105 protein-coding genes, 1 tRNA gene and 1 pseudogene (1 of these 107 only partly in view) are annotated in these 112,746 nt (G+C 63.6%); 55 read left to right on the forward strand and 52 right to left on the reverse strand.

The annotated features are described in order from the left end of the window. The first annotated feature begins 204 nt into the window (after window positions 1-204). Window positions 205-1,098: a sugar phosphate isomerase/epimerase family protein gene (locus tag NKI97_RS04205; protein WP_352681919.1), complete on the forward strand. Its 894-nt coding sequence runs from the start codon at window positions 205-207 to the stop codon at window positions 1,096-1,098. A 40-nt stretch (window positions 1,099-1,138) separates the two neighbouring features. On the opposite strand, the gene NKI97_RS04210 is transcribed toward NKI97_RS04205, so the two are convergent. Then, entirely contained in the window at window positions 1,139-1,594 is a 456-nt protein-coding gene (locus tag NKI97_RS04210) for a Crp/Fnr family transcriptional regulator (RefSeq protein ID WP_023680480.1), read from the reverse strand. A gap of 125 nt (window positions 1,595-1,719) precedes the next feature. Then, window positions 1,720-2,403 (reverse strand): response regulator transcription factor, encoded by a 684-nt coding sequence (locus tag NKI97_RS04215; RefSeq protein ID WP_023680479.1) that lies wholly within the window; start codon window positions 2,401-2,403, stop codon window positions 1,720-1,722. A 144-nt stretch (window positions 2,404-2,547) separates the two neighbouring features. On the opposite strand from NKI97_RS04215, the gene NKI97_RS04220 reads away from it, so the two are divergent. Next, window positions 2,548-3,084: a L,D-transpeptidase family protein gene (locus tag NKI97_RS04220; RefSeq protein ID WP_245274862.1), complete on the forward strand. Its 537-nt coding sequence runs from the start codon at window positions 2,548-2,550 to the stop codon at window positions 3,082-3,084. Window positions 3,085-3,200: 116 nt separating this feature from the next. Here the strand turns inward: NKI97_RS04220 and NKI97_RS04225 are convergent, their stop codons facing one another. Then, window positions 3,201-3,446: a hypothetical protein gene (locus NKI97_RS04225; RefSeq protein WP_352832823.1), complete on the reverse strand. Its 246-nt coding sequence runs from the start codon at window positions 3,444-3,446 to the stop codon at window positions 3,201-3,203. A gap of 174 nt (window positions 3,447-3,620) precedes the next feature. Here NKI97_RS04225 and gcvA point away from each other — a divergent pair, with 174 nt between their 5' ends. Beyond that, window positions 3,621-4,541, forward strand: coding sequence for a transcriptional regulator GcvA (gene gcvA, locus NKI97_RS04230; protein ID WP_352832825.1), 921 nt, complete (start codon window positions 3,621-3,623; stop codon window positions 4,539-4,541). 3 nt (window positions 4,542-4,544) lie between these two features. On the opposite strand, the gene NKI97_RS04235 is transcribed toward gcvA, so the two are convergent. The 6 genes from NKI97_RS04235 to tsaD all read right to left on the reverse strand — a co-directional run bounded on the left by NKI97_RS04235 (window position 4,545) and on the right by tsaD (window position 8,685). Further along, entirely contained in the window at window positions 4,545-4,961 is a 417-nt protein-coding gene (locus NKI97_RS04235; RefSeq protein ID WP_352509119.1) for a DUF1761 domain-containing protein, read from the reverse strand. 48 nt (window positions 4,962-5,009) lie between these two features. Further along, a complete protein-coding gene (locus NKI97_RS04240; RefSeq protein WP_352832828.1) occupies window positions 5,010-5,666 on the reverse strand; it encodes a class I SAM-dependent methyltransferase in 657 nt (218 codons plus the stop codon). Beyond that, window positions 5,663-6,088: an EVE domain-containing protein gene (locus NKI97_RS04245; protein WP_352456302.1), complete on the reverse strand. Its 426-nt coding sequence runs from the start codon at window positions 6,086-6,088 to the stop codon at window positions 5,663-5,665. The genes NKI97_RS04240 and NKI97_RS04245 overlap by 4 nt, the downstream gene beginning before the upstream one ends. 181 nt (window positions 6,089-6,269) lie before the next feature. After that, window positions 6,270-6,566, reverse strand: coding sequence for a YciI-like protein (locus NKI97_RS04250; protein WP_352750314.1), 297 nt, complete (start codon window positions 6,564-6,566; stop codon window positions 6,270-6,272). Between the two features lie 26 nt (window positions 6,567-6,592). Beyond that, complete coding sequence (locus NKI97_RS04255) at window positions 6,593-7,603, reverse strand: NAD(P)H-dependent glycerol-3-phosphate dehydrogenase (protein ID WP_352832831.1); 1,011 nt, start codon at window positions 7,601-7,603, stop codon at window positions 6,593-6,595. Next, window positions 7,600-8,685 (reverse strand): tRNA (adenosine(37)-N6)-threonylcarbamoyltransferase complex transferase subunit TsaD, encoded by a 1,086-nt coding sequence (gene tsaD, locus NKI97_RS04260; RefSeq protein WP_352451325.1) that lies wholly within the window; start codon window positions 8,683-8,685, stop codon window positions 7,600-7,602. The genes NKI97_RS04255 and tsaD overlap by 4 nt, the downstream gene beginning before the upstream one ends. Before the next feature lie 101 nt (window positions 8,686-8,786). Here tsaD and hemC point away from each other — a divergent pair, with 101 nt between their 5' ends. The 6 genes from hemC to NKI97_RS04290 all read left to right on the forward strand — a co-directional run bounded on the left by hemC (window position 8,787) and on the right by NKI97_RS04290 (window position 15,113). Continuing rightward, window positions 8,787-9,713 (forward strand): hydroxymethylbilane synthase, encoded by a 927-nt coding sequence (gene hemC, locus NKI97_RS04265; RefSeq protein WP_352832833.1) that lies wholly within the window; start codon window positions 8,787-8,789, stop codon window positions 9,711-9,713. Window position 9,714: 1 nt separating this feature from the next. Further along, window positions 9,715-10,428 carry a uroporphyrinogen-III synthase gene (locus NKI97_RS04270; RefSeq protein WP_352832836.1) on the forward strand — a complete coding sequence of 238 codons (714 nt, stop codon included), beginning with the start codon at window positions 9,715-9,717 and terminating at the stop codon, window positions 10,426-10,428. Window positions 10,429-10,752: 324 nt separating this feature from the next. Further along, a complete protein-coding gene (locus NKI97_RS04275; RefSeq protein WP_352832839.1) occupies window positions 10,753-12,243 on the forward strand; it encodes a COG4223 family protein in 1,491 nt (496 codons plus the stop codon). Between the two features lie 8 nt (window positions 12,244-12,251). Beyond that, a complete protein-coding gene (locus NKI97_RS04280) occupies window positions 12,252-13,859 on the forward strand; it encodes a heme biosynthesis protein HemY (protein ID WP_352832842.1) in 1,608 nt (535 codons plus the stop codon). 39 nt (window positions 13,860-13,898) lie between these two features. After that, window positions 13,899-14,378, forward strand: coding sequence for a tellurite resistance TerB family protein (locus NKI97_RS04285; protein WP_352470762.1), 480 nt, complete (start codon window positions 13,899-13,901; stop codon window positions 14,376-14,378). 18 nt (window positions 14,379-14,396) lie between these two features. Continuing rightward, entirely contained in the window at window positions 14,397-15,113 is a 717-nt protein-coding gene (locus tag NKI97_RS04290) for a glutamine amidotransferase (protein WP_292657163.1), read from the forward strand. Here the strand turns inward: NKI97_RS04290 and NKI97_RS04295 are convergent, their stop codons facing one another. The 6 genes from NKI97_RS04295 to NKI97_RS04320 all read right to left on the reverse strand — a co-directional run bounded on the left by NKI97_RS04295 (window position 15,114) and on the right by NKI97_RS04320 (window position 23,158). Next, window positions 15,114-16,355 carry an MFS transporter gene (locus NKI97_RS04295; protein WP_352451312.1) on the reverse strand — a complete coding sequence of 414 codons (1,242 nt, stop codon included), beginning with the start codon at window positions 16,353-16,355 and terminating at the stop codon, window positions 15,114-15,116. Between the two features lie 522 nt (window positions 16,356-16,877). After that, a complete protein-coding gene (locus NKI97_RS04300) occupies window positions 16,878-17,342 on the reverse strand; it encodes a Ros/MucR family transcriptional regulator (RefSeq protein ID WP_352451311.1) in 465 nt (154 codons plus the stop codon). A 164-nt stretch (window positions 17,343-17,506) separates the two neighbouring features. After that, window positions 17,507-18,211 carry an ROK family protein gene (locus tag NKI97_RS04305; protein WP_352451310.1) on the reverse strand — a complete coding sequence of 235 codons (705 nt, stop codon included), beginning with the start codon at window positions 18,209-18,211 and terminating at the stop codon, window positions 17,507-17,509. 19 nt (window positions 18,212-18,230) lie between these two features. Further along, window positions 18,231-19,607, reverse strand: coding sequence for a glucose-6-phosphate dehydrogenase (zwf, locus tag NKI97_RS04310; RefSeq protein ID WP_352832845.1), 1,377 nt, complete (start codon window positions 19,605-19,607; stop codon window positions 18,231-18,233). A 22-nt stretch (window positions 19,608-19,629) separates the two neighbouring features. Continuing rightward, window positions 19,630-20,646, reverse strand: coding sequence for a phosphogluconate dehydrogenase (NAD(+)-dependent, decarboxylating) (gene gnd / locus NKI97_RS04315; RefSeq protein WP_023678194.1), 1,017 nt, complete (start codon window positions 20,644-20,646; stop codon window positions 19,630-19,632). A 100-nt stretch (window positions 20,647-20,746) separates the two neighbouring features. After that, window positions 20,747-23,158: a glucan 1,4-alpha-glucosidase gene (locus NKI97_RS04320; protein WP_352832847.1), complete on the reverse strand. Its 2,412-nt coding sequence runs from the start codon at window positions 23,156-23,158 to the stop codon at window positions 20,747-20,749. 218 nt (window positions 23,159-23,376) lie between these two features. Between NKI97_RS04320 and NKI97_RS04325 the strand changes: the two genes are divergently transcribed. The 5 genes from NKI97_RS04325 (at window position 23,377) to NKI97_RS04345 (ending at window position 30,075) form a co-directional block, all read left to right on the forward strand. Further along, window positions 23,377-24,390: an ABC transporter substrate-binding protein gene (locus NKI97_RS04325; RefSeq protein ID WP_352481006.1), complete on the forward strand. Its 1,014-nt coding sequence runs from the start codon at window positions 23,377-23,379 to the stop codon at window positions 24,388-24,390. Between the two features lie 47 nt (window positions 24,391-24,437). Next, the gene (locus NKI97_RS04330; protein ID WP_352540863.1) at window positions 24,438-25,958 is read left to right on the forward strand and encodes a sugar ABC transporter ATP-binding protein; all 1,521 of its coding nucleotides are present in this window, start codon (window positions 24,438-24,440) and stop codon (window positions 25,956-25,958) included. A 1-nt stretch (window position 25,959) separates the two neighbouring features. Further along, the gene (locus NKI97_RS04335; RefSeq protein ID WP_352832850.1) at window positions 25,960-26,934 is read left to right on the forward strand and encodes an ABC transporter permease; all 975 of its coding nucleotides are present in this window, start codon (window positions 25,960-25,962) and stop codon (window positions 26,932-26,934) included. 2 nt (window positions 26,935-26,936) lie between these two features. After that, window positions 26,937-27,884, forward strand: a complete 948-nt coding sequence (locus NKI97_RS04340) for an ABC transporter permease (protein WP_352832853.1) — start codon at window positions 26,937-26,939, stop codon at window positions 27,882-27,884. Window positions 27,885-28,005: 121 nt separating this feature from the next. Then, on the forward strand, window positions 28,006-30,075 hold the full coding sequence (locus tag NKI97_RS04345) for a 3-hydroxyacyl-CoA dehydrogenase NAD-binding domain-containing protein (RefSeq protein WP_352832856.1): 2,070 nt from the start codon (window positions 28,006-28,008) through the stop codon (window positions 30,073-30,075). A gap of 8 nt (window positions 30,076-30,083) precedes the next feature. Here the strand turns inward: NKI97_RS04345 and NKI97_RS04350 are convergent, their stop codons facing one another. Next, window positions 30,084-30,896 carry a helix-turn-helix domain-containing protein gene (locus NKI97_RS04350; RefSeq protein WP_352451302.1) on the reverse strand — a complete coding sequence of 271 codons (813 nt, stop codon included), beginning with the start codon at window positions 30,894-30,896 and terminating at the stop codon, window positions 30,084-30,086. A gap of 114 nt (window positions 30,897-31,010) precedes the next feature. On the opposite strand from NKI97_RS04350, the gene NKI97_RS04355 reads away from it, so the two are divergent. The 10 genes from NKI97_RS04355 to NKI97_RS04400 all read left to right on the forward strand — a co-directional run bounded on the left by NKI97_RS04355 (window position 31,011) and on the right by NKI97_RS04400 (window position 42,045). Then, window positions 31,011-32,141, forward strand: coding sequence for an ABC transporter ATP-binding protein (locus tag NKI97_RS04355; protein WP_023678187.1), 1,131 nt, complete (start codon window positions 31,011-31,013; stop codon window positions 32,139-32,141). After that, entirely contained in the window at window positions 32,122-33,285 is a 1,164-nt protein-coding gene (locus tag NKI97_RS04360) for an ABC transporter substrate-binding protein (RefSeq protein ID WP_352451301.1), read from the forward strand. The genes NKI97_RS04355 and NKI97_RS04360 overlap by 20 nt, the downstream gene beginning before the upstream one ends. A 78-nt stretch (window positions 33,286-33,363) precedes the next feature. Further along, window positions 33,364-34,227 (forward strand): ABC transporter permease, encoded by an 864-nt coding sequence (locus NKI97_RS04365; protein ID WP_352451300.1) that lies wholly within the window; start codon window positions 33,364-33,366, stop codon window positions 34,225-34,227. Further along, a complete protein-coding gene (locus NKI97_RS04370; RefSeq protein ID WP_352451299.1) occupies window positions 34,227-35,039 on the forward strand; it encodes an ABC transporter permease in 813 nt (270 codons plus the stop codon). The genes NKI97_RS04365 and NKI97_RS04370 overlap by 1 nt, the downstream gene beginning before the upstream one ends. 13 nt (window positions 35,040-35,052) lie before the next feature. Further along, complete coding sequence (locus NKI97_RS04375; RefSeq protein WP_023678183.1) at window positions 35,053-35,814, forward strand: SDR family NAD(P)-dependent oxidoreductase; 762 nt, start codon at window positions 35,053-35,055, stop codon at window positions 35,812-35,814. Window positions 35,815-35,956: 142 nt separating this feature from the next. Beyond that, entirely contained in the window at window positions 35,957-37,162 is a 1,206-nt protein-coding gene (gene pcaF, locus NKI97_RS04380; RefSeq protein ID WP_352832860.1) for a 3-oxoadipyl-CoA thiolase, read from the forward strand. 152 nt (window positions 37,163-37,314) lie between these two features. Next, entirely contained in the window at window positions 37,315-38,346 is a 1,032-nt protein-coding gene (locus tag NKI97_RS04385) for a BMP family protein (protein WP_352451297.1), read from the forward strand. Between the two features lie 212 nt (window positions 38,347-38,558). After that, window positions 38,559-40,049, forward strand: a complete 1,491-nt coding sequence (locus NKI97_RS04390; protein ID WP_502901491.1) for an ABC transporter ATP-binding protein — start codon at window positions 38,559-38,561, stop codon at window positions 40,047-40,049. Beyond that, window positions 40,049-41,104, forward strand: coding sequence for an ABC transporter permease (locus NKI97_RS04395; protein ID WP_352456283.1), 1,056 nt, complete (start codon window positions 40,049-40,051; stop codon window positions 41,102-41,104). Before NKI97_RS04390 ends, NKI97_RS04395 begins: the two co-directional genes overlap by 1 nt. Then, window positions 41,101-42,045 (forward strand): ABC transporter permease, encoded by a 945-nt coding sequence (locus tag NKI97_RS04400; protein WP_352832863.1) that lies wholly within the window; start codon window positions 41,101-41,103, stop codon window positions 42,043-42,045. The genes NKI97_RS04395 and NKI97_RS04400 overlap by 4 nt, the downstream gene beginning before the upstream one ends. A 14-nt stretch (window positions 42,046-42,059) precedes the next feature. On the opposite strand, the gene NKI97_RS04405 is transcribed toward NKI97_RS04400, so the two are convergent. Next, entirely contained in the window at window positions 42,060-42,827 is a 768-nt protein-coding gene (locus tag NKI97_RS04405; protein WP_352451294.1) for an SDR family NAD(P)-dependent oxidoreductase, read from the reverse strand. Window positions 42,828-43,091: 264 nt separating this feature from the next. Between NKI97_RS04405 and NKI97_RS04410 the strand changes: the two genes are divergently transcribed. Together NKI97_RS04410 and NKI97_RS04415 are read left to right on the forward strand one after the other, a co-directional pair. Then, on the forward strand, window positions 43,092-43,247 hold the full coding sequence (locus tag NKI97_RS04410) for a hypothetical protein (protein ID WP_023678176.1): 156 nt from the start codon (window positions 43,092-43,094) through the stop codon (window positions 43,245-43,247). 130 nt (window positions 43,248-43,377) lie between these two features. Next, window positions 43,378-44,322: an LLM class flavin-dependent oxidoreductase gene (locus NKI97_RS04415; protein WP_352451293.1), complete on the forward strand. Its 945-nt coding sequence runs from the start codon at window positions 43,378-43,380 to the stop codon at window positions 44,320-44,322. Between the two features lie 8 nt (window positions 44,323-44,330). Here NKI97_RS04415 and NKI97_RS04420 read toward each other — a convergent pair whose 3' ends face one another. From NKI97_RS04420 to NKI97_RS04470, 11 genes are all read right to left on the reverse strand, one after another. Further along, window positions 44,331-44,669, reverse strand: coding sequence for a GYD domain-containing protein (locus tag NKI97_RS04420; protein WP_352451292.1), 339 nt, complete (start codon window positions 44,667-44,669; stop codon window positions 44,331-44,333). A gap of 1 nt (window position 44,670) precedes the next feature. After that, window positions 44,671-45,345: a cysteine hydrolase family protein gene (locus tag NKI97_RS04425; protein ID WP_352451291.1), complete on the reverse strand. Its 675-nt coding sequence runs from the start codon at window positions 45,343-45,345 to the stop codon at window positions 44,671-44,673. Between the two features lie 17 nt (window positions 45,346-45,362). Further along, window positions 45,363-46,442, reverse strand: coding sequence for an ABC transporter ATP-binding protein (locus NKI97_RS04430; protein WP_352451290.1), 1,080 nt, complete (start codon window positions 46,440-46,442; stop codon window positions 45,363-45,365). 49 nt (window positions 46,443-46,491) lie between these two features. Further along, window positions 46,492-47,487 (reverse strand): dimethylarginine dimethylaminohydrolase family protein, encoded by a 996-nt coding sequence (locus NKI97_RS04435; protein WP_352832868.1) that lies wholly within the window; start codon window positions 47,485-47,487, stop codon window positions 46,492-46,494. 58 nt (window positions 47,488-47,545) lie between these two features. After that, window positions 47,546-48,343 (reverse strand): ABC transporter permease, encoded by a 798-nt coding sequence (locus NKI97_RS04440; RefSeq protein WP_352451288.1) that lies wholly within the window; start codon window positions 48,341-48,343, stop codon window positions 47,546-47,548. Then, window positions 48,340-49,182 (reverse strand): ABC transporter permease, encoded by an 843-nt coding sequence (locus tag NKI97_RS04445; RefSeq protein WP_352451287.1) that lies wholly within the window; start codon window positions 49,180-49,182, stop codon window positions 48,340-48,342. The genes NKI97_RS04440 and NKI97_RS04445 overlap by 4 nt, the downstream gene beginning before the upstream one ends. Before the next feature lie 71 nt (window positions 49,183-49,253). Continuing rightward, window positions 49,254-50,360 (reverse strand): ABC transporter substrate-binding protein, encoded by a 1,107-nt coding sequence (locus NKI97_RS04450; protein WP_352451286.1) that lies wholly within the window; start codon window positions 50,358-50,360, stop codon window positions 49,254-49,256. Window positions 50,361-50,496: 136 nt separating this feature from the next. Beyond that, entirely contained in the window at window positions 50,497-51,576 is a 1,080-nt protein-coding gene (locus NKI97_RS04455) for a LacI family DNA-binding transcriptional regulator (RefSeq protein WP_352451285.1), read from the reverse strand. 98 nt (window positions 51,577-51,674) lie between these two features. Then, window positions 51,675-52,625 (reverse strand): dihydrodipicolinate synthase family protein, encoded by a 951-nt coding sequence (locus NKI97_RS04460; RefSeq protein ID WP_352749679.1) that lies wholly within the window; start codon window positions 52,623-52,625, stop codon window positions 51,675-51,677. Then, window positions 52,615-53,610: a Gfo/Idh/MocA family protein gene (locus NKI97_RS04465; protein WP_352832873.1), complete on the reverse strand. Its 996-nt coding sequence runs from the start codon at window positions 53,608-53,610 to the stop codon at window positions 52,615-52,617. The genes NKI97_RS04460 and NKI97_RS04465 overlap by 11 nt, the downstream gene beginning before the upstream one ends. After that, window positions 53,607-54,578 carry a Gfo/Idh/MocA family protein gene (locus NKI97_RS04470; protein ID WP_352832876.1) on the reverse strand — a complete coding sequence of 324 codons (972 nt, stop codon included), beginning with the start codon at window positions 54,576-54,578 and terminating at the stop codon, window positions 53,607-53,609. The genes NKI97_RS04465 and NKI97_RS04470 overlap by 4 nt, the downstream gene beginning before the upstream one ends. Window positions 54,579-54,675: 97 nt before the next feature. Between NKI97_RS04470 and NKI97_RS04475 the strand changes: the two genes are divergently transcribed. The 7 genes from NKI97_RS04475 (at window position 54,676) to NKI97_RS04505 (ending at window position 61,829) form a co-directional block, all read left to right on the forward strand. Then, entirely contained in the window at window positions 54,676-55,389 is a 714-nt protein-coding gene (locus tag NKI97_RS04475; RefSeq protein ID WP_031212077.1) for a FadR/GntR family transcriptional regulator, read from the forward strand. 32 nt (window positions 55,390-55,421) lie between these two features. Beyond that, window positions 55,422-57,002 carry an ABC transporter substrate-binding protein gene (locus tag NKI97_RS04480; protein WP_352749672.1) on the forward strand — a complete coding sequence of 527 codons (1,581 nt, stop codon included), beginning with the start codon at window positions 55,422-55,424 and terminating at the stop codon, window positions 57,000-57,002. 66 nt (window positions 57,003-57,068) lie between these two features. Beyond that, a complete protein-coding gene (locus NKI97_RS04485) occupies window positions 57,069-58,028 on the forward strand; it encodes an ABC transporter permease (RefSeq protein WP_023678169.1) in 960 nt (319 codons plus the stop codon). After that, a complete protein-coding gene (locus NKI97_RS04490; RefSeq protein ID WP_352749669.1) occupies window positions 58,028-58,918 on the forward strand; it encodes an ABC transporter permease in 891 nt (296 codons plus the stop codon). The genes NKI97_RS04485 and NKI97_RS04490 overlap by 1 nt, the downstream gene beginning before the upstream one ends. Window positions 58,919-58,936: 18 nt before the next feature. Then, complete coding sequence (locus tag NKI97_RS04495; RefSeq protein ID WP_352749666.1) at window positions 58,937-59,854, forward strand: dihydrodipicolinate synthase family protein; 918 nt, start codon at window positions 58,937-58,939, stop codon at window positions 59,852-59,854. Then, on the forward strand, window positions 59,851-60,861 hold the full coding sequence (locus NKI97_RS04500) for an ABC transporter ATP-binding protein (RefSeq protein WP_352749726.1): 1,011 nt from the start codon (window positions 59,851-59,853) through the stop codon (window positions 60,859-60,861). The genes NKI97_RS04495 and NKI97_RS04500 overlap by 4 nt, the downstream gene beginning before the upstream one ends. After that, a complete protein-coding gene (locus tag NKI97_RS04505) occupies window positions 60,861-61,829 on the forward strand; it encodes an ABC transporter ATP-binding protein (protein WP_352749663.1) in 969 nt (322 codons plus the stop codon). The genes NKI97_RS04500 and NKI97_RS04505 overlap by 1 nt, the downstream gene beginning before the upstream one ends. 16 nt (window positions 61,830-61,845) lie before the next feature. Here NKI97_RS04505 and NKI97_RS04510 read toward each other — a convergent pair whose 3' ends face one another. The 3 genes and pseudogenes from NKI97_RS04510 to NKI97_RS04520 form a co-directional block, all read right to left on the reverse strand. Next, window positions 61,846-62,559, reverse strand: a complete 714-nt coding sequence (locus NKI97_RS04510; RefSeq protein ID WP_352749660.1) for a haloacid dehalogenase type II — start codon at window positions 62,557-62,559, stop codon at window positions 61,846-61,848. Between the two features lie 319 nt (window positions 62,560-62,878). Continuing rightward, window positions 62,879-63,169, reverse strand: a pseudogene (locus tag NKI97_RS04515) (DUF167 family protein); the annotation flags it as partial. Between the two features lie 8 nt (window positions 63,170-63,177). Continuing rightward, window positions 63,178-63,468 carry a YggT family protein gene (locus tag NKI97_RS04520; RefSeq protein WP_023678162.1) on the reverse strand — a complete coding sequence of 97 codons (291 nt, stop codon included), beginning with the start codon at window positions 63,466-63,468 and terminating at the stop codon, window positions 63,178-63,180. Between the two features lie 164 nt (window positions 63,469-63,632). On the opposite strand from NKI97_RS04520, the gene NKI97_RS04525 reads away from it, so the two are divergent. From NKI97_RS04525 to NKI97_RS04540, 4 genes are all read left to right on the forward strand, one after another. Beyond that, window positions 63,633-63,708, forward strand: a tRNA-Ala gene (locus NKI97_RS04525). A gap of 239 nt (window positions 63,709-63,947) precedes the next feature. Continuing rightward, window positions 63,948-64,406 (forward strand): hypothetical protein, encoded by a 459-nt coding sequence (locus NKI97_RS04530; RefSeq protein WP_352742840.1) that lies wholly within the window; start codon window positions 63,948-63,950, stop codon window positions 64,404-64,406. A 120-nt stretch (window positions 64,407-64,526) separates the two neighbouring features. Then, the gene (locus tag NKI97_RS04535) at window positions 64,527-67,739 is read left to right on the forward strand and encodes an AfsR/SARP family transcriptional regulator (RefSeq protein ID WP_352832880.1); all 3,213 of its coding nucleotides are present in this window, start codon (window positions 64,527-64,529) and stop codon (window positions 67,737-67,739) included. A gap of 224 nt (window positions 67,740-67,963) precedes the next feature. Next, window positions 67,964-69,301, forward strand: a complete 1,338-nt coding sequence (locus tag NKI97_RS04540; protein ID WP_352451262.1) for an LGFP repeat-containing protein — start codon at window positions 67,964-67,966, stop codon at window positions 69,299-69,301. A 383-nt stretch (window positions 69,302-69,684) separates the two neighbouring features. On the opposite strand, the gene NKI97_RS04545 is transcribed toward NKI97_RS04540, so the two are convergent. The 4 genes from NKI97_RS04545 to NKI97_RS04560 all read right to left on the reverse strand — a co-directional run bounded on the left by NKI97_RS04545 (window position 69,685) and on the right by NKI97_RS04560 (window position 73,622). Then, the gene (locus tag NKI97_RS04545; protein WP_352749723.1) at window positions 69,685-71,739 is read right to left on the reverse strand and encodes a M3 family metallopeptidase; all 2,055 of its coding nucleotides are present in this window, start codon (window positions 71,737-71,739) and stop codon (window positions 69,685-69,687) included. 90 nt (window positions 71,740-71,829) lie between these two features. Further along, window positions 71,830-72,237, reverse strand: a complete 408-nt coding sequence (locus tag NKI97_RS04550) for a nuclear transport factor 2 family protein (protein ID WP_352451322.1) — start codon at window positions 72,235-72,237, stop codon at window positions 71,830-71,832. 13 nt (window positions 72,238-72,250) lie between these two features. Then, on the reverse strand, window positions 72,251-72,895 hold the full coding sequence (locus NKI97_RS04555) for a carbonic anhydrase (RefSeq protein WP_352451260.1): 645 nt from the start codon (window positions 72,893-72,895) through the stop codon (window positions 72,251-72,253). 190 nt (window positions 72,896-73,085) lie between these two features. Further along, window positions 73,086-73,622 (reverse strand): TetR/AcrR family transcriptional regulator, encoded by a 537-nt coding sequence (locus NKI97_RS04560; protein WP_352451259.1) that lies wholly within the window; start codon window positions 73,620-73,622, stop codon window positions 73,086-73,088. Window positions 73,623-73,771: 149 nt separating this feature from the next. On the opposite strand from NKI97_RS04560, the gene NKI97_RS04565 reads away from it, so the two are divergent. Together NKI97_RS04565 and NKI97_RS04570 are read left to right on the forward strand one after the other, a co-directional pair. Beyond that, window positions 73,772-75,049: an efflux RND transporter periplasmic adaptor subunit gene (locus tag NKI97_RS04565; protein WP_502894784.1), complete on the forward strand. Its 1,278-nt coding sequence runs from the start codon at window positions 73,772-73,774 to the stop codon at window positions 75,047-75,049. Then, window positions 75,046-78,129, forward strand: coding sequence for an efflux RND transporter permease subunit (locus tag NKI97_RS04570; protein WP_352451257.1), 3,084 nt, complete (start codon window positions 75,046-75,048; stop codon window positions 78,127-78,129). Before NKI97_RS04565 ends, NKI97_RS04570 begins: the two co-directional genes overlap by 4 nt. Before the next feature lie 71 nt (window positions 78,130-78,200). On the opposite strand, the gene NKI97_RS04575 is transcribed toward NKI97_RS04570, so the two are convergent. Then, window positions 78,201-78,662, reverse strand: coding sequence for a L,D-transpeptidase (locus NKI97_RS04575; protein ID WP_352681846.1), 462 nt, complete (start codon window positions 78,660-78,662; stop codon window positions 78,201-78,203). Between the two features lie 600 nt (window positions 78,663-79,262). On the opposite strand from NKI97_RS04575, the gene NKI97_RS04580 reads away from it, so the two are divergent. Next, entirely contained in the window at window positions 79,263-79,430 is a 168-nt protein-coding gene (locus NKI97_RS04580) for a hypothetical protein (protein WP_352832883.1), read from the forward strand. 76 nt (window positions 79,431-79,506) lie between these two features. Here the strand turns inward: NKI97_RS04580 and NKI97_RS04585 are convergent, their stop codons facing one another. Continuing rightward, on the reverse strand, window positions 79,507-80,193 hold the full coding sequence (locus tag NKI97_RS04585) for a response regulator transcription factor (RefSeq protein ID WP_292663715.1): 687 nt from the start codon (window positions 80,191-80,193) through the stop codon (window positions 79,507-79,509). Between the two features lie 46 nt (window positions 80,194-80,239). Between NKI97_RS04585 and NKI97_RS04590 the strand changes: the two genes are divergently transcribed. Together NKI97_RS04590 and NKI97_RS04595 are read left to right on the forward strand one after the other, a co-directional pair. Beyond that, complete coding sequence (locus tag NKI97_RS04590; RefSeq protein ID WP_198023578.1) at window positions 80,240-81,019, forward strand: response regulator; 780 nt, start codon at window positions 80,240-80,242, stop codon at window positions 81,017-81,019. A gap of 46 nt (window positions 81,020-81,065) precedes the next feature. Continuing rightward, window positions 81,066-83,153: a PAS domain S-box protein gene (locus tag NKI97_RS04595; RefSeq protein ID WP_352832886.1), complete on the forward strand. Its 2,088-nt coding sequence runs from the start codon at window positions 81,066-81,068 to the stop codon at window positions 83,151-83,153. A 90-nt stretch (window positions 83,154-83,243) separates the two neighbouring features. Here the strand turns inward: NKI97_RS04595 and NKI97_RS04600 are convergent, their stop codons facing one another. Continuing rightward, window positions 83,244-83,648, reverse strand: coding sequence for a hypothetical protein (locus NKI97_RS04600; protein ID WP_352451253.1), 405 nt, complete (start codon window positions 83,646-83,648; stop codon window positions 83,244-83,246). A 420-nt stretch (window positions 83,649-84,068) separates the two neighbouring features. On the opposite strand from NKI97_RS04600, the gene NKI97_RS04605 reads away from it, so the two are divergent. After that, a complete protein-coding gene (locus tag NKI97_RS04605) occupies window positions 84,069-85,271 on the forward strand; it encodes an aromatic ring-hydroxylating oxygenase subunit alpha (RefSeq protein WP_352832889.1) in 1,203 nt (400 codons plus the stop codon). Between the two features lie 12 nt (window positions 85,272-85,283). Here NKI97_RS04605 and NKI97_RS04610 read toward each other — a convergent pair whose 3' ends face one another. Genes NKI97_RS04610 through NKI97_RS04620 form a run of 3 tightly spaced genes read right to left on the reverse strand, consistent with a single transcriptional unit; the run spans window position 85,284 to window position 87,228 of the window. Further along, the gene (locus NKI97_RS04610) at window positions 85,284-86,087 is read right to left on the reverse strand and encodes a DUF429 domain-containing protein (protein WP_352451251.1); all 804 of its coding nucleotides are present in this window, start codon (window positions 86,085-86,087) and stop codon (window positions 85,284-85,286) included. Beyond that, window positions 86,084-86,968, reverse strand: coding sequence for a pyridoxal kinase PdxY (pdxY, locus tag NKI97_RS04615; RefSeq protein ID WP_352451250.1), 885 nt, complete (start codon window positions 86,966-86,968; stop codon window positions 86,084-86,086). The genes NKI97_RS04610 and pdxY overlap by 4 nt, the downstream gene beginning before the upstream one ends. 8 nt (window positions 86,969-86,976) lie before the next feature. Further along, the gene (locus tag NKI97_RS04620) at window positions 86,977-87,228 is read right to left on the reverse strand and encodes a hypothetical protein (protein WP_023678142.1); all 252 of its coding nucleotides are present in this window, start codon (window positions 87,226-87,228) and stop codon (window positions 86,977-86,979) included. Between the two features lie 161 nt (window positions 87,229-87,389). Here NKI97_RS04620 and NKI97_RS04625 point away from each other — a divergent pair, with 161 nt between their 5' ends. From NKI97_RS04625 to ppa, 5 genes are all read left to right on the forward strand, one after another. Beyond that, a complete protein-coding gene (locus NKI97_RS04625; protein WP_352451249.1) occupies window positions 87,390-88,034 on the forward strand; it encodes a LemA family protein in 645 nt (214 codons plus the stop codon). 167 nt (window positions 88,035-88,201) lie between these two features. Next, window positions 88,202-89,044 carry a TPM domain-containing protein gene (locus NKI97_RS04630; protein WP_352451248.1) on the forward strand — a complete coding sequence of 281 codons (843 nt, stop codon included), beginning with the start codon at window positions 88,202-88,204 and terminating at the stop codon, window positions 89,042-89,044. 10 nt (window positions 89,045-89,054) lie between these two features. After that, window positions 89,055-89,693 carry a TPM domain-containing protein gene (locus NKI97_RS04635; RefSeq protein WP_352451246.1) on the forward strand — a complete coding sequence of 213 codons (639 nt, stop codon included), beginning with the start codon at window positions 89,055-89,057 and terminating at the stop codon, window positions 89,691-89,693. A gap of 117 nt (window positions 89,694-89,810) precedes the next feature. Beyond that, a complete protein-coding gene (locus NKI97_RS04640) occupies window positions 89,811-90,317 on the forward strand; it encodes a GNAT family N-acetyltransferase (protein WP_023678138.1) in 507 nt (168 codons plus the stop codon). A gap of 116 nt (window positions 90,318-90,433) precedes the next feature. Further along, complete coding sequence (gene ppa, locus NKI97_RS04645) at window positions 90,434-90,964, forward strand: inorganic diphosphatase (protein ID WP_352451245.1); 531 nt, start codon at window positions 90,434-90,436, stop codon at window positions 90,962-90,964. Between the two features lie 17 nt (window positions 90,965-90,981). Here ppa and NKI97_RS04650 read toward each other — a convergent pair whose 3' ends face one another. Further along, on the reverse strand, window positions 90,982-91,572 hold the full coding sequence (locus tag NKI97_RS04650) for a hypothetical protein (RefSeq protein WP_352451244.1): 591 nt from the start codon (window positions 91,570-91,572) through the stop codon (window positions 90,982-90,984). Between the two features lie 98 nt (window positions 91,573-91,670). Further along, complete coding sequence (locus NKI97_RS04655; RefSeq protein WP_292664336.1) at window positions 91,671-92,276, reverse strand: TetR/AcrR family transcriptional regulator; 606 nt, start codon at window positions 92,274-92,276, stop codon at window positions 91,671-91,673. Between the two features lie 82 nt (window positions 92,277-92,358). Between NKI97_RS04655 and NKI97_RS04660 the strand changes: the two genes are divergently transcribed. Both NKI97_RS04660 and NKI97_RS04665 read left to right on the forward strand, forming a co-directional pair. Then, window positions 92,359-93,642, forward strand: coding sequence for an MFS transporter (locus NKI97_RS04660; protein WP_352832894.1), 1,284 nt, complete (start codon window positions 92,359-92,361; stop codon window positions 93,640-93,642). 280 nt (window positions 93,643-93,922) lie between these two features. Continuing rightward, window positions 93,923-95,497: an alkaline phosphatase D family protein gene (locus NKI97_RS04665; protein ID WP_352832896.1), complete on the forward strand. Its 1,575-nt coding sequence runs from the start codon at window positions 93,923-93,925 to the stop codon at window positions 95,495-95,497. Window positions 95,498-95,543: 46 nt separating this feature from the next. On the opposite strand, the gene NKI97_RS04670 is transcribed toward NKI97_RS04665, so the two are convergent. Beyond that, a complete protein-coding gene (locus tag NKI97_RS04670; RefSeq protein ID WP_352451242.1) occupies window positions 95,544-95,825 on the reverse strand; it encodes a hypothetical protein in 282 nt (93 codons plus the stop codon). A gap of 198 nt (window positions 95,826-96,023) precedes the next feature. Here NKI97_RS04670 and typA point away from each other — a divergent pair, with 198 nt between their 5' ends. Beyond that, the gene (gene typA / locus NKI97_RS04675; protein ID WP_352451241.1) at window positions 96,024-97,853 is read left to right on the forward strand and encodes a translational GTPase TypA; all 1,830 of its coding nucleotides are present in this window, start codon (window positions 96,024-96,026) and stop codon (window positions 97,851-97,853) included. A 16-nt stretch (window positions 97,854-97,869) separates the two neighbouring features. After that, window positions 97,870-98,079, forward strand: a complete 210-nt coding sequence (locus NKI97_RS04680) for a hypothetical protein (RefSeq protein ID WP_352451240.1) — start codon at window positions 97,870-97,872, stop codon at window positions 98,077-98,079. 46 nt (window positions 98,080-98,125) lie between these two features. Here the strand turns inward: NKI97_RS04680 and NKI97_RS04685 are convergent, their stop codons facing one another. Further along, the gene (locus NKI97_RS04685) at window positions 98,126-98,752 is read right to left on the reverse strand and encodes a DUF1062 domain-containing protein (RefSeq protein WP_352451239.1); all 627 of its coding nucleotides are present in this window, start codon (window positions 98,750-98,752) and stop codon (window positions 98,126-98,128) included. Between the two features lie 393 nt (window positions 98,753-99,145). On the opposite strand from NKI97_RS04685, the gene NKI97_RS04690 reads away from it, so the two are divergent. Further along, complete coding sequence (locus tag NKI97_RS04690; protein WP_352451238.1) at window positions 99,146-99,760, forward strand: LysE family translocator; 615 nt, start codon at window positions 99,146-99,148, stop codon at window positions 99,758-99,760. A gap of 9 nt (window positions 99,761-99,769) precedes the next feature. Here the strand turns inward: NKI97_RS04690 and NKI97_RS04695 are convergent, their stop codons facing one another. Then, window positions 99,770-100,093: a YciI family protein gene (locus NKI97_RS04695; RefSeq protein ID WP_023678126.1), complete on the reverse strand. Its 324-nt coding sequence runs from the start codon at window positions 100,091-100,093 to the stop codon at window positions 99,770-99,772. Window positions 100,094-100,230: 137 nt separating this feature from the next. Next, window positions 100,231-100,794: a peroxidase-related enzyme gene (locus NKI97_RS04700; protein WP_352681815.1), complete on the reverse strand. Its 564-nt coding sequence runs from the start codon at window positions 100,792-100,794 to the stop codon at window positions 100,231-100,233. 130 nt (window positions 100,795-100,924) lie between these two features. Here NKI97_RS04700 and NKI97_RS04705 point away from each other — a divergent pair, with 130 nt between their 5' ends. Both NKI97_RS04705 and NKI97_RS04710 read left to right on the forward strand, forming a co-directional pair. Continuing rightward, on the forward strand, window positions 100,925-105,745 hold the full coding sequence (locus NKI97_RS04705) for an NAD-glutamate dehydrogenase (protein WP_352832899.1): 4,821 nt from the start codon (window positions 100,925-100,927) through the stop codon (window positions 105,743-105,745). Between the two features lie 189 nt (window positions 105,746-105,934). Beyond that, complete coding sequence (locus NKI97_RS04710) at window positions 105,935-107,311, forward strand: MFS transporter (protein WP_352465602.1); 1,377 nt, start codon at window positions 105,935-105,937, stop codon at window positions 107,309-107,311. Window positions 107,312-107,350: 39 nt separating this feature from the next. On the opposite strand, the gene purH is transcribed toward NKI97_RS04710, so the two are convergent. From purH to htpX, 5 genes are all read right to left on the reverse strand, one after another. Then, the gene (gene purH / locus NKI97_RS04715) at window positions 107,351-108,967 is read right to left on the reverse strand and encodes a bifunctional phosphoribosylaminoimidazolecarboxamide formyltransferase/IMP cyclohydrolase (protein ID WP_352749384.1); all 1,617 of its coding nucleotides are present in this window, start codon (window positions 108,965-108,967) and stop codon (window positions 107,351-107,353) included. An 84-nt stretch (window positions 108,968-109,051) separates the two neighbouring features. Continuing rightward, window positions 109,052-110,800, reverse strand: coding sequence for a heparinase II/III family protein (locus NKI97_RS04720; RefSeq protein ID WP_352451233.1), 1,749 nt, complete (start codon window positions 110,798-110,800; stop codon window positions 109,052-109,054). Window positions 110,801-110,946: 146 nt separating this feature from the next. Further along, entirely contained in the window at window positions 110,947-112,293 is a 1,347-nt protein-coding gene (locus tag NKI97_RS04725) for an RsmB/NOP family class I SAM-dependent RNA methyltransferase (RefSeq protein ID WP_352683673.1), read from the reverse strand. Next, window positions 112,290-112,616, reverse strand: a complete 327-nt coding sequence (locus NKI97_RS04730) for a hypothetical protein (protein ID WP_352832902.1) — start codon at window positions 112,614-112,616, stop codon at window positions 112,290-112,292. The genes NKI97_RS04725 and NKI97_RS04730 overlap by 4 nt, the downstream gene beginning before the upstream one ends. Continuing rightward, window positions 112,613-112,746, reverse strand: the final stretch of a protein-coding gene (gene htpX, locus NKI97_RS04735) for a zinc metalloprotease HtpX (RefSeq protein WP_352832905.1). The gene runs 883 nt beyond the window's last position; 134 of the gene's 1,017 nt are visible here — the last part of the coding sequence; the start codon falls outside the window, past its right edge; the stop codon is at window positions 112,613-112,615. The genes NKI97_RS04730 and htpX overlap by 4 nt, the downstream gene beginning before the upstream one ends.

Genomic DNA, 112,746 nt, shown 5'->3' on the forward strand with positions numbered 1-112,746 from the left:
CCCCCCCCCCCCCCCCCCCCCCCCCCCCATTTTTTTTTTAACAACCCCCCCCCCCCCCCCGACCTCGCGGGCGGGCGGGGGGGGTGTGTTTTGTATATACCCCCGGGGGGGGGGCGGGGCCGCCCGCCCCCACCTTTTTGTCCGAGCATTGGATTGCCAAAACCGCTTTGGACTTGGGTCAGCTGGAAATAACCGGAGACGATCATGTCGCGCATCGGAATCCACTCATTCGTCTGGTCGGCGAGCTCGGCGCAGGGCGACCTCGAGCGGACGCTGGCGAACACCAGGGAAGCCGGCTTCGACCTGATCGAATTCTCCTATCTCGACCCCGCCAATGTCGACATTGACGGCTTGGCCAAGCGGATCGCCGATCTCGGCCTCGGCGTTGCGATCAGCATTGGACTGCCGGCCGACGGCGATATTTCGAGCGCCGACAAAACGATTGCCGCGCACGGCGTCGAAATCCTGGAACGTACGATCGCGCTGACCCGCGATCTCGGCGGCCAGAAGGTTGCCGGCATCCTCAGCACCAGCCACGGCTTGCAGAGCGAGGCGCCGACGCGTGACCAGTGGGACCGCAGCGCCGGCACGCTGGCCAAGGTGGCGGACACGGCAAAATCAGCCGGCGTCACCCTCAACCTCGAAATCGTCAACCGCTTCGAAAGCAATCTGCTCAACACCGCCGCGCAAGGCATGGCCTTCATCGCGGACAGTGGCTCCGACAATATCTTCCTGCATCTCGACAGCTTCCACATGAACATCGAGGAGGCCGATGTCGGCTTGGCCATTCGCAATGCGGTCGGGAAGATCGGCTATGTCCATATCGGCGAGAGCCATCGCGGTTTCCTCGGCACCGGCAATATCGATTTTGCCGCGATATTCGATGCGCTGACCGCCATCGGCTACAGCGACGACCTCAGCTTCGAGTCCTTCTCCTCGGAAATCGTCGACGAGAACCTGTCGCGGAAAACCGCGATCTGGCGCAATCTGTGGACCGACAATATGGAGCTGGCCAAACATGCGCGCCGCTTCATTGCGCTGGGACTGGAGACGGCACGGCGCAAGGCCGAGCTTGTTTCCGCAATGCACCGGCCCTGAGCCCTCGCAGTTCCAATCTGGCTAGGCCAAAGGCGCTACATTAGCCGGCAAAACGCGGCCCAAGTTCCTCGATGCGGCGGATCATCGCCTGGAAATCCTCCAAAATGCGCTGGTGCAAGTGAACCGCCAGTTCCGGGTATTCCTCGAGGATGCGGCGGAACATCTTGCGGCTGAGCCGCAGCACTTCCGAATCGATTTCGGCGGAGGCGCTGGTCAGCCGGTTGGTGTCGGCGATCAGCGCCAGTTCGCTGAGTATGGTGCCGGGGCCGGCGGTGCCGATCGGGATGCGCTCGCCGTCGTGCTCGCGGTAGAGCACGATGCGGCCGCTGACGACGATGTAGGCTGAATCGGCCTCGTCGTCCTCGCGGTAAAGCTTGTGGTCGGCTTTCAACATGGTGGTTTCGGCGCCGAAGGCGAGCAGACGCAGCTGTTCCTGCGTAAAGCCCTCGAAGAGCCTCACGGTGGACAGGATGCGGATGTCGTCATCCAGCGCCATCTAGCTATGTCCCCGAACCGTTAGTCCGACTCCTCCCCTACGAGGCCGATCCAAAACCACCTCCAGCCTCAGGACCGTACCCGAAAAGCGCCCCGCCCGGATCGCTTATTTGAATAATGAAATGTTTAAGGAACCAGCTTGTAGCCGCCGCTTTCTGTCACGAGAATTTCCGCGTTGGAAGGATCGCGCTCGATCTTCTGGCGCAGCCGGTAGACGTGAGTTTCGAGCGTATGCGTGGTGACGCCGGAATTGTAGCCCCAGACTTCCTCCAGCAGCACGTCGCGGGTCACCACCTTCTGGTCGGCACGGTAGAGATATTTGATGATCGAGGCTTCCTTTTCGGTCAGCCGCACCTTGGCGCCGCGCGGGTCGATCAGAAGCTTCTGGCTGGGCTTGAACGTGTAGGGGCCGACCGAGAAAGTGGCGTCCTCGCTCTGTTCGTGCTGGCGCAACTGCGCGCGGATGCGGGCCAGCAGCACGGCAAAACGGAACGGCTTCGTCACATAGTCGTTGGCGCCGGCCTCGAGGCCAAGGATGGTGTCGGAATCGGTATCATGGCCGGTCAGCATGATGATCGGCGCCTTGTAGCCGCCCTTGCGCAATATCTTTACCGCCTCGCGGCCATCCATGTCGGGCAGGCCGACATCCATGATGAGCAGGTCGATGAGCCCGCCACGCGCCGTGGCGACGCCTTTGGCGGCGGTCGCTTCCTGCAGGACATCGAATTCCTCATAAAGCGACAATTGCTCGACAAGGGTGCCGCGCAGGTCGTCATCGTCGTCGACGATCAGAATGGTGCGTGAAGTCATGGATCAATCCGTTGTTTTGAAAAGAGATTTCAGTTGACCGCTGCCTGTTTATGCGGAAGCTGACCGGCACAACAGCCGTTCACAGTGATTTGTTCCGTGGCACGATCATACAAGAAAAAACACGATCGCAATGCAGTCGGCGCAATTTTGCCTAAAGGGCTCACCGTGCTCACCGTGCGCGCGCGCCCCGGCCAACCCAGCCAGGGCTTTCTGCAGGCCGGCAAACTGGTGTTTCCATGTGCGCTGGGGCATGGCGGCATCTCGGCCGGCAAGCGCGAGGGCGATGGCGCCACGCCGCTTGCCTCGATGCGGATATTGTCGGGATATTTTCGCGGCGACCGTTTTGCCGGCGGCCGCCGGACGCGGCTGGCGATGACGCCGATCGGCCGCGACCTCGGCTGGTGCGAAGTGCCTGGGGACCGCAACTACAACCGCCCGGTCAAAATCCCCTATGGCGCCAGCCATGAGCGGATGCTGCGCACCGACGATCTCTATGACGCCTGCCTGGTGCTGGACTGGAACATTGTGCCGCGCCGGCGCGGGCGCGGCAGCGCCATCTTCTTCCACCTGGCGCGCCCCGGCTTCACGCCGACGCAAGGCTGCGTCGCGGTAACGGCCCGCACCATGGCACGGCTGCTGCCGCTGCTGTCGGAGCGGACGGTGGTAAGGGTGGTAAGGTAAGGGAGTAGGGGAATAAGGGAATAGGGGAATAGGGGAGTAGGGGAGTAGGGGAATAGGGCAGTAAGAGTAGAGACAGGGGCGGGCGCGCCGCTTAGCTTTCCTACTCCCCTACTCCCCTACTCCCCTACTCCCCTACTCCCTTGCCACCCTATGTCGAGAAGGCCGAGCCGGCCGAGTTCGCGGTCCATGGCGCGTGCGATGTCCTTGCGTTCGCCGCCGATGTCGCGAAGCTGGCGATCGGAGAGATCCTCGACATTTTGGTAGGGAAGATTGACCGCGATTTTTGCGTGCCGAAGCCAGTCAAGCACGGCGCGCAGCCAGGCCGGGCGGAGGGTTACCGAGCGCAAGGCGATGTCAGACATGGTGCAATCCGCTTCTCCGGACATCAAATCCGGTTTGATGTTTCTTCGATGCTCAGAGCATGGCGGATTGAAATTCAAACGGGAAACGAGTAGTTTTTTCTGCATCTTCAAGTTCTATTTGATGATTGGAATGCTCGACCGAACCCTCGACCGAACCCTCCTCGTCTGGCACTGATGGCGCGCCTGCTGCCTGGAACCCGTGCGCTGCGGACGCTGGAGGCAGCGGCGCGGCACCTCAATTTCACCCGCGCCGCCGACGAGCTCGGCCTGACGCCGGCAGCGGTCAGCCATCAGATCAAGGAAATCGAGGATCAGCTCGGCATCGTGCTGTTCACACGCACCAGCCGCACGATCCGGCTGACCGAGGCGGGCGCGGTGCTGTTCGAAGCTTCGACCGATGCGCTCGACCTGCTTGGCCGGGCCGTCTCACGGGCGCAGAAGACGGCGCGCGGATCGGCGCTGCTGAAGGTCACCCTCGATGCGCAATTCGCGACGAAGTGGCTGATGCGGCGCGTCGACGATTTTCGCAAGCAGCATCCGGCAATCGAGCTGCGTTTCGACATCAGTTACGAGGTGCGCGACTTCGATCGCGACGACGTCGATCTCGGCATCCGTTTCGGCACCGGCAAATATCCGGGGCTTCGCTCGCACCGGCTGTTCGAAAACGTCATCATCCCCGTCTGCAGCCCGGCCTTGCTGCGGTCAGGGCCGCCGCTCAAGGAGCCGCGCGACCTGTTCCATCATACGCTGGCCCATATCGAGTGGTCGCGCCAGGGCGTCACCTGGCCCAACTGGAGCATGTGGATGGCGGCGGCGGGCGTCGACGATTTCGACGACAGCCGGACCATCGTGTTCGGCAATTCGACGGATGCCGTCCAGGCCGCGCTCGACGGCAACGCGGTCGCGCTCGCCGATTTCGCCATGGTGGCAAACGATCTTTCGGAAGGCAGGCTGATCCGGCCGTTCGAACTCGGCATCAAGGTCGCGCCTGAATTCGCCTATTTCCTGGTCTATCCGGAGACCGCGGCGAATGATCCGCGCATCGTCGCCTTTCGCGATTGGCTTCTTGAGGAAATCGCCAGGACCCCGATCTGACGGTCAGCCCGCCGCCGCGCCGAACCAGCCGATCACCGCGCCGATGAGAAGCAGCACGCCGAGCCAGTGACCAACATCGATGAGCGTCAGATCCCAGCCGAAACCTTCGTAGCGATGGTTGACCGAAAGCGTGGTGGCGACGAACCCCAGCCAGAGAACGAAGCCGAAGATCACCCCGGCAAGCAGGCTCGGCTCGCCGCCGGTTACGGCGCCGATGATCAGCGACATGACCAGCGCCATGACGAGCTCCGCGATGAAGGAGACGACGAAGGGCAGCATCGATTTGCTCATCGTCGCCGGATCAAGCTTGGCGGCCTTCAGCCACGGCTTGCTCAAGCCCATGTACCAGGCCCCGCCGAACAACCACGCCACGACGGCGGCGACGATTACCGCCAGCCAATTGATTGCTGAAAAATCCATGGTTCCCTCCGGTCGATTGCGCGATGGAACGCCTGTTCGGCGATGCCGTCAAGCAAGACGCCAGACGGTGGTGCGCTTGACCTCGGCGTCCTCCAGCGCCCGGGTCACCGCCACTTGATAGACGGCAAGCGGCTCCAGTCCCGCCCTCGGCAGATAGGAGCGGCCGGGATCGCCGACGAGAATGTCGGCGCCGCGCGCCTTCAGCGCGACGAACCATGGCATCAGCCTGTCGGCGAAAGTTTTGTCGTAGAAGACGTCGCCGGCCAGCACCAAGTCCCAGCCGGCATCGCTGCCGATGCAGTCGCCGATGAGGAATTTTATCTCGGTCCCATTTGCCTCGGCATTGAGGCGGATGGCGGTCGCGCAGAACGGGTCGATATCGGCGGCGATCACCTCGGCAGCTCCGGCCTTCGCCACGGCAATGGCGACAAGGCCGGAGCCGGAGGCGAAGTCCAGCACGCGCTTGCCGTGCACCGCCGCCGGATTGTCGAGGATGTAGCGGGCAAGGCCTTGGCCGCCGGCCCAGGCAAAAGCCCAGAAGGGCGGCGGCAGGCCGATTTCGGTCAGCTCGTCCTCGGTCCGCCGCCACAGTTCGTGCGCCTCGTCGGCCAGGTGCAGGCGGATCTCCGGCACATGCGGCGGCGCCATCAGCGCCGTGTTGTCGAGGATGAATTTCCTGGCGCTGTCCGGCGTCAGCGCCGTCATGGCGCCGGCGTCAGGCCGCCCATGCGGCAAACCTCTTGCCATTCGGCCGGCGTCACCGGCTGCACAGACAGCCGCCCGAGCCGCACCAGCGCCATGTCGGCCAGCTTTTGATTGGCCTTGGCTTGCTCCAGCGTCACCGGCTTCGGCATGGCCTTGAAGGCGCGGATGTCGACGCACTCCCAGCGGGGATCGTCGGTGGTGCTGTCCTGATGGGCCAGAGCGCAGACTTCGGCGATGCCGACGATGTCCAGCCCGTCATTGGAATGGTAGAAGAAGCCGAGATCGCCGATCTGCATCGCCTTCATGTTGTTGCGCGCCGCATAATTGCGCACGCCGTCCCATTGCGTGCCGGCCTTGCCCTTGGCCTTGAGGTCCTCGAAGGAGAAGACCGAAGGTTCGGATTTGAACAGCCAGTAGTTCATCTCAGTTATCCCGTTGCCGTTGTCGGTTTGTCGCTATCCAGCGTTGGCGCTGTCCCTCACCCTTACCCTCTCCCCGTAAGGACGGGGAGAGGGGTCGCCAGCGCTGGAGCTTCTCCCTTCTCCCCGTTCTTCACGGGGAGAAGGTGCCGGCAGGCGGATGAGGGGCAGCGCGAACGAACGATCATTCACTCACAGGCTTGTTGAAGCTCCAGTTCCACTGCCGGATTTCGACGCTTTCGAACAGCCCTGCCTTGGTATAGGGATCGGCCGCCGACAGGGCTTTTGCCGCAGCCAGATCGGGCGCCTCGACAACGGCGAGAGTGCCGTTCGGCTTGCCGTCGGCGTCGAGGAACGGGCCGGCGAAGGCCAATTTCTTGTCGCCGTTCAGCCCTTCCAGGAAGGCAAGGTGCTTGGGCCGCGTATCGAGCCGCACCTGCAGCCTTCCTGGCTTGTCCTTGCAAATCAACGCAAACAGCATCTTTCCATCTCCGCAATCGTTCGCGATTACATCTCGGTTTCGGTCTTGAGTGGCCTTGTCATCAACGCCGACACAGCCTGGTCTATGGTTATGGTGCCGTCCAGTATGGCGGCGACGGCGGCGATGATCGGCGCGTCGATCCGGCGCTCGCCGGCGATGCGGGCAGCGATTGCCGCCGTCGGCACGCCTTCGGCCAAAGGCAGGCCGGCAAGCGGCTTGCCTTGCCCCAGCGCCAGCCCATAGGCGAAATTGCGCGACTGCGCGGACGAGCAGGTGAGCAGCAGGTCGCCGAGGCCGGAAAGCCCCATCAGCGTCTCCGGCTTGGCGCCAAAGGCGGCGCCGATGCGGCGCAATTCGACGAAGCCGCGCGTCACCATCGCCGCCTGGGCGCTGGCACCGAGCCCGGCGCCGGTGACGGCACCCGCGGCAATGGCAAAGACGTTCTTCAGCGCGCCGCCGATCTCGACGCCGATTAGATCGTCGCTCGAATAACAGCGCAGATTTTCCGCCGAAAAGCGGGCGGCAAGGTCGGTGGCCAGAGCCTCGTCGCGGGCGGCGACCACGACGGCCGTCGGCAAGCCCCTGGCGACGTCGGTGGCAAAGCTTGGGCCGGACAAAGCGGCGACCGGATTTGCCGGCAGTATTTCCTCGGTGATGGACGATAGCAGCGCGCCGGTGTCGCGCTCGATGCCCTTGGCGCAGAGGACCAGCGGGACGCCTTTCGGCATATGGCTGGACGCGGCCGTTAGCATAATCCGCAACGATTGCGCCGGCGCTACCGCCAGAACGCAGTCGGCACCGTCGAGCGCCGCCTCGATGTCGCTCGTCGCCACGATGCCGGGATCGAGCGCGATGCCCGGCAGATAGCGCTGATTTTCGCCACGGTCGACCGCCGCGACGGTCTCCGGGTCGCGCGCATAGAGGCGGACGAAATGACCGGAGCGCAGCGTGGCCAGCGCCAGCGCCGTGCCCCAGGCGCCGCCGCCGAGCACGGCGACGCGCCAGCCGCTTGGCGCCTTGTGCTCGCTGCCGGTCATGCCTTGGCCCCACGCCGGCCCGAGCCGACCATCGGGGCCGAGACGCTGTCCAGCGGCCAGCGCGAGCGCGGCACGAAATCGGCGGCGTTTTCACCTGATATGCCGGCGCGCAAGCGCTCGATGCCGGCCCAGGCGATCATCGCCGCATTGTCGGTGCAGAGGTTAAGCGGCGGCGCGACGAAGCTGAACCCGGCCTGCTCGCACAGGCCCTGCAATGTCGCCTTGATAGTCCGATTGGCGGCCACGCCGCCGGCGACAACCAATGCAGGCTCGGCCTTGTCCGGGAATTGCTGACGGAACCGGGTCAGCGCCCGCGCAACACGGTCGCCCAGCGCATCCGCCACCGCCGCCTGGAACGAGGCGCAGATATCGGCAACATCCTGGTCGCTCAGCGGGGCGATCGCGGTTGCCGCCTGGCGCACCGCGGTCTTGAGGCCGGAGAAGGAAAAATCGGGCTGCACCGAGCCCTTCATCGGGCGCGGAAAGGCAAAACGCGTCGCGTCACCGGTTGCCGCCGCCTTCTCGACATTCGGTCCGCCCGGATAGGGCAGGCCGAGCATCTTGGCCGTCTTGTCGAAGGCCTCGCCAAGCGCGTCATCGATGGTCGTCGCCCAGCGCTGGTAGTCGCCGACGCCGCGTACGGCGACGATCTGGGTATGGCCGCCGGAGACCAGCAGCAAGAGGTAGGGAAAGTCGAGCCCGTCGGTTAATCTGGCCGTCAGCGCGTGGCCTTCGAGATGGTTGATGGCGATCAGCGGTTTTTTGGCTGCCGCGGCGATTGCTTTGGCCGTCATCAGGCCGACGATCAGCCCGCCGACAAGACCGGGACCGGCGGTGGCGGCAATCGCATCGATGTCGGCGAGGTCGACGCCGGAATCGGCGAGCGCTGCCTCGATGATGCCGTCGAGCGCCTCGACATGGGCGCGCGCGGCGATCTCCGGCACGACGCCGCCGAAAGCAGCATGCTCCTCGATCTGGCTGAGCACGATGTTCGACAGGATTTGCGGCGTGCTGCGACCGTCCAGCGCCACCACGCTGGCGGCGGTCTCGTCGCAACTCGTCTCGATGCCCAGAACGCGGATCAATTCGTCGCTGTCCAAAAATCGTACAGATTGTACTGTCGGCCTTTCCCCGATAGGAGAAAACCCGAAAACCTGCCGGGGGTTATCACGGACGGCGCGTCATGCAAACAACCTTGAAAATCGGAACACGCGGCAGCCCGCTGGCGCTGGCGCAGGCGCATGAAACGCAGGCGCGGCTGATGGCGGCGCATGACATGCCGGCGGAAGCTTTCGAGGTGGTCGTCATCTCGACCAGCGGCGACCGCATCCAGGACCGGCCGCTGTCGGAAGCCGGCGGCAAGGGCCTGTTCACCAAGGAGATCGAGGAGGCGCTGCTGGCGCGCCGCATCGACATCGCCGTGCATTCGTCGAAGGACATGCCGACGCTGTTGCCCGAGGGGCTGGAACTGTCCGCGTTCCTGCCGCGCGAAGACGCGCGCGATGCCTTCATCGGCAAGGCGGCGCGAACGATTGCCGGCCTGCCGCAAGGCGCCAGGGTCGGTTCGTCGTCGCTGCGGCGCCAGGCGCTGATCCGGCGGATGCGGCCGGACCTCGAAGTGGTGATGTTTCGCGGCAATGTGCAGACGCGGCTGCGCAAGCTCGACGACGGCATCGCCGACGGCACCATCCTCGCTTATGCCGGGCTGAAGCGGCTCGGCCTCGAAGACGTCGTCACCGACCTGATGCCGCTCGAGGTCTTTCCGCCGGCGCCGGGGCAAGGCGCGATCTGCATCGAAAGCCGCATCGGAGACCGCGACGTGGAACAGATGCTGGCAGCGATCGACGACCGGCCGACCGGCGAGGCGCTGGCCTGCGAGCGCGCCTTCCTGGCGGCGCTCGACGGGTCCTGCCGCACGCCGATCGCCGGACATGCGACGATATCGGGCGGAACGGTTTCCTTTGCCGGGCTGATCATCTCGCCCGATGGCACGCAGTCGCATGAAGTCAGGCTGCAAGGGCCGGCGCAAGAGGCGGCGCGCATTGGTGCGGAAGCCGCGGCGACCGTTCGGGCCAAGGCCGGCGAAACATTCTTCGATGGCTGGACCTGACATGCTCCGCGTCCTTGTGACGAGGCCCGAACCGGGCGCGTCGCGCACGGGGCGCCGGCTTGCGGATGCCGGCTTTCAGCCGATCCTGCTGCCATTGACCGGAACCGTGGCGCTGCCGGTCGATGCCGGCGCGCTCGCTGACGCCGCGGCGGTCGCGGTGACCAGCGCCAATGCCGTTCGCCATGCGCCGAAAGAGGTCGTCGCGGCGCTCACCGGCTTGCCGTGCCACGCCGTCGGCAGGAAGACGGCGGAAGCCGCCCGCGCTGCCGGGTTTCTGTCGGTCAGCGAAGGCGCGGGCAATGCCGAGGCGCTGGCCGATGCGCTTGCTGGCGGTTACGCGGGGAAGACGATCGTCTATCTCTGCGGGCGGGTGCGATTTCCCGGCTTCGAGGAAGGGCTGTTGGCGTCGGGCGTTCAGGTCCGCGCCGTCGAGACCTACGACACCGTTGTCCTGGACTACTCCGACGAGGCCGTTCTTGCGCGCCTGTCCGCCCGGCCGGTCGAGGTGGTGCTGCTCTATTCGACCAAGGCGGCAAAAGCGATGCAGGCCCTGGCTAGCCGGCCGGCGCTGCGTAGCCTTTTCCAGGAAACGCGCTTTTTTGCCTTGTCGGGACGTATTGCCGCCGCCATCGGCGATGTCGCCGGCGAAAGGATCCGGATTGCGCCTGAGCCCTACGAAGATGCCTTGCTAGGACTTTTGCAGGCGCCGCGCTGATGGCATTCGCTGCGGCTCTGTGCCGTCCTTGAGGGGCGGCGCCAAACTCAGGTGATTGCTCTCGGGCACATTTTGTTCTTGCTTTGTGCCGGCAGCTATGCTACTAATTTGGTTACGGTGCCAATTGGCTCCAACGACCCGCCCGCCGAGGCGGGTTTTTTGTGTGCCGAGCATGGGCCTTGGCTTGAAACGCGGATTCGGCCCTGCGGCGTTTTGCCAAAACTGAATTCCAAGCCGTGGCGTCATCACGCCGCCCCTTTTCACCGCTTGGTGATGTGCTAGACCCTTTCAACCATCCCGAAGCGAATTTTGCGGAGCCCGAGCATGGTCAAGACGCCGAAGATGCGGCATTCCAAGAGCCGCCGTGAGCCGGTGACCATCGAGCTTGAGCCTGGCGCCGTCTCGCGAGTCGCCGACAAACAGGATGCCGTGACCTCGCATACCGACGAGGCGCGGGCCGAGGAAGCGGCGAACGCCTCGCAGCCGGAGCCACCTGAAGAGCCGGTGCATGCGGACCAGACCGATCTCGAGCCATGGGAACATGCCGACGCAGCCGCGCCGGCCGGCACGCAAGAGCCGGCGGACGCCGGCGTCGATTCTGCCAGGGAAGCGGAAACCCCTTATCCCGCCGGTTCGGATGCGCCGGCCGGGCGCTCCGCGGTTTCCGATTACAGTTTCGAAGATGCATCCAGCGGAACCGGGGCCAACGAACCGAGGATCCCAGGTTCCGGTGAGAAGACAGCTGAGACGAGGGACGACCATATGGCAGCGCAGCCGAAGCGAAGCGGCATCAACGGCATCGCCGCCGGTATTATCGGCGGCGTCATCGCCCTCGCCGCGGCCGGCGGGCTGCAATTTGCCGGCCTGCTCGGTGCGCCGGGGTCGGGCGGCGTGTCGCTCGACGCGGTCAATGGTGAGATCGTTTCGCTGAAACGCGAGGTCGCGGACCTCAGACAGGCCGGCGCCAACAATGACGCATCGGCCAAGGTGGACGGGCTGTCGTCGGCGCTGGATCAGGTCAGGGCGGACGTCGCGGCGTTGAAGTCGGCCGTCGAGCAAGGCGGTGCCGGCGACAATGCCGGCCTGGCAGCACTTGGCGACAAGGTAAGGCAGATCGAGACGGCGGTTGCGGCCCTCGGCAAAGCCGGCGGTACGGCGCCGGTCGATCTCGGCCCGCTCAACGACAGGCTGGCCGCGCTCGATGCGCTGGTGAAATCGGCCGGCGAGACGACAAAGGCGCAGGACAGCCGGCTTGCGGCCCTGGAACAGTCGGTTTCACAGATCTCGAGCAAGGTCGATTCACAGGCTTCGCAGCCGAAGATCGCACTGGCCATTGCCGCTTCGGCGCTCAAGGCAGCGCTCGACCGTGGTGCACCGTTCGCCGCCGAGCTCGAAACCTTTGCCGCGATCTCACCCGATGCACCCGAGATCGCGACGTTGCGCACCTATGCCGAAAAGGGCGTCCCGATGCGCTCCGAGATCGCCGCCGAAGCGGACGGCGCCGCCAACGCGATGGTCGCTGCCGCGACGCCCATCGACCAGAATGCCGGCATCCTGCAGAAGCTGCTGTCCAGCGCCGAATCGCTGGTCAAGGTCAGGCCGATCGGCGCCGTCGAAGGCACCGGCGTTCCGGAAACCGTCGCCCGCATGGAGGTCGCGGTCAACCAGGGCGACTACGCCAAGGCGCTCAGCGAATACGAAACCCTGCCTGAGGCGGCCAAGGCCGCCGGCGCCGACTTTGCCGGCAAGCTGAAAGCGCGGATGGAGGTCGAGACGCAGATCGGTTCGCTCATCGCCGGCGCGATGAAGGCGTGAGGAACCCGATGATCCGCATCCTCGCCTTCCTTGCCGTCGTCTTTGCGCTCGGGCTCGGCTTCGCCTGGCTGGCCGACCGGCCGGGCGAAATGCTCGTCACCTTCAATGGCTATCAATACCAGGTCAGCCTGATGGTCGCGGCGGTGGCGGTCGTTGCCGTGGTTGCCGCGGTGATGATCGTCTGGTGGCTGATCAAGGCGCTGTGGAACAGCCCCTATACGATCTCGCGCTATTTCCGCGTGCGTCGCCGCGACCGCGGCTACCAGGCGCTGTCGACCGGGATGATCGCCGCCGGCGCCGGTGACGGCGCGCTCGCCCGCAAGAAGACCAAGGAAGCGGCAAAGCTGATCCGCTCCGATCAGGAGCCACTGATCCAGCTGCTCGACGCGCAGGCCTCGCTGCTCGAAGGCGACCATGAAGGCGCCCGCGAAAAGTTCGAGACCATGCTCGATGATCCCGAAATGCGGCTGCTCGGCCTGCGCGGGCTTTATCTCGAGGCCGAGCGGCTCGGCGACCGCAACGCAGCCCGCCACTATGCCGGCCGTGCCGCGGCGGTGGCGCCGCAACTGGCCTGGGCGGCTGAATCGACGCTGGAAGACCTGACCGAACGCGGCGACTGGGATGGCGCGCTGAAACTGGTCGATGCCCAGAAGTCGACCCGGCAGATCGAGCGTGACGCCGCCAACCGGCGCCGCGCCGTGCTGCTGACCGCCAAGGCGCAGGCGCTGATCGACAGCGATGCCAATGCCGCAAGGGCGGCGGCGCTCGAAGCCAACCGGCTGCGGCCGGATTTTGCACCGGCGGCGGTCGTCGCGGCGAAATTGCTGTTTAGGCAGAACGACGTGCGCAAAGGCTCGAAAATCCTCGAGGCGGCGTGGAAGGCCGAGCCGCATCCGGAGATCGCCGAGGTCTACACCCATGCCAGGCCGGGCGATGCCGTGCTCGACCGGCTGAACCGGGCAAAGAAGCTGCAGGAGCTGAAGAAGAACCATGCCGAGTCCTCGCTTGCCGTGGCGCGCGCCGCGCTGGATGCGCAGGATTTTTCAACCGCCCGCCGGGAGGCGGAAGCCGCGATCCGCATGGATCGCCGCGACGGCGCCTATCTGCTGCTGGCCGATATCGAGGAGGCCGAGACCGGCGACCAGGGCAAGGTGCGGCAGTTGCTGTCGAAGGCGGTGAGAGCGCCGCGCGACCCGGCCTGGGTTGCCGATGGTGTCGTCTCCGAACGCTGGGCTCCGGTATCGCCGATCACCGGCAGGCTCGATGCATTCGAATGGCGGGCGCCGATGGAGCGGCTCGGGCAGTTGATCGACGGTCATGAGGATACGCCGGAGGCGCCGGTGCCAGCCATCGCGGCTCCAGCCAGGCCGGTACAGGAAAGAGCCGGGACGGTCGAGCACACGGCGGAGACACCGGGCACAGCGACCGAGGAAAAGACGGACGACCGTGCCGGCGAGGATCATGTGACACCAATCACCGCGGCGGCGTTTGCCCAAGTGCCGGAAGATGCCGAGGCCGTCGAGCCAGCGCAGGAGCTGACGCGGCTGCCCGACGACCCCGGCGTCGATCCAGACGACGCAGCGGATAAATCGACGCGCCGGTTTCGTTTATTCTGATCAGGGTCGAGTGGACCCGGGCTTATTGGGAATGATTTGATGTTCGAACGCGTTTTGTCGTTTCTAAGGGATCTGCCGTCCGGTGGTGGCGCCAGCCCCAGCGCCGACGATCCGCGCATTGCCGCGTCCGCCCTGCTTTTCCACGTGATGAACGCCGACGGGGTGCGCCAGGATAGCGAATGGGAACGGTTCAAGAAGGTGCTGGCGGAAAGCTACTCGATCAGCGGCGACGAACTCGACGCGTTGGCGGCTGCCGGCGAGCGGGCCGACAATGAGGCGATCGACCTCTACGCTTTCACCAGCGTGCTCAAGCGCCATCTCGACGCCGAGGCGCGAAAGGCCTTCATCGGCCTGATGTGGGAGATCGTCTATGCCGATGGCGAGCTGCACGAACTCGAGGACAATACCGTGTGGCGGGTCGCCGAGCTGATCGGCGTCGAACGTCGCGACCGTGTCGAGGCGCGTCTCAAGGCGGCCGCCGCGGCGCCTGGTGCTGCCGGAACCTCAAGCGACGAATAGACAGGATCCCGCCTTCCAATGCCGCCCAAGCCAAGTCCGAGACCAAAGATCCTGATCGTGCTGCATCAGGAGCATTCGAGCCCCGGACGGGTCGGCCATATGCTTATCGAGGAAGGCTTCGACCTCGACATCCGCCGACCGCCGCTCGGCGAGGCCTTGCCGCAGACGCTGGATGGCCATGCCGGCGCCGTGGTGTTCGGCGGGCCGATGAGCGCCAATGACGGCGACGAGTTCGTCCGCCGCGAGACCGACTGGCTCAAAATTCCGCTCAACGAGAACCGGCCGCTGCTTGGCATCTGCCTCGGCGCGCAAATGCTGGTCAAGCATCTTGGCGGCAGGGTCGAGGGCCATGGCGAGGGCCTCGTCGAAATCGGCTGGTATCCGCTGAAGGCGACCGAAGCGGGCAGCAGGCTGATGCATTGGCCGGAGATGGTCTATCAGTTCCATCGCGAAGGGTTTTCGCTGCCGAAGGACGCGACGCTTTTGGCGACGGCCGAAACCTATCCCAACCAGGCCTTCCGCTATGGCGACAATGCCTGGGGCATTCAGTTCCATGGCGAATTGACCCGGGCGATGATGCAGCGCTGGGTGGTGCGCGGCGCGCACCGCTTCGAACTGCCCGGCGCCCAGCCCGGCCGCGATCATCTCGGCGGCCGGCTGATCTGGGACATGCACCTCAAGCGCTGGCTCGGCGAGTTCCTGCCGATGATTTTCGGCAAGCCGGCGCTGCGGTAATCAGTTTCGCCCCCTGAGATGACGCACCTTGCGCAGCTGCGGGAACAGCACCGCCCATAGGCCGGCAACAGCGATCGCCCCGACACCCCCGACCACCACGGCCGGAACCGTGCCGATCAACGCCGCCATGGTACCGGCGCGGAATTCGCCGAGCTCATTGGAAGCGCCGACAAACACCTGGTTGACGGCGTTGACGCGGCCGCGAACGGCGTCCGGCGTCCACAGCTGGATCAGCGTCTCGCGGATATAGACGCTGAACATGTCAGTGGCGCCGAGCAGCGCAAGGGCCGCAATCGACAGCCAGGTGATGGTCGAGAGGCCGAACAGAACCGTGAACGCGCCGAACAGCGCGACGAAGCCGAGCATGACAAGGCCGGCATGGTTGCGGATCGGGTGTCCGGCCAGCCAGATGGCGACGCAGATGGCGCCGACGCCGGGCGCCGAGCGCAACAGGCCGAGCCCCCATGGGCCGAGTTCGAGGATATCGCGCGCGTAGACCGGCAGCAGCGCCGAGGCGCCGGACAGCAGCACCGCAAACAGATCGAGCGAAATCGCGCCGAGCACGATCTTTTCGCTCCAGATATAGCCGAAGCCGGCGAACAGGGTCTGTACCGTCGGCCTGTCGGTCCGGCTGCGCTGGGCAGGCTTCGGGATGGTGAAGATCAGCACGGCGGCAACCAGCATCAGCACGGCGGCGGTGGTGTAGGCGGCTTCGGCTGAAAGCCCGTAGAGCAGGCCGCCGGCGACCGGCCCGACGATGGTTGCCGTCTGCCAGGTGGACGAGTTCCAGGCGATGGCGTTGGCGAAATCCTCGGGCGGCACCAGATTGGCGAACAGCGATGAGGAGGCCGGCCCGAAGAAGGCGCGCGCGATGCCGAACATGGCGAGCACGATGAAGACCGGCATCGGCCCGGAGAGGCCGCGTAGCGTCAGCAGCAGCAGGGCCAAAGCGCAGCCCGCTTCGACCAGCACCGCCAGCGCCATGATCAGCCGGCGCCCGAAACGATCGGCAACGTCGCCGGTGACCAGCACCAGCAGCAGCGAAGGCAGGAACTGGACGATGCCGACAAGGCCGAGGTCGAATGGGTCGCGGGTGAGATCGTAGATCTGCCAGCCGACGGCGACCGACACGATCTGGGTGGAGAATGTCGAGAGGAAGCGCGCCGCCCAGTAGCTCAGAAACGGCCGATGGCGAAAGGCTGCATAACGCTGGTCAGGCGGTACTTGGGATTCTGTGGTCATGGAATAAGGCCCCGTGGCAGCGAAGTCGGCCGGCGGGGCACTTCCACGGATGGGCGCTGGTCCGGCCAAAAGAGCCTTTAGCGCAGTTCGGCGCAGGGCGCGCGCAAAAATCCGGCCTGGATCAACAATTTCGTCCTGGCAGATAACAAGCGCATGGCAAATTGCAAACCTTCGAGACTAGCCGAAACACCTCTCGCTTCGTCATCCCAGGGTCTGCGCCGCGTCGCTTTGCTCCTTGCTCCGCCCTGGGATGACGAATTGGAGGGGTGTTCGGCCAATCTCGAAAGCTTGTAATTCGCCATCAATCGTCGTCCGATACACCGGATGCGCTGCCACTCTCCGATATCAGCGATTAGCCTTCAGCCATCCTACCTTCGTCCTAGGGCGGAGCAAGGAGCGAAGCGACGCGGCGCAGACCCTAGGATGCCATGCCGTTAGCTTCGAGCGTCGCAGCTTCCGCTGAACACCAACAGACCGACCAGCAGAACGCGTTCAATGTGCATCCCGCTCGATCCAATGATATCAAGCCGTCGCCTTGGCCTTCCTGCCCCGGCCCTTGACCGGCGTGGGCGGGGGGGCTTTGCGGCCGAGGCCGATTGCCTTGGCCAGCTGCGAACGCGAGGCTGCGTAGTTGGGGGCGACCATCGGGTAGTCCGACGGCAGGCCCCATTTGGCGCGATAGGCGTCGGGCGTCAGCCCGAAATGAACGCCGATATGGCGCTTCAAGGATTTGAACTTCTTGCCGTCCTCGAGACAGATGATGTAGTCCGGCGTCACCGATTTCTTGGGATTGACGGCAGGCGTCAGCGGCGCGGCGACCGGCACTGCCGGTTGCCCGAGCCCGCCTATGGCAGCGCTGACGCTGGCGATGAGATCGCCGAGGCCGGAAGCCGGCAAGCGGTTCTTCTCGACGTATGCGGAGACGATATGGGCGGTCAGCTCGAGCAGGTCGATGTCTTTGCGAGCGTTGTTGTTGTCGTCGGTCAATCTATCTCTCCGTCCATGGGGGTCGCAGAAATTCCTAGTCGGCAAATCTGCGCAATGCAATGACGCCGCACCACGTCACACATTATTTTGAATAATAATACTAACGGCAGCGCGGGATTAACAACCCTGAGCCGGTGCTCGATAATATCAGACAATCAGCAATATCAAATAATCAGGGATTTGTCGCGCCATAGTCGAAATCCGCCCTCGAAGGCGCGTGTGTTGTCGCCGCGTCTGCAATCGGCGGGCAAGTCGGTGAGTTCGTCGACATTGCCGCCGCCGATGACCACGTAATCCGGCTGCATGGCGGTGCGAAGCCGGTCGACCACGTCGAAGACGTGTTTGCGCCATTTCTTCTTGCCGCGCTTTTGCAGGCCGCGTTCGCCGACATAGTCTTCGAAACTGCCGCGCTTCTTGTAGGGAAGATGGGCAAGCTCCATCGGCTGGGCAACGTTATCAACGATCATCGCGGCCCCCAGGCCGGTGCCGAGGCCAAGGAACAGCATGCGGCCGCCCTCATAACTGCCGATGGCCTGCATGAGCGCATCATTAACGACCTTGACCGGTTTGCCGAACTCGGCGGCGAAATCGTAGCCGACCCAGCCCTTGCCGAGATTGGCGGGTTCGGTCAGCGGCCGGTTGTGGTGCACCGGGCCCGGATAGCCCATCGAGACGACATCGTAGTGCAGTCCTTCGGCGAGCGTCTTCACCGCCGCGACCATCTGCTGCGGCGTAAGCTCCGGTCCGGAAGCGGTCTTGCGCTCGTCGCCGCCGGCGCTGGTGCGGATCTTGACGTGCGAGCCGCCGATATCGATCGCAAGCACGATCTTTTCTTCCTCCGATGCCGGTTGCTTCACCGCCTTGGCCATCGCTTTCGCCTCCCAGAACTCATTTCGCTGGATTGATCCAGCCGTTCGGCGGCCCGAATCCAGCCATGGCTTCGGCCGGCCCCCACGTCTTTGGCGCGTAGACAGGGGGCGGCGTGGTGTCGCCGAGCACCGGGCCGACGATGCGCCAGGCGAGCTCGCTGGCGTCCTGGCGGGTGAACAGCTGGCCGTTGCCGTTCATGGCGTCGCCGATCAACCGCTCGTAAGGCGGCATGTCGCCCTTCGAATCGTCCAGCGCGGTGAGCTCGACCTGCTCACCGACCATGTCATCGCCGGGCGCCTTGCGCCGGGCTCCGATCGAGATTGCCACCTGAGGATCGATGCGGAAGCGCACGTGATTGCAGTCGCCGGGCTTGATCGGATCGAAGACGTCGAGCGGCGGCCGCTTCAGCCGCACGATGACCTCGGTGGCGTGCACCGGCAGGGATTTGCCGGCGCGAATGAAGAACGGCACATCCTGCCAGCGCCAGGTATCGACGAAAAAGCGCACCGCCGCGAAGGTCTCGACCGGCGAGTTCGGCGCCACGCCCGGCTCGTTGAGATAGCCGTCGAACTGGCCGCGCACCACATCGTCCCTGGTCAGCGTCCGGATCGCCCGCAGGACCTGCACCTTCTCGTCGATGAGATCGTCGGCCGAGCGGCCGACCGGCGGTTCCATGGCGAGCAGCAAGAGGATGTTGAGCAGATGGTTTTCGATGACATCGCGAATGCAGCCGACCTCGTCATAGAAGCGGCCGCGGCCCTCGACACCGAAATCCTCGGCCATGGTGATCTGCACGCTCTCGACGTAATTGCGGTTCCAGATCGGCTCGAGGAAGGAGTTGGCGAAGCGGAAATAGAGCAGGTTCTGGATCGCCTCCTTGCCGAGATAATGGTCGATGCGAAAGATCGACTTCTCGTCGAAGACCAGATGCAGCACCCGGTTCAGCCAGCGCGCCGATTGCAGATCGTGGCCGAACGGCTTTTCCACCATCAGGCGCGCGCCCTGGGCGGCGCCCGACTGCTCCAGCCCCTGGACGACCACCTCGAACATCGCCGGCGGCACCGCCAGATAGTGCAGCGGCCGCTCAGCGCTGCCGAGCGCGGTCTTCAGCTTCTCGAAGGTCGCAGGCGCCCGATAGTCGCCGCTGACATAGCGCAGCAGCGATGCAAGCCTGGCAAAGATCTTGTCGTCGATGCTGCCCAAGGCGTTGACGATGCCGTCGCGGGCGCGCGCCTGCAGCTTGGCGAAGTCCCAGGGATCGAAGGCGACGCCGATCACCGGCTCGTTCAGCGTCCCTTTGGCCACCATGGCGTAAAGGGCGGGGAAGATCTTCTTGTGGGCGAGATCGCCGGTGGCGCCGAAAAGCACCAGCGTGTCCGATCGTTCCTGGCTCATGGGCGTGCCTCCCTGTCGCCCGTCACGAGCCGGCCTTGGGTTTTTCGACATGGCCGCCAAAGGCATAGCGCATGGCGGACAGAAGCTTGTCGGCGAATTCGGATTCGCCTTGCGAGGAGAACCTGTCGAACAGCGCCGAGGACAGCACCGGCGCCGGCACGCCGGTGTCGATCGCCGCCTTCAGCGTCCAGCGGCCTTCGCCGGAATCCGAGACCCGCCCGCCGAACTGCGTCAACGACGAATCGGCCTTCAGTACGCCGGCCGTCAGGTCGAGCAGCCACGAGCCGATGACGCTGCCGTGCCGCCAGACCTCGGCCACTTCAGCGATGTCGATGTCGAACTGGTAATATTGCGGGTTTTCCAGCGGGCTGGTTTCGGCGTCGGCGGTGCGCTGCCGTTTGCCGGCATTCGCCGACTTCAGGATGTTCATGCCTTCCGCATAGGCGGCCATAACGCCATATTCGATACCGTTATGGACCATCTTGACGAAATGGCCGGCGCCGCTTGGTCCGCAGTGGAGATAGCCGAAGGGAGCGGTTCCGGCGTCCTTGGCAGGGGCAGGCGAAGCGGCGTCGGCGCCGGGCGCCAGCGTTGCAAAGACCGGATCGAGATGCTGGACCGCGCTGTCGGGGCCGCCGATCATCAGGCAGTAGCCGCGCTCGAGGCCCCAGACACCGCCGCTGGTGCCGACATCGACATAGCTCAAGCCTTTCAAGGCGAGGCGCGCGGCGTGGTCGACGGCCTCGTGATAATAGGAATTGCCGCCGTCTATGATGATGTCGCCCGGCTCCATCAGGGCAGCCACCTGGTCGACGATCTTGCCGGTGATCGCCGCCGGCAGCATCAGCCAGGCGCTGCGCGGCTTCGCCAGCTTGCCGACGAACTCCTCCATCGAGGCGGCTCCGACCGCGCCGGCGCTCACAAGCGCGGCGACGCTGGCCGGGTTAATATCGTAGACGACGCATTCGTGGCCATCACGCAGCAGGCGCCGAACCATGTTGGCGCCCATCCGGCCCAGTCCCATCATTCCTATCTGCATGGTCTCGTCCTGCCTTACTTGAGGGATCGATGATCTAGTGGCGCTGTGATTGAAGCATGATCTTTTCCGAAAACCGGTCTCCACTTTGCGGGATCATGCTCTATCCGGTATCGCCGATGCCGACAGAAAAGCCAGCATTCTCCCAATGGCCGCTATCGGGCCAGAAGAAAGTGAAGACAATGCTATTGCCCGGGCTATTGCCCGGAGCAATCTCGGCAACCTGCAATTCCGCAAGATGGATGCCGAAAGCATTCGCGCTGGTCTCGGTGTCATGGACGGTTGCCCAATTGTCGCTGCTCCAATGAACCACCGCCCGGGCCAGAAGTTCGATGCGCAGCGCCTTGCCTGCCGGGATGGTACGGATCTTGTGGTTGAAGCGCCATGCCCTGAAGCGCGACACCGTCCTGCCCTCGATATAGCGCTTGACGCCTTGCGGCGGCATGTCGAACACCGTGCCGTCGCGCAGCGACCGCAGCAGCTTGATGTGCTCGGAATGCGCCCAGACCAGCGGCTTGGCGCTGCCGGAGGGCCCGCCATGCCGCAATTCGCGCTCCGGCATGTCGGGACCGTCCCAGACCTGCTCCGGTAGCAGGCCGCCCAGTCCGGCAGAGTTCTCGAACGTCCTGAGCAGGCTTGCCGCACTATCCCTACGGCCTGCCGCCAGCTCGTAATGAGCGCGCTCGCCGACCAGCAGCGGCCAGGGCCGGCCCCGGCCGGTTCCATCGAAGGGCGCGCCGTCGGCATGCTCGCCATAGCCATCGCCATTGTAGCGGTACCAGAGCGGGCCCTGCGGCAGTTCGCAGCGCAATTGCGCGTCGATGACCTTGACCGTGTCGAGGATGCGCGGATCGTCGGCTGCCCGCAAGCCGAAGCGGACCAGCGCCAGCGCATCGGGGCTGACGATCGCCTTGGCCGGCCGGTCCGTATCCGCCGGCGGGCGGTTCTTGATCGGGACGTAGCCGTCTTTCGGCGATGCCGCGCCGGCTTTGTCGGGCGGCGCAATGCGGACATAGTGGCCCTCGACGCCGGCTTCATCGCCCGAGGAGCTACCGGCGACGTAGGTCCAGCGTTCGATCTGATCGTTCCAGACATCGGCGGTTTCGCGCAGATAGTTTGCCGGCTCTGTTTTGCTGGCGGCATCGAACATGTCGGCAGCCGCTAGCAATGCGGCGATCTCGACCGCAAGTGTGAACGGGCTGTAGCCGGCGTCTTCTTCCCAGCGGTCCTCGCCGGTGACCGGGCCGTTGCGCACGACATAGGCGGCAGCGCGCTCGATCATCGGCATGAACGAGGAGAGTGCGGCAGGCGGCAAATGCCCGGCGCGGCGCAGTGCGTCGGCAAGCAGCAGCGGGAAGGCGCATTCGTCCATCTGGATGCCCGGCCAATAGGCCGATCCGTCGAGCCAGGCGTTCTGCGGCCAACGGCCGTCCGGCTCCTGGATCGCGCGCAGATAGCCAAGGATGCGCAAGGCTTCCGCCGGGTCGCCGGCGGCGAGGAAGCCGCCGGCGGTTTCGACCAGATCGCGCGGCCAGACCAGGTGATAGCCGCCGAGGTCGTCGTCGCCCTTGTTGAAGCCCCACGGGATCGACAGGCTGGCAACGGCTGCTCCGGCAGACGAGCGGTGTGCCGCCAGCACCGCCGTGCTGAGGCGGTAGCTGTTGAGGCCGGACGCCGCATGCCGGTCCAGCGGCAGCAATCCGGCCTGCCATTTGCGCCATTTGTCGACGTAGGATCTGGCTGCGGGCCCAAAACCTTGCTTCAGGCTGGCGAAAGCAGTTTGCGCCGCCTGTTGCGGCGTCGTGCCGAAGCCCAGTGCCAGCAATATTTTTGGGTTCGCAGCCGAAAAGGCGATCTCGCCGGTCAGCGCGACATTGCCGTCCTCGGCGCTGCGGCAGGCCAGATCGAGCCGGCCGCCTTGACGAAGCTGCTGCCAGCCGTCGGAGACGCCGACATAGCCGGCCGAGCACACCTTCCACGGCAGCGACGAGGCGAGCGCCAGGCAGGTGCCGCGTCCCGATGCAAACAGGACAGGCTGTCCTTCATGGTCGTCGATCCAGGCGGTGTTGCCCATGCCGGCGTTGACGAGGTGCGGTGCCAGCAGCGCGTAGACGCGGTAGTCGGCGGCTGCGCCTTTGAGCGGCGTGAACATAATCTCCTGCAGCAAGACGGGACGTTCCGGATCCGTCAGGATGCGCTTTTCGATCCTGTAGGTTCCATCGCTTGCGGTGTTGACCAGCCGGTAGGCAGGCACCCCGTCCGCGAGGGGTTCGATACTGTGTTCGGCGTCGCGTTTTTCTTCCGAGAAATAGCCGTCAGGTCCGGTGACGATCAGCCCCAGATCGCGGGTGCAGGCGCTATCGAGGCGCGGGTAGTAGATCTCGTTGAGGATACCGTGGCTGATGGTGAACCAGATCGGGCAGGCCGGCGAGAGCGCGGTGCCGACGCCGCTCTTGGCGCTCGAGGTCCAGCGCGCCGGAATGCCGGGTGCACCCGGGGCAAGGTTCGTCGCCATTCAATCGGTCTCCAGTGTCATCCCTAGACCAGGAGTCGAACCGGTTTCAATGATTGCACCGCAAGTTGATCGCCGGCCATGGATTGCTGTTGACAGCTTGCCGCCTATCTGCATTTGTCTGATAATAGATAAAAAACAAGATTGTGAGCGTATCAGCCAATACCCACCAGCCAGCCATTAACCACCAGCAAGACAGCAACTCACGGGAGGAGTATGACATGAGGAAAATATTCGCTTTGGGGGCTCTTGCGGCGATGCTCGCCGCAGGTACCGCGCTTGCCGACACCAGCGGCAAGAAAATCGCCTTCTCCAACAATTACGCCGGCAATTCCTGGCGGCAGGCGATGCTGGACAGCTACGCCATCGTTACCAAGAAGGCGGTTGCCGACAAGGTTGTCGGCGCCGCGGACGTCTTCACGACGGCCGACAAGGAAGTGCCGACGCAGGCAGCCCAGGTGCAGAACCTGATCCTGCAGGGCTATGACGCGATCGTCATCAACGCGGCGTCTCCGGATGCGCTCAACGGCGCCATCAAGCAGGCCTGCGACGCCGGCATCGTCGTCGTCTCCTTCGACGGCATCGTCACCGAACCCTGCGCCTACCGCGTCGTCGTCGACTTCAAGGACATGGGTAAGCAGGAAGTCGAGCAGATGGCCAAGTTCCAGCCCAAGGGCGGCAACCTGCTGGAAATCCGCGGCCTCGCCGGCACCTCGATCGACGATGCCATCCATGCCGGCATCCTTGAAGGCGTCGCTGCCCATCCCGAGTTCAAGATCGTCGGCTCGGTGACCGGCGACTGGGACCAGACCACGGCACAGAAAGCCGTAGCGACGATCCTGCCTTCGCTGCCGGATGTTGTCGGAGTCGTCGACCAGGGCGGTGACGGCTACGGCGCGGCGCAGGCTTTCGCCGCCGCCGGCAAGCCACGCCCGACCATCATCATGGGCAATCGCCAGGACGAGTTGCAGTGGTGGAAGGAGCAGAAGGAAAAGGACGGTTACAAGACCTGGTCGGCATCGATCGCACCGGGCGTATCGACGCTTGCCTTCTGGGTGGCGCAGCAGGTGCTCGACGGCCGCACCGACGTGCCGCACGACCTGCTGGTGCCCTATCTTGCCTTCACCCAGGACGATTTCGAGGCCGCGCTGCCGAAGATTCCGAAGGGCGGCGTCGCCAGCCACGAATACACGCAGGAAGACGCCATCGCGGCGATCAAGGCCAACATCAAGTGAGCATGGCACTATTGTTGCCGCCACGGATAACCGGGTATCGTTGAGGGATGCCGGAGGCCAATGCAGACATCATCAGGCCGGACGGCGCCGAAAAGCTTTTCGGCGCCGTCAGTTTGGACATCATAAGACTGGTCGGAGCCGAAAAACATTTCGGCGCCGTCAGGGCGCTCGCCGGTGTCGATTTCAGCGTTCGTGCCGGAGAATGCGTCGGTCTCGTCGGCCATAACGGCGCCGGAAAATCGACGCTCATGCATATGGTGGCGGGCACGCTTGCCCCTGACAGCGGGCAGATCGCGGTCCGCGGCGGTGTTGAGGCAAGTTATTCGGTGCCGCGCGCGCAGCAGCTCGGCATACGCTGTGTGTTCCAGGAGCTGTCGCTCTGCCCGAACCTCAGCGTCGCCGAGAACACGCGGATCAACCACGCGTCGCTGCATGGCTTCGGCTGGCGGCGCAAGGCGGCCGATCTGATCGCCGCCAAGCTCGACGAGATCTTCCCCGGCCACAGCATCTCGGCATCCGACATCGTCGGTGATCTTTCCATCACCAGCCGGCAGATGGTGGAGGTGGCGCGCGCCTTCACGGTCACGCAGGAGCCGCTCGAGCTGGTTATCCTCGACGAGCCGACATCCTCGCTCGACGCGCATACCGCCGGCCAGCTGCTGGCGTTCGTGCGCCGCTTCATCGCCGCCGGCAAGAGCTGCATCCTGATCTCGCATGTGTTGGGCGAAGTGCTCGGAAATGCCGACCGCATCGTGGTGATGCGCGACGGCAAGGTGGTCGCCGCCGGGCAGGCCGACGCCTTCGACCGCGACAGGCTAATGACGGCGATGGGCGGAGCGGAGGCGCGCGAGAAGACCGCCGCAGAGATTGCGAGCGGCAAGCCGGAGCCCGGCCCGCTGCGGGTCCGGGCGCGTCCGGCGCGACAGCAGGACGGCAACGAGCTTGTCGCCCGTGCCGGTGAGATCATCGGCCTTGCCGGACTTGCCGGGCATGGGCAGACCGATCTTTTGCTGGCTATCTTTGCTGCGGCTTCCCGTGCCAAGACCGGCATCGAGGTCACCGCGCCGGTGGCGCTGGTTGCCGGCGACCGCCAGTCGGACGGGATTTTTCCGCAATGGTCGATTGCCGAGAACATCGGCATCCGTTCGCTGGCGCGATTGCGCAACGGCCTCTTGATCTCGCCGCAGCGCGAAGCCGAGCTCGCCGAGTTGTGGCAGCGGAAAATCGGCATCCGTACGCCCGACATGAACAACAACATCTTCTCGCTGTCCGGCGGCAACCAGCAGAAGGCGCTGTTCGCGCGGGCGCTCGGCTCCGACGCCAAGATCGTGCTGATGGACGATCCGATGCGCGGCGTCGACATCGGCACCAAGCTCGAAGTCTACGACCTGGTGCGCGAGGAGGCTCGCCATGGCCGCACTTTCCTCTGGTACACCACCGAAACCGAAGAGCTCGACAATTGCGACCACATCTATGTGTTCAAGAACGGCCGGATCGTCGCCAACCTTCGTCGCGACGAACTGACGGAGGAAAAGATCATCCAGTCGTCGTTCGGCGATGCGGCCTGAGATGACAGCGGTATCCGTCGAGAATGGGCTAAAATCTTCGGCTCGCGCCACCAGGCGGGCGCGCATGCTGCGCAGCCTGCTGCCGGCACTGTCGCTGGCGCTGGTGCTCATCGCCATCGCCTGGCTCAACCCGCGCGCCATCAGCTATTTCGGTTTCAGCCTGATGCTCAATCTGGCGATCCCGATCGCTCTGGCGACGATCGCGCAGATGTTCGTCATCGCCGGCAACGAGCTCGATCTGTCGATCGGCACCTTTGTCGGCTTCGTCGGCTGCGTGACGGCGACATGGCTGAAGGACGCGCCGCTGCTCGGCGTCGTGATCCTGCTCGGGTCGATCGGCGTCTACGCGCTGCTCGGCGCGCTGATCCATCTGCGCAACCTGCCCTCTATCGTGGTGACGCTCGGCATGAGTTTTGTCTGGCAGGGCATGGCCATCCTCATCCTGCCCAAGCCCGGCGGCAAGGCGCCGGACTGGCTGCTGGCGCTGATGGCCTTCAAGCCACCCTTCATTCCGTTCCCGATCATCGCGGCATTGCTGATCGCAGCCGTCGTCCACTTTGGCCTGATGCGCACCTCCTACGGCGTCATCCTGCGTGGATCGGGCGGCAATGCAGCCGCACTCAAACGCGCCGGCTGGTCGCTGCTGCGCACCAAGATCGCGCTGTTTGCGCTGACCGGCCTGTTCGGCGTTTTGTCCGGCATGGCGCTGATCGGCATCACCACCTCGGCCGATGCCAATATCGGCAATGGCTACACGCTGCTTTCGATCGCCGGCGTCATCCTCGGCGGCGGCGAGTTCGTCGGCGGCCGGGTGTCGCCGATCGGCGCCGTCATCGGCGCACTGACGCTGGCGCTGGCCGCCTCCCCGCTTTTGACCTTCATGCATATCCCGCCCGACTGGCAGGTCGCCGCCAACGGCGCCATCCTGATCATCGTGCTGGCGGCGCGGGTGCTGATCAGCCGCAGGGAGAGGTGAGCATGGCATCGCTGCGGACACTGCTCGCCAGACCCTGGATCTGGTCGTTTTTCGGGGCGCTGCTGGTGTGGCTGGCGACCATCGCCTTCACCGGCGGCTATGGCGGCGGCGGCATGATCACGGCGGCGCTATCGCTCGCCGTCTTCACCGTCATCGTCGGCGTCGGGCAGATGTTCGTCATCACGCTCGGGCCGGGCAATGTCGACCTATCGCTGCCGGCCAATATCGGCCTTGCCAGCGCCGTCGCCATGAAGGTCATGGACGGCAATGATGCGATGATCGCGGTCGGCCTGCTGGCAGCGCTTGCCTGCGGCATGGCGATCGGCGCCGTCAACTATCTGCTGATCTGGGCGCTGCGCATTCCGCCGATCATCGCGACGCTGTCGGCCAGCTTCGTCATCCAGTCGGTCGATATCAGCTATGGGCGGGGCCTGCAGATCAAGCCGCCGCCGGGCTTTGCCGATTTCACCAACTGGCAGATCTTCGGCATCCCGGTGCTGGCGATCCTCACCGTGCTGTTCACCATCGGCGCCGGCATCATTTTGCAGCGCATGATCTACGGACGCTCGGTGCTGGCGATCGGCCAGAACATCCGCGCTGCCTGGCTGGCCGGCGTCAATGTCGGCCGCACCCGCTTCCTCACCTACACGCTGTCGGGCGCGCTCGGCGGCCTCGACGGCGCACTGCTCGCCGGCTATTTCCGCGGCGCCAATGTCGATATCGGCAATGAGTATCTGCTGGCCTCGATCGCCGTCGTCGTCATCGGCGGCACGTCGGTGGCGGGCGGCAAGGCCAATGTGCCGGGGGTCTGGGGCGCGGCGCTGTTCCTGGTGCTGCTGTTGACCATGCTCAACACGTTCGGCGTCAGCGTCGGCGTCCGCCTGGTGCTGACCGGGCTGATCATCGTCGGCGTCATCACCGCCGCCGGTGGGCAGAAGGCGCTGCGCTAAGGCAAGGCCACCCGGCGGCGAGGGGATATCGATGCGGCCCGCAAAACACGTGGTTCCCATCCGCATGCCAGCGCTGTAAATCCCGTCGCGCTATTGGCCAACATCATTGCGTGAGGTTTGCGTGTCCGATTTCGTCAGCACTACAAGGCACGGCAACGTCGCGGTGGTGAGCATCGACAATCCGCCGGTCAACGCGCTGAGCTTCCATGTGCGCGAGCCGCTGATGCAGGCGCTCGTTTCCCTGCGCGACGAGCCGTCGGTCGGAGCAATCGTGATAGCATGCGCCGGGCGGACCTTCGTCGCCGGCGCCGACATCACCGAATTCGGCAAGCCGGCGCGGCAACCGGACCTAGGCGCCCTAGTCGCCATGCTGGAAACCATCGCCAAGCCGACGGTCGCGGCCATTCACGGCACTGCGCTCGGCGGCGGCCTGGAACTGGCGCTCGGCTGCCATTTCCGTGTTGCCGACCGAGCGGCAAGGCTCGGCCTGCCGGAAGTCAAGCTCGGCCTGCTGCCGGGGGGCGGCGGCACGGTTCGCCTGCCGCGCCTGGTTGGTCCGCTGAAGGCACTCAACATGATCGTTTCGGGAACGCCGATCGGTGCGGCCGAGGCGCTCGCCGCCGGCCTGGTGGATGCCGTCTTCGATGGCGACCTGACCGCGCAAGCGGTGAGTTTCGCCAGCGAAACGGCCGCGAAAGGCGGTCCGTTCACGCCGGTGCGCGACCGCAATGATCGCCTCGACCGGGCCGACTTGCCGGCGTTCGACAAGGAAGCGGCAGTGCTTGCCGGCAAAGCACGCGGCCTCGAGGCGCCGATCGCCTGTGCGCAGTCGGTCCGCAACGCCCTGACGCTGCCCTTCGACGAAGCGCTGGCGGCGGAGCGCGACCTGTTCGTCAAGCTTGTCGCCGGGGACCAATCACGCGCGCAGCGGCATTTGTTCTTCGCTGAACGTGAGGCGGCAAAGATTGCCGGCAAGGACGTCGTCAGGCGCAAGATCGCCCGGGTCGGCGTCATCGGCGCCGGCACGATGGGCGGCGGCATCGCCATGGCGTTCGCCAACGGCGGCGTCCCCGTGACCTTGCTGGAAGCGACACACGAGGCCTTGCAGCGCGGGCTGGCGACGATCAACAAGAATTATGCCGTTTCCGTCATCCGCGGCTCGCTGAGCGAAGACGCCAAGCGCCAACGGCTTGGGTTGTTCAAGGGTTCCACCGACTATGCCGATCTTGCCGATTGCGACCTGATCGTCGAGGCCGTGTTCGAGGAGATGGCGGTCAAGAAGGATGTCTTCGGCAGGCTCGATGCCGTGGCCAAACCGGGCGCGATCCTCGCCACCAACACTTCCTATCTCGACGTCAGCGAAATCGCCGCTTCGACGTCGCGGCCGCAAGATCTCCTCGGCATGCATTTCTTTTCGCCGGCTAACGTCATGAAGCTTTTGGAAATCGTCCGCGCCGACAAGACTTCGCCCGACGTGCTGGCGACCATCGTCGATCTGGCACGGCGGATCGGCAAGGTGCCGGTCGTCGTCGGCGTCTGCCACGGCTTCGTCGGCAACCGCATGCTGGCGGCGCGCGGTGCGGAACTGGAGACGCTTCTGCTGGAAGGCGCAATGCCGCGCCAGGTCGACCAGGTGTTCACCGATTTCGGCTGGCCGATGGGGCCGTTCGAGATGAGCGATCTCGCCGGCCTCGACATAGGCTGGCGCAACCGCAAGGCGCGTGGCCAGACGGCCGTGATCGCCGATGCGTTGTGCGAACAGGGACATTTCGGCCAGAAGACCGGCAGCGGCTTCTATCGCTACGAAGGCGGTTCGCGCACGCCGCTGCCCGATCCCGACGTCGAGGCGCTGATCCGCAACAAGGCTGCCGAGCGCGGTATTGCACCGCGCGCGATCGGCGCCGAGGAGATCGTCGAGCGGACGCTCTATCCGATGATCAACGAGGGCGCCAAAATCCTCAAGGAAAAGATTGCCGCCCGCGCCTCCGATATCGACGTCGTCTGGGTCAACGGCTACGGCTTCCCGGTCGGCAAGGGCGGGCCGATGTTCTGGGCGAGCCTCGAAGGCGTGGACAAGATCATCCGGCGGCTGGATCACTGGCACCAGCAGACCGGCAAGGATGTCTTTCGAGTGGCACCCCGGCTCAGGCAGATGGCCGAAACCGGTTCCTGGGACGGCGCTGCCGGCTGAACTTGGGACTACCGAATCCGTGCGTCCATGATCTCGACAAAACGCGCGAACAGACCCGCCTGCGACTTTATCTTGAGCTTGCGGTAAATGTTGCGGCGATGAACTTTTACGGTTCCCGGCACGATGCGCATCGCCCTGGCAATCGATTCCGTGGAATGGCCCTGAAGCACCAGATCGACGACATGCTGCTCGCGCGGCGTGAGCGAAAGGCTCTTCCAGATGTGAGCACGTTCGAACTCACTGACCGGAGCAATCGCCTCGTCTTGCTTCGTCCCAACCGGTCCGTCAGCCGGAAGGGTAGGCCAGCGCAGCCTGACGAGGCTGATCACCGCAGGCGCCATGTCGCGCAGCAACCTGGCATCGGCGGTTCCGAACGGCCCCGAAGCGCGCAATCGCATTAGCGAGACCACCAGCGCGTCCTTTCCCGGCAGCGGCACGAAAAAGCCGACCTCCTCCGCAAGCCTGGTCTGGCTGTAATAGGAGCGGTAATATTCGCTGGCATAGAAGCGATCCGGCGCCAATTCGCGCATGCGCCAAAAGCCTTCCTTGCGCTCGACTGCCGCATGGTGGAACGGATCGAGCAGATAAGGCCCTTCCTGATAGAGCGCGACGAAGACGTGGCTTTCGGCCGGCGAGAATGTCTCGAACAGCAGCGGCGGGCGTGAGGCGCCGCGATAGCCGAAGATCACGCAATGATCGAAGCTGACATGCTGGCGGAGCCAGGCGACCATCGCCTTGCCGAAAAGCTCGCCGCTCGTCTCCCGCGTCGCTGCGATGAGCGCAGCGAGCCGGCTGTATTCATCCCTGCGTGAAACGCCCAATTCATACCCCTCCAGACGAGAAAATAGATGAAATATACCACCTGGGAGGTATATACTAGCCGCCATTGGCTCTGATAGCGTTTCGAGACCAACTAGCCGCTGGAGCCCGCAGCTTTGACCGCAGTGCCCGACATCGAGTTTCGCGGGGTCACCAAACGCTACGGCAGCGTGATCGCGGTCAGCGGCATCGATCTTGCCATCCCGCCGTCTGCCTTTGTCGCGTTGCTCGGGCCGTCCGGCTGCGGCAAGACAACCTGTTTGCGCATGATCGGCGGTTTCGAACAGCCAAGCGAAGGTGTGGTATTCATCCGTGGCCGCGACATGGCCGGCACGCCGCCCTATCGGCGGCCGGTCAACATGGTGTTCCAGCAATATGCGTTGTTTCCGCATCTGGATGTGGCGGACAACGTCGCCTATGGCCTACGCCAGGCGCGGCCGCGCCTGTCGTCGCGGGAGATCAGCCTGAAGGCAGGCGAGGCGCTCGCCATGGTTCGGCTTGCCGGCTATGGACGCCGCAAGATCCATGAGCTTTCCGGCGGCCAGCAGCAGCGTGTCGCCCTGGCGCGGGCGCTGGTCAACAAGCCGGCGGTGCTGCTGCTCGACGAGCCCCTGGCGGCGCTCGACAAGAAGCTGCGCACCGACATGCAGATAGAGCTGCAGAACCTGCAGCGCGAGATCGGCATCACCTTCGTCCTGGTCACCCACGATCAGGAAGAGGCACTGTCGATGAGCGATTTCGTCTGCGTCATGAATGGCGGGCGCATCGTCCAGCTTGGGCAGCCGAGCGAAATCTACGACGAACCCGCCGACCTCTTCGTCGCCGATTTCGTCGGCAAGACCAATCTCTTGAGCGGCAAGGTCGTCGGGCTCTCGGGCAAGCTCGTCGAGGTAGCGCTTGCCGACGGCACCGTCATCGCCGCGCGCAAGCGCACTTCGCTAGCCCAGGGCGAAGCCGTCTCGGTAAGCCTGCGTCCTGAATCCTTAAGTCTCGGCGCGCCCGGAAGCGGCCGGCTGAACGGGCTTGTCCGCAACCGGATCTTTCTCGGTTCCACCGCGGAATATGCAATCGAGGTCCAAGGCATCGGGACGCTGCTCGCCAAGGCCGATCATCTGGTTGGCGGTGGAAATCTCTTCAAGCCGGGTGAACCCGTCGCCGTCGGCTTTACAGCCGGAACGCCGCTGGCGTTTCCGGAGAATAACGGGACCAACCAGAGGGAAAACAAAAATGTCGAAATCGTATCGTGACGGACTGCCGATAAGCCCTGAAAAATTCGTCGACCAGTTGATGCGCCTCAAGCGCGGTTCCATCGGCCGCCGCGAGTTCCTTGGCCTCACCGGCCTAGGCATCGCAACGGCAGTAATGGCCCGCGAACTCGGCATCATGCCGTCGCCAGCCTTCGCCCAGGAGGGGCTTGGCGACCGCATGTCGATTGCCACCTGGCCCAATTATCACGACCCGGCGACGTTCGAGAATTTCAAGGCCGAAACCGGCGTTGCCGTCGAGGTGAACGTGTTCGGGTCAAACGAGGAGATGCTGGCCAAGCTGCAGGCCGGCGCCTCGGGCTGGAGCCTTTTCGTTCCGACCAACTACACGATCTCGACTTACAAGAAGCTTGGCATCATCGAAGCCCTGGATATGGCCAAGCTTGCCAATTATGACGGCTCGCAAGAAGACCCGCGCTTCACTGGGGAAGGCACCATCGACGGGGTGACCTACGCTGTGCCGAAGAATTGGGGCACCACCGGATTTGCCGTCAACACCAAGAAACTGACCAAGCCGATGACGAGCTGGAAGGAATTCTGGGACACGGCCATGGCGGAGGGCGACGGCCGGACCATGGTTCATGATTACCAGCTGACCACGATCGGCAACGCGCTGAAATATTTCGGCTTCTCGTTCAACTCGCTGAGGCCGGAGGAACTCGCCAAGGCGGAGGAATTGCTGCTGAAGGTCAAGCCGCATCTGTTCGCGGTCTCTAGCGACTACCAGCCGTCGATGCGTGCCGGCGACGCGTGGATGACGATGTGCTGGACCAATGACGGGGCGCAGCTCCACCGCGACATCCCCGAAATCGCCTACGTGCTTGGCAAGGAAGGCGGCGAGATCTGGACCGACTTCTACGCAATACCCAAGGATGCGCCGAACAAGCCTGCCGGCTATGCCTTGCTCAACTATTTGATGAACCCGAAAGTCGCGGTCAAGGAGCACCTGGCCAACGGTGCGCCTTCCACCGATGCGCGGGTCAATGCGCTGCTGCCCAAGGAGGTGCTGGACAATCCGATCCTCTATCCGGCGGCGGATCTGCTGAAGCCGCTCGAATTCGGTGCGGCTGCGACGCTAACCGATCCGGGCCGGGCCGAATTGATGGCACGCTTCAAGTCGGCTTGAACCGGGCAGGCCACAGGCTCGATGCAGGCAACTCCCCGGCGGACAGATGTCCGCCGGCACCCGGGCGGCTTTTTTTCAATGCGCAGCAACGTCCTCCGTCACAATCTCCTGACCGCCCTGCTGCTCGGTCCAGCAACGGCGTGGCTGGTGGTGTTTTTAGTTTTGCCGTTCGTGGCGATTGCCGTTTTCAGCGTCGGCGAGCGGGCGCCGGAAGGCGGCTATCAGGCCGCTTTCACCTTGGCGCAGTTTGCCAATCTTCCGGCGCGGGCGACCGCCTTCTGGAACACCATGGTGCTGGCGCCGGCGGGCGCACTGGCCTGTCTTCTCGTTGCCTATCCGGTCGCCTATTACCTCGCTTTGCGCGCACCCGAACGGTGGCGGCTGATCCTGCTGGCGCTTGTCGTCATCCCGTTCTGGACCAGCCTGCTGATGCGAACCTATGCCTGGATGTATGTGCTTGGCGGGCGCGGCATCCCAGCTCTGCTGGCCTATGTCGGGATGGAGGACGTGCGGCTGATCAACACGCCGGGAGCGGTTCTGCTCGGCATCGTCTATGGTTATCTGCCGCTGATGATCCTGCCGATCTATGTCAGCCTCGAGCGGCTCGACCGCCGGCTGCTGGAGGCCTCCGCCGATCTCGGCGCGACGCCGATCTCGACATTCCTCGGCGTGACGCTGCGGCTGTCGCTGCCAGGTGTGATGACCGGCTTCTCGCTGGTCATGATCCTGCTGCTCGGCGAATATCTGATCCCGACGCTACTCGGCGGCGGCAAGGTCTTCTTCATCGGCAACGCGCTGGTCGATCTGTTCCTGCAATCGCGCAACTGGCCATTCGGATCGGCAATCGCCATCACACTTGTGGCGGTTTCAGTGGTCGTGCTGCTTGCCGCGAACCGCATTTCGACCCGGCTTTCGGGTGCCCGCCGGGTGGACCTGATCTGATGCGTGCCTTCGTCGTTGCAGTCTTTGCCTTTCTCTACCTTCCGATCGCGCTGGTGGTGCTGTTTTCGTTCAACGCCGGCCACCACGCCAGCGAGTTCACTGGCTTCTCGGTGCAATGGTACGGCAAGGCCCTGGCAAACCCGTTCCTGGTCGAAGCGCTGAAGAACAGCCTGTTCATCGCCACGACCAGCGCCTTGCTGGCGGCGCTGTGCGGCACGGCCGCCGCGCTTGGCCTGGCGCGTGTCGGCGTGCGGACGCGAGCCGTGTTCGATGCGCTTTTGGGTGCTGCGATCGTCGTTCCTGGTGTCGTCATCGGCATCTCGACGCTGGTCGCGCTGGTCCAGCTATTCGGGGTGGTCAACCCGTTTGTCGCTTCGCTGTGGCCGAACGACCAGCCACCGCGCCTGGCGCTCGGCTATGGCTCGATCATCGCCGCGCACGGGCTGTTTTCGATGGCGCTGGTGGCGATGATTGTCGGCACGCGCCTCGGCAGCCTCGACCGCAATCTGGTCGAGGCCTCGAGCGATCTTTACGCCACCCCGCTGACGACGTTCCGCAGCATCGTGTTGCCGCAGATCATGCCGGCGGTGATCGCCGGCTTCCTGCTCGCCTTCACATTCTCCTTCGACGATTTCATCGTCGCCTTCTTCGTCGCCGGCGCACAGACGACATTGCCGATCTATGTCTTCGCCTCGATCCGGCGCGGGGTCACGCCGGAGATCAATGCCATCGCGACGATCGTGCTCGTCGCCTCCGTTTTGCTCGTGGTGCTTGCCCAATGGCAACTGCGGCAACGAAAACCATCACACTGAAAGATAAAAAAACATGATTCTGAGAGATCGCATCGCCGTGGTGACGGGTGCCGGGTCGGGGATCGGGCGTGCCGGCGCCATGATGATGGCCAGGGAAGGCGCGCTCGTGGTGATCGCCGACAGGGACCAGGCGGCGGGGGAAGCAACCGCTTCCGACATTCGTGCGGCCGGCGGTCGGGCCGAGGCCGTCGCCACCGACGTCGGCGAGGATGCGGCGGTCGAGCAGCTCATTGCGGGAACGCTGGGCCGGCATCGGCGGATCGACATCCTGCACAATCATGCCGGGATCCAGGTCGGCGGCACGCTGACCGAAGTCGGCGCCGACGGCATGGATGCCTCCTGGCGGATCAATGTGCGGGCGCAGTTCCTCGCGGCCAGGCTGGTCATGCCGTCGATGATCGCGCAAGGCGGCGGGGTGATCCTGAATACCGCCTCGAATTCGGGTGTGTTCTACGACCGCGAAATGATCGCCTACGCAACGTCAAAACATGCAGTGGTGGCGATGACCCGGCAGATGTCGCTCGACTATGCCAAACACAATGTCCGCATCAACGCGCTGTGCCCCGGCTGGGTCGATACGCCCTTCAACGAGCCGTTCATCGCGCAGATGGGCGGGCGGGCAGCGATCGAGAACTATGTCCGCACCAAAATTCCCATGCAGCGCTGGGCCAGCGCGGAGGAAATCGCCGAAGCGATCCTGTTCCTCGTCTCCGACCGCTCGTCCTTCATGACCGGTCAGGCGCTGGTGATCGACGGTGGAGAAAGCATCGGCTGATCCGCCGCTCCCGGCGGGCGGCAGCTGAAATTCTCTTTGGCCTAACGGCCGGCGGCGAGATGTGCTTTCGTCTCAAGGAGAATGCGGCCAACATGGCTGGGTCGCGAGCAGAAACCATCAGCGCAAACGGGAAGGCTGCATAATGGCCGAGGCCTATATCTGCGACTACATCCGCACGCCGATCGGACGCTTCGGCGGTTCGTTGTCGGCGGTCCGTGCCGACGATCTCGGCGCTATCCCTCTGAAGGCGCTGGTCGAGCGCAATCCAAACATCGACTGGGCTGCCATCGACGACATCGTCTATGGCTGCGCCAACCAGGCCGGCGAGGACAATCGTAATGTGGCGCGCATGGCGCTGCTGCTGGCCAGCCTGCCCAAGGAGGTTTCGGGCTCGACCGTCAACCGTCTCTGCGGTTCGGGCATGGATGCGGTGATAATTGCTGCCCGCGCCATCAAGGCCGGCGAGGCGGAGCTGATGATATCAGGCGGCGTCGAATCGATGAGCCGCGCTCCGTTCGTGCTGCCGAAGGCAGAGACCGCCTTTTCGCGCAATGCCGAGATTTACGACACCACGATCGGCTGGCGCTTCATCAATCCGCTGATGAAGAAGCAATACGGCGTCGATTCGATGCCGGAGACCGGCGAGAACGTGGCGGAAGAGTTCGCTGTCTCCCGCGCCGACCAGGACGCATTTGCCGTGCGCAGCCAGGACAAGGCTGTAGCCGCACAAGCCAATGGCCGGCTGGCAAAGGAAATCACGCCGGTGACGATCGCGCAGCGCAAGGGCGATCCGGTCGTTGTCGACAGAGATGAGCATCCCCGCGGGGGCACGTCGATCGAAGCGTTGGCCAAGTTGCCGACGCCGTTCCGACAAGGCGGCACGGTTACGGCCGGCAATGCCTCGGGCGTCAATGACGGCGCCGCGGCGCTGATCATCGCCTCGGAAGCCGCCGCGAAAAGATATGGGCTGACGCCGATCGCCCGTATTCTGGGCGGTGCCACCGCCGGCGTGGCGCCGCACATCATGGGTATCGGCCCGGTGCCGGCCACGCAAAAGCTGTGTGCCCGGCTCGGCCTGACGCCGCAACAGTTCGATGTCGTCGAGCTCAACGAGGCCTTCGCCTCGCAAGGCATCGCCGTGCTGCGCCAGCTCGGCATTGCCGAGGATGCGGCGCACGTCAACCCGAATGGCGGTGCCATCGCGCTCGGCCATCCGCTCGGCATGTCCGGAGCGCGCATCACCGGCACGGCGGCATTGGAACTGCGCGAACGCGGCGGCCGCTACGGCCTCGCCACCATGTGCATCGGGGTCGGCCAGGCGATCGCGGTGGCGCTGGAGAGATTGTGAGCAAGCGTCGATTTGCCGGGCCATTTAATGGCGCGTTCCGCCCACTCAAATTTGACCATGTGGACAAAAGCCGGGCACCGCTCCATAGTTCCTTCGCCGATATTCCAGAGAAGAGAGCCGGCTCGACACGGCGCCAATCAGAGGGGCATGCAATGGACAACGGGAAGAGCAGAATCCAATCGAAACGCGAAGGGCTTTCGCGACGCAACGTGCTGGAGCTGGGCGCGCTCGGCCTAGCGGCAGCGATGCTGCCTGGCAGCGCCTTTGCCAAGACCAAGAAGCTGAAAGTGGCGGCGATCTTCGCCACGCCGATCGAGGAGCCGTGGGACAACCAGATCCATGTTGCCCTGCAGAAGGCCGAGAAGGAACTCGGCATCGAATACAAATGGTCGGAGAAGGTGCAGACCGCCGATTTCAGCCGCGTCATGCGCGAATATGCGCAAGGCGGCTATGAGCTGGTGCTGGGCGATGCCTTCGCCGCCGAGCGCGAATCGCGCAGGACCGCCAAGCAGTTCCCGAAGACCGCCTTCCTGTTCGGCTCCGGCGCCGGGCCGGCCGAGCCGAATTTCGGCGTTTTCGACAACTGGATCCATGAGCCGGCCTATCTGTCCGGCATGATCGCCGGAAAGATGTCGAAGTCAGGCACGATCGGCGCCGTCGCGGCGATGGGCATTCCGGAAGTGAACCGGCTGGTCAACGCCTTCTTTGCCGGCGCCAGAGAGGTCAATCCCAACATCAAGAAGAAGGTCGCCTTCATCGGCTCGTTCTTCGATCCGCCAAAGGCAAAGGAAGCGGCTGTCGCCCAGATCGACGCAGGCGTCGACGTCATCTATGCCGAGCGCTTCGGCGTCATCGAAGCGGCGGCGGAGAAGAAGATCCTCGCCATTTCCAACATGTCGGACCAGTCGAGCCTCGGCCCCGACACGGTGATCACCGGGCCGGTCTGGGATATGTATCCGACCGTCGAGCAGGCGATCAAGCTGGTCAAGGCCGGCGTCTTCACCGCGCAGGATTACGGCGATTTCTCGCGCATGGCCAAGGGCGGCTCCTACCTCGCGCCCTACCACAAGTTCGACAAGACGCTGCCGGCCGAGGTCAAGGAACTGGTCGAGAAGAAGAAGGCCGAGATCCTCGACGGCAATTTCCGCGTCGACGTCGATGAGAATACGCCGGTCTCAGACTGAGCGGCGCATCCCTCCCCCTTGAGGGGAGGGTGGCCCGCAGGGCCGGGTGGGGTCCTCGGCGACGCGCTCCATCTTTTTCGGTCTAAACGTCGAGGCAGCTGAGGGGACCCCTCCCGCCTCGCTTCGCTCGGCACCCTCCCCTCAAGGGGGAGGGATATCGGCGTCAACGCCACCAGGATCCCGCCTTGTCAACGCCTGCCCCTCTCATCGAAATGCGCGGCATCTCCAAGAGCTTTGGCGCCGTCAAGGCGAACGAGGCCGTCGATCTCAGTGTCGCGCCGGGTGAAATCCTCGGGCTGCTCGGCGAAAACGGCGCCGGCAAGACGACGCTGATGAACGTGCTGTTCGGCGCCTATGCGCCCGATGCCGGCGAGATCCTGGTGCAGGGCCGGTCGGTGGCGATCAACAGTTCGGCCGATGCGCTGGCCGCCGGCATCGGCATGGTGCACCAGCATTTTCATCTCGCACCGCGGCTTTCGGTGCTGGAGAACCTCTTGATCGGCATTCCCGGCAGATCGGGCCGGATCGACCGCGCCGGCGGGCTGGCGCGGCTCGCCGAGATCGGCCGCCAGCACGGGCTGACGCTCGACCCGGACCTCCCCGTCTCGGCGCTGTCGGTCGGCGAGCAACAGCGGCTCGAAATCGTCAAGGCGCTGTTTCGCGGCGCAAGGCTGCTGATCCTCGACGAGCCGACGGCGGTGTTGGCACCAACCGAGGTCGACGGGCTGTTTTCGGCGCTGCGCTCGATGGCGGCACAAGGGCTCGGCATCATTTTCATCTCGCATAAGCTCAACGAGGTGCGAGCGCTGACGCATCGCTGCGTCGTGCTCCGGCATGGGCGCGTTGCCGGCCGCGTCGATGCGCCGGCCAGCACCACGTCGTCGGAGATGGCGCGGCTGATGTGCGGCCACGAGATCGTGCCTCCGGCCAGAGGACCGTCGATGCCGGGTGCGGCCGTGCTGACCCTCGACGGTATCTCGACATCGCATCATTCCGGCATGGCGCTGCGCGATGTTTCGCTGTCGGTTCGTGGCGGCGAGATCCTCGGCATCGCCGGCGTCTCCGGCAATGGCCAGCGCGCGCTTGCCGAGGTCATCTCCGGCGTGCGTGCGCCCGATGCCGGGAAGATGACCATAGCCGGCAAAACAGTTTCGCGGTTCTCGCCGAGCACAGTCCAGGCGCTCGGCCTCGGCCGCATACCGGAAGACCGCATGACGACCGGACTGGTCACCAATCTGCCGCTCGCCGATTCGATGGTGCTGCCGCGCATCGGCACGGCGGCGTTCAGCCGCAACGGCCTGCTCAAGCCGGATGCGATCCGCGCCTTCGCCGAGGCACAGATCAAAGCCTACGATATACGTTGCCCCGGGCCGATGACGCGCGCCGGGGCGCTTTCCGGCGGCAATCTGCAGAAGGCGCTTCTGGCGCGCGAACTCGCCTTCGATCCGAAGGTGCTGATCGTTTCGCAGCCGACTCGCGGCCTCGATATCGGCGCCGCGCGCTTCATCCACGAAAAATTCCTCGACATGCGCGCCAAGGGCTGCGGCATCGTCGTCATCGGCGAGGATCTGGAAGAGTTGCTGATGCTCTCGGATCGTATCGCGGTGATGTATGAGGGCCGCATCGTCGGCACGCTGGACAGCGCCGACGCCAGCATCGCCAGACTCGGGTTGATGATGACCGGAGCGGAGGGCCATGCCTGATGTTCCGTCTCGAGGCCCGCACCTCAACGCCCGCCTGGTTCAATCTGGCGCTGCCGCTGCTCGCCATCGGCGCGACGCTGATCCTGTGCAGCGGCCTCATTGCACTGGCTGGCGCCGGCGTGATCGAGGCCTATGGCGTTATGTTTTCGGCGTCGCTGGGCGACAGCTACGCCGTCACCGAAACGCTGGTGCGTGCCGCGCCGATGATCTTCACGGGACTTGCCGTGGCAGTCGCCTTCCGCGCCAAATTCTGGAATATCGGCGCCGAAGGGCAATTGCTGGCTGGTGCGGTGGCGAGCTGTGCCATCGGTGCAATCCCGATGCCGGGGCCGCTCGCCATGCTGCTGATGGCGCTGGCGGGCGCTGCCGCCGGCGCGGCCGTCGCCCTGATCCCCGCCACGCTGCGGGTAAAATTCAGGGTCGATGACGTGGTCAGCTCGCTGCTGCTCAACTCGGTCATTTTCTACGCACTGATGGCGCTGATCGAGGGGCCATGGAAGGACAGTTTCAGCGGCTACCCGATCTCGCCGCCGATCGAGGATACGGCCAATTTTCCGGTGCTGCTCGAAGGCACGCGGCTGCATCTCGGGGTCGTCGCGGCGCTGGTCGCCGCACCGGTCATCTGGCTCGTGGTCGCGCGCACCACGCTCGGCTTCCGCATCAGGGTCACCGGCGAAAACCCCGAGGCGGCGCGCTATGGCGGCATCAATGTTGGGCGGGTGCTGATTTCGACGGCGCTGTTGTCTGGCGCATTGGCCGGCCTTGCGGGCGTCGGCGAGGTCGGCGGCGTGCATTTCCAGGTGATGAGCGACATCTCGCCGGGCTATGGCTATTCCGGCATCGTCGTCGCCATGCTGGCGAGGCTCAATCCGCTCGGCGTCGTGCCGGCGGCGATCTTCCTTGCCGCGGTGATGACCGGCGCCGAGGCGATGTCGCGGGCGACCGGCGTTCCGGCCTTCCTCAGCGATGTCATCCAGGGAACGGCGCTGCTCGCCATGCTGGTGGCGCTGCTGTTCACCGCCTATCGCCTCCGTCGCGTGGGAATAGCCAAATGAGCGTGGTGCTGGAACAGATCTTCCAGGTCGGCTTCCTGGCCGCGATCATCCGCATCGCCACGCCGCTGGCCTTTGCGACGCTGGGCGAGATGTTCTCCGAGCGCGCCGGCGTGCTCAATCTCGGCATCGAAGGCATCATGCTTTTGTCGGCAATGACCGGCTTCACCGCGGCGAGCCTCAGCGGCAGCCTCTGGCTCGGCGTGCTCGCGGCGGTGCTGACCGGGTCGCTGATGGGCGCCGTGCACGCGCTGTTCACTGTAGCGCTCGGCCTCAGCCAGCATGTCTGCGGCATCGGCGTGACGCTGTTCTCGTCGGGCCTTGCCTATTTCCTCTACCGGCTGATCTTCGGACAGCAATCGGTGCCACCGAACATCAAGGGGTTCGAGACGCTGCCGATCCCGATCCTGTCCGACATACCGGTGCTTGGGCCGGCGGTGTTCAACCAGTTTTCGCTGGTCTACATGGCGATGCTGGCCATACCGCTGGCCGCCTTCGTGCTCTACCGCACACCTTGGGGCCTGTCGGTGCGCATGGTCGGCGAAAACCCGCGTGCCGCCGATTCTGCCGGCGTCAGCGTCATTGCAACACGCTTCCAGGCGGTGATCCTCGGCGGTGCCTTGATGGGACTGGCCGGTGCCTTCCTGTCGATGGCGCAATTCAACGCCTTCACCTTCGGTGTGGTTTCGGGGCGTGGCTGGGTGGCAATCGCGCTCGTCGTTTTCGGCCGCTGGGATCCGTGGCGATCGGCAGGCGCGGCACTGCTGTTTGCCTTCGTTGACGCCTTGCAGTTGCGTATGCAGGCGAGCGGGCTTGGCCATATCCCCTACGAGGCCTTCCTGATGCTGCCGTTCATCTTCACCATCGTCGCTATGGCGGTGATGTCGCGCAATGCGGTGGCCCCGTCGGCGCTGCTCAAGCCGTCCCGGCGCGAAGAGCGGTAGCGGCGCTTCGCCTTTCACATCGCGGTGAAGCCGTTATCGACGAACAGATGGGCGCCGTTGACGAAGCTGGCCTCGTCGCTGGCCAGGAACAGGGCTGCCTTCGCGACCTCTTCCGGCTCGCCGATCCGCCCTTGTTGCGCCGCCATTGCCGCGTCGGAGACATCGACGCCGAGTTTGTCGAGATCGGCGACCTCGCGCAGGCCATGCGGTGTCCTGATGAAGCCTGGACAGACCGCATTGCAGCGGATGTTGCGGTCGCGGAACTCGACGGCGATGGCGCGCGCGAACATGTGGCAGGCGCCCTTGGTGGTGTCGTAAAGCACCTCCATCGGCGTCGCCGCCACCGCCGAGATCGACGAGGTGCAGACGATGGAACCACCGCCGGCGGCGATCATGCCGGGCAGCACGGCGCGCGTCATCAGGAACATCGAACGCACATTGACGGCATGCAGCCAGTCCCATTCCTGCAGCGTGGTCTCCAGGAAGGGTTTGATGACGATGGTGCCGGCGTGGTTGAACAGAACCGTAACCGGGCCGAATTTTTCCGTCGCGCCCTTCACCGCCGCTTCGACCTGCGCCTCATCCGATACGTCGGCGACCCAGTGCTCGGCGACATGGCCGCGTTGCCTGATTGCCGCTGCGGTAGCCGCCGCCGCTTCGCCGTTGCGGTCGACGATCGCCACCTTGGCGCCCTCGGCCGCGAAAAGCTCCGAGGCCGCACCGCCCATTCCCGTCGCGCCGCCCGAAATGATGGCGACCTTGCCGGCCAGTCTTGTCCCCATGGTTTGCTCCCTGCTGCCTTGCCGTGACGTCGCGGCTTTCCGCTAAAGCGATGCTATCCCTCATCCATTGGATGGCCAAGGAGCCACAGACACGTGGACCTGACGTTTCCTGCCGTCACCCCGGCATGCCGCAAAAGGCAGCGCTAAGCAGTAAAAGCACTAATGTGTCTATCATTTGGAGAAAATTGTTCTAAGGATCGCGCGAAAATAGCACTCGACAAAGTCTACTGATTTTATAGATTAAGCGCCGAGACGGAGGTCGATATGTCCTATAGCCAGAACGCTCAGACTGCCCGCAAAGGCCAAAGGCTGGGTTCCGACCAGGTTTGGCGGCCGGCCTATGCCGGCGCTTTCGCCTATCTCGTCTTTGCCCTTGCGTTTGTATTCACCGGGGCAGTGGTACTGGGGCTGATCCCCTGATTGTCAAGGCTCTGATCATCGAGGCTTCCTCGGGATAGCGGCCTGCCGTTTGCAGAAATTCCGGAGTTGATGAACCGAATGCCGGTGTGCATTTGCGCGCCCTGATTCCAACGTGATGGAGGAGATGGCAATGCCGATCGAGTTCACGCATGTTCCCGGTAAGATCCACGCTGCCGACGCCAGCTTTTTCTATGACTTTGTCGAGACCGCGACGAAGCTGTCACTGATCGAGGATGCTGGATTCCAGAGGATCGTCATCGACGACCAGGCCGGGCTGCTGACCAATATGGACCTTGCCGCCCAGACGCTGGACCGGACCTCGTCCCTGGAGGTCGTGCTCACGCATTGGGCAGGCGTGATCGAACCAACCGTGGCGGCGCGACAACTCGCTGCCCTCGACGCGAGAAGCGGTGGCCGGCTGTCGCTCAGGATGCTCAGCGAGCCGCTGAGCGACGACGATGCCGAGGCACGTCCGGCCGGCCACACAGTGGTCTGGCAACGCATTGATGAATATCTGGTGCTGCTGAAGCGATTGTGGTCGAACGACAGGCCGTTCGACCATGAAGGCACCTTTTACAGCATCAAAGGCGGCTATGTGCCGCGCAAGGGGCCGCATGGTGCCGATGTGACCATCCGCATGGGCGGGCAGTCGGGCACTGCGCTCAGGGTCGCGGGCAGGCATGCGGACGTGTTCGAGCTGGCACCTGGCTCGCTTGCAGAAATCCACCAGTCAATGGAGCGCGTACGCGGCGCTGCTGCCGAACACGGCCGGGCCGGCAAGCTGCGTTTCGCGCTTCCCGTCCGAATCCGTTCGGAAGACAAACCGGCCGCTTCCTGCCAGAAGGCGCTCGAACTTGCCGGGCCGCCGGCGCAGGTCGCGCTTTCGCTGCTTTCCTACGCCGCTTTGGGGATCACGGAGTTCATGATCGTCGGCGTCGACAGGCCACGCGAGATTGCGACCGCCGGCCGCGAGGCGATCGCACTGCTGCGCAATTCGCTGGCGCGTCGCGAGGCCGATGTCTCCCAACCCGGCGCGTTTGCATCGCGCCCGACCCCGGAAGCACGCGCCGGCTGAAGCGCCGGTCATCTCAGGACCCGTCCGACAATCGCGCCGAAAGCCGGCGGGTCGAATGCCGGCAGGATCAGCGGTTCGACGAAACCGTCGCGCCGGGCCGTCAGCACATATTGCAGCATGGCCTCGTTGCTTGGCATTTCGAAGATCTGGACGAAGTCATAGGCGCCGAGCGTGGCATAGAAGGCGACCGATCGTCCGCCGAGTGCTGCAACGCGCTCCTCGCTGACTTTCCTGCGATCGGGGCTGCCGGCCAGTTCCGCCAGCCCCTTGTCCGTCAAGCGCATCAGCGAAACGTAAAGTTGGTCGGTCTGGGTTGCGGCGGCTGTGCCGGCGGTCTCTTCGAGCATATCAGTGCACCTTGCCGGAGATTTGCGAAAGCGCCGCGATAACGGCGGCTGAATCGGTCAGCGCGCCGAAGATGCCGTTCTCGACCGTCACCATGTGCAGGGCTGCCTCATGCGCTTTCTGGTCGCCGCTGGCGCAAGCATCCGAGATGGTCAGGCACTGGAAATTGCGGTCGCAGGCCTCGCGCAAGGTCGTGTGCACGCAGACGTCGGTCGTGCATCCCGAAAACAGGAGATGCGTGATGCCTTGCGCGCGCAGCACATGCTCGAAATCCGTGTAGGTGAAGGCGCTGTTGCAGGTCTTGTCGACGATGATGTCCTCAGGCGCGACGTCGATCTCCGGAACGATCTGGAAGCCAGGGCCGGAGCGCAGCAGGATTTCGGTTCCTTCGAGGCCGGCCCGCTTGCGCCGCCATTTCTCGTAGGGCGTCATGTCGGCCATATCCGGCCGATAACCTTGCCTGGTGTGGATGATCCTGAGACCGGCCGCGCGGGCTGCCGCGATCAGCCGGCTGACCGTCGGCAGGATGGCTCGCAGCGGGCTCGGATCGTAGCCCTGCTTGGCGAAATAGCCTGTCGTCGACAGGAAATCCTCCTGCAGATCAATGACGACGAGGGCCGTATGTTCGGCAACCAGCCTGCCGTCATAGGGAAAATCGAAAGGTGTCGCCTTGATCATGGGGCTCTCTCGGGAGGTCAGGGCATCGAGATTTCGTTCGGCAGGACGCCGATTGCGGAGGGATGTATCCGGCAATCGACAGTTTGTCCGGGCATGACCGCGACGGTCGCTTCCGAGCGCAGCGTCGCGACCATCTCTTCGCCGGCCGTCGTCCGGAGCACGATGCGTTCGAGCGCGCCGACAAAGGAATTCTCGACCACTGTCGCCCGGAAGCCGATCTCATCGCCTGACGCCTGCCCGATGCGGATCTCCTCGGGGCGCACCCATACCGTCAGGCGATCGCCGGGCCGCTCGCGGCTGCCCTTTCGGAGGGGGAAGCCGAAGCGCGCGCCGAACGCCTCGACCATCGTCTCATCGTCATCGGCGCGGTGGCCGGTCAAAAAATTGTTCTCGCCGAGAAAACCGGCGACGAAGCGCGTCGACGGTTTCTTGTAGAGGTCGCGCGGCGGTCCGATCTCGACGATGCGGCCATGATTGAACACAGCGATACGATCGGACATCGCGATCGCCTCTTCCTGATCGTGGGTGACGTAGACGAAGGTCACCCCGGTCTCGCGATGCAGCCGCTTCAACTCCTTCTGCATCGTCTCGCGCAGCATACGGTCGAGCGCCGAAAGCGGCTCGTCGAGCAGCAGGATGCGCGGCCCGAAGGCCAAGGCGCGAGCGATGGCGACACGCTGCTGCTGGCCGCCCGACAGTTCGCGCGGCTTGCGCTCGGCCAGATTGTCGAGGCCGACCAGCGACAGCATCTCGGTCACCCGCGTGGCTATCCTTGCCTTCTCCCATTTGCGGACCCTAAGCGAGAAGGCGATGTTGTTGGCGACGGAGAGATGCGGGAACAGCGCATAACCCTGGAAGACGAAGCCAAAATTGCGGTCCTCCGGGTCGACACGGGTGATATCCCTGCCGTCGAGGCTGATCGTGCCCTTGCTCGGCGTGGTGAAGCCGGCCAGCGACATCAGCAAGGTCGTCTTGCCGGACCCGGAAGGCCCGAGCAAGGTGACGAACTCTCCTGCTTCGACCGAGAGGTTGATCCCGGTCAGCGCAGTGACCTTGTCGTAGGTCTTTGCCAGATCGTCGATGACCAGCAATGCCATGTCAGTCCGGGGTCATATCAGTTTCGGGCCATATCAGTTCGGGACCATGTCAGATCGGGTCCCTGATCAGCGGCGCCGTCGAGCAATGCAGGCCACCGCCGCCAAGCTCGACCGTCTCGTAGTTGCAGGTCAGCACGGTGATGCCGGCGGCATCGAGCCTGTCCGCCAAGCGCTTCGAGCGGCTGCCATGCATGATGACGCGACCGGGCGCGACGGCCAGGCAGTTGAGCGACATGGCGCTGTCTTCGGGAGGCAGTTCGATCATCTTGATGCCGCGCTTGTCCAGATATTCGATGAACGGGTAAGGAAGTTCGTTGACATTGACGATCGCCGTCTCGACGTCGACCATAATGAAGGCGCCGTCGATGTGAATACGGTATCCCGGCATCGGCACCTTGATCAGCGTCACGCCGAGGCCGGCGAGGATGCTTTCGACCTGCCGCACCCCTTCCGGATTGCAGGCGATGCTCACCGTGCAGACGGCCGTCTTGGCATCGATGAAGGCAAAGCCGCCGCCTTCGAAGACGGCCGAGCCGTGGATGGTTCCGAGGATCGGACATCCGGCCTTGGCCAGCGCCCGCGTCACCGGCAGTTCCTCGCCGCGGCGCACCCGCCGGGCCAGGCGGGTGACGATGGCGCCGCCCGGAATGCCGATGACGCTGTCACGGGTGTAGATCTGCTTCATCGCTCCAGGAGCGGCCTTGTCGACGAGGATGACGTCGACGCCTTCCGAACGCAGCAAATTGGTGAACTCGTCATGGGCGCGCTGCATGGCGGGCAAATCGGGCATCGTCCGGCCCATCCAGTACCAACCCTTTTCCGGATCGCCGAAGCCGCCGATTTCAGGCATCGGCTTGTTTTCGACCACGGAAAGCTCGTCGCCGGGCCTGTGCATCAGCACAGCGCGCAACCGGCCGACATCGTTCGAGCAACCCCAATGGCGGCCCCATACCGGGATCTGTTCCTCAGCCGTATCGAAGCCCGGCTCGGGGACGGAGCCGAATATGCTGAAGAACTTGTTCTCGCGGTATTCGTTGTCGCTCATTGCGGTGCTCATAGGCCTTCCTTTCCTTTCGATTGTTCCCGGCGGCGGGGTGCTTGAACTAGGATCTCTGGTGCCGGCGTTCGGTCAGCGCGCGTGCGGCAAGCGCCAGCACGGTTATGACGAGCAGGACGGTAGCGATCGCCGCCAGCGCCGGATCGACCGCATCCTGGATGCTGGTCCAGATGCGGCGCGGCAGCGTGACGACGGCGCGCCCGGTGATGAAAAGCGTCACCGTGATCTCGTCCCAGGAGGCGACGAAGGCGAGCAGCGCGCCGGCGGCAACGCCCGGAACGATGTTGGGCAAGATCACCTTGCCGAACACGGTCATCGGCCTGGCGCCGAGGCTTCTCGCCGCCTGCACCAGCTTCTGGTCGAGATTGGAGAGCGAGGCACCGATGGCCAGCACGGTCAGCGGCAAGGCCAGCACGACATGCACGAGAATGACGCCGGTGTAGCTGTCGAGCAGCGACAGCCGCGCCCACAGCTTGACCATGCCGACGGCGTAGATGATCGGCGGCACGATCATCGGCGACAGCAGAAGGATGCGCATCAACGACGGCCACCAGCCTCCTGCCGCCCAGGCGCCAACGGCGAAGGCGACACCGAGCGCCGTGGCAATCGCGGCGCAGGCGAGCGCGATGCCGGCGCTGGTCAGCATGCTGGGAAGCCAGCCCTTGCTCCAGTCGGCAAGCGCCGCGAAATGCTGCATCGAAATGCCGTCCTGCGGCAGCGACAGATAATCGCGGTCGGTCAGTGCGACCGGGATCACCACCAGGATCGGAACGAACAGGAAGCCGAGCAGGCACCAGGCCAGCAAGCGCGGCAGGCCAACTTCGATGATGCGCCGGGGCTTCATTGCTGCGGCCTCGCGACGAAGGCGGCGCGCAGCGCCGGGCTGCGCATGGCGGCAAAGACGATGATGCCGACCACCAGAAGCAGCATGGTCGACAGCGATGTTGCCAGGTCCCAGCGCGAGGTGCTCGAGATCTGCACCGAGATGTATTCGGCGATCATCAGGGTCTTGCCGGCGCCGAGCAGGGCGGGCGTGACGAGGAAGCCAAGCGAGAAGACGAAGACGAACAGTGTCGCCAGCGCAATGCCGGGCAGGCTAAGCGGCAGCCAGACGCGCCAGAAGATCGTTGCCGGCCGCGCGCCCAGCGAGCGTGCCGCCTGCATGATGCGGCGGTCGATGTCGGACAGATTGGCGTAGAGCAGCAGGATGGCGAACGGCATCATGTAGTGCACCATGCCGATGGTGACGCCGAAAAGGTTGTAGACAAGGTCGAGCGGCGTCGAGATCACGCCCGTACCCGTCAGCGCGCTGTTGAGGACGCCGCGGCGCCGCAGGATGGTGATCCAGGAAAACGCCCTGACCAGCACAGATATCCAGAACGGCACCAGCACCAGGAACAGCGAGATGCGGCGCCAGCCGGCCGACATATGGATGATGGCGAAGGCGACGATGTAGCTCGCCAGCACGGTCAGCACCGTGGTCATGACCGACACTTTGAGCGTCGTCATGACGACGCGGCCGACCGCGGCATTGGCGAACAGGCTCTGGTAATTGGCAAAACCCGGCTTCGGCTCGGTCAGGCTCAACGCAAGAACCTGCAGGATCGGCGCCGCATAGAGGCCGATCGCCACCAGGCTGGCGGGAACCGTCAGCAGCAGGGCTGTTGTCTTGAAATTTCGCATTGGATCAAATTCGCATCGGATGAGGGCCGCCGCCTTGCCGGTGGCAGCCCTTCCCTGTCGGCTCGCCCCTCTCAGCTCGAGATGAAGTCCAGGTACTTGTTCTGGAGCTCGGTCTCGTGTTCCGCGTAATAGGCGGGATTGAGCATGATCTGCGAGGCAGCATTCTCCTTCGTCGTCGGGTTCACGGCCGCGTCCTCCGGCGTCATCAAGGCCAGCGTCTTAGGGTTGGAAGGCCCGTTGCCCATGATCTGCAGCAGCACCAGCTGGCCGGCCGGATCGAGCGTCGAATTGATGAATTCGAACACTTTCTTGCCGGCGGGATTGCCCTTGGGAACCGACCACGCGCTGGCCGAAAGGATGTTCTGCTCCCAGATCCACTTGAACTTGTCGGGCGTTTCCTTGTGCAGGAGATTGGCGCGGGTGTGCCAGATGTTGCCCATCACGACCTCGCCCTCGCGGAACAATTGCTGGGTCTGAGCGCCGCCTTCCCAGAAGATGATGTCGGCGAGCATAGGCTTGAGCTTCTTGAATGCCCGGTCGACGTCGAGCGGATACAGGTCGGCGGGCGCGACACCGTCCGCCATGAGCACGAATTCGAGCTGGCCCTGGATCCATTTGCACATGGTGCGCTTGCCGGGGAACTTTGCCGTGTCGAAGAAGTCGGCCCAGCCGGTGGGTGCTGCACCCTTGGTTGCGTCGGCGTCATAGGCGAGCACGTTCGAATAGACATAATTCGAGACGCCGAACTCGCCGGCGAAATTCTCCGGCACCTGCGATTTGTCGACGATCGTGTAGTCGATCTTCTCGACCAGATTGCCTTTGCCCAGCGTCAGCGAATCGATCATGCCGCCGTCGGTGGCATCCCAGATGACCTTGCCGGACTCGACCATGGCCCGGATCGTGCCGATCGCAGGCCCCGCCCCGTCGATCACCACCTTCATGCCGCTCTTCTTGGTGAAGGGGTCGCCATAGGCTTTGGCGAAGGCATCCGCCGCCGCACCGCCCCAGTTGCAGACGACGATTTCGGAGGCATCGGCCAAGGCGATGCCCGGCTTCAAGGCGCCCGCAAGGCCGAGGCCGCCGAGTGCGACGAGGAACGAGCGGCGATCGATTTCACCGCGCGTGAATTTTTCCAGCGCGATCTCAGCCGCGTCTTGTGCGAAATGCGAGATTGTCATTGTTCATTCTCCCATTGTTGATGTTGACTGCAGGTTTCGCGGATTTGATCCGTCTCTGTTGTCTTTCTGGGCCATGACCTTTCCGAAAACCGGTTCCCACTTTTCGCTGACGCGGACCTTCGGTTCGGATCATGGCCTAGGTTCCCACTCTCGTCAGCGATCGGTTTTCCGCCGAGGCGTTTCCAGTCAGTTTCCAATGTGCCTTACGAGGCGCGGCCACGGAGTGGCGCACGACAAGCTTCACCGCGACCGGCGCCGCATCAGGTATCTCGGCACCGTTGATGTGGTCGATCAGCAGGCCGACCGCCCGACGGCCGAATTCCTCCGCGGACTGACGGATGGCCGTCAGCGGCGGATCAAGCAGGTCGACATTGCGGATGTCGTCGAAACCGACCAGCGACAGATCGGCGGGCACACTGATGCCGAGCTTGCGGCAGCCTTGCAAAATCCCCAGCGCCAGCATGTCGGCAGAGGCGAAGATTGCGGTCGGTGGATTGTCGAGCGCAGCGAACCGCAGGATGGCGCGCAGGCCGGACTCTTCGTCATAGTCGCCGAAAAAGACGTGGTCTGGATCCAGCTTCACGCCTGTGCGCTCGAGGCATTCCTCGAAGGCTCCGAACCGCTCCTTGCTGCTGAGCAGCGCCGGCGGGCCGCCGACAAAGGCGATCGCGTTGTGGCCATTATCAAGAAGATGCTCGGTCGCCAGCCTGGCGCCGCGACGATTATCGGCAAACAGGCGCGGCGCAATGGCGCCGGGCACATCCTCGTCGACCAGGACGACGTTGCTGCAGGCATTGATCTTCTGGACCAGCGCGCCGTCGTCCGGGTGGTTGGTCATCAGCAGGATACCGTCGACCTGCGCGTCGTCGATGCGCGACAGGAAGCCCAGTTCCTTGGCGGCCATGTTGCGGCTGTTGAACATCACCAGGCTGTAGCCGAGCCGGCTTGCTTCTTCTTCCGCCGAACTCGCGATGGCGGCGAAAAATGGGTAGGAGATGTCGGAAACGATCAAGCCGATGGTTTCGCTGCGGCCCTTGCTGAGGCGCCGCGCGATGGCGTTGGGCCGATATTCCAGTTCCGCAACCGCTGCCCTGATGCGCTCGCTGGTTTCCGCCGGCAGCTTTATGCGGCCGTTCAGATGGCGCGACACGGTGGTGACCGAGACGCCAGCCGCATGCGCGACATTCCGGATCGTCGATGCGGTGGGTTTCTTCATGAGGCGACTGTGCTCAGCGTTCCCGATAGGCGAGGATTTCAGCACAGGAAATTGCGCTTGTAAACCGCTTTACTAAACCGGTTTCGTAAAATCGAACATTACCACCATTCGGGGAAGGTCGCGTAAGCGGCCTTGGCCAGCGTCGGGATCTCCTCGTCGGGAACCGAGTTGTAGGGCCAGAGCAATCGCGGGCCGAGCGGCGCCCAGCCGCCGGCCGCCGCCATCGCCTTGTCGAGTGCTGCATCGCTGACATCGTAACGGGTGCGAAACGGTAGGACATGTGCGGCGAGGAAGGCCTGTATGCGGGCCTCGACCTCGGCAGCGGCGGCCATGTCGGTGCGGATTATCTGCCACCACATCATCGCGCCCTTCGGGTTGAGGCAGGCAACGTTGGAATAGCTGCCATGGGCCCCTCCAGCATAGCCTGTTGCCAGCGTGTGGCCGGGGACGAAGACGGAAAATCCGTCCAGTTTGCGGCGCATGTCGGCATACCAGCCGGCGTCGCCGCCCGGCAGCTTGGCGCCGACCAGCGATGGCACGGCCGCACGCAGACTGGCGATGCCGTCGAGCGTCAGGTGGCGCTTGGCGTGCGGCGGATTGTAGAGCACCAGCGGCGTTTCAGGCGCGGCGTCGCAGAGGCCGCCGGCAAAGCGCATGACCTCGTCGTCGCTGGGCGGCCACCAGTCGGGCAGCGTGAACTGCACCGCTGCCGGGCGAAGTCCGGCTACCCGCGTCAGTCGCTCCAGCGCGACGCGCGGATTGGACTGGCTGATGCCGATCTGGAAAGGAAGGCGCGCGCGGCCGGCTATGGTTGCGACCAACTCACAAAGCCGGTCGAATTCGGGCTCGGTCTGGCAATGGAATTCGCAGGCGGTGCCATTGGAATAGACGCCATCGACGCCTGAGGCGCAGAGCCGGGCGATCGTCTCTTCCGTCGCCTGCCAGTCGATCGCTCCGCGATCGTCGATGGCCAGCATCACCGCGCCCCAGATGCCGCGCGGTGCGTGTGCGGGCAAGCGGGCCAGATGGTCGTCGAGGTCAGCGTCCACCGGCGATCTCGTGTTCGCGGCGGGTTTCGTTCGACGCGAGGGCAGCCTCGATAATGGCGATGATCTTGCGCGCATAGATGCCGTCGACCGGCACCGGCGTGTCATCGGCAATGGCATCGCGCATTGCGCTCCATTCGCGCACCAGCGCGTTATGCATCCAGTTCGGCTCAAAGGAACCGGGCAGCTCGGTCCAGACCGTATCGCGGCCAAGCATCGTGCCGCGGTCCATGTCGATGCGCAGCGTTCCCTGCTCGCAGATAAGGTCCATGGCGTAGGTCGTAGCGCCGGTGCGGTACCCGACGCTCTGCACCTGGCCGATGCCGCCGCCGGCGAAGCGCAGTCCGAGCAAGGCGGTATCGTCTGCTTCCTGGTCATGGAACTTGGCGCCGAGCATGCCGCTCACCGACACGACATCATCATCCATCAGCCAGACCAGGCGATCGACCGCGTGGATGCCGGCCGTCAACAGCATGCCGCCGCCGGTCGCCTTGCGCAGATGCCAGTCGCGGCGATTGTGCTCCATCCACAGCTTGATGATCCAGCTCGATCCGGCGAGAGGCCGGCCGAGCTCGCCTTCCTCCAGAATTTGCCTGGCCGCCATGCAGGGCAGGGCGAAATGCATGAGGTGGGCGACCATCAGCTTGACGCCACCCTTGGCCACGGCGGCGTTGATCGCATCGCAGGCAGCCACCGTCGGCGCCATCGGTTTTTCGAGCAGGATATGCTTGCCGGCCTTTGCCGCGCCGATGGCCATTTCGGCATGGAGATGGTGCGGGCTGGCAATGAGGACCGCATCGACCTCCTTGTCGTCCAGCAGCCTTCGCCAGTCCGCGTAGCCGCGGCCGCCATGTTCAGCGGTGAATTGCTGCAGTGCGTCGGCATTTCCTCGAGAGGCGGCGACGAGGCGAATGCCGCCAACCTCAGGGATTGCCCGCGCATGGGCTGCGCCGAAATCGCCGGCGCCGATAATTCCTATTCCAATCATGGTCCTGCCTTTTGATAAGCGGCGTCGATCAGCGACATCGCCGCAACATAATCTTCGATGGACACCGGCGGAGGCGCCTTTCTGGCCAGCCGGTCAAGCGTATCGCGCATGAACAGACGATAGCGCGTTGCCGGCAGTTCGACCGGCAAGTCGACGATTGCCGCGTCGTCGAGCGTTGCGCAGATAACATGGTCGCCATGATCGATGAGGGTGGCATTGGCACTGACGATACGCCACTCGAAGTCACCGCCGGGGCGCATCGAAGCAAAGGTGTAACCGGCCTCGACGATGAACAGCGCGCCGGCCTCGTCTTCCAGCACCAGAAGTGCGTGATCCTCGACCGGGCCGGGATGGATGCGGTTCGCGATCGAAACGCTTTTCAGGCCGAGCTTGCCGGTTGCGAGGCTGAGTGCCGCGTCGACGCCGTGTATGCCGAGATTCCTCAATGCACCCCCGCCACCAACCGCCGGGTCGAGCACCCAGGCGACACCGTCGGCGATGTAGCGTTGCGGCGGGCCGTTGACCAGCCGGAACTGGCAATGCGCCACGGGGCCGGCGCGACCTTGCCGGCGCAGCCGTTCAAGGCCGGCAACGGCCGGCCCGAAACGGTTGGGCAGGGGAACAGCGACAAAAGCCTGGTGCTGCCTGGCAAGGTCGCGCAGCGCCATCAGTTCCCTCGTATGGCTGGCCGCCGGCTTCTCCAGGATCAGCGGTATCCTTGCCGCGATGATCGCACGTGCCAGCGCCGGCACCATCGAAGGGTGCCCCATCAACAGGATCACATCCGGCGGGCTGGAGAGTATCTCCTTGAAATCTTCGATAAACGGCAGGTCGTGGTGCGCGGCGAACGCTTGCGCTTGGCCAGGATCCTCGTCCCAGATACCGGCGATCTCCGTGCCATAAAAGCGTGCGGCGTCGAGGTGTATTTCGGCGTGCCAGTGGCTCGAGCCGGCGAGGGTAATCTTCATACGGAGGCAGCAGGTTTGTTATGGGCTTGCAGGATATCCTACAAGTGGCTATACGACAAGCGGCGGGCAAGCTTCAGCGGATGATGAAAGCAGTGGGATGGCGGAACTGAAGTCGATCGAACCGTTGAGCAGACCACCGCTGCTTCACGTCACCGTGCAGGAAAGCCTCAGGGCCTATATCGAAAGCAACCAGCTCAAGGCAGGCGATCCCCTGCCGCCGGAGACGTTCCTGGCGCAGCGGCTCGGCGTCGGCCGCAACTCCGTGCGCGAAGCCATCAAGGCGCTGGAATCGATCGGCATCCTGGAGACGCGACGCGGCATCGGCGTGTTCGTCAAGGAGTTCTCGTTCAAGCCGCTGCTGGATAACCTGGCCTACGGTTTGCAGGATTCGCTGCGCGATGTCGAAGAGCTGCGCGAAATCCGTCGCGTGCTGGAAACCGGCCTCATCGCCAAGACGATCGAGATGATCAGTGCCGAGGACATCGAGGCGCTGCGCCAGTTGACCGAGCGCATGCGGCAACGTGCCGAGCGCCATGAGAGCTTCGCCGAAGAGGACCAGCAATTCCATCAGCTGCTGTTCCGCTGCCAGAACAATCACATGCTGAGCGCGCTGATCGACATCTTCTGGACGGCGTTCAACAAGGCCTCGAATTTCACCAATCTCGATAATCCGACGCCGCTGGCGACATGGCGCGACCATCATGAGATCGTCGAGGCTGTCGCGGCCAAGGACGTCGACCAGGCGCGTCGGCGGCTCGACGACCATTACCGGGGGATCCAGCAGGTTATCGCAAAAAACCGAACAAGCTGAAGAACAACCTGACTATGCCAAGGGAGGAAACCATGCGTATCAGGACCATCGCATTCTCAGTCGCCGGGCTGCTGCTCGCCAGCATTGCCCCATTGACCAGTGTCCAGGCACAAAGCGCCAAGACCATTGCGGGCGGCTTCGACGTCGGTCCCGGCGGTTTTCCCAAGAACTTCAACCCGCTGGTGGCGACCGGCGGCTACACCTGGCTCAGCACCTATTTTGAACCGCTGGTCATCTACAATGCCGGGCTGGCCGATATCGAAGGCGACCTCGCCAAGGACTACAAGATCAGCGACGACCAGCTGAGCTATACGTTCAACCTGGTCAACGAGACCTGGCATGACGGCAAGCCGTTCACCTCGAAGGACGTCAAGTTCACCCTCGAGCTTGCCAAGAACAAGGCCTCCGGCAGCCTGTTTGCCGCCCGCCTCGCCAACATCGCCTCGGTCGATGCCCCGGATGACCACACCGCAGTGGTGAAGCTATCGAAACCGAACGGCTCGTTTCTATCCATCCTCTCGCAGCTGATGATCCTGCCGGAGCATGCCCTGGCCGCTCTGCCGCCGGAATCGCTGGCGACAAGCACCTGGTGGTCGACCACTCCGGTCGGCACCGGCCCGTTCAAGTTCAAACGATACGTGAGCGACCAATATGTCGAACTGGCAGCCGATGACGATTATCGCGGCGGCAAGCCGAAGGTAGACGTGCTCATCAACCGCTATTTCGAGTCGCCGGCGGCGGCCGTTGCCGCGCTCCGTGCCGGCGAAATCCAGTTCACTTATGTCGAGCCCGACGATGCGGCATCGTTCAAGAGCGACAGCAATTTCAAGGTGATCGAAGGTGCCTCGTACGTGGTCAACTATATCGGCCTGAACCAGAAGGTCGACCTGTTTAGGGATATCCGTGTCCGCCAGGCGATCATGTACGCGATCGATCGCAACGCCATCATCGACAGCCTCTACGGCGGTGCCGCCGAGCCAGCGAATTGCGGCTATGTCGCGCCGCATCTCGTTCCCGCAGGCCTCGAACCCTATGCCTACGATCCGGCAAAGGCCAAGGCGCTGCTGAGCGAGGCCGGCTGGGACAAGATCAACGGCGACAAGCCGATCACCTTGCTGACCTATTACGGCTCGCCGCAAGCGGCCAATGTGATGGCCGCTGTCCAGTCGATGCTGGCCGAGGTCGGCATCAATGTGGTGCCGCGGGTCGTCGATACGCCGACCTACAACGGCATCGTCTACAAGCAAGGCACGCCGGACTGGAACGCCTTTCCGATGGTCTATGCCGGCCTGCAGAACGGCCCCAACCCGGCCGGCCTCAATCCCGGCCTCAACAAGTCGCAGATCCCGCCGGCAGGCTTCAACACCATGCGCATCGAGTTCGACGATCTGAGCACCGCATTGGACGCCGCGCTAGGCCAAACCGATCCGGCCAAGCTCGATCAATCCTGGCAGGGGGTCTGCAAGGTCATGAACAAGGAGCTACCCTGGGCGACGTTGTGGGTGGCCAACCGCTATGGCGTAGCCTCCAACAAGCTGCATGACTTCGTCTGGACGCCGGCGCCGGGCGGCGGCCCCTACGCAGCTCACCCCGAGCGCTGGGACATCCAGTAAGAAGCCCGCAACCAAGCGAGCAGGCGGGACCACTTTGGCGCCGCCTGCCACCGCCACGGAAAGCCCATGTTGAGCTTCATCGCCCGCCGCAGCGCCACAGGATTGCTGATGCTGGTCGCGCTCAGCGTCCTCATCTTCATCCTGTTGCGGCTGGCGCCGGGCGATCCGATCGACGCCTATATCAACCCATCGGTCCCCATGTCGGCTTCCGACCTCGAGGGCCTGCGCGAACGGCTCGGGCTCGATCGGCCGCTTCCCGTGCAGTATCTCGCCTGGCTGCGCGCGGCGCTGAGCGGTGACTTCGGCTATTCGATCCAGCGCAGCGGCGTTGCCGTGCTGCCACTGGTCATGGAACGCATCGGCCCGACGGCGCTGCTGATGGGTACGGGCCTGGCGATCGCCATCGTGCTCGGCATTTCCGCCGGCATTTTCAGCGCGGTGCGCCGTAACGAACCATCCGACATCGCGCTGTCGGTGCTGTCGTTTATCGGTATCTCCAGCCCGGCTTTTCTGACAGCGCTGCTCGGTCTCTATTTCTTCTCGGTGCTGCTGCGCTGGGCGCCGTCCGGCGGCATGCAGACCGCCGGTGCGCCGTTCTCGGCGACGGATGTGCTTGCGCACCTCGTCCTGCCCGCCTGCCTGCTGTCCGTCGGCCATGCCGCGCTGATCATGCGTTACATGCGCGCCTCGCTGCTGGAAGTGCTCAACCAGGATTACGTGCGGACGGCGCGTGCCAAGGGCGTGCGCGAGTTCTGGGTTATCATCAAGCACGCGACCCGCAACGCGCTCTTGCCGGTCATCACGCTAATCGGCTCGACTGTCGGCATCGCCATCGGCGGCGCTATCTTCCTGGAAAGCGTGTTCAACTGGCCGGGCATGGGACTGCTTCTGGTCAATGCCGTTGGCACCCGCGACTACCCGGTGATCATGGGCGCCACGCTGGTGATCGGCGTTTGCGTCATCCTGGTCAACCTGTTGACCGACGTCGTCTATGCCGTCGTCGACCCGCGCATTCAGGTGGCGTGATGGTAATCACTGCGCCGGATACGACAGCCGTGCCGCAAACCAAAGGCCCGCTTCGCCGCGCGCTCGACCGCTTTTTCGAAAACCGCGCGGCGCGTGCCGGGCTTTTGATCGTCATCCCGATCCTGCTGGCGGTTTCGACGTATCCTTTGTGGTGGCCGTTCGGTCCTAACACCATCGACCTCCGAGCAATGAACAAGGCGCCGTCGGCCATTCATTGGCTGGGCAGCGACGGCGTCGGGCGCGACGTCATGGCCCGGTTGCTGCAAGGCGGGCGAATCTCATTGCTGGTTGCCGTCAGCTCGGTCGCCATCTCCACCGTCATCGGCTTCCTGGTCGGTGCCGTCGCCAGCTTTGGCGGGCGCCTCGTCGACGGCACGGTGATGCGCCTGGTCGATCTGGCGATGACGCTGCCGCCGGTGATCTTCCTGCTGGTGCTGGCTTCGATTGCCGGCACCGGCATCGCCCCGACCATACTGGTGATCTCGCTGCTCTCCTGGCCGGTGCTGTCGCGCATGGTGCGCGCCCGGCTGCTCGAACTGCGCGAGCGCGATTTCGTCGTTGCCGCCCGCGGCATGGGCGCGGGGCTGCCGCATCTGCTGTTCCGGCATGGCCTGCGCAATTGCATCGATATCCTGGTCGTTTACGCCACCTTGCAGATCGCCAACGCCATCCTGCTCGAGGCCGGCCTGTCCTTCCTCGGCCTCGGCATCGCACCGCCCGAAGCCAGCTGGGGCAACATGCTCAATCTCGCCCGCTCCACCGTCGTGCTTGAAAATTACCCCTGGCAATGGATGTTCCCGGGCGCCGCACTGGTGCTCACCGTGCTCGCCATCAACTTCATCGGTGACGGCCTGCGCGACGCATTCGACCCCCGCTCCGATCTCAACTGACCTCAAAGGTTTATCAAAATGCCCCTGTTTACCGGCGTCGTGCCACCTGTCGTCACCCCGCTCAATGCCGATTTCAGCATCGACTTCCCGTCGTTCACCCGCACTATCGAGAACCTGCTCGACGGTGGTGTTCACGGGCTGTTCGTGCTCGGCTCGACCAGCGAGGTGGTCTTCCACGACGAGGCGGGCCGCAGGGCCATCCTCGAGCACGCGGTCAAGGTCAATAACGGCCGGGTTCCGATCTTCGCTGGGGTAATCGACCCGACTACCGACCGCGTCATCAACCACGCCCGGATCGCCAGATCGGCCGGCGCCGACGCCATCGTCGTCACCGCGCCGTTTTATACCCGCACCAGCCAGCCGGAGATCGGCGACCACTTCCGCTATATCAAGGATGCGATCGACATTCCGGTCATCGCCTACGACATCCCGGTCTGCGTCCATGTCAAGCTGGAGCGCAAGACCACGGTCGGCCTCGCCAGGGAAGGCGCCATCGCGGGCATCAAGGATTCCAGCGGCGATGACGGCAATCTGCGTTACGTGCTCAAGGACATGGCCGACGACCCCGGCTTCTTCGGCATGACCGGCTCCGAGATCCTGGTCGACAGCGTGCTGGCGATGGGTGCGCATGGCGTCGTGCCGGGCCTCGCCAATGTCGACCCGCATGGTTATGTCAGGCTGTGGAAGCTGACGCAGGCGGGCCAGCATGCCGAAGCCCGCCTGGAGCAGGAGCGATTGTTGAAACTGTTCGAGATCGTCTGGATCTCGCTCGGCAGGACCAGCGCCGGCTCGGCCGGCGTCGGCGCCTTCAAGGCGGCGATGAAGAGCCTCGGCATCATCGCCTCGAACACCATGGCGCGGCCGCAACGCAGCCTGAACGAGGAAGAAACCGCGAAGGTCGACATGATCCTTCGCGACGTGGGGCTGCTCCGCTGAGTGTCGCGCCGATCCTCTCGATTTCCGGCCTGCGCGCGGTGTTCCGCATCGCGGGGCGCGACATCGCGGCGGTAACGGATGTCGACCTGACGATCGGCTCCGGCGAGACGGTGGCGCTCGTCGGCGAATCCGGATCCGGCAAATCCGTCACCAGCCTGTCGATCATCGGCCTGTTGCCGAAAAGGGTCGGACATATCGCCGAGGGGTCGATTGCGCTGCGGCGCAAGAACGGCACGGTCACCGAATTGACCAGCCTCGATGCCGAGTCGCTGCGCAAGATACGCGGCAACGAGATCGGCATGGTGTTCCAGGAGCCGATGACCAGCCTCAACCCGGTCTACACGATCGGCGAGCAGATCGCCGAACCGATCCGCATCCATCTCGGCAAATCGCACCGCGAGGCAGAAGCAGACGCGGTGCGGCTGCTGGAACAGGTCGGCATTCCCGATCCGAAGCAGCGGGCGCGGCAATATCCACACGAACTTTCGGGCGGGATGCGCCAGCGTGCCACCATAGCCATGGCCCTGTCCTGCGATCCAGGCTTGCTGATCGCCGACGAGCCGACGACCGCGCTGGACGTCACCATACAGGCCCAGATCCTCGATCTTTTGGCCGAACTGCAGGCGCAGCGCGGCATGGGCATCCTGTTCGTCACCCACAATCTCGGCGTCGTCGCCGAAATCGCCGACCGGGTGGCGGTGATGTATGCCGGGCGTATCGTCGAAACTGGTCCGGTGAGCGAAGTGTTCACCCGTCCGCGTCATCCCTATACGGCAGGGTTGATGCGCTCGGTGCCGAGGCTCGGCCAGGCCACGGCGCTGAAGGCGGCGGGAACGCCGCTGCCGACCATTGCCGGAAATGTTCCGTCGCTCGCCTTGCTGCCCAAGGGCTGTTCCTTCGCGCCGCGTTGCCCGATGGCTATCGCTGCCTGCCGCGCCGCGGTCCCTCCATTGTTTGGGGCGACGCCGACCCAGCAAAGCCGCTGCCTGCGCTGGGAGGAGCTCTGATGGCCGACGCCCCTTTCCTCGCTGTCAAAAACCTGACCAAGCATTTTGCGCCGACAGCGTTCTCGCGCGGACCCGTCGTAAGGGCGTTGGAGGATATTTCCTTCGATATCAGGCGTGGCCAGGTGGTCGGCCTGGTCGGCGAATCCGGGTCCGGCAAGACGACGATCGGCCGCTCGGTGCTGCGTCTGATCGAGCCGACATCCGGCCAAATCAACTATGACGGCACCGACATCACCAGGCTGGGTGCCGCCCAGTTGCGCCGCCAGCGCCGCAAGATGCAGTATATTTTCCAGGATCCCTTCGCCAGCCTGTCGCCGCGCATGACGATAGGGCAGATCCTCACCGAAGGCCTGGACATTCAAGGCATCGGCAAGAAGTCCGAGCGGCGGGCGAAGGCCGAGAAGGCACTTGCCGCGGTCGAGTTGCCGGTCGACGCCTATGACCGCTACGCCCATGAATTTTCGGGCGGCCAGCGCCAGCGCATCGGCATCGCCCGGGCGCTGACGCTCGAGCCGGAATTCATCGTTGCCGACGAGCCGGTCTCGGCACTCGACGTCTCGATCCAGGCGCAAATCATCAATCTGTTGCGCGACCTGCAGCTCCGGCTCGGCCTGACTATGCTGTTCATTTCGCACGATCTGGCTGTCGTCGAGTACATCTGCGACACGGTCATCGTGCTCTATCTCGGGCGCATCATGGAGGTTGCGCCGGCGGCCGAGCTTTATGCCCGGCCGCAGCATCCCTACACACGCGCGCTGCTGTCAGCCATTCCATCGCTCGATCCGCTGGCCAGGCAAGGCCGGCAGGTGCTCAAGGGCGATATTCCAAGCCCGGCAAACCCGCCGTCGGGCTGCGTTTTCCGAACCCGTTGCCCGTTTGCGCTGGAGGCTTGCGCCGGGGCTGTGCCGCCGCTGAGGGCGACAGCCGAGGGCCATCTGAAGGCCTGCATCCGCGACGACATCGCTTAGGTTTTTTGCCCTCGGCCTACGGGAGAACTTGGGCGAGATGGACAAGGTCGTCGGCCACAAAGTCCCAGCTCTCAAGAGGCGAGAGATCGGTCGTCTGCGCCGGGCCATGCTCTTTTGGCCGAGCAACAAAGGCGGTTCCGATACCGCATTTTCGTGCCGCAGCCAGGTCGTCATTATGCGCGGCGACTAACACGGCCTCCGCAGGTCGCACCTCCAGGATCTCCAATGCGCGGAGATAAGCCTGCGGCGCAGGCTTGTAGGTGCCGAACACATCCGAGCCAAGGACGGTGTCCCAAGGCAGGCCGGCGCGCTTGGCCATATCCAGCAACAGCCGGGTATTGGCTCCTGACAAAGGCACGATGATGAAGCGTTCCTTTAGCCTCGCAAGGCCTTTCAGCGAATCGGGCCACGGCTCCAGCCGGTGCCAGGCGAGGTTGAGTTCCTCAAGTTCGGCGGTCGGCAGCTCGGACGGGGCCAGCCCGAACTGGACGAGGGTGGCGTCCAGACTCTCCCTGTTGATCACGTCAAGTGAAACGAAAGGCCGGTGCCCCGTCCGCACCGCCTCGGTCGAGGCGTCATAGCGCGACGCCCACGCATCGGCGAATTCACCGGGATCGACCTGCTGTACACCATTTCGCGCGAGGAAGGCGCCGGCCTCCCTTGCGATACCGCTGCGCCAATCAACGACGGTTCCCAGAACATCGAAGAATAGGACTCGAGTGGCGGTCATAATTGCGCTTTCCGGTCGGGTTGCGGTGGGTGTCCTGCCGCATCAGTCGCGATAGGACGGATCGACGTCGTCGAGCTGCTGATCAGATAGTCGAAATGTTTAAAAGCCTGATCGCGAAGGTGGTTCCCCCGGGCTCATTGAAACGTCGTCGACACCAACCCATATGCAATGCGCGTCGGATGTTTCCTCCCATTCGTCCGGCGCGTTCCCCTCTGAAGGTTTTCGACCTTCACATCTGGCCGGGCTTTGCAGCCCGGCCTTTTTTTGCGGGGTAAGTGAGCGAGCCGAGATCATGGCGCAGGGGTGCCCAGCGTATCGATGCGTTCGCCAGCGCCGCGGGATCGCCAAGCACGCGCAGCGTCTTCAGCCGAGCTGTGCCGCCGGCGGCGATCGAGACGGCCGATGCCGGCACGCCAAGCGCCTTAGCTACCAGCCTTTCCAGCGCTCGATTGGCGGCTCCGTTTTCCGGCACGGCGCGGACGCGGGCTTTTAGATAGCTTCGCCCATCCACCGATGTTTCGATGCCGTCCAGCCTGTCCATCGCCGCTTTCGGCGTCAGCCGGACGAACAGGTCGATGCCGTCGGCGCGCGTGCGAAACGGCGCGCTCATCGACGCCCTCAGACGACCAGCGAAAGTACGGTGGTGAGCAGGAACTGCCGGATGAAGAACAGGATCAGCAGCAGGATGATCGGCGAGATGTCGATGCCGCCGAGGTCGGGCATGAAGCGGCGGATCGGCCGAAGCGCCGGCTCGGTCAGCCGGTAGAGCATGTTGCTGATGGTGTCGACGAACTGGTTGCGGGAGTTGACGACGTTGAAGGCGTAGAGCCAGGAAAATATCGCCGAGGCGATGATGATCCACCAATAAAGGTCAAGCGCCATGACAATGGTCTGAATGAGGGCGATCATGCCGGTCTCCGATTGCTGCCGACATGTAGCCACTGTAGGTGAAAGCGGCAAGAGCCGTCTTCCGCCACATCGCGAAGCCGGACGAACGGCCGAACGGCATTTCGGCAGCAAGCGCAGCCTTGACAGGAAACCGCAGCGGCCGATAAAAGCCCCATCCGCTGGACGGGGCTGTAGCTCAGCTGGGAGAGCGCGTCGTTCGCAATGACGAGGTCAGGAGTTCGATCCTCCTCAGCTCCACCAGCGGATTTTTAGAATCCCTTGCCTGGTTGCATGCCGAAGACCCGCTTGGAGTCCATGGCTATCCTCAGCTGAAGCAACCGAATGCATCGCGGGCCTCTGCCGGCTTGGCACTATCGTTGCCGGGTGGATTCACATCGGCGACGTAAAGGCCTTCTACACCAGTAGCGTATGCGGCCTATTGCTACTGCGCCTCGTCCTTGCCAGACTTGGCCCGTCTTCAAAACCGAGGGGAATTCACCATGACCAGCACGACAAGGCGTGATTTTGTAGGTCTTACAGGAATGGCAGCGACTGCCCTGGCCGGTGCTGTTGCAACACGAGCTACCGCTGCGGAAAGCGACGTATCGCCATCGTTCGATGAGATTCTTCAAGAGTACAATCAAAACAACACAGAAAGGACTAGATCAAAGCTGGCGATCTATGTGGTGCTTTCTCATCTGCACGCCAGTCTCGAGGACGAATTTAGCGACCTTGGGCTAGAGCTGCCTTTAGGGAAAAAAGCGTTGCCATCGAACCTGCCGGCCAATTTCGCGGACGCGCAGGTTGCACCCCTTCCTTGGCTCTTCAAGCCCTCGGAAGTTACCGACCACGAACGAAACGGCTATGCGACGATTGCAATGCGAATGAACGCAGTGATGGCAAGACACACCGCCGACGTGAGTGTCGGGGTTTCGCATATCATGTCGCACAAGGGATAACCGCGACCTTGCCGGCGAGCACGGCACGTCAGGCGAGCACAACGCCGGCCGGCGATTTGTTGTTGCGGGCGAACCGATTGCCTGTTTTCGCGAGGCGACTGCGCTGCGAGAGTCCTCACAATGGATAAATCCCTCCGGGACGCGCCGCGCGAGATAGCAAAGCTCTCGGCACCCCGGCCAGTGGGAATTGTCAGCCGTCCGCGCGTAGTGGCGCTGCTGTCGCAGGCCCTCGACAGCGGTGCATGCTGGCTGGCTGCGCCTGGTGGATACGGCAAGACCACCGCGGTGATCGACTTTCTGGAACACAGCGGGCCGGAACAAGGCGGCCTGAAGCAGGGCGAATCGGCGTACAACTGGTATCGGGTCGACACCGAGGACCAGGACGTTGCGCGCCTTTTCCACTATCTGACGCTGTCGCTCGACGGCAGGCATGCCGGCATGCCGGTGTTTGGTCCGGAATATGCCGACAATTCCGACGATTTCGCGCGGCTGTTCTTCCGCACCTATTTCTCGCGGCTTGATCCGGGCACGATCCTGGTCCTCGACGATCTGCATCGTGCCGATGCGCCAGGCTTTCGCCGGACGCTGGCGATCCTGTTGCGCGAACGCCCCAACACCGTCCGCTGCATCTGCACATCGCGGATGCTGCCCGAGGGCGATGTCACCGACCTCGTGCTGTCGGGACAGTTGCCGGTCCTCAACCAAACACTGCTGGAGTTTTCGCCTGCGGAGGCTCGCAACCTCATCACCGCCCGCTCGCAATCGCCGTCCGAGGTCGGCGACATTTCGGAGGCGCGCGGCTGGGCGGTGGGCCTTCTCCTGCTGGCCAACGCCGGAATGTACTACCCGCTTTCGCAGACCGGCCTTGCCGGAGGCGCCGGCCTTCGGGAGATTGTCGGACGTTATTTCCTGCGCGACATCGCGCCGGAGGACCAGGATCTGCTTATCAGGCTCAACGTTCTGCCGGAGATCAGCACGGAGCTTGCCGATGCGTTCCTGGGCTCGCCGCAGGCTGCTCGCCTGCTGGTGCGGCTGCAGCATCGCCAGCTGCTGATCACGCGCGACGGTCCGGGCGGCGCCGCCTTCCAGCTGCATGACTTGTTGCGCGAATACCTTGCCGGCCTACTGGACCGGCGCGTGACGGAAGCGGACCGTTCCAGGCTGCGCGAGCAGGCAGCAAAGGTCCTGCACGAGGCAGACAAAACCGACGCGGCAATCGTGCTGGCGTTGCAGGCGGGCGCCTGGCCGCTGGCACGCCAGCTCATTCTGGAGTGCGCTAACGGCGTTCTCTCGCAAGGGCGCAGGGCCAGCTTCGTCGAATGGTGCAACAGGCTGCCCCCCGACCAGATGGACGGGTGGGTCCATTATTGGCTGGGCGTCGCCTTCGCATCGGACGATGCGAAGGCCGAACCGCACTTCTCCAAGGCATGGCAAGCATTCGAGAACACCGACATGCGCGGCCAATGCCTGACGGTCGCGCGGGCGGTCGTAGTCAAGACTGCCAGCTGGCGTACGCATGAGGGGCTGGCGGATTGGACGCGCCGAGCCTCACAGGTTCTTGCCAGGGGATTGCCGGAGTTGGATCCGGAGGAACTCATGATGGTCAGGCTCGGCATCCTGCGGGCCGTCGATTTCGCCGAACCTGGCGAATTCGACGTCCATGACGCGAAGCGCCTCGTGAATGATATCCAGCAGCGCCTGACACATCTGCCGATCGAGGATTCGGTCGAGTTGCGCCTGCTGGCAAGCGAAGCGCTCATCGACTACGCGACCTCGTCGGGGCAGCGCGACATTTTTGCCAATGCCGTGGACAGCGTTGCCGCCGATCTCGAACATCCGGATATCCCGCCGCTGGTGCTCGGCATGTGGCTGGTGTCCTTTGGCTCGGCCAGCGGCCGTTACTTCCCCTATTCGCGGCGCGGTTTTGTCTATGCCTCGGCCGAGGATGCGTTGCGACGCGCAACGGCGATAGGCGAGCGGCACGCCTTACGGGGCGTCGAGTTCAGCGCCCTCTATCAGCTTCAATTGCTGATGAAGCTTCACAACAGGTTCTCCGAATTCAATGCGCTCGTCTCCCGGCTGGGCGAGATCGCGGACAGCAGGTTCACAACCCAGGTCGCTGTAGTCGCCGACTGCCACGCGGCGATGCACACGCGCAACGGCGACTTCGTCAAGGCTTATCTCGACTGCGATGCCTTCATGGATGCGATCGAGCGGGCGAATGAGCCGATGATCGAACGCTGGCCGCATTACGTCACCAAATACCAGGTCCTGCTGGCCGATCGGCGTCCAGCGGAGGCCATTGCGCTACTCCAGGAGATCGTCGAAAGGCTGAGCGGCGGCCCTCGCCAGCGCGTCGAACTCAACATTCTGGCCGCTCAGGCCCTGGAGCAGAAGTGGAACGGCGGCGCGTCCTATGGCAGTCGTCTGGCTGAATTCATGGAGGCGTTGCGCCAGGTCAACCCCTCCGCAATCCTGCTCAACCTGCCGGACCTATTGGCCGATCTTGTCGCCGATGCGCTGGAGCGAAAGATCGACGTCGATCTCTGCCGCCGTGTCGTTCGGGCGCGATATCTGGTCCCGCCCGCTGGCCGACCCGCCCAGTGGCCTTGGCCGCTCAGGATCCACTTGATGGGAGGCTTCCGCCTCGAAATCGATGGTGCCGAGGTCGCGCCCGGTGCCAAACCTACCCGCGCGCTCGACATATTGCGCATTATCTGCCTGTCGAGGGACCAGGTCTGTTCGGTGGAAACCCTGCAGGATTGGCTCTGGCCCGACCTCGACGGCGACCAGGCCAAAGCGGCCTTGGAGCAGGCGCTGCATCGTCTGCGCAAATTGCTCGGGCAAGGCGAACTCGTAACGCTGAGAGAAGGCCGTTTGCGGCTCGCTGCCGACAAGGTCTGGATCGATCTGCAGGATTGGGAAGACCGGCTGAAACCCGTTCTGTCGGGCCAAAGAGACTGCGCAATCGAGGAGCAGGAGATGCTGCTGGAAGGCTTTGTCGGCCCGCTTTTCTCGAATGCCCCGATGCCCGCCTGGTCGAATGCCGCGGCCGACCGGGTGCGGGATGGGTTTGTGGAGCTTGCCGTGCGGATCGCCAAACACTGGCAGAGTCAAGGCAATGCGGATCGGGTACGCCAGGCGTGCCGGCGTGCGCTCGATTTCTACCCGGAATCGGCCAAACTCCATGGCACGCTCATCCAGGAGAGCCTCTCCAGGAACGATCATGCCGGCGCCATCGAGGATTACCGGCGCTATGAACGCGCGCTCGCTTCGACCGGCGATGACGAGCCCTCGCCTTTGCTGCGTTCGCTCGTGCGCCCGTTTCTCTAGACCGGTTCATCGTTTCACGGAAACGCCGAACCGCTCTATCTCTTTATTTTTGCGCAATTCCGGACGGAAAACCGTTCCACACTTTTCCTGGAATTACTCTGGCGCAGCTCGGAACTCTGTAAGCCGTCCGTAAGTCGCGGTCTGGGAACCTCGGCTCGTCGATCAAAACCGATCGCCGGAGGCCTGAAGCCCCCGATACCAACACTCACAGGAAGGAAAAGGTCATGCCGTATACTGCCAGAGCAACTTCGAGAGTGCGTGCCGGCACCATCCGCGCTGGAGCCACAAGACTTTCCGACCAGCTCAGGATCGGGCCTTGGTCGCTCCTCTCGCCCGAAGCTGTCATACAGCAAAAGTACAACTCCCTTGGAGGCGCCGGCTTCGCCGAGATCGACAGGAAGGACACTGGAAAAGCCTGGTATCTCAAGAACGGCTCATGCATTTGTTACAACGATGCCATGCACGACGCCTTTGAGATCCATGGCGAAATCTACAGGAAGTGGATTGCGCTTGGCGGTCTCGCGTGGGGCATTCCCTGCACCGACGAAACCGGAACTCCCGACGGCGTCGGCCGATACAATCACTTCAACAACAATACCGCTTCGATCTACTGGACACCGAACACCGGTGCTCAAGCGATTTGGGGGGCAATTCGCGGCAAATGGGCAGCAATGGGCTGGGAGCGCTCGGTTCTCGGCTATCCGGTCACCGACGAAACCGGAACTCCCGACGGCGTCGGGCGCTACAACCATTTTGCCAATGCCGGCTCGATCTACTGGACACCGAACACAGGAGCCAACGTGGTGTACGGTGACATTCGAAAGAAGTGGGAAAGCTTGGGCTGGGAACAGTCATATCTGGGGTACCCAACGACCGACGAGACCGAATTTGCCGACGGTGGCCGTGCCAATCTGTTTGAAAACGGCGGCATATACTGGTGGCCCGACACCGGCGCGATCGACCTTCGAGACGTCGTCGTCCACTATACCGGCCTCCATTGCTTCGGCGAGACCGACTGGGATCAGGGATCGAGTGCGGACGAACCCTATGTCATCGTCAGCGTGACAACGCCGCAGATCGCCGACACCAGGCGCAGCCAGGTCTATGGCGACGTCGATGCCGGAGATACGAGACCCGACCTTATGGAAATCTATCGAGGCAAGCCCTACGGCATCAATATCGGCACGGTGCTGATGGAAAACGATTTTGGCGACCCCAACAAATACAAGGACGAGGTGCAGAAGATCGTCATGGGCGTCCATACGGCGGGCACGCTGGCTTTGGGCCTCATTCCGGTGGCAGGACCTATCATTGCCGCGATAGCCGGCCCCGCCCTGGGATCCTTGATGCCATCGATCGGCGGCGCCATTAGCGATCTCTTCGATTGGGGCGATGACAGGATCGGGAGCGCGACAGTGACCATCTCCGCAAAGCAGATGGTGTTGCTCGCGGCACGTACGAACAATACCACCTTCAGCGGGATTGGGTTCAAAGTGGAAACGCCCCTGATTTCCGGCGAGGGGGCTTCCTACAAAGCCTATTTTGGCTTTGTGCCTGCCTAGGCCAATCGCCTCGGCAAAAACCTTCGCCGAGACAATCAAACTTACCAGCCCCGCCTTCCATTGGCGGGGCTGCCACTTCGCGACTGAGAGTTTCCGTAGCGGTCGTCGCAAGGCGCGATCCAGATGCGGCAGCGGCCGATCAGCATAGCGGGCAAGCTGTCGTTGCCTGCCCCGCACAGCCCGTAGCACCGCCATGAACGCGGCTCCTTCGGCCGGAACGATGGAGACCGCATTAAGTGCAGTCACCTCAACGACGCGGCCGCAGCCAAAAAGGCCGAACGGGACCGGCGGAAACCGGATCAGGCGGTGCGTAACCCGACGCCATGACGGCGGCCGAGATCAATCAGGATGGAAAGAGAACCGGTGACAAGAGCGGGCATGCATCACACCAGCCCGCGCTTGGCCATCATCGCTTCCGGTGAAGGCATCTTGCCGCGGAAGGCGGTGTAGAGTTCTTCGGGGTCCTTCGAGCCGCCGGCGGCGTAGATATTCTTGCGCAGCCGCTCGGCCAGCGCCGGGTTGAAGGGATCGCCTGTTTCCTCGAAGGCGGCGAAAGCATCGGCGTCAAGCACTTCCGACCACATGTAGGAGTAATAGCCGGCAGAATAGCCATCGCCGGCAAAGATATGGCCGAAATGCGGGGTGCGGTGACGCATGGCGATGGTGTCGGGCATATTGAGCTTTTCGAGCGTTTCGGCTTCGAAACGAAGCGGCTGGTCCGGCGCATCCGGGCGGGCGTGATAGGCCATGTCGACCAACGCCGAGGCGGTGAACTCGACCGTGGCGAAACCGGCGCCGAAGGTGCGCGCCGCCAGCATTTTGTCGAGCAGCGCCTTTGGCATCGGCTTGCCGGTCTTGACATGCAGCGCATGTTTTTCCAGCACCGCCGGTACCGTCAGCCAGTGCTCGTAAAGCTGCGAAGGCAGTTCGACGAAATCGCGGCTGACCGAGGTGCCAGCGACCGACGGCCAAGTGACGTCGGTCAGCATGCCGTGCAGGGCATGACCGAATTCGTGGAACAGCGTCTTGGCTTCATCGACCGACAGCAAGGCGGCCTCGCCGGCCGGCGGCCTGGCGAAGTTCATGATGTTGTAGATGACCGGCTTCGAGCCAGGGCCAAGCCTATAACCAGATTTCAGCGCGCTCATCCAGGCGCCGGAGCGCTTCGAGGGCCGCGCGAAATAATCGGCGAGGAACAGGCCGCGCTCGCTGCCGTCGGCATTCTTCACCACGAAAACACGTGCGTCCGGATGCCAGGTGGCAATGCCCTTCTTTTCTTCGAAAGAAATGCCGAACAATCGTGTTGCCACGTCGAAACAGGCGTCGATGATGCGGTCGAGCTGCAGATACGGCTTCAGCTCGGCCTCGTCGAAGGCGAATTTCTCGGCGCGCAGCTTCTCCTGATAGAAGCGCCAGTCCCAGGCGGCGAATTTCTCGTTGCTGCCGGCCTCGGCCGCCAGCCGCTGCAATTCGGCCTGGTCGCCTGCGGCCTTTTCCACCGCCTTTTCCCAGACCGGATCGAGCAGCGTGTGCACCGCCTCCGGCGTCTTGGCCATGGTATCGTCGAGCTTCAATGCGGCGTAGGAAGGATAGCCGAGCAGCTTCGCCTTCTCGGCGCGCAGGCGCAGCATGTCGCGCACTACTTCCGTGTTGTCGGTGGCGCCGCCATTCTGACCACGCATGATGAAGGCGCGGAACGCCGTCTCGCGCAGATCGCGGCGTTCTGAGAAGGTCGAGAACGGCTCGTAGATCGAACGCGACAGAGTGACGGCGTAGCGGCCCTTCTGGCCGCGCATCTCGGCGGCTTCCGCCATCGAGCTTTTCAGGAATTCCGGCAGGCCGGCAAGGTCGGCCTCGTCGAGGAACAACGCCCAGTCGCGCTCGTCGGCAAGCACGTTCTGGCCGAAATTGGTGCCGAGCGAGGACAATTCCTCGTTGATCAAGGCCAGCCGCTTCTTGCCTTCGGCGTCGAGCCTGGCGCCGGAGCGGACGAAGTTTTTCCAGGTCTTTTCCAAGACCCGCAGCGTTTCGGCATCGAGCTTCAAAGCCTCGCGGCGCTGATAGAGATCGTCGATGCGGGCAAACAGTCGCTCATTCATCGAAATCGCCGAGAAGTGCCGCGACATCTTCGGCGAGATGTCGCGCTCCAGCGCCTGGATCGCCTCATTGGTGTGGGCGCCGGCGCGGCACCAGAAGATCGAGGAGACACGGTCGAGCGCCTCGCCGGCAAGCTCGAGCGAGGCAAGCGTGTTTTCGATCGTCGGCGTCCCGGTGTTGCCGGCAATCGCTCCGATCTCGGCCTCATGCGCCTTCAGGGCCGCGTCGAAGACCGGAGAAAAATCGCCGTCTCCGATGCGTGTGAAATCGGGCAGGCCGAGCGGCCCTTGCCATGCGGTCAGCGGATGGGCGGCGAGGTCGACGGTGGACGGCATGGGCAAACTTTCGCTGAGTGGCGGGAGAAGATGGATCGCCACCGATGTAAGGCGCCGGCCGGTTGCGCGCAACAGCGGGTCCCGTTCATGGTTCCGTCAGTAGCTGTCGCAGTTTTCGGCGATCGCGGCCTGCGAACTGGCGGTGATCTGGTCGTTGGCGACCGCAAAGGTCTCCTGCATCAGCATGTCGTTGCTGGGAAAATCATAGCAGGCGATGACAGTGGTGACGCCGCCCTCCGATTTCTCGATCCGATGGCGGATTTCGGCCCCGGCGACGGCGCCTTGCCACTCGGCGATCGAGGCGATGAATTCCTGCTTGCTTTGCACTACGCCGAGGTCGTCGAGCTTGATGCGGACGTTGTCGGCAAGCAGGTCCGACAATTCGGTGCGGTCGGCGATCAGCAGTGCCGAATACCAGCGGTCTATGATCGCGCTATCGTCGGCACGGGCGACATTTGCCGAGCAAAGCAGTGCCGCCGCCGCGAACGCGAACCGAGCTCGCATCATGCCTCGTCTCCTACTCCGTCTCCGGCCGCTCGAAATCGCCGGTTTCCTTGTTCATCACCCAAAGCTCGCCGGTCGAAATATCGAACCAGGCACCGTGCAGCGACAGTCGCCCCTTGCCTTCGAGGATCGAGACGCAAGGGAAGGTACGCAGATTGGCGATGGAATAGCGGATCGAGATGCGCTCCAATGCCGTCTGGCGCTCGGTCGCGGTCATGAAGGTGCTCGACGATACGGTCTCGGCCGCGGGCGCGATCAGGCTCATCCACTTGCCGATGAAATCGCCCGGCGACAAGGGTGCGGCCGTGGTGTCGAGTGCCGCGCGGATGCCGCCGCAGCGGCCGTGGCCCATCACCACGATGTTCTTGACCTTGAGGCTCTGCACCGCAAATTCGAGCGCCGCCGATGTCGAGTGGAACTGATCGTCTGGCGCATAGGGCGGCACCAGATTGCCGACATTGCGCAGCACGAACAGCTCGCCCGGCCCGGCATCGAAGATCGCTTCGGGCGCGGCCCGCGAATCGCAGCAGGCGACGATCATCGTTTCCGGTGCCTGGCCCTCTCGCGCCAGCGAGCGATAACGGCCGCTTTCGGTGAGATAGCGGCCGCTCATGAAACTGCGGTAGCCGGTGAGAAGATGCTCGGGAAGATGGGGCATGGGCAGCGGTGGGAGCCTTTCCGGGTTAAAGGCACGGTTCAATCCCGAAAGGCTCTAGCGCATCGGCCCGAAAATCGGAACCGATTTTCGGAAGGCGGGATGGCGTGGTTTCGACGTGGCAGCCCGTATTTTGACACAGGTGAACGAACGCCGCCATTAATCGGCTCAGAACCGCAGATTGGCGGTTCGACTATTCCGCGATGTCCAGCAGGGTCGATATCAGCAGCCTGCGCTCTTTGGCGGAGAGAATGTCCGAACCGAACAGGTTCATGCTGCGAAGCCCTTCGATGGCGAGGTAGCAGACCAGCAGCGCCTTGAGATTCGGCGTCTCCTCCTTCAGCCGCTCGAACACCTGCCGCCTGAACGATTTTATCGGCGTCAGGAAATCGGGATCCTCGGCAATCGCCGAAAATATCCAGGACGCCGACGGTTTCGATTCCTCGGCATGCTCGGCCGAAAGCTTGATATAAGTTGCAAGCGGGCTTTCGCCGTTGACGCCGGCCGTGCGGGCGGACTCCAGCGCCTGCTCGAAGGCGCGCAGGTAATCCTCCACCAGCGCCTGCATCAATTTCGCCTTGGTTGGGAAATTGTAGAGAAGACCACCCTTCGACACGCCGGCACGGCTGGCGACCGCATCCAGCGACAGGCTGCCAGGACCCGTCTCGCGCGCCACGGCGGCGGCGGCGGCGAGGATCTTCTCGCGCGAATTTGCTCTGCGGGCCTTCATCAAGCGTTCCCCATTCATTAGCTTAGGCGGAATTGACAAGACCGTCCAGACGGTACAGTAAGATCGCCGTCATTTGAAATTGGGACCAGGCACAGGTATGTGTTCCGGTCGTCCGACCGTTATGCTGGGCCGTGGCCGAGGGACTGTTCGTGATCAAGCGCTTCATCATCGCCTTCATTCTGCTCGTGCTGGTGTGCGGCGGCATCGTCGGCTTCAACCTGTTTCGCGACAATGCGATCAAACAGTTCTTCGCCACCATGAAGCCGCCGGCCGCGACCGTGTCGACGGTCATCGTCAAACCGATGTCCTGGACGCCCGGCATCGAGGCGATCGGCACTGTCAGTGCCGTACGGGGCGTCGACCTCACCGTCGAAACCGCGGGCATCGTCAAGGACATCCTGTTCCATGCCAATCAAAAGGTCGCCGCCAACGCCGTGCTGCTGCAGCTCGACGATGAAGTCGAGCGGGCCGACCTCGTGGCATCGAAAGCGCAAGCCACATCCGACCAGACGACGCTGATGCGCGCTCTTGAGCTGCAGAAGCGCGGGGTCGGCACCGACGCTACGCTCGACACGGCGCAGGCAGCAGCATCGGTCTCCGCCGCGCAGGTAAACAAGCTGCAAGCGGTGCTCGACCAAAAGCAGTTGACGGCCCCCTTCAAGGGTACCGTCGGTATTCCGAAAATCGACCTTGGCCAGTATCTCACACCTGGCACCGCTGTGGTGACCTTGCAGGACATGGATACGATGCGTGTCGATTTCACCGTGCCGGAGCAGCAGCTTCCGCAGCTGAAGATCGGACAGACGGTGCGGTTGGGCGTCGGCGGCGGCGACATGCCGTTCACCGGCAGCATCCGCGGCATCGATCCGAAGATCGACCCGACCAGCCGGCTGGTGACGGTAAGGGCGGAGGTCGGCAATCCCGAAGGCAAGCTGACGCCCGGCCAGTTCGTTCAGGTGCGCGTCGAACTGCCCGAGGAGAACGACGTGCTGGCGCTGCCGCAGACGGCGCTGACTTCCAGCCTGTACGGCGACTTCGTCTTCGTGGTGCGCCCGGCCAAATCCGCCGAAGCCAACGGCGCGGCGCCCGAGGCAAAGCCGGGAGAAAAGCCGGCTGCAGATGCTGCCAAGCCCGCAGCCGAGGCACCCGCGGCAAAACCCGACGAAAAGGCGGCCGCTACCCCAGCCAAACCGGCAGCGGAAGGCAAGCCGGCAGCGGAAGAACAGAAGCCGCAGCTCGTGCTAGCCCAGGTGTTCGTCAAGCCAGGCCGCCGCAACGCCGGCCTGGTCGAGATTCTGGAGGGCATCGCGCCCGGCGACGAAGTCGTTACCGCCGGCCAGAACCGGCTCTCCAACGGCATGTCCGTTGCCGTCGACAACACGATCGATCCGAGCAAGCCAGGGAACCAGCAGGCAGCCCAGCAATGAGCTTTTCCGACCTCTTCATTCGCCGCCCGGTCCTTTCGACCGTGCTTGCCTGCATGATCCTGCTTCTGGGTTTTCAGGGCATCTTCAACCTTTCGATCCGGCAGTATCCAGAGGTTGAAGAAACGGCCATCACCATCACCACGGCCTATCCCGGCGCCAGCGCCGACCTGATCCAGGGGTTCATTTCCGCGCCGATCGCGCGTGCCGTCGCGTCGACCGAAAACATCGATTATGTGACATCGGCGAGCCGGCCGTCATCCAGCACCGTGACAGTGCAGATGAAACTCGGCTCCGACCCCGACGTCGCGCTGAACGAAGTCTTGTCGAAGGTGCAGAGCGTTCGCGGCGATCTGCCGGACGAAACCAAAGATCCGGTGATCGTCAAGGGCACCGGCCAGCAGTTCGCGATGATGTACATCTCGATGCAGAATCCGAACATGACGCCGGAACAGCTCACCGAATATATCGAGCGCGTCGTGCGGCCGCGTATCTCGACGGTCGAAGGCGTCGCCGACGTGCAGATTTTCGGCGCCGCCGAATATTCGATGCGTGTCTGGATCGACCCGATCAAACTGGCGGCGCACGGCGTGACGGCGGCGGAAGTGCTGACCGCCATCAACGAATCGAATTTCCTCTCGGCGCCCGGCGATACCGAAAACGAATATGTGGCTTCCTCGATCACGGTTCGCTCGACCCTGCAGACGCCGGAGGCTTTCGCTGCCCTTCCGCTCCGCTCGAAAGACGGCAATGTCGTGAGACTGCGCGACGTGGCCCGCGTCGAGCTCGCCGCGGCGAGCACCGACACCAGGGTCACCTTCAACGGCAAGCCCGGCATCTTTCTCGCCATCTTTCCGACGCCGGCCGCCAATCCGCTGACCACGGCGTCGGCAATCCACAAGATTGTGCCGACCATCCAGGAGACGCTGCCGCAAGGCATGACGATGGAGATCGTCTACGATTCAACCGAGCAGATCAGTGCGTCGATCGAGGAGGTGTTCAAGACCATCGGCGAGGCGGTCGCCATCGTCATCGTTGTTATCCTGCTCTTCCTCGGCTCGTTCCGCTCGGTGCTGATGCCGATCGTGACCATTCCGCTGTCGTTGATCGGCGTCTGTTTCCTACTGTTTTCTTTGGGTTATTCGATCAATCTTTTGTCATTGCTGGCCATGGTGCTGGCGATCGGCCTCGTCGTCGACGATGCCATCGTGGTGGTGGAAAACATCCACCGCCACATGGAGGAAGACGGCTTGTCGCCGATGCAGGCGGCGTTCAACGGCATGCGCGAGATCTCGTCCGCCGTCGTCGCCATGACGATAACATTGGCCGCCGTGTTCGCGCCGCTGGCCTTCACCGGCGGCCTGACAGGCGCACTGTTTCGCGAATTCGCGGTGACGCTTGCCGGCTCGGTGGTGCTTTCGGGTGTCGTTGCCCTAACCGTCACGCCGATGATGTCGGCACGCATCCTGAGGGCCGGCTCGCACAGCCGCTTCCAGCGCATTGTCGACAACACGTTCGGGCGCGTCGAACACCTCTATGAGCGGCTGGTCAGCGGCTCGCTGAAATATCGCCCGGTGACGCTGATGATCGTCATCGCACTGGTCGCCACGACCGGCTTCATGTTCACCAAGACCGCGAGCGAACTGGCGCCGGAAGAAGACCAGGGCTTCTTACTGTCTATCGTGAACGCGCCGCGCTATGCGACGTCGGACTACACCGAGACCTACGTGAACCAAATTCTCGGGCTGGTGAATGATATCCCCGAAACCAGGGCGCGGTTCTCCGCCGTCGCGTTCCAAGGCCCGACGAACAGCGCTTTCGTCGGCTTTGCGTTCAAGGACTGGGCCGAGCGCGCGCGCAGCTCGAAGGAACTTCAGGAAGACATCACTGCCCGCCTTGCCAAGGTGGCGGGCGTCAAGGCTTTCGTCTTCGCGCCGCCGACGCTGCCCGGCTCCGGCGGTGGCCTGCCGATCACGATGGTAGTGCGCTCGACCGGCGAGGCCTCCGAAGTCTACGAGGCGGCGGAAAATATCAAGAACAAGGCGCAGGCCTCCGGCCGCTTCCTCGCCGTGGAGAATTCGATGTCCTACGACGCGCCGCAAGTGACGGTGACGATCGACCGCGACCGCGCCGCGGCACTCAACCTGCCGATCGCCGACATCGGCCGGACGCTGACGCTTCTGGTCGGTGGTGCCGAGGTGGCGCAATTCGACCGCGAATCCAACAGCTACGACATCATCCCGCAGGTGCCACAGCAATTCCGCGACAATCCCGAAAAACTGGGCGAGTATTTCGTGCGCAGCGTCTCAGGCGAGATGGTGCCGCTTTCGGCGGTGGTGAAGATCTCGACCAACGCGTCGCCGGCCGCCATCGAGCAGTTCAACCAGTTGAACTCCGCCACGATTTCCGCTCTGCCATTGCCCACCGTCACCACCGGTGACGGGCTGAGGACCATCGAGGACATCGCTAGGGAAAGCCTGCCCGACACCTTCTTCATCGACTACACCGGTCAATCGCGCCAGGAGAAGGAACAGGGCTACACGATCATCATCGCCTTCGCGGCGGCGGTGCTCGTCATCTATCTGGTGCTGGCGGCGCAATTCGAAAGTTTCCGCGATCCGCTGATCATCATGATGGCGGTGCCGCTGTCGATCTTCGGCGCGATCGTGCCGCTTAATGTCGGGCTCGGCACGCTCAACATCTACACCCAGGTCGGCTTGATCACGCTGATTGGCCTGATCACCAAGCACGGCATCCTTCTGGTCGAGTTCGCCAACCAGCAGCGTGAAATGCACGGCATGCGGCGGCGCGATGCGATCATCGCCTCGGCCAGGGTGCGGCTGCGGCCGATCCTGATGACGACGGCGGCGATGGCGCTCGGCGTGGTGCCGCTGATCATCTCCAGCGGCGCGGGTGCCGCGGCACGCTATTCGATGGGCCTGGTGATCTTCACCGGTATCCTGGTCGGAACCATGTTCACGCTGTTCGTGGTGCCGATGTTCTACACCTTTATCGCCAGCAAGGACCTGCCGCATCACGCCGAAAAGCCGGATCCGAAGCTGATGCCGGTAATGCCGGATTAGATTGTACTAACATTGTACAATAAAAAGACCGGATTTCCGGCCTTTCTTGAGAGCGACGAGAGCAGTATCGCTCACTTGACGATGACGATGCGGGTGTTGGCCGGGCCGAAGACCTCGACGAGCTGGTAGAAATCGGCGGCGTTGTCCGGATGCAGACGCACGCAGCCATGCGAGGCTGGCTGGCCGAGGCGCTTGATGACGCTTGTCGCATGTACGGCGTAGCCGCCGCTGAAGAAGACCGAATGCGGCATCGGGGCGTTGTCGTATTTCTTCGAGTACCACATTTCATGCATGCGGGTCGGCTTGAACGAACCGGTCGGCGTGACGTGCGTCCTGTCGCCGGTCGAAACTTTCCAGGCGAATGTCGGCCGGCCGTCGACCAGGATTTCCATGGTCTGCTGCGATAGCGACACACGCGCGACGATCTTGTTGGCGGCGTGGGCTGCGCCGTTGCCGGCACCGAAAAGCAAGGCAGTACCGGTGATGACGGCGGCGGCGATGTTGATGAGCTTGGCGGAAATGGCAGTGTACATGATGTCTCCCCTATTCTGCCGGTCGGGGCCGGCTCAATTCGATGACCGGCTTATCGGGGCGTCATGTTTCAAGCCGATTTCGCTACGTGCTCGTTTGTGTTTCGATTCTGTTTCCCCTGGTTAACAGAAAAGGTCCGTGCAAAGCGGCTTGCAGTTGCACGACGTCGTCATGACGGTGGCGTGTTTGCCTAGGCGGATCGGCCAAACCGCGGCGCGAATACGCGATTGCCTTTCGTTTGATAGGAATTCACCTGACTCCGAAACCGAGCTGCAACAAAGCGCAGCCTCGGCGGCATGATCCGGATACAGCGAACAGGCAAAGTTGACCTAACGAAAACAGCCGGCAACAAACGATCGGAAGCCAATATTGTTTTCGCTACGGTCTGGATTGGTCTGGACAGTTTCCAGCCTGCGCGTCGACCGGCTCAAGCCCCTCTGGCGGGGGCGGCTTAGGGCCGTTGAGGATGCGCGGCGCCTCCGGCAACTTGCAGCCGAGAGGACCGAAGGCCCGCGCCGCAACGGGGGACTCCGCTGGCGGCGCGGGCGCTTCGGGGGTTCCCCTGAAGTGCCCGTAAATTCCAATTGTGAGGAACGAACAGGTTGAAAACGAAATTCGCCGCTTCCGTGCTTTCCGCCCTGCTTTACGTCCAGGGGCTGCTCGGCATTGCCGGCCTCGCCACCGTGCTGCTGAAGGAACGTGCCCATGCCAGCGAGGTCAGTACGAACAGTGACATGCTGTCCGGCCCGTCGCTTCTCGTGGTGCGCTGAAGAGCATCGGACCCCAAAGTGGAAACCAGTTTTGGGAAGACCCGATGCTCAAGACAAGAGGGTGGCCGTCCTGCCTTCAATCGGCGAATTGCGTCGGCGGATCGAACCGGTAACCCGCACCCCGTATGGTGGTGATGGTTTCGGTATCGAGCTTGCGGCGCAGCCGCACGATGCGCGAATCGATCGACCGATCGAAGGCTTCGGCATTTTCGGCGGGCGCGGCGGCGATGATGTCGTCCCGCGTCAGCACCTTGCGCGGGCTGGCCAGGAACAGCCTGAGCAGCGCCACCTGCCCGGGGGACAGCTGTTCTTCCGTGCCCGAGCGGTGCATGACGATGGCCGATCGGAGATCGACGGTCGCGTTCTCCAGCACGATCAGTTCCCCGGCGCTCCTGCCGCGCCGAGCCAGAAGGCCGCCTACGCGAGCGGCAAGCTCCCTGACATTGAGCGGGCTTTCGACGACGTCGGCGGCGCCGAGTTCGAGCGCCAGAACCTTGTCGACCAGATCGGCCGGGCGGCAGATCAGGATGAAATCCGGTCCACCTTCGCCGCCATGTCGCCTGAGCAGGTCGCGCCCCTCTGCCTGGCTGACGCTGTCGCCGACAACCACGACATCGATACCCTTTTCCGAAAGCAACGATTCGGCCTCCCACGGCTGTCGCGCCGCGCGGACGTCATGACCGCGCCGCTCGAGATGATCGGCGAGATCGGTCGCAATTACTTCAGCGACGGAAACAAGCGCGATAACGGATCGTGCAGCCATGTTTTTCTACCCCGCATACGGCAACCCAAGAAGAGTGCTGGACATCATGTTTATACCCAATCTACTTTCCGCTGAAAGCGGGAGCGAAAGCATCGTGCGGGCACGAATTGTTATTGTCGAGGACGAGCCCGACCTGAGGGATGCGGTCGCCGAGTATCTCGGCGCCAGCGGCTATGATGTGGCCACGGCCGAAAGTGCGGCGGCGGCGCGCGACCTTTTGGAAACCCAGTCCTTCCATCTGGCCATTCTCGACATCGCCATGCCGGGCGAGGACGGCCTGTCGCTCGGCCGCTGGATGCGGTCGAAAATGCCGATCGGCATCATCTATGCGACGGCGGCCGGTACCGCGCTGGACCGCATCGTCGGACTGGAGCTCGGCGCTGACGACTACATTGTCAAGCCTTACGAATTGCGCGAAGTGCTGGCCAGGGTGCGCAGCGTGCTGCGCCGCGTTCCGGAGCCGACCGAGCCACAAAAGGCCAAGGCTGAAACATCCGGCGGCCGCCGGTCCGTGAGCTTCGGACCCTTTCACGCCGATCTCGACGGCAGGCTCGTCACCGGCGCCAACGGCGCGGTCATCGACATGGCCAAGAGCGAGTTCGACGTGCTGGAGGTGTTCCTGACGCGCGCCAACCGGCTGTTGACGCGGGCGGCGATCTCCGAGGCGATCGGTTTCGTCGAGGACCCGGAGTCGTCCCGCGCCGTCGACATCCGCATCATGCGGTTGAGAAAGAAGATCGAGGCAGATCCGGCCAATCCGAAATTCCTGCGCACGGTGCGCGGCGAAGGCTATATCTTCTCGCTGCCGGTCGGGGAAAACAACTAAGGCCCGGCGGCTTGAGCAAGCCACGGCCAGGAAATGACGTCTGACCATGACGGCTGAAACAACACGCGCGGACATGCAGGGCGCCAGGCAGGGCGCGGCGATGGCGGCCGTGCATGTGGTTCGCCGACTGCGCGAAGCCGGCGACTGGCAACGCGAAATGGAGGGTATTCTCCAGACGCTTTGCGAAGCCATGGATTGTCACCGCGGCATCCTGTTTCGCCTGCGCGAACTGCCCGGCCAGGGCTTCGCCCAGTCGGTCGCCGCTTATTGGATCGCTCCCCGGTTTGGCGGCGAACTGGCGTCACCGACCGTCATCATGCAGTCGGTCGTCGATTCGGACCCATTGCTGGAACGGCTGGCGGAGGACGAGCGTCAAGGCAAGATCTTCGCCGGGCACACACGCGATCTCGAAGGCTTTCTGCGGACCGATTTCGAAAAGCAGAACATCAAGTCGTTCCTGTCGGTGTCGGTCTTTTCGCACGGCAATTTGTGGGGCACGCTGGCGGTCAACGACTGCATCCACGAACGCGAATGGACCGACCAGGAAGAGGCGGCGCTGCACATGGTGGCACTCGCCATCGGCGATGCCATCGAACGGTCGCCCTCCGACGCGCATGCTAGCGACGTCATTCGCCGCACCATGCTGCAGGCCTCTCTCGACGCCATCATCGTCATCGACGAGACCGGCTCGATCATCGAATTCAATCCGGCCGCCGAGAAGATGTTCGGCTATCGGCGCAGCGATATCCTCGGCAAGGACCTGCTCGATACGGTCGTGCCGGAATATTACCGCAAGGGCTATGCGTCGGGTGCCGAATACATGTCGGGCCGCGGCGCGCCGATGGTCGGCCAACGGCTTGAAACGGTCACCCAGAATGCCGCCGGCGAGGTTTTTCCGATCGAGCTGACGGCAACCGAGATGCGGGTCGCCGATCGCCAGCTGATCTTCGGCTCCATCCGCGACCTGCGCGACAAGTTGCGGGCCGAGGAGGAAATCAACCGCCAGCGCGAAAAACTGCACCAGAACGAGAAGATGGCGGCAATGGGCTCGCTGCTTGCCGGCGTTTCGCACGAGCTCAACAATCCGCTGGCCGTGGTTGTCGCCCAGTCGACGCTGCTGCACGAATTCGCCGCCGATCCCCAGACCAAGGTGCGCGCCGAAAAGGTGCGTGCCGCTGCCGAGCGCTGCGGCCGTATCGTCAAGAGCTTCCTGTCGATGGTCCGCCTGCACCCGGCCGCACAGGCCGAAACCGACCTCAACCAGGTGATCCGCGCCGCACTCGAAGTAACCGCCTATGGCGCACGGTCGAGCGGCATCATCATCGACACCGATTTCGCCAGCGGCCCGTTGCTGGCCATGGCCGATGCCGACCACGTGACGCAGGTGGCCGCCAACTTCCTCATCAACAGCCAGCACGCCTTGGCCGGCGTTGCCGGCGACCGCCGGATCAAGGTCCGGACGTTTCGCAGCGACCGCGGCAATCCCGGATTCTCGGTCGAGGACAACGGGCCAGGCGTGCCGGAAGCGATACGCTCACGCATATTCGAATCCTATTTCACCACCAAGCCGGTCGGTGTCGGTACCGGCATCGGCCTGTCGATCTCGAAATCGATCATCGAGCGGCACAATGGCAATATCTGGTTCGAGGAGGTTTCGCCGAGAGGTGTGCGTTTTATCGTGCAGCTGCCGGCGATCGCTGCCGGCGCGGCCGCCGCCGGCGAAGCTCCGTCGCGGTCGAGCGGCTTGCGTCACGCGCTGATCATAGACGATGAGCCGGATGTCGCCGCGTCGCTGTCCGATATTCTGGAGCTGATGGGCATCAAGTCGCGGGTCGTGCCGGCCTGGGTCTCGGCCGCCGCGACGCTGAGCGGCCATGTGCCGCCGGACATCGTGTTTTCCGATTTGCGCATGCCCGGCACCAGCGGCATAGCCGCCTATCGCGAGCTACTCGCCGAAATGCCGGGTGTGGCGCGGCGCTTCGTGCTTGTCACCGGCGATCTGATCGGCGCGAAAGGCGAGATCGAAGCGCTGCCGGCGCAGCAGCGACCGCCGATCCTCGAAAAACCGTTCAGCACGCTGGATGTGCGCGGTGTGCTCTCGGCCATTGCCGAGCAGGCGGCTCTGGGCGGCTAGACTCCGCGATCTCGTCCCGGAAGAAAAAGGCTCCCGGCCGACATTGCGGCGGGAGCCTGACTGGAGTGCTGGAGGGCGCTCGCAAAAAAATCAAAAAACGTTCGGCGTATCGGCCAGCGGGGCGGCATTGGCGATCATGCGGACCGGCCGTGCCTTGCCCGACTGCGCAGCGATGACGCGCAGGCAATCCAGGCTCTCGGCGCCCCAGGCCTGCCCCTTGCAGGCAAAATCGATCTCCGGCATCGGCAGGCGCGCCGTCTTGGTGGTGGTTGTCGCGCCATCGATGAGGTTGGCCGGCGGGTTCAGTGAGGCGAAGGCCGGACCGATGGTCGGCGTCAACGCCATGCCGGCAAATGCGGCAGCCGCCAGCAGCATGAACATCGCCATCGGATGATCACTGGCGCGCTGGCGCAGCGCCAGCTTCGGGCGCCGGTCGTTACGCTGGGGACCCTGCTGGCGAAGGTCGGTATCGGTGATCTGGATTTTCGTACGCATCGTCGTTTCCTTCGGTCTTCTTCTTTTCCCTGTTGAAACGAACTTAATCGCACCTTGTAACCGGCCAACGATGATGGATTAACGACTGTGTAACCGGCATGAAACCAAGCCCGCGGCCATTCCTGGGCAAACCGATCCGGCGTAGCTGGCAGCACCGGTGGCATTCTGTGCTCGTTTTCCGCTACCCACGGCACCAGATCCACGTCGCTTTTCCAGGCCCACAGAGCGTCGGGCGGTCAACAAGTGTAAGGGGATTAACGTCTGGAATTCCCGGGATTTTCTCGACTTCGATCGTTCGGACTGGGCTCTCGAATCCCGCTCGATTTCCCGTCAAGAATTCGCCCCATTTTCCCAAGCCATTGCATTTCAACGGAAAATATGCTTTTATTGAACGAGTATTCAATAAATAAAGAGCCTTTTATGAACCCGCATCTGCGTGACGTGGCAACCCCCAACGATTGGGATCGGCGGGGGCTGCCGGGCTGGAGCTATCATTCCGACGCCTTGCTCGAACTCGAGAAAGAGCACGTCTTCCGCAACCATTGGCAGATCGCCGGCCATGTCTGCGACGTGCCGAACGCCGGCGACTATCTGACGATGGATGTGGTCGGCGAGCGGGCGCTGATCGTGCGCGGCAAGGATGGCGTTGTACGCGCCTTCAACAATATGTGCCGCCACCGCGGCAGTCGCGTCGTTGCCGACAGCCAGGGCACTTGCAAGAATTCGCTGGTCTGCCCCTTTCATGGCTGGGTCTACAATCTCGACGGCACGCTGCGCGGTGCTGCCCGCCCCCGCACCTTCCCCGACCTCGACAAGACTGAATTCGGCCTGATGCCGCTCGAGCTCGAAATCTGGATGGGCTTCATCTTCATCCGTTTCCGCAAGGGTGGGCCGCAGCCATCGGTGGCCGAGCTGTTGAAGCCGATCGAAGCCGAGATTGCCCATTACGGCGTCGCCGAGATGGTGCCGTCCTGGGGCATCTGGACCCAAAAGACGCCGGTCAACTGGAAATCGGTGCGCGATGTCGACAATGAAGGCTACCACGTCGCCATGGCGCATCCGGCGCTGCAGGACCTTTACGGTGCGACCTATTTCGACGAGCCGTTCGTCAACGGCGTGTCGCGCTCGTTCGCCACCTACAATCCGCATGCCGGACGGCGCTGGAGCGTCGCGCAGTACATCAAGCTCGCACCCGAGGCGAAGCACCTGCCGGAACACCTGCGTAAGGCCTGGATCTACTACGGCATCTTCCCGAACAACGTGCTGTCGATCATGCCGGAATCGGTGCAGTTCTATCAGGAATTTCCGCTGTCGACGGGTGAGACGCTGCTGCGCGGCGCCATCTACCGCTATCGCGACGAGACCAGGGAACAGGCGGCAGCCCGCTACCTATCCTACCGCATCGACCGCGACACGCTGGCCGAGGATGTACAGCTTTCGATATGGTCCAACGAATCCATGCTGTCCGAAGCCTTCGGAGGTTTTTACCTCTCCGATCTCGAATATGGCGTGCGCACCCACCACGACCATTTGCGTAAGCAAGTTCCCGTGCTCGGATTGGAGACCGCGCCCGAGGAGAAGGATATGTGGGCACTCAACGAGGCGCTCAGATCACGCTCCTGACGCCCCCGGTCCTCAGGCCCAAATGGCGACCGGAATGCCGAAACGATCGGCGAGCGGCGGATCCGGAAACGGCATTGCCTCGCCTCTGACGATGCGTCCGGCAACCACCATCATCGCCGCAGCATCGAGGAAATCGTCGGCGGCCGCGCCGCGCGGCGGCGTCTGGTCGAGAAAATCCTGGCTATAACCATGCCGGGCAAGCAGCGCCTTGCGTTCGGCCATGCCGGCCGGATTGATGTTGCCCCTGATCTTCTTCGGCAGGCGCATCGCCCGGTCGCCGTTCAGTTTGCAGAAGGCAACTTCCGGATGCGATTCGAACACGCGGCTGCGTAGTTCGGGGCGCGCGATCAGCAGCGAATCGATCTCACGGATCTTGGCGAAGATGCCGAAGGCCTGGATCGAGACACCGCGCGGCGGATCTGAGGTCGTCCTGGCTATCTCACTTGCCTTGCGATGTGCGGCGTACCAGGCGTCGACAGTGGTGAAGGCTTCGATCTCCGCGTAGAGCGCGGCGCGGGAGGGGATGGCAAAGACACTGGACTGCCGGGCCCCGAGCAGCGGCCGCACCAGCGCCTCCGGGCCGCGACCGCCTCTTTGCGAGAAATCGGGCAGGCCGATTGGCATATCGACCGCTACCAACGAGTCGGCGGGCAGTCGGTCGAGCAACGCCGCGAAGCTTGGGAAAACGGCTGTCGACGGTGCCGCACCGGGATCGCGGCGGACGGCTATCCAGCCGGCCTTGCAACCGTCGACGCCGACAAGCACAACACCCCAGGGCGCATCATCCTGGGGCACGGCGTCTTCGGCCTGCGTCACGCCCGGCGGTCCCGTTCCGGATGCAGCAGATGGCGAAGCTGCACCATCGCCATTGGGTGCGATAGGCTCTGGGCATCGGTCTCGAGCTGCAACTCGTCGCCGCCGCGCTTGGCGGTCCGCGCCAGGATCTCGTAGACCGCCGCCGTGGTCGATTGCAGCGCCTTGGCGGCCGGCTGGCCGGACAGGATCCGCGCCAGGTAGACGGCCGCCGTCAGGTCGCCGAGCCCATTCGGCGGCTTCTCGATCAGGCGATGTTCGGCAAGCAGTGCCTCTCTGCCGGCGAGCAGTAAATTGCCGGTGCCGCCGGCCATCATCGCCGGCGCCGATGTGACCAGCATGGCCGGTGGGCCGGCCTGCAGGGCTGCAGCCATTGCCGATTTCAAGTCGGGCAGCGGCGCTCCGGCCATCCATTCCAGCTCGTAGCGGTTGGGCGTGGCGATATCGGCGATCGGCATCAGCCGGTCTCGCATGGCGATTGCGGTCGGCTCAGGTACGTAGAGCCCGCCCGAATCGCCCATCACCGGATCGCAGATATAGAGGGCGTCCGGCGTCTTCGCCTTCACTGCGCCGACCAGCGAAGCGACGGCTTCGGCCTGGCCAGCCTCGCCGAGATAGCCGGACAGCACGGCGCCGACCTCGCCCAGCCACGGCGCGCGCTCGAGGTCGGCCATCAGCGCCTTGAACTGGTCCAGCGGCGGCACGATGCGGGTGGCCCGGCCATGGCCCGGATGCCAGGGCAGGATGACGGTCGGTACCGCCCAAACCGGAAAGCCGAGCGTCTCCAGCGCAAAGACAGCGGCACGGTTGCCGACCGAGCCACGGGCGACATGGCTGGAGACGACGATGACCGCGCGCGGCGCGTCGGTTTTTTCGGCACTCATTGATTTTCCTAACTGCCCCTGGTGACGAAAAGCACGAGCCAGATCAACAGGCCGATGGCAATAAGCAAGCCCGCTGCCCGACCGATGCGGGTGCCCCAATATTCGATCGGGTCCGACCGGTCGGCATCGGCCGCGGTGACGTGGTCGCGCGCGCCTTTAGTGGTTCGTGCAAGGAACGAGGTGCCCCCCGGGTCGGTCTCGCGCGCCACCCGTTCGATGATGCGGCGTGATTCCGCGTCGCTGTCGTGGCGTTTCGCCATGGTGATGTCCCGTTTTATGCCGAGCTTAACCCGTTCGCCTCGTCTGTCACAGGGCCCGACGGCGAATGGCAGAAACCAGTAACACTTCTCGGCCGAAGTCATTTTCTTACGCAAGGATTGTGCTAATGCTTCGCCTGCCAATGCTATCGAGGGGACTTATCATGCTTGCCCAGCGCCTTTCTTCGCCGCCAATATTCCGTAATTTAGCTGCGTTCCTGGTTATGGCCGTCATGCTGCCGCTGCTTGCCGGCTGCGGCTACAACACCGTTCCAACAGCTGAGGAAAACGCCAAGGCCGCATGGAGCGAGGTGTTGAATCAATACCAGCGCCGCGCCGATCTCATCCCCAATCTGGTCAACACGGTCAAGGGCTACGCGGCGCACGAGAAGGACACGCTCGATGCCGTGGTCGAAGCGCGCGCCAAGGCGACGCAGGTGACCGTGACGCCGGAAACGCTGAACAATCCGGAAGCCTTCAAGAAATTCCAGGACAGCCAGGCCGGCCTGACCAGCGCGCTGTCGCGCCTGCTGGCGGTGGTGGAGAACTATCCCGATCTCAAGGCCAACCAGAACTTTCTGGCGCTGCAAGCACAACTCGAAGGCACCGAGAACCGGATCACGGTCGCCCGCCGCGACTATATCCAGGCAGTGAGAGAGTACAATCTGACGCTGAGGACCTTCCCGTCGGTGATCTGGGCGACCTTGTGGTTCCGCGGCAACCAGCCGTTTGCGAATTTCACCATCGAGGAGGATAAGATGCAGCCGCCGAAGGTCGATTTCGGCACCAACACCACGCAAGGCGGGTGAAGAACAGCCGGTGAGCGTGGTCCCTATTGGCCTTGCACTCCGTAGCGCCCCCCTCTGCCCTACCGGGCATCTCCCCCTTAAGGGGGGAGATTGGCAGCTTTGGCTTCACCGCCCATCCTGCATCGTTGGAGATTGGCGAAAACAGCTGTGACAGCCGATCTCCCCCCTTGAGGGGGAGATGTCCGGCAGGACAGAGGGGGGCGCGACAGAACGCCAGCCTGGCCTTCCTGCTCGTCTTCCAAAGCCTTCTCCTCCTCCCGCTCACCGCCCTTGCCGCCGCACTGCCGGCGCTGACCGGACGGGTCGTCGACAATGCCGGCATCATCGATGCCACGACCGAGGCGGCGCTGACGCAGAAGCTTGCCGAGTTCGAGACGAAAGGGTCCGACCAGATCGTCGTCGCGACCATCCCCAGCCTCGACGGCGAGGAGATCGAGCCTTACGCCAACCGGCTGTTCCGCGCCTGGAAACTGGGCCAGGCGAAGGAGAACAACGGCGTCCTGCTTCTGGTGGCGCCGAACGACCGCAAGATGCGCATCGAAGTCGGCTATGGGCTGGAAGGCACGCTGACCGACCTGCACACCAAGCTGATCATCGAAAACGACATGGTGCCGGCCTTCCGTGCCGGCGATTTCTCAGGCGGCATCAGCAAGGCCGTCGACGACATGATCATGGTGCTGGAAGGCAATCCCGAAGAACTGGAGGCGCGCGGCGAACGCAACCAGCAGCCGCCGTTCAACAGCGACGATCTGTTCTTCACGATCTTCATAGCCATCTGGGCAATCATCTTTTTCGGCGGCCTCGCAGCCTCCATCCTGCCGCCGATCTTCGGCCAGAAGATCGGTCCCGGCCGCTATCGCTGGCTGGGCATGACCTTCGAGCCAAACCGGCGGTCGTCCGGCGGCTGGTCGGGAGGTTCCGGCGGGGGATGGTCGTCGAGTTCAAGCGGTGGCGGGTTTTCCGGCGGCGGCGGTTCGTCCGGCGGCGGCGGTTCTTCAGGAAGCTGGTGAGACATCAATCATGGCAACACGACCGATCAGCCCCGAGGATCATGAGCGCATCGCCGGTGCGATCCGCGCTGCCGAATCAAAGACCGACGGCGAGATCTACTGCGTCGTGGCGCATGCCAGCGACAGCTATTTCTTCCCGGCCGCTTTCATGGCGATGCTCGGCATGCTCGTCGTCAGCCTCGCCGTCGGTTATGGGCTGGAAGCCTGGTGGCTGTCGATCCGCTTGCCGCATTTCGTCATCGCCGAGCTTCTGGCGCTTGCCAGTGTGCTCATCCTGTTGTGGGCATTGCCGGCATTGCGCATCCATTTGGTGCCGAGGCGGCTGCGCTACCAGGCCGCCCACGCCAATGCGATGAAGCAGTTCCTCGCCCGCAACGTCCACCGCACCACGGCGCGCACTGGCGTGCTGGTGTTCGTCTCGATTGCCGAGCGCTACGCCGAGGTGGTCGCCGACAGCGGGATCGATTCTCGTGTCGGCCAGCATGTCTGGGACGGTGTCGTCCGCGACCTTACGGCGCATGCCGGCGACGATCGGCTTGCCGAGGGGTTCGTCAAGGCGATCCAAGCAGTCGGTGCGGTACTGGCCGAGCATTTTCCGGTCTCGACCGGCGACAGCAACGAACTGGACGACCATCTGGTCGAGATTTGATCTCGCCAAAAGCGGTTTCGCAGCGTCTCAAGGACGCACCGTCCGGCTGTGTGAAAGCATCGCGGCGGTTGACCGGACTCTTGCAATCGGGCGCAGCGGGTTTATGGTTAACCAATCATGAATACGCTGAGCATCGACATCAGGAAAGCCGAACCGCGCGATGCAGCCGCCATCGCCGACGTGCATCTCGAGGCCTGGCGCGGCGCCTATTCGGGCATCATCCCGCACCGCACGCTGACATCGATGATCAACCGCCGCGGCGCCGACTGGTGGGCGAATGCCATTCGCCGCGCTGCCACCGTCCTGGTCGTCGAAATCGGCGGCAAAATTGCCGGCTATGCGACGATCGGCAAGAACCGCGCCCGCGAACTCAGGCAGCAGGGCGAGATCTACGAACTTTACCTGCGGCCGGAATATCAAGGCATCGGGCTCGGCAGCCGGCTGTTCTCGGCCGCGCGGGCACGGCTGGCCGACCATGGCCTGAAAGGCATGGTGGTCTGGGCGCTGGAAGACAATCAGAACGCACTTGCCTTTTATGCCGGCGCCGGTGGCCGCGATGTTGCCGAAGGCGTCGAGATATTCGAGCAGAAGGCGCTGAAGAAGGTCGCTTTCGTCTGGGAATGACGGCCAGCGCATGATCCGGCCGGTTTTCGGTTCGGACGATCTCCCCGTACCATTCGCCGCATTGCACCATTCGCCGTCGCCCGCTATCGATCTCCAATCGAGAGAGGGATAAAGCGATGCGTATCGAAGCGATTGCCAGCGGAAAGAACCCGCCCGAGGACGTCAACGTCATTATCGAGGTGCCGATTGGCGGCGAGCCGATCAAGTACGAGATGGACAAGGAGGCTGGCACGCTGTTCGTCGACCGCTTCCTTCACACTTCGATGCGCTATCCCGGCAATTACGGTTTCGTACCGCATACGCTGTCGGGCGACGGTGACCCGATCGACGTATTGGTCTGCAACACGCGCGCGCTGGTGCCAGGCTGCGTCATCAATGTGCGGCCGATCGGCGTGCTGGTGATGGAGGACAATGCCGGCCAGGACGAGAAGGTGATCGCGGTGCCTTCGCCCAAGCTGACCTTGCGCTACGAGGACGTCCACGAATACACGCAATTGCCCGACATCACCCGCCAGCAAGTGCAGCACTTTTTCGAGCACTACAAGGATCTCGAACCCGGCAAATGGGTCAAGATCGAAGGCTGGTACGATGCGGCCTATGCCAAGAAGATGATCGTCGAGGCAATCGAGCGGGCCAGGCGCAAGTAATTATCGGGCGCAAATAATCAGTTGTCGACGCGGCCGAAAGCGGGCGCGTCGCCAAGCACCTCACGCCTGTCCTTGCCGCAGGCGAAGGTGCGTGCCTTCTCGTCGGCAAGCTTGCGCGCCTGATCGTTGGCGGCGGGATTGCCGGTGGCGAGCACAAGGCCGATCGTGCAACCTTCGTGGGCGTCAGGCTGGGCAACCTTGGCGACGATCAGCACTTCCGTCGACTTGTTCTCGCCCTCGGTATCGCTGATCGAGCGACGATGAATGACGGCGAAGGGAATGGCAGTTTTGCCGTTGGTTTCGATCCGCCACTCGACCTTGGGTCCAGCCGAATTGAGGCCGGAAAAGCTTTCCCAGACCGTGGTCATATCGCCAGGTGGAAAGCCGTAGAACAGCGATTCCCGCGCGTCGTCGTAGGAAACCAGCACCGGGTAGCCGCGGTAGCCCGAACAGGCGAGATCGGCCCAGTCGCCGTCGCCTTCCTCCGCTTGGGCATAGGTGACGCAGTCCTTCTCCCAATCGAGATCGGTATAGACGCTGGATATGTCGCCGGCCCGGGCCGCCTGGCAGAAACCGGCGAGGGCAAGCGGGATCAAGAGAGCGCGCATGGCGGAACAACTCAGTTCGGGGGGCGCAGCGTACCGTCAAATTTAGCAGCAGCCTAGAGGAAGTCAGGCTGCGCACAGTGGTCTGGTAAAACGGACCACTATTTCTTCAAGCTTGCCTCTATGAGAAGATCGGCGTTGCGGGCCACTGACTGCGCCGGTCCGCCGGCACCGAACAACTGACCGCTAATATAGGCGCCCTCGATCAGCAGCAGCAGCCCGTCGCCCAGCGTCTCGGCGTCGCCGGCGCCCATCGCCGCCGCCATGGCACGCAGGCGGCGGCGCAATTCCTGCTTGTTGGCCTCGCTCACGACGCGGGCCGGATGGCCATGTTCGGGATATTCGACCGCGGCATTGGTCATGCCGCAGCCACGATAATCGGGCCTTTGCGTACGCTTGCCGACACGCGTCAGGAAGGCGACGATCTGCGCGCGCGGATCGCCCGGATGGGCATTCACCGCCTCGTCGAAGCGCTCCCAGAATTCGAGGTCATAGTGCCGAAGGTAGGATGCGGCCAGCTCGTCCTTGGACGGAAAGCTGCGGTAGAGGCTGGGCTTGGTGACGCCGGCACGCCGCACGATCTCGTCGACGCCGATCGCCCTGATGCCTTGCCGGTAGAACAGATCGCGCGCCACCTGGAGAATCCGTTCGGCGGCGCGAGGCGGCGGTGCGTCATTGGCCTTGATCGTTGGTTCAATGCTTTTCATGCCTGGTCTGCCGATTAGCTGGTTGACAATGTTACCGGTCGGTACGTATGTTTCGCGCTCCTGCAACGTACCGGTCAGTAACATGATAACTCAATCCCGCCCGTTTGGCCAGCGCTACGCTTTCGTCGTGGTCGCCGTCATCTTCCTCTGCCTGCTGATCGCAGCGGGCCTGCGTTCGGCGCCGGCAGTCATGATGCTGCCGCTGGAGAACAGTTTCGGCTGGCGGCGCGACGTGGTGTCGCTGGCGGCGGCCACCGGCATCTTCCTCTATGGCCTGACCGGGCCGTTTGCCGCGGCGTTGATGGAGCGGATCGGGCTGCGCCGCACCTTGCTTGCCGCGCTGCTGTTGATGTCGGGATCGACCGCGCTCAGCCTGTTGATGACCAAACCGTGGCATCTGCTCCTCACCTGGGGCGTGTTTTCCGGCGTCAGCTCGGGCGCCGTCGCCACCGTGCTCGGCGCGACCATCGTCAACCGCTGGTTCAAGACCAATCGCGGCTTGGTGATGGGACTGATGTCGGCGTCCAGTGCCACCGGGCTGCTGGTCTTCCTGCCGCTGCTCGCCTCGCTCGCCCAGTCGGGCGGCTGGAGGCCGGTTGTCATCGCGGTCTCGGTTGCCACCGCCTGCCTGCTGCCGCTGGTCTGGCTGCTGGTGCCGGAGCGGCCGGCCTCCATCGGCATGGTGCGCTATGGCGCCGAGCTCGACGACGTGCCGCCGTCACCACCTGCCGCGCAAGGCAATTTCCTCGCGCATACGATGAGCACGCTGCGCCGCGCCGCCGGCACGCGCGTCTTCTGGTATCTGTTCGCCACTTTCTTCGTCTGCGGCTTCACCACCAACGGGTTGGTCGGCACGCACCTGATCGCCTTTTGCGGCGACATGGGCATAGGCGAAGTGCAAGCCGCCGGCCTGCTGTCGATGATGGGCATCTTCGATCTTATCGGCACGACGCTGTCGGGCTGGCTCACCGACCGTTTCGACCCGCGCAAGCTGCTCGGCGTCTATTACTGTATTCGCGGCCTGTCGCTGATCTATCTGCCCTATTCCGGCTTTTCGGCAACCAGCCTGATCATCTTCGCCGTGTTTTACGGACTGGACTGGATCGCCACGGTGCCGCCGACGCTCAGGCTTTCCAACGAGGCGTTCGGCGACCGCAGCGGACCGATCGTCTTCGGCTGGATCGTCGCCGGCCATCAGGTTGGCGCCGCGACAGCGGCCTTCTTCGGCGGCACCATGCGCGAGCTGCAAGGCAATTACGAGCTTGCCTTCCTGATCGCCGGTATGACGGCAATAGCCGCCGCCTGCATCTCGCTGCTGATCAATACCACCCGCCCGGCGTTTGATCCGGAACCGCAGGCGGCATAGGGCGCAATCGGCCGTGCTAATCTCCCCCCTTGAGGGGGAGATGGCCGCGAAGCGGCCAGAGGGGGTCGGTCCGACTGGGCTCGGCCCCTTATCGCCGATGCAGGAGGCCGGCGCTCCGCGCGAGACGACCCCCTTCTGTCGCCTTCGGCGACATCTCCCCCTCAACGAGGGAGATTCGCCAGCCTGTTCACTGTTATCAAACCTTCATCGTTTCGAAATGTGCCTGAAACATTGAAGCTGGAGCTTGGCGGCGACGTTCAATGCCATCCAGGAGACAGCCATGAACAAGATTTCGATGACGCGGCGCGCTTTCGTCACGTCGGCCAGCGCCGTTGGCCTGGTCGGCGCCTCGGGCCTCGCCCTTCCCTATTACTCGCGCGCCAATCAGCGCCCGGCGTTCACCCATGGCATCCAATCCGGCGACGTCGATGCCACCAGCGGCATGGTCTGGACACGCACCGACCGGCCGTCGCGCGTCATGTTCGAGGTGTCGTCGACCGAAAGCTTCACCAATGCCGTCCGCCTGGCGCCGCTCGATACCTCGCCGGCCAGCGATTATACGGTGAAGCGGCTGCTTACCGATCTCGCCTCCGACCAGGACATCTTCTACCGCATGGTCGCGGCCGATCTTGCCGACATCAACGCCGTTTCCGAGCCGGTCGTCGGCCGCTTCCGCACGGCACCTGCCTCGAAGCGCGACATTCGCTTTGCCTGGTCGGGCGACACCGCCGGCCAAGGCTGGGGCATCGACGAGACCGGCATGAAGACCTACGCCACCATTGCCAAGCACACGCCCGACTTCTTCCTGCATTCGGGCGATACGATCTATGCCGATGGTGCGATGAAGGACGAGGTCGACCTGCCCAACGGCGGCAAGTGGAAAAACAAAGTGCTGATCGACGAGAAGCGCAGGGTTGCCGAGACGTTGGACGAATACCGGGCGCAGTGGAAATACAACATGATGGACAGGCATGTGCTGGCGCTCAGCGCCATCTGTCCGACCTTCTATCAGTGGGATGACCACGAGGTGCTGAACAACTGGTCGGACTCGAAGGACCTGAGCGCCGACGATCGCTACACTGAAAAATCCATCCATGTGCTGGCGGCACGTGCGGCGCGCGCCTTCCACGAAATGACGACGATCCGTTACGAGCCGTCGGAGCCCGGCCGCGTCTACCGCAAGATCGCCTATGGTCCGCTGCTCGACGTGTTCTTCCTCGACATGCGTTCCTACCGCGGCCCCAACGGTTCGGATATGCAGGAGACGATGACGCCGCAATCGCGCATCCTCGGTGAACAGCAGATCAAGTGGCTGAAGCGTGAACTGGCGAATTCCAACGCAACCTGGAAAATCATCGCCGCCGACATGCCGCTCGGCCTCGTCGTCTGGAACGACGGCACCAAGAAGGTAGGGGCCGAGGCGGTCAGCAATGGCGACAATGGCCCGGCCAAAGGGCGTGAGCTGGAAATTGCCGACCTTCTTCGCTACATAAAGAATGCGGGTATCAGCAACACTGTCTGGCTGACCGCAGACGTGCATTACACAGCCGCGCATTACTACAATCCGGACAAGGCGCAGTTCCAGGACTTCAATCCGTTTTGGGAATTCGTTTCGGGTCCGATCCATTCCGGCACGTTCGGGCCTAATGGTTTCGATATGACATTCGGCCCGGAGCTGAAGTTCATAAAGGCACCAACTGCCGAACAGGGTCAAAACCTGCCGCCTTCGGCCGGCCTGCAGTTCTTCGGGCTCGTCGAAATCGATGGCGCCACCGAGCAGTTGACGGTGCGGCTGATGGATCGCGACGACAGCGAACTCTACAAGGTCACGCTCGATCCGGTGCGGTCGGCGTGAGCGACGGCGTCACTACCCTCGGGCCAGCCCGAGGGTAGGACGTATATCAATCGGGATAGCAGACGACGGGAATGTTGGGCCAGACGGCGCTGTCGCATCCGGCATTTTGCTGCCGCTGCTTGAAGGCGGCGCTGACCGGCCCGGTCACCACCGGATCGACGCCATCGGGAGCATCGGCAAAAAGCTGCTCCGCCGACGGCTTGTCGGACGGCAAAGCAGACCGCGTCTCCTTGAACGACGCCGCCGACTGCGCCGCGCCGGCCGCGAGGAGGACGGCGAGCGCGGTACATGCCAAAATCGGCCGGAGTTTGATGCCTATCTCGATCATGAAATTCGAACTGTCCGGACCATGAAAGGTTCCGCCTTGGTTAATAATTCCACTTCACACCAAGACATTTAAGATTTGGTGACTTTATTTGGTGGCTCGCCTCCTCTTTCGCAATTGCGAAAAACCCTGTATGAGCCGCCCAACCGAAAGAGGCAGCGCCTTTTGGCCTGCTGCCTGCAACGCTCCCGAGACCGAAACATGAAAATCCGCAATATCGCGATCATCGCGCACGTCGACCATGGAAAAACCACCCTCGTCGACCAGCTTCTGAAACAGTCCGGCTCGTTCCGCGACAACCAGCGCGTCGCCGAGCGCGCCATGGATTCGAACGACCTCGAAAAGGAACGCGGCATCACCATCCTGGCCAAGGCGACCTCGGTCGACTGGAAGGACACCCGCATCAACATCGTCGACACGCCCGGCCACGCCGACTTCGGCGGCGAGGTCGAGCGCATTCTGTCGATGGTGGATTCGGCCATCGTGCTGGTCGACGCCGCCGAGGGGCCGATGCCGCAGACCAAATTCGTGGTCGGCAAGGCACTCAAGGTTGGACTGAAGCCGATCGTCGTCATCAACAAGATCGACCGGCCAGATGCCCGCCACGTCGAAGTGGTCAACGAGGTGTTCGATCTTTTTGCAGCACTTGACGCCACCGACGAGCAGCTCGACTTCCCTATCCTTTATGGTTCAGGCCGCGACGGCTGGGTCTCGGAAAACCCCGAAGGTCCGAAGGACCAGGCTCTGGCGCCGCTGTTCGACCTCGTCATCAAGCACGTGCCGGCGCCGACCGTTCATCCCGGCCCGTTCCGCATGATCGGCACCATCCTGGAAGCCAATCCGTTCCTCGGCCGCATCATCACCGGCCGTATCGAATCCGGCACGCTGAAATCCAACCAGGCGGTCAAGGTGCTGCACCATGACGGCACCCAGGTCGAAACCGGCCGAATCTCGAAAATCCTTGCTTTCCGCGGGCTCGAGCGCCAGCCCATCGACGAGGCGCAGGCGGGCGACATCGTCGCTATTGCCGGCCTGTCGAAGGGCACCGTCGCCGACACGTTCTGCGACCTGTCGGTGACCGAGCCGCTGCACGCGCAGCCGATCGATCCGCCGACCGTGACGATGTCTTTCCTGGTCAACGATTCGCCGCTGGCCGGTACCGAAGGCGACAAGGTGACCAGCCGCGTCATCCGCGACCGCCTGCTGCGCGAGGCAGAAGGCAATGTCGCGCTGAAGATCGAGGAATCACCTGACAAGGATTCGTTCTTCGTTTCCGGCCGCGGCGAATTGCAGCTGGCCGTGCTGATCGAGACGATGCGCCGCGAAGGTTTTGAGATCGCCGTGTCGCGGCCGCGCGTCGTCATGCAGAAGGGCGACAGCGGAGAATTGCTGGAGCCGGTCGAGGAAGTCGTCATCGACGTCGACGAGGAGCATGCCGGCGTCGTCGTGCAGAAGATGTCGGAGCGCAAGGCCGAGATGGTCGAGCTTCGCCCTTCGGGCGGCAATCGCCAGCGCATCGTCTTTCACGCACCGACGCGCGGGTTGATCGGCTACCAGTCGGAACTGTTGACCGACACGCGCGGCACCGCTGTGATGAACCGGCTGTTCCATGCCTATGAACCTTACAAGGGTGAGCTGCCGGGCCGTACCAACGGCGTGCTGATCTCCAACGAACAGGGTGAATCGGTGGCCTACGCCATGTGGAACCTGGAAGACCGCGGCCCGATGGTCATCGACCCCGGCGTCAAGGTCTATCAGGGCATGATCATCGGCATCCATTCCAGGGACAACGACCTCGAAGTCAACGTGCTCAAGGGCAAGAAGCTGACCAACATCCGCGCCGCCGGCAAGGACGAGGCGGTGAAGCTGACACCGCCGATCCGCATGACGCTGGAACGCGCGCTGGCCTGGATCCAGGACGACGAGCTGGTCGAAGTGACGCCGAAGACCATCCGCCTGCGCAAGCTCTATCTCGATCCGAACGAGCGCAAGCGTTTTGAGAAGTCGGCGAAAGTGGTCGGCGCGGCATAAAGGGCAATACCGCGCAATGAGCGGTAAACTCGTCACGGCTGTCATATACGACAATCGACCCGAGGCCGAAGTTTGCGTGTCGATGCTCGACGCTTATGGAATTTATGCTCTCGCGAATTATCTTCTCGACACGGGCAGGCTTGGCTTGATCCATGTGCAAGTCGCCGACAGCGATCTCGATACGGCCAAGGGTTTGATTGGCTCGGCCTCCAAAGAGGGCGACTGACCCCTGGCCGTAACTGTCTCTGATTACGGGTGCCCTTGCCGTCGCCTCATCCACCTGCAGCCGAAATGATTTCGTCCCGGTCTGGTTCGCCAGACAGGTGGATCCGGATCGCCGTTCCCGCCCGCGCCGGCCGGCGCAAGGCTTTGGCCCCGTCCGGACCAACCACCTGCAATCGCTTCTCTTCCCAAACCTGTAGCCGCGATCGCGGGACACCGAGTTCGCTGGCCAGCAACCGGTCGAGCCGCAGCGTTGTCGGCATTTCGAGCCAGAGCTGAAGTTCGAGAGCGCTGGTATTTTCCGGCCTGTCCCCGAGCACCTGCTTATGAACGATGGCTTCGGGAAACTCCTCGACGCGCCCGATACTGCTTCGCAATGCGGCAACATCGAAAGCATGGCGCCGCGCCAGGACCGGATCATTGCTTTCGAGCGCCTGCAATATTGCCGGTTCGATATCGCGGCGGCTGCAGCGCTCCAGAATGCCGAAATTCCAGGAATTGTCGCAGTCGATGCAGCGGTAGATCAACCAGGCGTGAATGCGCTTGCCGTTGGCATTGACCCGGAATTTGCCGCTGCAGCGATAGGCTTTCAGGCCGCCGCAGCGATTGCAGTTGAGGTGAGGTCGAGGTGCGGTCTTGGGTGTGATCGCCCAGCGGATACGCAGTATCGAAGGCATGCCGAAAAGCCCTTCCCGTCGGGAAGTTCGTCAGATCGGCGATATCGAGAACCCTTGCGGGCACGGCGTGGCGAGAGACTGCGGTAGTTGGAAATCAGGTGTCGCGGGTGGTTATGCGCGACAGCGGTTCAGCAGTGCCAAACCGGTCTCGAACCGCCACCCGAGGAACACATGATGTGAAAACAGGCATCGCGACTGCGACGCCCTGCTCTGTGTTGGGGGAGTTGACGAGACCGGCGGTTACGTAGGCAAAGTGAAGCTCGGAAAGGATTTCGGAACGACATCTCTAGCCGTGAGGTGCCTGGCCGACAAGCCTTCTTTCGGTAGACGCTACCGTCGCCGGAACAGTTGGGTTATGTTGAACGACCCAAACATTTCAAACGAGACCGCGTTATGCATTTCACGTCGCTGCTGATTTTTGCCGGCGCCCTGCTAGTTGCAGCCGGCTCGCCCGGCCCATCGATCGCCGCTCTTGTGGCGCGGGTCATCTCGAAAGGGTTTCGCGACGTGTTTCCGTTCCTGCTTGCCATGTGGATCGGCGAAGCGATCTGGCTGTCCCTGGCGGTGTTTGGCCTCGCCGTGGTGGCGCAGACGTTCCATTTAGCCTTTGTCGTCGTGAAGTGGGTCGGCGTCGCCTATCTCGGCTGGCTTGCCTGGAAGATGTGGACGGCACCGGTCGAGACCAAGGAAGGCGCGCTGCCGCGCGAAGATTCGCCCGTCAGACTGTTCTTTGCCGGCATGGCGGTGACGCTCGGCAACCCCAAGATCATGATGTTCTATCTGGCGCTGCTGCCGACCATCATCGACCTCGGTTCGGTCAGCATGATCGGCTGGGTCGAGCTGACCGCGACCATGGCCGTTGTCCTGGTCGCTATCGATTTGACCTGGGTGCTCGCCGCATCACAGGCGCGCAAGCTGCTCAAAAGCAAGCGGGCGATGAAGATCGCCAACCGCGTCAGCGCCGGAACCATGGCCGGCGCTGCGGCGGCTATCGCGGCGCGGTCCTGAGCCGGCGCGTCAACCCATTTCGATTATCGGCGCAATCTCGACGCTGAAACCCGGGTCCGTCAAGATAGGACAATCCTTGGCTTTGCCGACGGCATCGTCGATGTCTTTCGCTTCGATGATGGTGTAACCGGCGGTCGGATTGCTACCGCCATTGTTCTCGACCTTGCCGCCGGGCAGCAGGGTCTTCGACATGCCGACTGGATTGCCACCGTCGACCACCGCTGAGCCAAGCTTGCCGTACCAGCCGTTCCAGGCATCCATCGCTGCCTTCCGTTCGGCCTCCTCGGTCGGCATCTTGCCCGAGCCGTGATAGACGTAGAGAAATTTCGCCATGTTCTCCTCCTTTGATCGGCGGCATCGAACCGGCATGCGGTCATGCCGCATGCCGATCATCGGACCAAACCGGCAAACAAGCAACGAGAATGCGAAGTAGCTAATATAATGTGCGGTTGGCTCGCAACGGCGGTGCCCTATCGCGCCATCGCATGGTATTCATCGTTCGGCCGCATATCGATTGCCGATGCCAGCCGGTTCGACATGTTGAAGAACGCCGCGGTCGAGGCGACGTCCCAGATGTCGCGGTCGGAAAAGCCGACTTGCCGCAGCGCCGCCCGGTCCGCTTCGACGATCTTTGCCGGCTGCCCGGTCAGCTTCACCGCGAATTCGAGCATGGCGCGTTGCCTGTCCGAAAGCTCGGCGGCGCGAAAATTCATCACCATCATCTCGCCGAAGGCCGGGTCGCCGGAAAGCTGGCGCACCGCCGCGCCATGCGCGACCAGGCAATAGTAGCAATGGTTGACCGACGAGACGGCCACCGCGATCATCTCGCGCTCGAGTTTCGACAGGCCGGATTCACCCAGCATCAAATCATTGTACATGTCGGTGAAAGCGCGCAGCTTCTTCTCGTCGAAGGCATAGGCGAGCAGCACATTGGGAACGAGGCCGAGCTTCTCCCGGCACTTGGCGAAATAGGCCTTGGTCGCGTCGCTCAGCTCCGCTGGTGCCAGGTCAAGCGCGGTAATTTTCTCCGTCATGGCGGATTTCTCCTCGTTTTCGCCAGGCTGCCGGTGAATTCCGACATTTCGTCGCAAGCCGTCAAACCTTTGTCGCCAAATACCCGTCATCTGTTAGCATAGCCGCAAAAACATGTGACGGGAGGGACTCATGGCCAGCGTAAAGTCAGCGAGCCGGTTGAAAAAAGCCGGCGTGACGAGGGGTGAAGCCGCGGGTGGCGAAAAGCCCGGCAGGCTTGCCGACTACTTGCTGGCCCGAGCTCCGGCCGAAGATGTCGCCGCCTATGACGTCATCGATCTCGAACGCGCTGCCGAACTCGCCGGCCGCGCAGTGGCCAGGCACAAGAAGGACGACTGCGTCGTTGCCATAGACGTCGATTCCGGTGTCGTCCGCCAGGGCCGGCCGATGACGGTGATCACCGTCGTCAACGACAACATGCCGTTCCTATTCGATTCCGTCCTCGGCGAGATTACAGAAAGCGCTGGCGAGCCGCTGCTGGTTACCCATCCGGTCATAGTCGTCAGGCACGGCAAGAACGGCGTCGAGGAAATCCTCGGCGATGGCGGTTATGCCAAGGGCGACCACAGCCATGACCGACTGAGCGTCATCCATGTCCATATCGGCCGCCTTTCGGCCGAGCAGGCCGAAGGCCTGGCCGCACGCCTGACCAAGCTGCTCGGCCAGGTGCGAGCCGCCGTCACCGACTGGAAGCCGATGCTTGCCCGCCTCGACCAGGCGATCTCGGAATTCCGCTACTCGCCAGTGCCGCTCGACAAGGCCCATGTCACCGAAGCGATCGCCTTCCTCGAATGGCTGCGCGACGACAATTTCACCTTTCTCGGCATGCGCGAATTCAACTACACCGGCGGCGAGACGAGCGGCATGCTCGAGCGCGCCGAAAAGCCCGGCCTCGGCATCCTTTCCGATCCCGACGTGCTGGTGCTCAGGCGCGGCACCGAAGCGGTGAGCACGACGCCGGAAATCCGTGCCTTCCTGCATGGGCCGGAACCGCTGATCGTCACCAAGGCCAACGCCAAGTCATCGGTGCACCGCCGCATCTACCTCGACTACATCGGCGTCAAGACCTACACCGGCAAAGGCGTGCTTTCAGGCGAGCTCCGTATCGTCGGCCTGTTCACCTCGACTGCCTATACGCGCTCGGTGATGAAAATCCCCTACCTGCGCTCGAAGGCGGAAACCGTCATTGCCAAATCCGGCTTCAATCCAAGCGACCATTCCGGCAAAGCTTTGATCAACGTGCTGGAGAGCTATCCGCGCGACGAGCTGTTCCAGGTTCCGGTGCCGATCCTGCGCAAGCATGCCGAAGCCATACTGGGCTTGATCGAGCGACCGCGCGTCAGGGCATTGGTGCGTGTCGACCAGTTCGACCGCTTCGTCTCCGTGCTCGTCTTCGTGCCGCGCGACCGCTACGACAGCGTCGTGCGCGAGAAGATCGGCACCTATCTGAAGACCGTCTTCGAAGGCCGGCTGTCGGCCTATTATCCGGCCTTCCCGGAAGGCGGGCTGGCGCGCGTCCATTTCATCATCGGCCGCTCCGGCGGCAAGACGCCGAAGGTCGAGCAGGCGACGATCGAGGCGGCGATCCGCGACATCGTACGGACCTGGGACGATGCACTGCGCGAGACCGCGACAGAGACCGGCGCCGATGCGAGACTCACGGCCATCGCCTCGCGTTTTTCGGAAAGTTATCGCGACAGTTTTCCGCCGGCCGTGGCGCTGGCCGACGCCGGGCGCATCGCCAAGCTTGATACGTCAAATCCGATCGCCATCGACTATTACCGTCACACCGTCCAGAAGCCGCATCAGGCTGCGCTGAAGATCTATCACCATGGCAGCCCGGTGGCGCTGTCGCGGCGCGTGCCCGTGCTGGAAAACATCGGTTTCCGCGTCATCAGCGAGCGCACTTTCGAGGTCGGCGACATTCAATCCGGCATGATCAATAGTGATCAGCCTGGCATGGTCTTCATCCACGACATGGAACTCGAGAACAGCTACGGCAGGCCGATCGACCTCGGCAATGGCGGCGCGCTGTTCCAGGATGCGTTCCTTTCCGTCTGGCGCGGCGATGTCGACAATGACGGCTATAACGGCCTTGCCCAGACCGCCGGCCTGTGGTCGGGCGAGATCACTGTCCTGCGCGCCTATGGCCGCTATCTGCAGCAGGCCGGCATCCCGCAGAGCCAGGATTTCATCGCCGCCGCGCTCAAACGTTATCCCGAGATCGCCCGCGGCCTGCATGCGCTGTTTGTCGCCCGCCTCAGCCCGACGGCCGAGACGGAAGGCGTCGTTCAGGCCAAACATCTGAAAGCCAAGATCACGGATGCGCTGGAAGACGTTCCCAACATTGACGACGACACCATCATCCGCCGTTATCTGAACCTGATCGAAGCCTCGCTGCGCACCAATCATTTCGTTGCCGATACGAAACAGAAAGGCCAATCGCTGGCGATCAAGCTCGATTCGCAATCGGTCGACGGGCTGCCGGCGCCGCGGCCATGGCGAGAGATCTTCGTCTACGGCTCCGAGGTCGAGGGTGTGCATCTGCGCTTCGGCCCGGTCGCGCGCGGCGGCCTGCGCTGGTCGGACCGTGCGCAGGACTATCGCACCGAGGTGCTCGGCCTGGTCAAGGCACAGCAGGTCAAGAATGCGGTGATCGTGCCGGTTGGCGCCAAGGGCGGCTTCTACCCGAAAAAGCTGCCGATGAGCGCCGGGCGCGACGCAATTTTCGAGGCCGGCACGGCCGCCTACAAGAATTACGTTTCCAGCCTGTTGTCGATCACCGACAATATCGGGCTGGACGGCGTCGTCCCGCCAGCCGGCGTCGTGCGGCGCGATCAGGATGATCCGTATTTCGTCGTCGCCGCGGACAAGGGCACGGCGACCTTCTCGGACATCGCCAACGCCATCAGCGAAAGGCACGGCTTCTGGCTCGACGACGCTTTCGCCAGCGGCGGTTCGGCCGGCTACGACCACAAGAAGATGGGCATTACCGCCAAGGGCGCCTGGGAAGCGGTCAAGCGGCATTTCCGCGAGATGAACCGCGACATCCAAACCACGCCGTTCACCGTCGTCGGCGTTGGCGATATGTCGGGCGACGTGTTCGGCAACGGCATGCTGCTGTCGGAGCAGACCCGGCTGATCGCCGCCTTCGATCATCGCGACATCTTCATCGATCCCGATCCCGACATGGCCGCTTCGATGGCCGAGCGCCGGCGTATGTTCGCTCTCGCCCGCTCAAGCTGGCAGGATTACGACAAGACGAAGCTGTCCGAAGGCGGCATCATCGTCTCGCGCAGCCAGAAGTCGATCACCTTGCCGGCCGCCGCGGCTGCAGCTATCGGCCTCGGCAAGACAACGGCCACGCCGGTCGAGATCATGAGTGCCATCCTCAAGGCGCCAGCAGATCTTTTGTGGTTCGGCGGCATCGGCACCTATGTCAGGGCATCGGGCGAGACCAACCAGGACGTCGGCGACCGTGCCAATGACGCGATCCGCATCACCGCGCTCGACCTGCGTGCCAAGGTCATCGGTGAAGGCGCCAATCTGGGCGTCACGCAGTGGGCGCGCATCGAATTCGGATTGAATGGCGGCCGCTGCAACTCAGATGCGATCGACAATTCGGGCGGCGTGAACTGCTCGGACGTCGAGGTCAACATCAAGATCGCGCTGGCTTCCGCCATGCGGAAGGGATCGCTGACGCGGCCGTCGCGCAACAAATTGCTGGCCGAGATGACCGACGAGGTCAGCGCCCTGGTGCTGTCCAACAATTACCAGCAGACGCTGGCGCTGTCCCTTGCTCGCAAGCGCGGCCTTGCCGACATTGCCCATCAGAGCCGCTTCATGGAGGCGCTCGAGGCGCGCGGGCTGCTCGACCGTGCCGTCGAGACGCTGCCGTCGCCGGCGGCTCTTGCCGAGCGCGATGCGCGCGGCGAGCCGCTCACCCGGGCCGAGCTCGGCGTGCTGCTTGCCTATGCCAAGATCGTGCTGTTTTCCGATATCGTCGCCAGCGACGTGCCGGACGATCCGCATTTCGACCGCGACCTGATGGGTTACTTTCCCGACCGCATGGCAAAGAAATATGCGGCGGAAATCCACGGCCATCGCCTGCGCCGCGAGATCATCGCCCGTGCCGTCGCCAATGACCTGGTCAATCGCGGCGGCCCGTCCTTCGTCAACAGGCTGCAGGAAGCGACCGGGCGCAGTGCCGCCGATGTCGTGCGCACCTTCGCCGTGGTGCGGGATGGCTTTGCACTGCCGGCGCTGTATCGCCAGATCGACGCGCTCGACAACCAGATCGACGGACAGATCCAGCTCGACCTCTATCAGGCGGTCAGCCGGCTGATCTATGTGACGAGCGGCTGGTACCTGAAGAACGATGCCGGCACTGCACTGCTCGGGCAGCGGATTGCCGAGTTGCAGGATGCGCGCAAGGCGCTTGAGCCGAAGCTCGTTTCGCTGCTGCCGGCCTTCTCGCGCGAGCGGATCGAGGAGCGGCGGCACAGCCTGTCGAGGGGCGGCGCGCCCGAGAGCCTTGCCGAGCAACTGGCGTTGACCGATGTGGCGGAACTCATCCCCGACATAGCGCTGACGGCGCGGACGGCAAATGCCGGCATCGTCGCTGCCGCCAAGGCGTTTTTTGCAGTCAGCGATGTCTTCCGTATCCCGCGCGTCGAAGATGCGGCGCGCTCGATCACGCCCTCGGATTATTACGATCAACTGGCGCTTTCCCGCGCTACCGACACGATCGGCGCGGCCAGGCGCGGCATCGCGGTGGCGGCGCTGGCCGGCCATGCCGAGGCGGCGGATCCGGTGTCGGCATGGTTGGAGGCCGGCGGCGAACGGGTCGGACGCATCCGCGAGCGGCTGCAGGCGCTGACCGAGGGCGGCGACATCACCGTGTCGCGGCTGTCGGTGGCGTCCGGCCTGATGAGTGATCTGACGCAGCTGTGAGACGTCTTCCACATCGCGCGGGATTGCCGGGAAGAACTGCGCTATTGAGCGAACGGCGCCCTGCGTTGGGGGGCACCGGAGCATGATCCCAAAAAGTGACGATCGGCTTTTGGACAAGATCGTGCTCAACAAGAAGACGGAGCGTCATTCCGATTCGATCGGCATGGAGCAAGCTCCAGCGGAGGGGACATGGCTGAGATGGCAGTGCAGCGGGCATCGGGACGCGGCATCTGGGGATGGATGCTGTTCGACTGGGCGGCACAGCCGTTTTTCACGGTCGTTACCACCTTCATCTTCGGTCCTTATTTCGTCTCGCGCATGGCCAGCAATCCAGAGACCGGGCAAGCGGCCTGGGGCTACGGCATTGCCGCCGCCGGCCTCGTCATTGCCGTTTTGTCGCCGGTCCTCGGCTCGATCGCCGATCAGACCGGACCACGCAAACCGTGGATAGCCTTCTTCGCCGCGGTTAAAATCACCTGCCTCACCCTGCTGTGGTTCGCCGCGCCCGGCTCTAATCTTTTTCTGGTCGTGGCGTTGTTCTCGCTGGCGTCGGTCGCGGCGGAATTCTCGACTGTGTTCAATGATTCGATGATGCCCCGCCTGGTGCCGAAGAGCGACATCGGCAGGATCTCGAACATGGCCTGGGGACTCGGCTATCTCGGCGGCATGATCGCACTGATCTTCGTCGTTACCGTCATGGCCGGCTCGCCTGAAACCGGCAAGACCGTCGTTGGGCTCGACCCGATCTTCGGCCTCGACCCCAGGCTCGGCGAGGACGCGCGCGCTACCGGGCCGTTGTCGGCGGCCTGGTATTTCCTGTTCATCCTGCCGATGTTCTTCTTCACGCCTGATGCGATCAAAGGCATTCCAATCGGGCCGGCGGTGCGCGAGGGACTATCGGAACTGAAGTCGACGCTGGCCGAAGTGCGCAAGCGCAGCGGTATTTTTCGCTTTCTCGTCGCCCGTATGATCTATCAGGACGGCGTCAACGCACTGCTGGCGCTAGGCGGAACGTTTGCGGCGGCAATGTTCCATTGGTCGATTACCGAGATCGGCCTGTTCGGCATCATCCTCAACGTCGTTGCCATCGTCGGCTGCCTGGTTGCCGCACGCCTCGACACAGCGCTGGGTTCCAAGACCATAGTGATGATTTCGCTGGTCATGCTGAGCATTGCCACGATCGGCATCGTTTCGACCGGACCGGGCTATACGCTGTTCGGCGCCTGGGTGATGCCCGGACTGGATGGTGGCGGATTGTTCGGCACGGCGGCGGAAAAAGCCTACATTTTCTACGGCCTGCTGATCGGGCTTGCCTTCGGGCCGGTGCAGGCATCGTCGCGCTCCTACATGGCGCGCAGCGTCACCGCAGCCGAATCGGGCCGCTATTTCGGCATTTATGCGCTGGCCGGCCGGGCAACCAGTTTTGCCGCACCCTTCATGGTGGCCACGATCACCCTGGCCAGCGGCTCGGCGCGGCTCGGCATGGCCGCGATCGTGCTGTTCCTTGGCGCCGGCATGGCGATCCTGATCGGCACGCCCTATCCAGCGGATCGGCCGGCGGAGTGAGCTGCTCTTGCCTTCTCCCGCAGCGGGAGGGTAACGCGTTCAATGCCGGAAATGCCTCACTCCGGTGAAGACCATGGCAATGCCGTGAGCGTCGGCGGCGGCGATGACATCGTCGTCGCGCATCGAGCCGCCGGGCTGGATGACGGCTGTGGCGCCGGCTTCGATTGCCGACAAAAGCCCATCCGCGAACGGGAAAAAGGCATCCGAGGCGACGACCGAGCCCCTGGTCAAAGGCTCCGTCAGGCCGGCAGCCTCGGCCGCGTCGAGCGCCTTGCGCGCCGCGATGCGCGAGGAATCGACCCGGCTCATCTGGCCGGCGCCGATGCCGACTGTAGCGCCATCCCTGGCATAGACGATGGCGTTCGACTTGACGTGCTTTGCCACGCGAAAAGCGAATTTCAGATCGGCCAATTCGGCCGGCGTCGGAGCGCGCCTGGTCACCACTTTCAGCTCGAGGTCATCCACCACCGCGTTGTCGCGGCCCTGGACCAGCAAACCGCCAGCAACCGATTTCAAGCCAAGGCCCGCCGCGCGCGGGTCGGGCAGGCCGCCGGTGACCAGCAGGCGTAGGTTCTTCTTGGCGGCAATGATGCGCACTGCTTCTTCGGACGCCTCCGGTGCGATGATCACTTCGGTAAAGGTCTTGACGATCTCTTCGGCGGTTCCGGCATCGAGGACGCGGTTCATGGCGACGATGCCGCCGAAGGCCGAGACCGGGTCGCAGGCCAGCGCCTTGGCATAGGCCGCCTGCAGCGAAGCGTCCTCAGCGACGCCGCACGGGTTGGCGTGCTTGATGATGGCAATTGCTGCGGAGTGCGACGGGTCGAACTCGCCGACCAGCTCGAAGGCAGCGTCGGTGTCGTTGATGTTGTTGTAGGAAAGCTGCTTGCCCTGAAGCTGGCGCGCCGTGGCGACGCCCGGCCGCCTATCGCCGTTGACATAGAAGCCGGCGCCCTGATGCGGGTTTTCGCCATAGCGCATCACCGACTGCAGCTTGCCGCCGAAGGCGCGCCATGTCGGATGCTCGATCTCAAGCGCCTCGGCGAACCATCCCGAGATCGCCGCATCGTAGGTGGCGGTGCGGGCAAAGGCCTTGGCTGCCAGCTTCTTGCGGAAATCCAGCGACAACGACCCGAAATTCATCTCCAGCGCGTTGAGCACCGAGGCATAGTCATCGGGATCGGTGACGATGCCGACATAGGCGTGGTTCTTGGCCGAGGCACGGATCATCGCCGGGCCGCCGATGTCGATGTTCTCGACGATCGCCGCGTAGTCGGCGCCGGAGCGACGCACCTCTTCGAACGGATAGAGATTGGAGACGACGAGATCGATCGGCTCGATGCCGTGGTCGCGCATCGCTGCGGCGTGCTCGGGATCGTCGCGCACGCCAAGCAGTGCGCCATGCACCGACGGGTGCAGCGTCTTGACGCGGCCGTCCATGATCTCGGGAAAGCCGGTGAGCTCGGACACGTCGCGCACCGCCATGCCTGCCTCGGCAAGGGCCCTTGCGGTGCCGCCGGTCGAGACTAGCTCGACGCCGGCCGAAGCCAGCGCCCTGGCGAAATCGATCAGGCCGGTCTTATCAAAGACGGAAAGGAGCGCGCGACGGATGGGTACAAGGTCGGGCGCGGGAATGTTCTTGGCGGCGACGGCCATGGGCTGGCGGCCTTTCCAGTTCTGGTTGGAGAGCGTCCGCGGGCCGTAGCATATGAGGCCCGGAAATCAAGCCGCAAGACTTGATCAGTGTCTGCCGTTGCCATCGGCTTCAGCTTTTTCCGGACGGCCGGCGATGATGGTGCGCGTCAATTGCCAGTGGACCTCGGAAATTTCCGAGGCCTTGAACGCAAGCACGATCTGGCGGCTGCGGCGCGGGCCGCCAAGCCCTGCGAAATAGATCGATTCCTCGACCTCGGGCACCACTTCGGTAGAGGTAAACACCCAGGTGTCGGCATGGTCGGCGGCCAGCACCAGACGGTCATGCTCATCCTGGAGCAGGCTTATATCGGGATGGACATGGAAACGCACCGTGACGAAGTCACGGCCATTGTTGCGGATAGAAGCGCCGCCCGGGCGCAGGAAACGGTCCCTGCCGGCAAGCACATTGCCGTCGGTCGATAATTTCAGCTCGCGCTCATGCAGGAAGCCGAAGCGCGCCACATAGCCGTCATGGCGGGCGATGAAGCCCTGGCTGCCCTTCTGGTCGGTGCGCTTGCAAGGCACATGCTGCGGCCCGCCGATCAAAGGCGTGCCGAGCAGGTCGTTGACGCGCAAGGAGTGATTGAAACGCGCCGACGACGTGTCGTTGATGGTGGCGGTCGAGTGGGCGGCGGTGGCGCGGGCAAGCGGCCGGAACTCGGCGGCGCCATAAGTGTCTATTCCGGCGTTGACGATATAGTGCTGGCGGCCCGACGATAATTCGAAGGCGAGGCATCCGGCGTGAGCGGCATTGGATACGTCGACGGGGGGCGGCAGGCCGGTATCGGCGATCACAGTGACACCGCCCATCGACAGGCGCTCATAACCCGAATGCGGCGCGTGCAGCAACGGTGCGCCGGCGGTGTCGTCGTGATGCAGGATGCTGGCGATACGGTCGTGAATGGTGGCGCCCATGCCGTTGAAGCGGGCAAGGCTGCCGTCCTGATGGCGAAAGAAGCGCAGTGCCGGCAGCATCCGGTCGATGGCTCCGATCAGGGCGGCCGGCGGCGTCTCGGCCTGATTGGCGTATGTCTGGCGCAACGGCAGAAGGTCGGCGAGGATTTCAAGCACGGTCATCGGATTACGCGAGAGATGGCCGCCGTCAGGCAGGATCTGGCGGTCGAGCTCCTCGGCGAGATTGCGGGTGGCACCGCGTAGCGCCGAGGCCGGCGCCGGCAGCGACAAAGCGGCAAAGGCCAGCGCAATGCGGGCGCGCAGCCTGTCCTTGCCGTCCGGCATCTCGCGCACCATGGCGCGCAGATAGCGGATCTGGACGGCGAGCGATTTCAAGAACGCGCGGTAGAACGGAAATTCGGCGCCCTGCAACACGATCGACGAATGCTGCAGCCAGGCAATGACACGCTTGGCCGTCGTGCCAGGCTCCCAGGCGACGCCGGAAATATGGCTGCCATGGATTGCAATCCAGTCGGAAACCAACGCCCGCGCGTTGGCGGCGGCGAGCTCGGTACCGGCGGCACGCATATGGCGCAGCCAGCGAAAGCCATGCAGCGTTTTCTGCCAGCCGGGATTGGGCACGTCGATCTGGAAGGGCGATTTGCCGCCGGTCTCGACCAGATGCCCCGAAAGCGGATAGCGGCCGTAATAGATCTCGAGCGCGATCTGAGGATCGGCGAGCCGCAGGTCCGGTGGGGCGATCAGGACGCGCTCCGGCGTACGGCCTGAGTAGCGCCAGCGATAGAGTGGCCCGGCGCGCAAGCGCCGGCGCGTCTTGCGCCAGAACTCCCTCGCGACAAGCGTCCACAGACGCGTCGTGTTACCGGCAGCGATTGCCAAAACCCCTCCTGATCGTCCTCACCCAAGCACAAGTTTATATGATTCAAGAACTTGTGCGAAGGCGAATTCCGCGGCAGTGGGGCCGTTCAGCCTGTTTTCCATGCCTCCTCGCCCCAAGAAGCCGGACGGCGCTTCAGGATCGGCCCTTAGCCGGCTCTGCGCATGCGGGCGGCGAAGAAGCCGTCCAGCCCGGAGCGGCCCGGCGAGCCTAGCTCCAGATCGGCAGGCGTGGTGCGCAACGTGCCTTGCGGCGTCAGAAACGGGTCGATGCCGGCGATCTCACCCGGCCGAAGCGGGTCGTCGACAATCTCCGCATTGCCGGCGAGAAAGTCGCGATAGAGCTCTTCGCCTTCCAGCGGATCGAGCGAACAGTTGGAAAAGACGATGCGTCCACCAGGCTTGACCAGGGTGACGGCGCGGGCAAGCAGCCGGCGTTGCAGGTCGGCCAGTTTTTCCACGTCGGCCACCGTCTTCGTCCAGGGGACGTCGGGATGCCGCCGCACCGTGCCGGTCGAAGAGCAAGGTGCGTCGAGGAGGACGGCGTCGAAGAGGTCCTTCGGCTCGTATTTGAGCAGATCGGCCTGGACGATCTCGGCGGCCAGACCGAGCCGTTCGAGGTTCTGCGTCAGCCGTGCCAGCCGCGTTTTGGACATGTCGAGCGCGGTGACGTGGGCGCCGGCGAGGATCAGCTGGGCGGTCTTGCCGCCCGGCGCGGCGCAGAGGTCGGCGATTCGCAAACCATTGATGTCGCCGAACAGCCGGGCCGGCAGGCTGGCCGCTGCATCCTGAACCCACCAGGCGCCTTCCCCAAAGCCGGGCAGTTCGGTCACGGAAGCGCTGAGCTTTTCCACCCGCACCGTGCCGGTCGGCAAGACAAAGCCGCCGAGCCGTTCGGCCCACAGCGCCGGGTCCGACTTGACCGAGAAATCGACCGGTGCCTCATGGCGATGGGCGAGCAGTATCTGCCGGGCCTTGTCGAGGCCGTAGACTGTTTTCAAACGGTCGGAAAACCATTTTGGCGCCTCGTCGGTAGCGGCAAATGCTGCGGCGAGCTCGTCCTGCTTGGCCCGCGCCAGCGTGCGCAGCACGCCGTTGACGAGGCCGGAAAAGCGCGCCGTGCGCGGATCGGACTTGGCGTGTGTCACGGCGAGGTCGACGGCGGCGCTGTCGGGAACATCGAGGAACAGGATCTGCGCTGCCGCCACATGCAAAATGTGCGAAAGCGCCGTGGCGTTGGGCGGCAGCGGCTTTTCCAGGCGACGGGCCAAAAGGCCTGATATGGTCATGCGGTAGCGCAGGGCGGTGACCAGAATGGCGCGCACCAAAGCGCGGTCGCGCAGGTCGAGCGCCTTGTATTGTGGATGGCCGTTTTCATGGTCGGTCAGCCCGTCGAGCGGCGTTTTCGCGTCAATGACGGCGGCAAGCAGGCGCGCGGCTGCCTTGCGCGCGGCGAGACCGCGAGCTTCTGAAGCCTCACTGTGAGTTGGCCTCATTGTGTCGGCGATCGGTTGACTAGTTTAAATATAGCGCTGACAAAATCTTCTTTGCTTCCTAGGGGGGAGATCACCTGAATGTAGTCTTTTTCAACCGTGCCGACATAGTCCGCGACTTGCTTTGGAGATGCACCATCCCCGACAAGTCGGACGATGTGGCGGAGATAGCTGTCATATTCATCTTCAGGAAGTGGGCGAAAGCCCAGATCACTTGATGTTGCTATGCTCGCCATCGGTATGCCGATAGGGTTCCAGTGCCTTGCACAAAGATCGCGCATTTCCGCCAGCGAGATCCCGCCTTTTTTGTCTGTCGCGCTCGTCACGACCACGGACCTTTGGGTCCGGTCGGATTGCGTCCCCAGGGATTGGGTCTCGGCTTGGCCGGCTCAGGCGGCCTCTCGGGCCGCGCGGCCCTGTCCCACGGACCAGACGGCTGCTGCCCGGTCCCTTCCG

Source organism: Mesorhizobium sp. M0296 (genome assembly GCF_040321675.1).
Classification (GTDB): domain Bacteria; phylum Pseudomonadota; class Alphaproteobacteria; order Rhizobiales; family Rhizobiaceae; genus Mesorhizobium.

What these genes read in the sequence shown, in the direction of transcription:
- NKI97_RS04205 (WP_352681919.1), top strand. Translation starts at nt 205, where the DNA reads ATGTCGCGCATCGGAATCCACTCATTCGTCTGGTCGGCGAGCTCGGCG.
- NKI97_RS04210 (WP_023680480.1), bottom strand. Translation starts at nt 1,594, where the DNA reads ATGGCGCTGGATGACGACATCCGCATCCTGTCCACCGTGAGGCTCTTC.
- NKI97_RS04215 (WP_023680479.1), bottom strand. Translation starts at nt 2,403, where the DNA reads ATGACTTCACGCACCATTCTGATCGTCGACGACGATGACGACCTGCGC.
- NKI97_RS04225 (WP_352832823.1), bottom strand. Translation starts at nt 3,446, where the DNA reads ATGTCTGACATCGCCTTGCGCTCGGTAACCCTCCGCCCGGCCTGGCTG.
- gcvA (WP_352832825.1), top strand. Translation starts at nt 3,621, where the DNA reads ATGGCGCGCCTGCTGCCTGGAACCCGTGCGCTGCGGACGCTGGAGGCA.
- NKI97_RS04235 (WP_352509119.1), bottom strand. Translation starts at nt 4,961, where the DNA reads ATGGATTTTTCAGCAATCAATTGGCTGGCGGTAATCGTCGCCGCCGTC.
- NKI97_RS04240 (WP_352832828.1), bottom strand. Translation starts at nt 5,666, where the DNA reads ATGACGGCGCTGACGCCGGACAGCGCCAGGAAATTCATCCTCGACAAC.
- NKI97_RS04245 (WP_352456302.1), bottom strand. Translation starts at nt 6,088, where the DNA reads ATGAACTACTGGCTGTTCAAATCCGAACCTTCGGTCTTCTCCTTCGAG.
- NKI97_RS04250 (WP_352750314.1), bottom strand. Translation starts at nt 6,566, where the DNA reads ATGCTGTTTGCGTTGATTTGCAAGGACAAGCCAGGAAGGCTGCAGGTG.
- NKI97_RS04255 (WP_352832831.1), bottom strand. Translation starts at nt 7,603, where the DNA reads ATGACCGGCAGCGAGCACAAGGCGCCAAGCGGCTGGCGCGTCGCCGTG.
- hemC (WP_352832833.1), top strand. Translation starts at nt 8,787, where the DNA reads ATGCAAACAACCTTGAAAATCGGAACACGCGGCAGCCCGCTGGCGCTG.
- NKI97_RS04270 (WP_352832836.1), top strand. Translation starts at nt 9,715, where the DNA reads ATGCTCCGCGTCCTTGTGACGAGGCCCGAACCGGGCGCGTCGCGCACG.
- NKI97_RS04275 (WP_352832839.1), top strand. Translation starts at nt 10,753, where the DNA reads ATGGTCAAGACGCCGAAGATGCGGCATTCCAAGAGCCGCCGTGAGCCG.
- NKI97_RS04280 (WP_352832842.1), top strand. Translation starts at nt 12,252, where the DNA reads ATGATCCGCATCCTCGCCTTCCTTGCCGTCGTCTTTGCGCTCGGGCTC.
- NKI97_RS04285 (WP_352470762.1), top strand. Translation starts at nt 13,899, where the DNA reads ATGTTCGAACGCGTTTTGTCGTTTCTAAGGGATCTGCCGTCCGGTGGT.
- NKI97_RS04290 (WP_292657163.1), top strand. Translation starts at nt 14,397, where the DNA reads ATGCCGCCCAAGCCAAGTCCGAGACCAAAGATCCTGATCGTGCTGCAT.
- NKI97_RS04295 (WP_352451312.1), bottom strand. Translation starts at nt 16,355, where the DNA reads ATGACCACAGAATCCCAAGTACCGCCTGACCAGCGTTATGCAGCCTTT.
- NKI97_RS04305 (WP_352451310.1), bottom strand. Translation starts at nt 18,211, where the DNA reads ATGGCCAAGGCGGTGAAGCAACCGGCATCGGAGGAAGAAAAGATCGTG.
- zwf (WP_352832845.1), bottom strand. Translation starts at nt 19,607, where the DNA reads ATGAGCCAGGAACGATCGGACACGCTGGTGCTTTTCGGCGCCACCGGC.
- gnd (WP_023678194.1), bottom strand. Translation starts at nt 20,646, where the DNA reads ATGCAGATAGGAATGATGGGACTGGGCCGGATGGGCGCCAACATGGTT.
- NKI97_RS04320 (WP_352832847.1), bottom strand. Translation starts at nt 23,158, where the DNA reads ATGGCGACGAACCTTGCCCCGGGTGCACCCGGCATTCCGGCGCGCTGG.
- NKI97_RS04325 (WP_352481006.1), top strand. Translation starts at nt 23,377, where the DNA reads ATGAGGAAAATATTCGCTTTGGGGGCTCTTGCGGCGATGCTCGCCGCA.
- NKI97_RS04330 (WP_352540863.1), top strand. Translation starts at nt 24,438, where the DNA reads ATGCCGGAGGCCAATGCAGACATCATCAGGCCGGACGGCGCCGAAAAG.
- NKI97_RS04335 (WP_352832850.1), top strand. Translation starts at nt 25,960, where the DNA reads ATGACAGCGGTATCCGTCGAGAATGGGCTAAAATCTTCGGCTCGCGCC.
- NKI97_RS04340 (WP_352832853.1), top strand. Translation starts at nt 26,937, where the DNA reads ATGGCATCGCTGCGGACACTGCTCGCCAGACCCTGGATCTGGTCGTTT.
- NKI97_RS04360 (WP_352451301.1), top strand. Translation starts at nt 32,122, where the DNA reads ATGTCGAAATCGTATCGTGACGGACTGCCGATAAGCCCTGAAAAATTC.
- NKI97_RS04365 (WP_352451300.1), top strand. Translation starts at nt 33,364, where the DNA reads ATGCGCAGCAACGTCCTCCGTCACAATCTCCTGACCGCCCTGCTGCTC.
- NKI97_RS04370 (WP_352451299.1), top strand. Translation starts at nt 34,227, where the DNA reads ATGCGTGCCTTCGTCGTTGCAGTCTTTGCCTTTCTCTACCTTCCGATC.
- NKI97_RS04375 (WP_023678183.1), top strand. Translation starts at nt 35,053, where the DNA reads ATGATTCTGAGAGATCGCATCGCCGTGGTGACGGGTGCCGGGTCGGGG.
- pcaF (WP_352832860.1), top strand. Translation starts at nt 35,957, where the DNA reads ATGGCCGAGGCCTATATCTGCGACTACATCCGCACGCCGATCGGACGC.
- NKI97_RS04385 (WP_352451297.1), top strand. Translation starts at nt 37,315, where the DNA reads ATGGACAACGGGAAGAGCAGAATCCAATCGAAACGCGAAGGGCTTTCG.
- NKI97_RS04390 (WP_502901491.1), top strand. Translation starts at nt 38,559, where the DNA reads ATGCGCGGCATCTCCAAGAGCTTTGGCGCCGTCAAGGCGAACGAGGCC.
- NKI97_RS04395 (WP_352456283.1), top strand. Translation starts at nt 40,049, where the DNA reads ATGTTCCGTCTCGAGGCCCGCACCTCAACGCCCGCCTGGTTCAATCTG.
- NKI97_RS04400 (WP_352832863.1), top strand. Translation starts at nt 41,101, where the DNA reads ATGAGCGTGGTGCTGGAACAGATCTTCCAGGTCGGCTTCCTGGCCGCG.
- NKI97_RS04405 (WP_352451294.1), bottom strand. Translation starts at nt 42,827, where the DNA reads ATGGGGACAAGACTGGCCGGCAAGGTCGCCATCATTTCGGGCGGCGCG.
- NKI97_RS04410 (WP_023678176.1), top strand. Translation starts at nt 43,092, where the DNA reads ATGTCCTATAGCCAGAACGCTCAGACTGCCCGCAAAGGCCAAAGGCTG.
- NKI97_RS04415 (WP_352451293.1), top strand. Translation starts at nt 43,378, where the DNA reads ATGCCGATCGAGTTCACGCATGTTCCCGGTAAGATCCACGCTGCCGAC.
- NKI97_RS04420 (WP_352451292.1), bottom strand. Translation starts at nt 44,669, where the DNA reads ATGCTCGAAGAGACCGCCGGCACAGCCGCCGCAACCCAGACCGACCAA.
- NKI97_RS04425 (WP_352451291.1), bottom strand. Translation starts at nt 45,345, where the DNA reads ATGATCAAGGCGACACCTTTCGATTTTCCCTATGACGGCAGGCTGGTT.
- NKI97_RS04430 (WP_352451290.1), bottom strand. Translation starts at nt 46,442, where the DNA reads ATGGCATTGCTGGTCATCGACGATCTGGCAAAGACCTACGACAAGGTC.
- NKI97_RS04435 (WP_352832868.1), bottom strand. Translation starts at nt 47,487, where the DNA reads ATGAGCGACAACGAATACCGCGAGAACAAGTTCTTCAGCATATTCGGC.
- NKI97_RS04440 (WP_352451288.1), bottom strand. Translation starts at nt 48,343, where the DNA reads ATGAAGCCCCGGCGCATCATCGAAGTTGGCCTGCCGCGCTTGCTGGCC.
- NKI97_RS04445 (WP_352451287.1), bottom strand. Translation starts at nt 49,182, where the DNA reads ATGCGAAATTTCAAGACAACAGCCCTGCTGCTGACGGTTCCCGCCAGC.
- NKI97_RS04450 (WP_352451286.1), bottom strand. Translation starts at nt 50,360, where the DNA reads ATGACAATCTCGCATTTCGCACAAGACGCGGCTGAGATCGCGCTGGAA.
- NKI97_RS04455 (WP_352451285.1), bottom strand. Translation starts at nt 51,576, where the DNA reads ATGAAGAAACCCACCGCATCGACGATCCGGAATGTCGCGCATGCGGCT.
- NKI97_RS04465 (WP_352832873.1), bottom strand. Translation starts at nt 53,610, where the DNA reads ATGATTGGAATAGGAATTATCGGCGCCGGCGATTTCGGCGCAGCCCAT.
- NKI97_RS04470 (WP_352832876.1), bottom strand. Translation starts at nt 54,578, where the DNA reads ATGAAGATTACCCTCGCCGGCTCGAGCCACTGGCACGCCGAAATACAC.
- NKI97_RS04475 (WP_031212077.1), top strand. Translation starts at nt 54,676, where the DNA reads ATGGCGGAACTGAAGTCGATCGAACCGTTGAGCAGACCACCGCTGCTT.
- NKI97_RS04480 (WP_352749672.1), top strand. Translation starts at nt 55,422, where the DNA reads ATGCGTATCAGGACCATCGCATTCTCAGTCGCCGGGCTGCTGCTCGCC.
- NKI97_RS04485 (WP_023678169.1), top strand. Translation starts at nt 57,069, where the DNA reads ATGTTGAGCTTCATCGCCCGCCGCAGCGCCACAGGATTGCTGATGCTG.
- NKI97_RS04490 (WP_352749669.1), top strand. Translation starts at nt 58,028, where the DNA reads ATGGTAATCACTGCGCCGGATACGACAGCCGTGCCGCAAACCAAAGGC.
- NKI97_RS04495 (WP_352749666.1), top strand. Translation starts at nt 58,937, where the DNA reads ATGCCCCTGTTTACCGGCGTCGTGCCACCTGTCGTCACCCCGCTCAAT.
- NKI97_RS04505 (WP_352749663.1), top strand. Translation starts at nt 60,861, where the DNA reads ATGGCCGACGCCCCTTTCCTCGCTGTCAAAAACCTGACCAAGCATTTT.
- NKI97_RS04510 (WP_352749660.1), bottom strand. Translation starts at nt 62,559, where the DNA reads ATGACCGCCACTCGAGTCCTATTCTTCGATGTTCTGGGAACCGTCGTT.
- NKI97_RS04520 (WP_023678162.1), bottom strand. Translation starts at nt 63,468, where the DNA reads ATGATCGCCCTCATTCAGACCATTGTCATGGCGCTTGACCTTTATTGG.
- NKI97_RS04530 (WP_352742840.1), top strand. Translation starts at nt 63,948, where the DNA reads ATGACCAGCACGACAAGGCGTGATTTTGTAGGTCTTACAGGAATGGCA.
- NKI97_RS04535 (WP_352832880.1), top strand. Translation starts at nt 64,527, where the DNA reads ATGGATAAATCCCTCCGGGACGCGCCGCGCGAGATAGCAAAGCTCTCG.
- NKI97_RS04540 (WP_352451262.1), top strand. Translation starts at nt 67,964, where the DNA reads ATGCCGTATACTGCCAGAGCAACTTCGAGAGTGCGTGCCGGCACCATC.
- NKI97_RS04550 (WP_352451322.1), bottom strand. Translation starts at nt 72,237, where the DNA reads ATGCGAGCTCGGTTCGCGTTCGCGGCGGCGGCACTGCTTTGCTCGGCA.
- NKI97_RS04555 (WP_352451260.1), bottom strand. Translation starts at nt 72,895, where the DNA reads ATGCCCCATCTTCCCGAGCATCTTCTCACCGGCTACCGCAGTTTCATG.
- NKI97_RS04560 (WP_352451259.1), bottom strand. Translation starts at nt 73,622, where the DNA reads ATGAAGGCCCGCAGAGCAAATTCGCGCGAGAAGATCCTCGCCGCCGCC.
- NKI97_RS04570 (WP_352451257.1), top strand. Translation starts at nt 75,046, where the DNA reads ATGAGCTTTTCCGACCTCTTCATTCGCCGCCCGGTCCTTTCGACCGTG.
- NKI97_RS04575 (WP_352681846.1), bottom strand. Translation starts at nt 78,662, where the DNA reads ATGTACACTGCCATTTCCGCCAAGCTCATCAACATCGCCGCCGCCGTC.
- NKI97_RS04585 (WP_292663715.1), bottom strand. Translation starts at nt 80,193, where the DNA reads ATGGCTGCACGATCCGTTATCGCGCTTGTTTCCGTCGCTGAAGTAATT.
- NKI97_RS04590 (WP_198023578.1), top strand. Translation starts at nt 80,240, where the DNA reads ATGTTTATACCCAATCTACTTTCCGCTGAAAGCGGGAGCGAAAGCATC.
- NKI97_RS04595 (WP_352832886.1), top strand. Translation starts at nt 81,066, where the DNA reads ATGACGGCTGAAACAACACGCGCGGACATGCAGGGCGCCAGGCAGGGC.
- NKI97_RS04600 (WP_352451253.1), bottom strand. Translation starts at nt 83,648, where the DNA reads ATGCGTACGAAAATCCAGATCACCGATACCGACCTTCGCCAGCAGGGT.
- NKI97_RS04605 (WP_352832889.1), top strand. Translation starts at nt 84,069, where the DNA reads ATGAACCCGCATCTGCGTGACGTGGCAACCCCCAACGATTGGGATCGG.
- pdxY (WP_352451250.1), bottom strand. Translation starts at nt 86,968, where the DNA reads ATGAGTGCCGAAAAAACCGACGCGCCGCGCGCGGTCATCGTCGTCTCC.
- NKI97_RS04620 (WP_023678142.1), bottom strand. Translation starts at nt 87,228, where the DNA reads ATGGCGAAACGCCACGACAGCGACGCGGAATCACGCCGCATCATCGAA.
- NKI97_RS04625 (WP_352451249.1), top strand. Translation starts at nt 87,390, where the DNA reads ATGCTTGCCCAGCGCCTTTCTTCGCCGCCAATATTCCGTAATTTAGCT.
- NKI97_RS04635 (WP_352451246.1), top strand. Translation starts at nt 89,055, where the DNA reads ATGGCAACACGACCGATCAGCCCCGAGGATCATGAGCGCATCGCCGGT.
- NKI97_RS04640 (WP_023678138.1), top strand. Translation starts at nt 89,811, where the DNA reads ATGAATACGCTGAGCATCGACATCAGGAAAGCCGAACCGCGCGATGCA.
- ppa (WP_352451245.1), top strand. Translation starts at nt 90,434, where the DNA reads ATGCGTATCGAAGCGATTGCCAGCGGAAAGAACCCGCCCGAGGACGTC.
- NKI97_RS04650 (WP_352451244.1), bottom strand. Translation starts at nt 91,572, where the DNA reads ATGCGCGCTCTCTTGATCCCGCTTGCCCTCGCCGGTTTCTGCCAGGCG.
- NKI97_RS04655 (WP_292664336.1), bottom strand. Translation starts at nt 92,276, where the DNA reads ATGAAAAGCATTGAACCAACGATCAAGGCCAATGACGCACCGCCGCCT.
- NKI97_RS04660 (WP_352832894.1), top strand. Translation starts at nt 92,359, where the DNA reads ATGATAACTCAATCCCGCCCGTTTGGCCAGCGCTACGCTTTCGTCGTG.
- NKI97_RS04665 (WP_352832896.1), top strand. Translation starts at nt 93,923, where the DNA reads ATGAACAAGATTTCGATGACGCGGCGCGCTTTCGTCACGTCGGCCAGC.
- NKI97_RS04670 (WP_352451242.1), bottom strand. Translation starts at nt 95,825, where the DNA reads ATGATCGAGATAGGCATCAAACTCCGGCCGATTTTGGCATGTACCGCG.
- typA (WP_352451241.1), top strand. Translation starts at nt 96,024, where the DNA reads ATGAAAATCCGCAATATCGCGATCATCGCGCACGTCGACCATGGAAAA.
- NKI97_RS04680 (WP_352451240.1), top strand. Translation starts at nt 97,870, where the DNA reads ATGAGCGGTAAACTCGTCACGGCTGTCATATACGACAATCGACCCGAG.
- NKI97_RS04685 (WP_352451239.1), bottom strand. Translation starts at nt 98,752, where the DNA reads ATGCCTTCGATACTGCGTATCCGCTGGGCGATCACACCCAAGACCGCA.
- NKI97_RS04690 (WP_352451238.1), top strand. Translation starts at nt 99,146, where the DNA reads ATGCATTTCACGTCGCTGCTGATTTTTGCCGGCGCCCTGCTAGTTGCA.
- NKI97_RS04695 (WP_023678126.1), bottom strand. Translation starts at nt 100,093, where the DNA reads ATGGCGAAATTTCTCTACGTCTATCACGGCTCGGGCAAGATGCCGACC.
- NKI97_RS04700 (WP_352681815.1), bottom strand. Translation starts at nt 100,794, where the DNA reads ATGACGGAGAAAATTACCGCGCTTGACCTGGCACCAGCGGAGCTGAGC.
- NKI97_RS04705 (WP_352832899.1), top strand. Translation starts at nt 100,925, where the DNA reads ATGGCCAGCGTAAAGTCAGCGAGCCGGTTGAAAAAAGCCGGCGTGACG.
- NKI97_RS04710 (WP_352465602.1), top strand. Translation starts at nt 105,935, where the DNA reads ATGGCTGAGATGGCAGTGCAGCGGGCATCGGGACGCGGCATCTGGGGA.
- purH (WP_352749384.1), bottom strand. Translation starts at nt 108,967, where the DNA reads ATGGCCGTCGCCGCCAAGAACATTCCCGCGCCCGACCTTGTACCCATC.
- NKI97_RS04725 (WP_352683673.1), bottom strand. Translation starts at nt 112,293, where the DNA reads ATGAGGCCAACTCACAGTGAGGCTTCAGAAGCTCGCGGTCTCGCCGCG.